103 protein-coding genes and 1 tRNA gene (2 of these 104 running past the window's edge) are annotated in these 112,418 nt (G+C 72.2%); 60 read left to right on the top strand and 44 right to left on the bottom strand.

Annotated elements, in window-relative coordinates:
* Positions 1-189 carry the 5' portion of a MaoC family dehydratase gene (locus ACFYX3_RS21740; RefSeq protein WP_116161833.1) on the bottom strand. 273 nt of this gene lie to the left of the window's left edge, so the window shows 189 of its 462 coding nt (coding positions 1-189); the start codon lies at positions 187-189; its stop codon lies beyond the left edge, outside the window.
* 106 nt (positions 190-295) lie between these two features.
* Here ACFYX3_RS21740 and soxR point away from each other — a divergent pair, with 106 nt between their 5' ends.
* Positions 296-766 carry a redox-sensitive transcriptional activator SoxR gene (gene soxR / locus ACFYX3_RS21735; protein ID WP_376594442.1) on the top strand — a complete coding sequence of 157 codons (471 nt, stop codon included), beginning with the start codon at positions 296-298 and terminating at the stop codon, positions 764-766.
* A gap of 58 nt (positions 767-824) precedes the next feature.
* On the opposite strand, the gene ACFYX3_RS21730 is transcribed toward soxR, so the two are convergent.
* The 4 genes from ACFYX3_RS21730 to ACFYX3_RS21715 all read right to left on the bottom strand — a co-directional run bounded on the left by ACFYX3_RS21730 (position 825) and on the right by ACFYX3_RS21715 (position 5,460).
* Entirely contained in the window at positions 825-1,403 is a 579-nt protein-coding gene (locus ACFYX3_RS21730; RefSeq protein WP_116161835.1) for a hypothetical protein, read from the bottom strand.
* Between the two features lie 90 nt (positions 1,404-1,493).
* Positions 1,494-2,669, bottom strand: coding sequence for a serine-threonine protein kinase (locus ACFYX3_RS21725; RefSeq protein ID WP_389015976.1), 1,176 nt, complete (start codon positions 2,667-2,669; stop codon positions 1,494-1,496).
* A gap of 126 nt (positions 2,670-2,795) precedes the next feature.
* Positions 2,796-4,139 carry an erythromycin esterase family protein gene (locus ACFYX3_RS21720; RefSeq protein ID WP_389015698.1) on the bottom strand — a complete coding sequence of 448 codons (1,344 nt, stop codon included), beginning with the start codon at positions 4,137-4,139 and terminating at the stop codon, positions 2,796-2,798.
* 76 nt (positions 4,140-4,215) lie between these two features.
* Positions 4,216-5,460 carry an exo-beta-N-acetylmuramidase NamZ domain-containing protein gene (locus ACFYX3_RS21715; protein ID WP_389015695.1) on the bottom strand — a complete coding sequence of 415 codons (1,245 nt, stop codon included), beginning with the start codon at positions 5,458-5,460 and terminating at the stop codon, positions 4,216-4,218.
* A gap of 163 nt (positions 5,461-5,623) precedes the next feature.
* Here ACFYX3_RS21715 and ACFYX3_RS21710 point away from each other — a divergent pair, with 163 nt between their 5' ends.
* Both ACFYX3_RS21710 and ACFYX3_RS21705 read left to right on the top strand, forming a co-directional pair.
* On the top strand, positions 5,624-6,430 hold the full coding sequence (locus ACFYX3_RS21710) for an SDR family oxidoreductase (protein WP_376594439.1): 807 nt from the start codon (positions 5,624-5,626) through the stop codon (positions 6,428-6,430).
* 77 nt (positions 6,431-6,507) lie between these two features.
* Positions 6,508-7,101 carry a TetR/AcrR family transcriptional regulator gene (locus tag ACFYX3_RS21705; RefSeq protein WP_359511155.1) on the top strand — a complete coding sequence of 198 codons (594 nt, stop codon included), beginning with the start codon at positions 6,508-6,510 and terminating at the stop codon, positions 7,099-7,101.
* A gap of 11 nt (positions 7,102-7,112) precedes the next feature.
* On the opposite strand, the gene ACFYX3_RS21700 is transcribed toward ACFYX3_RS21705, so the two are convergent.
* From ACFYX3_RS21700 to ACFYX3_RS21685, 4 genes are all read right to left on the bottom strand, one after another.
* Positions 7,113-8,327, bottom strand: a complete 1,215-nt coding sequence (locus tag ACFYX3_RS21700) for an acyl-CoA dehydrogenase family protein (protein ID WP_389015690.1) — start codon at positions 8,325-8,327, stop codon at positions 7,113-7,115.
* Positions 8,328-8,333: 6 nt separating this feature from the next.
* On the bottom strand, positions 8,334-9,356 hold the full coding sequence (locus ACFYX3_RS21695) for a phosphotransferase family protein (protein ID WP_389015687.1): 1,023 nt from the start codon (positions 9,354-9,356) through the stop codon (positions 8,334-8,336).
* A 131-nt stretch (positions 9,357-9,487) separates the two neighbouring features.
* Entirely contained in the window at positions 9,488-10,399 is a 912-nt protein-coding gene (locus tag ACFYX3_RS21690) for an MBL fold metallo-hydrolase (RefSeq protein ID WP_389015684.1), read from the bottom strand.
* 126 nt (positions 10,400-10,525) lie between these two features.
* Entirely contained in the window at positions 10,526-10,888 is a 363-nt protein-coding gene (locus tag ACFYX3_RS21685) for a winged helix-turn-helix transcriptional regulator (protein ID WP_389015681.1), read from the bottom strand.
* A 70-nt stretch (positions 10,889-10,958) separates the two neighbouring features.
* On the opposite strand from ACFYX3_RS21685, the gene ACFYX3_RS21680 reads away from it, so the two are divergent.
* Both ACFYX3_RS21680 and ACFYX3_RS21675 read left to right on the top strand, forming a co-directional pair.
* Entirely contained in the window at positions 10,959-11,594 is a 636-nt protein-coding gene (locus ACFYX3_RS21680) for an NADPH-dependent F420 reductase (RefSeq protein WP_389015678.1), read from the top strand.
* 57 nt (positions 11,595-11,651) lie between these two features.
* The gene (locus tag ACFYX3_RS21675; RefSeq protein ID WP_389015675.1) at positions 11,652-12,584 is read left to right on the top strand and encodes an NADP-dependent oxidoreductase; all 933 of its coding nucleotides are present in this window, start codon (positions 11,652-11,654) and stop codon (positions 12,582-12,584) included.
* A gap of 4 nt (positions 12,585-12,588) precedes the next feature.
* Here the strand turns inward: ACFYX3_RS21675 and ACFYX3_RS21670 are convergent, their stop codons facing one another.
* The 5 genes from ACFYX3_RS21670 to ACFYX3_RS21650 all read right to left on the bottom strand — a co-directional run bounded on the left by ACFYX3_RS21670 (position 12,589) and on the right by ACFYX3_RS21650 (position 15,409).
* Entirely contained in the window at positions 12,589-12,906 is a 318-nt protein-coding gene (locus ACFYX3_RS21670) for a DUF202 domain-containing protein (RefSeq protein WP_382660356.1), read from the bottom strand.
* A complete protein-coding gene (locus tag ACFYX3_RS21665) occupies positions 12,903-13,298 on the bottom strand; it encodes a YidH family protein (RefSeq protein WP_376594430.1) in 396 nt (131 codons plus the stop codon). The genes ACFYX3_RS21670 and ACFYX3_RS21665 overlap by 4 nt, the downstream gene beginning before the upstream one ends.
* Positions 13,299-13,446: 148 nt before the next feature.
* Positions 13,447-13,980 carry an NUDIX domain-containing protein gene (locus ACFYX3_RS21660; RefSeq protein WP_389015671.1) on the bottom strand — a complete coding sequence of 178 codons (534 nt, stop codon included), beginning with the start codon at positions 13,978-13,980 and terminating at the stop codon, positions 13,447-13,449.
* Between the two features lie 12 nt (positions 13,981-13,992).
* Positions 13,993-14,757, bottom strand: a complete 765-nt coding sequence (locus ACFYX3_RS21655) for a glucose 1-dehydrogenase (RefSeq protein WP_389015668.1) — start codon at positions 14,755-14,757, stop codon at positions 13,993-13,995.
* 22 nt (positions 14,758-14,779) lie between these two features.
* Positions 14,780-15,409, bottom strand: a complete 630-nt coding sequence (locus ACFYX3_RS21650) for a TetR/AcrR family transcriptional regulator (protein ID WP_376594427.1) — start codon at positions 15,407-15,409, stop codon at positions 14,780-14,782.
* A gap of 82 nt (positions 15,410-15,491) precedes the next feature.
* Between ACFYX3_RS21650 and ACFYX3_RS21645 the strand changes: the two genes are divergently transcribed.
* Positions 15,492-17,147 (top strand): FAD-binding dehydrogenase, encoded by a 1,656-nt coding sequence (locus ACFYX3_RS21645; protein ID WP_389015664.1) that lies wholly within the window; start codon positions 15,492-15,494, stop codon positions 17,145-17,147.
* A gap of 76 nt (positions 17,148-17,223) precedes the next feature.
* Complete coding sequence (locus ACFYX3_RS21640; protein ID WP_389015661.1) at positions 17,224-18,108, top strand: TIGR03619 family F420-dependent LLM class oxidoreductase; 885 nt, start codon at positions 17,224-17,226, stop codon at positions 18,106-18,108.
* Between the two features lie 68 nt (positions 18,109-18,176).
* Here the strand turns inward: ACFYX3_RS21640 and ACFYX3_RS21635 are convergent, their stop codons facing one another.
* Positions 18,177-19,574 (bottom strand): gluconate:H+ symporter, encoded by a 1,398-nt coding sequence (locus ACFYX3_RS21635; protein WP_389015658.1) that lies wholly within the window; start codon positions 19,572-19,574, stop codon positions 18,177-18,179.
* Positions 19,575-19,627: 53 nt separating this feature from the next.
* On the bottom strand, positions 19,628-20,152 hold the full coding sequence (locus ACFYX3_RS21630) for a gluconokinase (protein ID WP_389015655.1): 525 nt from the start codon (positions 20,150-20,152) through the stop codon (positions 19,628-19,630).
* Positions 20,153-20,308: 156 nt separating this feature from the next.
* On the opposite strand from ACFYX3_RS21630, the gene ACFYX3_RS21625 reads away from it, so the two are divergent.
* The 4 genes from ACFYX3_RS21625 to ACFYX3_RS21610 all read left to right on the top strand — a co-directional run bounded on the left by ACFYX3_RS21625 (position 20,309) and on the right by ACFYX3_RS21610 (position 24,486).
* A complete protein-coding gene (locus ACFYX3_RS21625; RefSeq protein WP_389015652.1) occupies positions 20,309-21,010 on the top strand; it encodes a FadR/GntR family transcriptional regulator in 702 nt (233 codons plus the stop codon).
* A 179-nt stretch (positions 21,011-21,189) separates the two neighbouring features.
* Positions 21,190-22,647, top strand: a complete 1,458-nt coding sequence (locus tag ACFYX3_RS21620) for an amino acid permease (RefSeq protein WP_382660342.1) — start codon at positions 21,190-21,192, stop codon at positions 22,645-22,647.
* A gap of 124 nt (positions 22,648-22,771) precedes the next feature.
* Positions 22,772-23,857, top strand: coding sequence for an S-(hydroxymethyl)mycothiol dehydrogenase (locus ACFYX3_RS21615; RefSeq protein WP_116161857.1), 1,086 nt, complete (start codon positions 22,772-22,774; stop codon positions 23,855-23,857).
* A complete protein-coding gene (locus tag ACFYX3_RS21610; protein WP_116161858.1) occupies positions 23,857-24,486 on the top strand; it encodes an MBL fold metallo-hydrolase in 630 nt (209 codons plus the stop codon). The genes ACFYX3_RS21615 and ACFYX3_RS21610 overlap by 1 nt, the downstream gene beginning before the upstream one ends.
* Here ACFYX3_RS21610 and ACFYX3_RS21605 read toward each other — a convergent pair.
* Both ACFYX3_RS21605 and ACFYX3_RS21600 read right to left on the bottom strand, forming a co-directional pair.
* Positions 24,470-25,447, bottom strand: coding sequence for an RluA family pseudouridine synthase (locus tag ACFYX3_RS21605; protein ID WP_389015647.1), 978 nt, complete (start codon positions 25,445-25,447; stop codon positions 24,470-24,472). The genes ACFYX3_RS21610 and ACFYX3_RS21605 overlap by 17 nt on opposite strands.
* Positions 25,448-25,464: 17 nt before the next feature.
* Positions 25,465-25,552, bottom strand: a tRNA-Leu gene (locus ACFYX3_RS21600).
* A gap of 210 nt (positions 25,553-25,762) precedes the next feature.
* Between ACFYX3_RS21600 and ACFYX3_RS21595 the strand changes: the two genes are divergently transcribed.
* The 3 genes from ACFYX3_RS21595 to ACFYX3_RS21585 all read left to right on the top strand — a co-directional run bounded on the left by ACFYX3_RS21595 (position 25,763) and on the right by ACFYX3_RS21585 (position 28,442).
* Complete coding sequence (locus tag ACFYX3_RS21595) at positions 25,763-27,088, top strand: M20/M25/M40 family metallo-hydrolase (protein ID WP_382660338.1); 1,326 nt, start codon at positions 25,763-25,765, stop codon at positions 27,086-27,088.
* A 140-nt stretch (positions 27,089-27,228) separates the two neighbouring features.
* Complete coding sequence (chpH, locus tag ACFYX3_RS21590; protein WP_116161861.1) at positions 27,229-27,462, top strand: chaplin ChpH; 234 nt, start codon at positions 27,229-27,231, stop codon at positions 27,460-27,462.
* A 140-nt stretch (positions 27,463-27,602) separates the two neighbouring features.
* Positions 27,603-28,442, top strand: a complete 840-nt coding sequence (locus tag ACFYX3_RS21585) for a chaplin (protein ID WP_389015644.1) — start codon at positions 27,603-27,605, stop codon at positions 28,440-28,442.
* Positions 28,443-28,514: 72 nt separating this feature from the next.
* Here ACFYX3_RS21585 and ACFYX3_RS21580 read toward each other — a convergent pair whose 3' ends face one another.
* Positions 28,515-28,703: a DUF5703 family protein gene (locus ACFYX3_RS21580; RefSeq protein WP_017241661.1), complete on the bottom strand. Its 189-nt coding sequence runs from the start codon at positions 28,701-28,703 to the stop codon at positions 28,515-28,517.
* 47 nt (positions 28,704-28,750) lie between these two features.
* On the opposite strand from ACFYX3_RS21580, the gene ACFYX3_RS21575 reads away from it, so the two are divergent.
* A complete protein-coding gene (locus ACFYX3_RS21575; RefSeq protein WP_389015640.1) occupies positions 28,751-29,410 on the top strand; it encodes a hypothetical protein in 660 nt (219 codons plus the stop codon).
* Between the two features lie 160 nt (positions 29,411-29,570).
* Here the strand turns inward: ACFYX3_RS21575 and ACFYX3_RS21570 are convergent, their stop codons facing one another.
* Positions 29,571-31,865, bottom strand: a complete 2,295-nt coding sequence (locus ACFYX3_RS21570; protein ID WP_389015637.1) for a helix-hairpin-helix domain-containing protein — start codon at positions 31,863-31,865, stop codon at positions 29,571-29,573.
* Positions 31,862-32,839 carry an aldo/keto reductase gene (locus tag ACFYX3_RS21565; protein ID WP_389015634.1) on the bottom strand — a complete coding sequence of 326 codons (978 nt, stop codon included), beginning with the start codon at positions 32,837-32,839 and terminating at the stop codon, positions 31,862-31,864. Before ACFYX3_RS21565 ends, ACFYX3_RS21570 begins: the two co-directional genes overlap by 4 nt.
* Before the next feature lie 129 nt (positions 32,840-32,968).
* On the opposite strand from ACFYX3_RS21565, the gene ACFYX3_RS21560 reads away from it, so the two are divergent.
* Positions 32,969-34,018: an LLM class F420-dependent oxidoreductase gene (locus tag ACFYX3_RS21560; protein WP_116161865.1), complete on the top strand. Its 1,050-nt coding sequence runs from the start codon at positions 32,969-32,971 to the stop codon at positions 34,016-34,018.
* 211 nt (positions 34,019-34,229) lie between these two features.
* Positions 34,230-35,015, top strand: coding sequence for a ferritin-like domain-containing protein (locus ACFYX3_RS21555; RefSeq protein ID WP_389015630.1), 786 nt, complete (start codon positions 34,230-34,232; stop codon positions 35,013-35,015).
* 1 nt (position 35,016) lies between these two features.
* On the opposite strand, the gene ACFYX3_RS21550 is transcribed toward ACFYX3_RS21555, so the two are convergent.
* Entirely contained in the window at positions 35,017-36,009 is a 993-nt protein-coding gene (locus ACFYX3_RS21550) for a magnesium and cobalt transport protein CorA (RefSeq protein ID WP_382660324.1), read from the bottom strand.
* A 214-nt stretch (positions 36,010-36,223) separates the two neighbouring features.
* Here ACFYX3_RS21550 and ACFYX3_RS21545 point away from each other — a divergent pair, with 214 nt between their 5' ends.
* The 5 genes from ACFYX3_RS21545 (at position 36,224) to ACFYX3_RS21525 (ending at position 43,033) form a co-directional block, all read left to right on the top strand.
* Positions 36,224-36,913 (top strand): histidine phosphatase family protein, encoded by a 690-nt coding sequence (locus ACFYX3_RS21545; protein WP_389015627.1) that lies wholly within the window; start codon positions 36,224-36,226, stop codon positions 36,911-36,913.
* A gap of 67 nt (positions 36,914-36,980) precedes the next feature.
* Positions 36,981-37,571, top strand: a complete 591-nt coding sequence (locus ACFYX3_RS21540) for a DUF3090 domain-containing protein (RefSeq protein WP_116161869.1) — start codon at positions 36,981-36,983, stop codon at positions 37,569-37,571.
* Positions 37,535-38,371 carry an SCO1664 family protein gene (locus ACFYX3_RS21535; RefSeq protein ID WP_376592168.1) on the top strand — a complete coding sequence of 279 codons (837 nt, stop codon included), beginning with the start codon at positions 37,535-37,537 and terminating at the stop codon, positions 38,369-38,371. Before ACFYX3_RS21540 ends, ACFYX3_RS21535 begins: the two co-directional genes overlap by 37 nt.
* Positions 38,372-38,630: 259 nt before the next feature.
* Positions 38,631-39,860: a cysteine--1-D-myo-inosityl 2-amino-2-deoxy-alpha-D-glucopyranoside ligase gene (mshC, locus tag ACFYX3_RS21530; protein WP_376592145.1), complete on the top strand. Its 1,230-nt coding sequence runs from the start codon at positions 38,631-38,633 to the stop codon at positions 39,858-39,860.
* A gap of 116 nt (positions 39,861-39,976) precedes the next feature.
* A complete protein-coding gene (locus tag ACFYX3_RS21525) occupies positions 39,977-43,033 on the top strand; it encodes an NPCBM/NEW2 domain-containing protein (protein ID WP_389015623.1) in 3,057 nt (1,018 codons plus the stop codon).
* 48 nt (positions 43,034-43,081) lie between these two features.
* Here ACFYX3_RS21525 and ACFYX3_RS21520 read toward each other — a convergent pair whose 3' ends face one another.
* The 6 genes from ACFYX3_RS21520 to ACFYX3_RS21495 all read right to left on the bottom strand — a co-directional run bounded on the left by ACFYX3_RS21520 (position 43,082) and on the right by ACFYX3_RS21495 (position 50,483).
* Positions 43,082-44,110, bottom strand: coding sequence for a PAC2 family protein (locus ACFYX3_RS21520; protein WP_389015620.1), 1,029 nt, complete (start codon positions 44,108-44,110; stop codon positions 43,082-43,084).
* Between the two features lie 142 nt (positions 44,111-44,252).
* Positions 44,253-45,314, bottom strand: coding sequence for an LLM class flavin-dependent oxidoreductase (locus ACFYX3_RS21515; protein ID WP_389015617.1), 1,062 nt, complete (start codon positions 45,312-45,314; stop codon positions 44,253-44,255).
* Between the two features lie 99 nt (positions 45,315-45,413).
* Complete coding sequence (locus ACFYX3_RS21510; protein WP_389015615.1) at positions 45,414-47,018, bottom strand: FAD-dependent oxidoreductase; 1,605 nt, start codon at positions 47,016-47,018, stop codon at positions 45,414-45,416.
* Positions 47,019-47,024: 6 nt separating this feature from the next.
* A complete protein-coding gene (gene glpK, locus ACFYX3_RS21505) occupies positions 47,025-48,551 on the bottom strand; it encodes a glycerol kinase GlpK (RefSeq protein ID WP_376592135.1) in 1,527 nt (508 codons plus the stop codon).
* A 35-nt stretch (positions 48,552-48,586) separates the two neighbouring features.
* Positions 48,587-49,345, bottom strand: a complete 759-nt coding sequence (locus ACFYX3_RS21500; RefSeq protein WP_389015612.1) for an MIP/aquaporin family protein — start codon at positions 49,343-49,345, stop codon at positions 48,587-48,589.
* Positions 49,346-49,718: 373 nt separating this feature from the next.
* Complete coding sequence (locus ACFYX3_RS21495; RefSeq protein ID WP_389015609.1) at positions 49,719-50,483, bottom strand: IclR family transcriptional regulator; 765 nt, start codon at positions 50,481-50,483, stop codon at positions 49,719-49,721.
* A gap of 244 nt (positions 50,484-50,727) precedes the next feature.
* Here ACFYX3_RS21495 and metH point away from each other — a divergent pair, with 244 nt between their 5' ends.
* The 4 genes from metH (at position 50,728) to ACFYX3_RS21475 (ending at position 58,784) form a co-directional block, all read left to right on the top strand.
* Positions 50,728-54,240 carry a methionine synthase gene (metH, locus tag ACFYX3_RS21490; protein WP_389015606.1) on the top strand — a complete coding sequence of 1,171 codons (3,513 nt, stop codon included), beginning with the start codon at positions 50,728-50,730 and terminating at the stop codon, positions 54,238-54,240.
* Between the two features lie 138 nt (positions 54,241-54,378).
* Positions 54,379-55,077 carry an HAD family hydrolase gene (locus tag ACFYX3_RS21485; RefSeq protein ID WP_389015603.1) on the top strand — a complete coding sequence of 233 codons (699 nt, stop codon included), beginning with the start codon at positions 54,379-54,381 and terminating at the stop codon, positions 55,075-55,077.
* A gap of 466 nt (positions 55,078-55,543) precedes the next feature.
* The gene (locus ACFYX3_RS21480; RefSeq protein ID WP_389015600.1) at positions 55,544-57,133 is read left to right on the top strand and encodes an ABC transporter substrate-binding protein; all 1,590 of its coding nucleotides are present in this window, start codon (positions 55,544-55,546) and stop codon (positions 57,131-57,133) included.
* A gap of 67 nt (positions 57,134-57,200) precedes the next feature.
* On the top strand, positions 57,201-58,784 hold the full coding sequence (locus tag ACFYX3_RS21475; RefSeq protein WP_389015597.1) for an ABC transporter substrate-binding protein: 1,584 nt from the start codon (positions 57,201-57,203) through the stop codon (positions 58,782-58,784).
* Between the two features lie 74 nt (positions 58,785-58,858).
* Here ACFYX3_RS21475 and ACFYX3_RS21470 read toward each other — a convergent pair whose 3' ends face one another.
* Positions 58,859-59,536, bottom strand: a complete 678-nt coding sequence (locus tag ACFYX3_RS21470) for a response regulator transcription factor (protein ID WP_030691890.1) — start codon at positions 59,534-59,536, stop codon at positions 58,859-58,861.
* A gap of 48 nt (positions 59,537-59,584) precedes the next feature.
* Positions 59,585-60,487 (bottom strand): RecB family exonuclease, encoded by a 903-nt coding sequence (locus ACFYX3_RS21465; protein WP_389015593.1) that lies wholly within the window; start codon positions 60,485-60,487, stop codon positions 59,585-59,587.
* Positions 60,488-60,668: 181 nt separating this feature from the next.
* Here ACFYX3_RS21465 and ACFYX3_RS21460 point away from each other — a divergent pair, with 181 nt between their 5' ends.
* The 3 genes from ACFYX3_RS21460 (at position 60,669) to ACFYX3_RS21450 (ending at position 63,511) form a co-directional block, all read left to right on the top strand.
* Positions 60,669-61,802, top strand: a complete 1,134-nt coding sequence (locus tag ACFYX3_RS21460; protein WP_221518781.1) for a site-2 protease family protein — start codon at positions 60,669-60,671, stop codon at positions 61,800-61,802.
* 18 nt (positions 61,803-61,820) lie between these two features.
* Positions 61,821-62,708 (top strand): tRNA (adenine-N1)-methyltransferase, encoded by an 888-nt coding sequence (locus ACFYX3_RS21455; protein ID WP_015032448.1) that lies wholly within the window; start codon positions 61,821-61,823, stop codon positions 62,706-62,708.
* A gap of 224 nt (positions 62,709-62,932) precedes the next feature.
* Entirely contained in the window at positions 62,933-63,511 is a 579-nt protein-coding gene (locus tag ACFYX3_RS21450; protein WP_359511102.1) for a hypothetical protein, read from the top strand.
* 17 nt (positions 63,512-63,528) lie between these two features.
* Here the strand turns inward: ACFYX3_RS21450 and ACFYX3_RS21445 are convergent, their stop codons facing one another.
* A complete protein-coding gene (locus tag ACFYX3_RS21445; protein WP_359511101.1) occupies positions 63,529-63,840 on the bottom strand; it encodes a ferredoxin in 312 nt (103 codons plus the stop codon).
* Positions 63,841-64,080: 240 nt separating this feature from the next.
* On the opposite strand from ACFYX3_RS21445, the gene arc reads away from it, so the two are divergent.
* The 5 genes from arc (at position 64,081) to prcA (ending at position 69,721) form a co-directional block, all read left to right on the top strand.
* The gene (gene arc, locus ACFYX3_RS21440; RefSeq protein WP_389015588.1) at positions 64,081-65,847 is read left to right on the top strand and encodes a proteasome ATPase; all 1,767 of its coding nucleotides are present in this window, start codon (positions 64,081-64,083) and stop codon (positions 65,845-65,847) included.
* A gap of 182 nt (positions 65,848-66,029) precedes the next feature.
* Positions 66,030-67,541: a depupylase/deamidase Dop gene (gene dop / locus ACFYX3_RS21435; protein WP_389015585.1), complete on the top strand. Its 1,512-nt coding sequence runs from the start codon at positions 66,030-66,032 to the stop codon at positions 67,539-67,541.
* 160 nt (positions 67,542-67,701) lie between these two features.
* A complete protein-coding gene (locus tag ACFYX3_RS21430; protein WP_015032443.1) occupies positions 67,702-67,914 on the top strand; it encodes a ubiquitin-like protein Pup in 213 nt (70 codons plus the stop codon).
* A 160-nt stretch (positions 67,915-68,074) separates the two neighbouring features.
* Positions 68,075-68,914: a proteasome subunit beta gene (gene prcB, locus ACFYX3_RS21425; protein ID WP_389015580.1), complete on the top strand. Its 840-nt coding sequence runs from the start codon at positions 68,075-68,077 to the stop codon at positions 68,912-68,914.
* Positions 68,915-68,968: 54 nt separating this feature from the next.
* A complete protein-coding gene (gene prcA / locus ACFYX3_RS21420) occupies positions 68,969-69,721 on the top strand; it encodes a proteasome subunit alpha (protein ID WP_389015577.1) in 753 nt (250 codons plus the stop codon).
* 167 nt (positions 69,722-69,888) lie between these two features.
* On the opposite strand, the gene ACFYX3_RS21415 is transcribed toward prcA, so the two are convergent.
* A complete protein-coding gene (locus tag ACFYX3_RS21415) occupies positions 69,889-70,908 on the bottom strand; it encodes a LacI family DNA-binding transcriptional regulator (protein WP_389015967.1) in 1,020 nt (339 codons plus the stop codon).
* 134 nt (positions 70,909-71,042) lie between these two features.
* Here ACFYX3_RS21415 and ACFYX3_RS21410 point away from each other — a divergent pair, with 134 nt between their 5' ends.
* The 13 genes from ACFYX3_RS21410 (at position 71,043) to ACFYX3_RS21350 (ending at position 84,752) form a co-directional block, all read left to right on the top strand.
* Positions 71,043-72,323, top strand: a complete 1,281-nt coding sequence (locus ACFYX3_RS21410) for an MFS transporter (RefSeq protein ID WP_389015574.1) — start codon at positions 71,043-71,045, stop codon at positions 72,321-72,323.
* Between the two features lie 69 nt (positions 72,324-72,392).
* Entirely contained in the window at positions 72,393-73,754 is a 1,362-nt protein-coding gene (gene pafA, locus ACFYX3_RS21405; protein ID WP_116161892.1) for a Pup--protein ligase, read from the top strand.
* A gap of 117 nt (positions 73,755-73,871) precedes the next feature.
* Positions 73,872-74,807 carry an FKBP-type peptidyl-prolyl cis-trans isomerase gene (locus tag ACFYX3_RS21400; RefSeq protein ID WP_352024547.1) on the top strand — a complete coding sequence of 312 codons (936 nt, stop codon included), beginning with the start codon at positions 73,872-73,874 and terminating at the stop codon, positions 74,805-74,807.
* A 58-nt stretch (positions 74,808-74,865) separates the two neighbouring features.
* Positions 74,866-75,243 (top strand): FKBP-type peptidyl-prolyl cis-trans isomerase, encoded by a 378-nt coding sequence (locus tag ACFYX3_RS21395; protein ID WP_382660298.1) that lies wholly within the window; start codon positions 74,866-74,868, stop codon positions 75,241-75,243.
* A gap of 128 nt (positions 75,244-75,371) precedes the next feature.
* Entirely contained in the window at positions 75,372-76,328 is a 957-nt protein-coding gene (locus tag ACFYX3_RS21390; RefSeq protein WP_389015569.1) for a helix-turn-helix transcriptional regulator, read from the top strand.
* A gap of 16 nt (positions 76,329-76,344) precedes the next feature.
* On the top strand, positions 76,345-77,298 hold the full coding sequence (locus ACFYX3_RS21385) for a helix-turn-helix transcriptional regulator (protein WP_376592107.1): 954 nt from the start codon (positions 76,345-76,347) through the stop codon (positions 77,296-77,298).
* Between the two features lie 77 nt (positions 77,299-77,375).
* Positions 77,376-77,639 (top strand): hypothetical protein, encoded by a 264-nt coding sequence (locus ACFYX3_RS21380; RefSeq protein WP_116161897.1) that lies wholly within the window; start codon positions 77,376-77,378, stop codon positions 77,637-77,639.
* A gap of 35 nt (positions 77,640-77,674) precedes the next feature.
* Positions 77,675-77,872 carry a hypothetical protein gene (locus ACFYX3_RS21375; RefSeq protein WP_376592105.1) on the top strand — a complete coding sequence of 66 codons (198 nt, stop codon included), beginning with the start codon at positions 77,675-77,677 and terminating at the stop codon, positions 77,870-77,872.
* 185 nt (positions 77,873-78,057) lie between these two features.
* Positions 78,058-78,345, top strand: a complete 288-nt coding sequence (gene tatA / locus ACFYX3_RS21370; protein WP_389015565.1) for a Sec-independent protein translocase subunit TatA — start codon at positions 78,058-78,060, stop codon at positions 78,343-78,345.
* A gap of 105 nt (positions 78,346-78,450) precedes the next feature.
* Entirely contained in the window at positions 78,451-79,350 is a 900-nt protein-coding gene (gene tatC, locus ACFYX3_RS21365) for a twin-arginine translocase subunit TatC (protein WP_389015964.1), read from the top strand.
* Positions 79,351-79,512: 162 nt separating this feature from the next.
* The gene (locus tag ACFYX3_RS21360) at positions 79,513-82,341 is read left to right on the top strand and encodes a DEAD/DEAH box helicase (protein ID WP_389015562.1); all 2,829 of its coding nucleotides are present in this window, start codon (positions 79,513-79,515) and stop codon (positions 82,339-82,341) included.
* Positions 82,342-82,506: 165 nt separating this feature from the next.
* Positions 82,507-83,922, top strand: coding sequence for a cytochrome P450 (locus tag ACFYX3_RS21355; protein ID WP_376592101.1), 1,416 nt, complete (start codon positions 82,507-82,509; stop codon positions 83,920-83,922).
* A gap of 26 nt (positions 83,923-83,948) precedes the next feature.
* A complete protein-coding gene (locus ACFYX3_RS21350) occupies positions 83,949-84,752 on the top strand; it encodes a class I SAM-dependent methyltransferase (RefSeq protein WP_389015557.1) in 804 nt (267 codons plus the stop codon).
* A gap of 37 nt (positions 84,753-84,789) precedes the next feature.
* Here the strand turns inward: ACFYX3_RS21350 and ACFYX3_RS21345 are convergent, their stop codons facing one another.
* From ACFYX3_RS21345 to ACFYX3_RS21335, 3 genes are all read right to left on the bottom strand, one after another.
* Positions 84,790-85,722: an ADP-ribosylglycohydrolase family protein gene (locus tag ACFYX3_RS21345; protein WP_389015554.1), complete on the bottom strand. Its 933-nt coding sequence runs from the start codon at positions 85,720-85,722 to the stop codon at positions 84,790-84,792.
* Positions 85,723-85,785: 63 nt separating this feature from the next.
* Positions 85,786-86,235 (bottom strand): ABA4-like family protein, encoded by a 450-nt coding sequence (locus ACFYX3_RS21340; protein ID WP_389015551.1) that lies wholly within the window; start codon positions 86,233-86,235, stop codon positions 85,786-85,788.
* The gene (locus ACFYX3_RS21335) at positions 86,232-87,140 is read right to left on the bottom strand and encodes a hypothetical protein (protein WP_389015961.1); all 909 of its coding nucleotides are present in this window, start codon (positions 87,138-87,140) and stop codon (positions 86,232-86,234) included. The genes ACFYX3_RS21340 and ACFYX3_RS21335 overlap by 4 nt, the downstream gene beginning before the upstream one ends.
* Positions 87,141-87,346: 206 nt before the next feature.
* On the opposite strand from ACFYX3_RS21335, the gene ACFYX3_RS21330 reads away from it, so the two are divergent.
* Entirely contained in the window at positions 87,347-87,997 is a 651-nt protein-coding gene (locus ACFYX3_RS21330) for a MerR family transcriptional regulator (RefSeq protein ID WP_389015548.1), read from the top strand.
* Between the two features lie 41 nt (positions 87,998-88,038).
* Here the strand turns inward: ACFYX3_RS21330 and ACFYX3_RS21325 are convergent, their stop codons facing one another.
* Complete coding sequence (locus ACFYX3_RS21325; RefSeq protein WP_389015545.1) at positions 88,039-88,875, bottom strand: siderophore-interacting protein; 837 nt, start codon at positions 88,873-88,875, stop codon at positions 88,039-88,041.
* Between the two features lie 91 nt (positions 88,876-88,966).
* Positions 88,967-89,899, bottom strand: a complete 933-nt coding sequence (locus ACFYX3_RS21320; protein WP_389015542.1) for a 5'-3' exonuclease H3TH domain-containing protein — start codon at positions 89,897-89,899, stop codon at positions 88,967-88,969.
* Between the two features lie 259 nt (positions 89,900-90,158).
* Between ACFYX3_RS21320 and ACFYX3_RS21315 the strand changes: the two genes are divergently transcribed.
* The 4 genes from ACFYX3_RS21315 (at position 90,159) to ACFYX3_RS21300 (ending at position 94,519) form a co-directional block, all read left to right on the top strand.
* Positions 90,159-91,199 (top strand): glycine betaine/L-proline ABC transporter ATP-binding protein, encoded by a 1,041-nt coding sequence (locus ACFYX3_RS21315; RefSeq protein ID WP_389015539.1) that lies wholly within the window; start codon positions 90,159-90,161, stop codon positions 91,197-91,199.
* A complete protein-coding gene (locus ACFYX3_RS21310; protein ID WP_389015536.1) occupies positions 91,192-93,006 on the top strand; it encodes an ABC transporter permease/substrate binding protein in 1,815 nt (604 codons plus the stop codon). The genes ACFYX3_RS21315 and ACFYX3_RS21310 overlap by 8 nt, the downstream gene beginning before the upstream one ends.
* Before the next feature lie 143 nt (positions 93,007-93,149).
* Positions 93,150-93,701 carry a helix-turn-helix domain-containing protein gene (locus tag ACFYX3_RS21305; RefSeq protein ID WP_116161910.1) on the top strand — a complete coding sequence of 184 codons (552 nt, stop codon included), beginning with the start codon at positions 93,150-93,152 and terminating at the stop codon, positions 93,699-93,701.
* Entirely contained in the window at positions 93,698-94,519 is an 822-nt protein-coding gene (locus tag ACFYX3_RS21300) for a helical backbone metal receptor (protein ID WP_389015532.1), read from the top strand. The genes ACFYX3_RS21305 and ACFYX3_RS21300 overlap by 4 nt, the downstream gene beginning before the upstream one ends.
* Here the strand turns inward: ACFYX3_RS21300 and ACFYX3_RS21295 are convergent.
* Positions 94,446-95,606 (bottom strand): TDT family transporter, encoded by a 1,161-nt coding sequence (locus ACFYX3_RS21295; RefSeq protein ID WP_389015529.1) that lies wholly within the window; start codon positions 95,604-95,606, stop codon positions 94,446-94,448. The two genes, ACFYX3_RS21300 and ACFYX3_RS21295, sit on opposite strands and share 74 nt — an antisense overlap.
* 70 nt (positions 95,607-95,676) lie before the next feature.
* Here ACFYX3_RS21295 and ACFYX3_RS21290 point away from each other — a divergent pair, with 70 nt between their 5' ends.
* A complete protein-coding gene (locus tag ACFYX3_RS21290; protein WP_389015526.1) occupies positions 95,677-96,618 on the top strand; it encodes a LysR family transcriptional regulator in 942 nt (313 codons plus the stop codon).
* Between the two features lie 54 nt (positions 96,619-96,672).
* On the opposite strand, the gene ACFYX3_RS21285 is transcribed toward ACFYX3_RS21290, so the two are convergent.
* The gene (locus ACFYX3_RS21285) at positions 96,673-98,304 is read right to left on the bottom strand and encodes an amidohydrolase (RefSeq protein WP_389015523.1); all 1,632 of its coding nucleotides are present in this window, start codon (positions 98,302-98,304) and stop codon (positions 96,673-96,675) included.
* Positions 98,305-98,395: 91 nt separating this feature from the next.
* Positions 98,396-99,154: a TetR/AcrR family transcriptional regulator gene (locus tag ACFYX3_RS21280; RefSeq protein WP_389015520.1), complete on the bottom strand. Its 759-nt coding sequence runs from the start codon at positions 99,152-99,154 to the stop codon at positions 98,396-98,398.
* A 67-nt stretch (positions 99,155-99,221) separates the two neighbouring features.
* Between ACFYX3_RS21280 and ACFYX3_RS21275 the strand changes: the two genes are divergently transcribed.
* Entirely contained in the window at positions 99,222-100,661 is a 1,440-nt protein-coding gene (locus ACFYX3_RS21275) for a purine-cytosine permease family protein (RefSeq protein ID WP_389015517.1), read from the top strand.
* Between the two features lie 54 nt (positions 100,662-100,715).
* On the opposite strand, the gene ACFYX3_RS21270 is transcribed toward ACFYX3_RS21275, so the two are convergent.
* The 3 genes from ACFYX3_RS21270 to ACFYX3_RS21260 all read right to left on the bottom strand — a co-directional run bounded on the left by ACFYX3_RS21270 (position 100,716) and on the right by ACFYX3_RS21260 (position 103,715).
* Positions 100,716-101,399, bottom strand: coding sequence for a gamma-glutamyl-gamma-aminobutyrate hydrolase family protein (locus ACFYX3_RS21270; protein WP_389015514.1), 684 nt, complete (start codon positions 101,397-101,399; stop codon positions 100,716-100,718).
* Between the two features lie 35 nt (positions 101,400-101,434).
* Entirely contained in the window at positions 101,435-102,868 is a 1,434-nt protein-coding gene (eat, locus tag ACFYX3_RS21265; protein WP_116161918.1) for an ethanolamine permease, read from the bottom strand.
* Between the two features lie 118 nt (positions 102,869-102,986).
* Positions 102,987-103,715, bottom strand: coding sequence for an FCD domain-containing protein (locus tag ACFYX3_RS21260; RefSeq protein ID WP_116161919.1), 729 nt, complete (start codon positions 103,713-103,715; stop codon positions 102,987-102,989).
* 89 nt (positions 103,716-103,804) lie between these two features.
* On the opposite strand from ACFYX3_RS21260, the gene ACFYX3_RS21255 reads away from it, so the two are divergent.
* The 4 genes from ACFYX3_RS21255 to ACFYX3_RS21240 all read left to right on the top strand — a co-directional run bounded on the left by ACFYX3_RS21255 (position 103,805) and on the right by ACFYX3_RS21240 (position 108,710).
* A complete protein-coding gene (locus ACFYX3_RS21255) occupies positions 103,805-105,169 on the top strand; it encodes a glutamine synthetase family protein (RefSeq protein ID WP_389015509.1) in 1,365 nt (454 codons plus the stop codon).
* Positions 105,170-105,197: 28 nt separating this feature from the next.
* On the top strand, positions 105,198-106,571 hold the full coding sequence (locus ACFYX3_RS21250) for an aldehyde dehydrogenase family protein (protein ID WP_389015506.1): 1,374 nt from the start codon (positions 105,198-105,200) through the stop codon (positions 106,569-106,571).
* Positions 106,568-107,350 carry a 3-oxoacyl-ACP reductase gene (locus ACFYX3_RS21245; protein WP_093876989.1) on the top strand — a complete coding sequence of 261 codons (783 nt, stop codon included), beginning with the start codon at positions 106,568-106,570 and terminating at the stop codon, positions 107,348-107,350. Before ACFYX3_RS21250 ends, ACFYX3_RS21245 begins: the two co-directional genes overlap by 4 nt.
* Positions 107,351-107,453: 103 nt before the next feature.
* Positions 107,454-108,710, top strand: coding sequence for a haloacid dehalogenase-like hydrolase (locus ACFYX3_RS21240; RefSeq protein WP_389015503.1), 1,257 nt, complete (start codon positions 107,454-107,456; stop codon positions 108,708-108,710).
* On the opposite strand, the gene ACFYX3_RS21235 is transcribed toward ACFYX3_RS21240, so the two are convergent.
* Positions 108,707-109,909, bottom strand: a complete 1,203-nt coding sequence (locus ACFYX3_RS21235; protein WP_389015500.1) for an amino acid deaminase/aldolase — start codon at positions 109,907-109,909, stop codon at positions 108,707-108,709. The two genes, ACFYX3_RS21240 and ACFYX3_RS21235, sit on opposite strands and share 4 nt — an antisense overlap.
* A 108-nt stretch (positions 109,910-110,017) precedes the next feature.
* On the opposite strand from ACFYX3_RS21235, the gene ACFYX3_RS21230 reads away from it, so the two are divergent.
* Positions 110,018-111,418: a hypothetical protein gene (locus ACFYX3_RS21230; RefSeq protein WP_389015497.1), complete on the top strand. Its 1,401-nt coding sequence runs from the start codon at positions 110,018-110,020 to the stop codon at positions 111,416-111,418.
* On the top strand, positions 111,418-112,418 hold the 5' portion of the coding sequence (gene mycP / locus ACFYX3_RS21225; RefSeq protein ID WP_389015958.1) for a type VII secretion-associated serine protease mycosin. It continues 181 nt past the right edge of the window; the window shows 1,001 of its 1,182 coding nt (coding positions 1-1,001); it begins with the start codon at positions 111,418-111,420; the stop codon falls past the right edge of the window. The genes ACFYX3_RS21230 and mycP overlap by 1 nt, the downstream gene beginning before the upstream one ends.

Below are 112,418 nucleotides of genomic sequence, written 5' to 3'. Positions count from 1 at the left end.
GATCGTCGAGCCGAACGGGCCCGTCGCGGCGCGCTCCGGGTCCACGTGGATCCACTGGTGGTCCCCGGTCGCCTCGGCGAAGAGATCGATCCGCTTCTGGTCGATCTCCAGCCAGTCGCTGTGTCCCAGCTGCTCGCCCACCCCCGCGCGCAGCTCCTCGGCGGAGGTGAAGATCCTCGGCTCGGCCATGTGTCCCGGTCCCTTCTGGTGACGGCTGTCTAAGCGCTTGCTCAGCATGTGGGGTGCGGGGGCAGCTGTCAACGGCCGCCACCGGCGCACCAGTAGGGTTCTGCGGGTGCCGCAGATTCCAGAGAAGATCCACGAACTCACCGTCGGCCAGCTCTCCGCCCGCAGCGGGGCCGCCGTCTCCGCCCTGCACTTCTACGAGACGAAAGGGCTCATCACCAGCCGCCGCACCAGCGGGAACCAGCGCCGCTACGGCCGCGACACGCTCCGCCGCGTCGCCTTCGTCCGGGCCGCGCAGCGGGTCGGCATCCCCCTCGCCACCATCCGGGAGGCACTGGCCCAGCTCCCCGAGGAACGCACGCCCACGAACGAGGACTGGGCGCGGCTGTCCGGGGCGTGGCGCACCGAACTCGACGAGCGCATCAAGCAGCTCGGCCGGCTGCGCGACCATCTGACGGACTGCATCGGCTGCGGGTGCCTCTCCCTGGAGACCTGCGTCCTGTCCAACCCCGACGACCGCCTCGGCGAGCAGATGGCGGGCTCCCGCCTCCTCCCGATCCGCCGCCCGCCGACGGAGTAGCCGGCACTCGCGCGAGCCCCGGCCGCAACGGGCGGCGGGGCGCCGTCCGCGACCCGGGTCACGCCGCCGGGGCCAGGGGGCGGCGGGCTCGGGTCAGTGCTCCCGTCGTCAGGACCGCCCGGGGGACCCCCACCCCGCAGTCGCCGCACGCCGGGCCGAGCCCCGCCCATTCGATCCGCGGCCCCCCGCACACCGGGCACTCCTCGCCCGGCCCCCGCTCAAGCGCGGTGATCAGCCGCCGCAGCACCTCCGGCAGCGGGTCCGAGGGGTGGACCGCCGGGTCCCCGCAGCGGACCACGCCGTTGCCGCCCCAGACGCGCCGGTGCCAGTCGTCGAGCGCGCCCAGCCCGCGCAGCCCCTCGTGCTTCTCGCGCCGCCGCCGCGCGGCGAACCGCTCCTCGTACGCGAGCCACACCGCCCGCGCCTCCTCCAGCTCGTCGAGCGCGGCCACGAGCCGCTGCGGGTCGAGCTCCCGGTCCTCGGGACCGAATCTGTGTCTGCGGCACAGATGGTCCCAGGTCGCGCGGTGCCCGTAGGGCGCGAACCTCTCCAGGCACTTGCGCAGTGAGTACCTGCGCAGCGCCGTGTCGCACCCCGGATCGCGCACCTGTCTCGCGAGACTCCGGAAACCGGCCATCCCTCGCCACCTCCGCCGCTGGTCCTTCCGCGCTATCAGAGGGACGAACGGGAGCCCCGCCGTGTTCCATCGAAATTCCGATGGCAGCCATCACCGGCCGGTCCGGGACGCCGAGACCACCACCTCCGCCAGCTCGGGACGGCAGATGTCGCTGTGCGAGCGGACCACCTCGGCCGCGTCCACGCTCACGCATCCGACGCCCGGCACCCCCGAGCGCAGGGCCTCGGCGATGCTCAGGCCCGCCGTCCCCGGGACCGCCTGCACGCCGTCGTGTCCGATCGCGCCCCAGCGCGGGTCGTCCGTGCCGAGCAGCGACTCGGAGTCGTTCGCGAGCCGGGACGCCAGCGGGTACATCACCCCGAGCGCCGTGTCGTGCCGCGAGTAGCACGCCACGACCGGCCCCCGGACCCGGTTCTGGAGGTCCCGCAGCGAACCGGAGCGGCCCGGGTCGTGCGGCAGCCGCGCCGCGAACGCGTAGTGCGAGAAGGCGCCCTGGAGGAGCGTCACGGACGCGACCGGCCGGGCCCCCGCGGGCAGCCCCCGCAGCGCGTACGCGACGAGCCGGGCGCCCATGCTGTGCCCCACGAGGTGGACCCGGAGCCCGGGGGCGCTCCGGGCGACCTCCCCGAGCAGCGGCCCGAGCCCGTGCTCGCCGACCTGCCCGGCCCGCTTCTTCATCACGTAGTACGTGGCCTGCCGCAGCGCCTCCTTGGCGCCCTTCCAGTACTTCTTCAGACCTTCGCCGAAGAAGTCCTCCTCAGGTGAGTCCTCGAGGGCCCCCGTGAACAGGGCGCACACCTGCACCGGATCCCCCACCAGGAACTCCGGCACCGGCTCCCGTACGGCCACGGACTCGGCGTCCACGTCCGTCAGCTCCCGCAGCAGCGCCCCGAACTCCGCGAACGCCGCCTCCTCCGCCGGCGCCGCGTCGAGGAGTTCCGTGAGCCGCCCGATGACCGGCTCCTTCTCCGGGAGGACCGTCACGAGCGCCCTGAAGTCGGGCACCGGCTCGTCCGTGAACATCATCGAGGGCCAGATCACCCCCGCGTACCCCATCTCGGTCCCCGGCGCGAGCAGCCCGGGGAAGGGGGCGAAGAAGTCGGAGCAGAGGCGGGTGGCGCCGGACGGGGAGTTGTTCCATCCGTGCGCGAACAGCACCAGGTCGCCCACCCCCTGGCGCGCCAGCGCGGCCAGCGCGGAGGCCTGGCCCGGCGGCCCGTCGCCGTCCTTGTCGAAGGTGATCTCCCGGTACGGCTCCACACTCATCCCGGTCACGGCCAGACCGTCCCTCCACGTCGAGGGGGCCGCAGCGCCGAGTGCGCCCCGTGCGCGGGCGGCGGCTCCTTGGCCAGCATGCCCGCGCACGGCCCCGTCCAGACGTGCGACGGCGGGTCAGCGCAGCCGCGCCGCCGAGATCCTGGGGAAGTGGATCAGGAGGTCGTACGCGGTGGAGAGCCGCATCGGCACCACATCGCCCGGCCAGGGGAACACCGTCCCGATGTGCCGGACCGGCCGGGCCACGCCCAGCCAGTCGCGCGCCGCCGGAGTCGTACGCCGCATGTCCAGGTAGAAGGGGCCGGACGCGACCCGGTCCAGGGTGTCGGCGCTGCTGTCGGGGCCGAGCGGGGTGACGGCGAAGGTCCGGATCGGCTCGCCGGGGGCTCCGGTGTCGTGCGCGTTGAAGGAGCCCCGGCCGAAGGAGGCGCCGACGCTCAGGTAGTCCCGGCCCAGGAGGTCCCGCAGGAAGGCGCCCTGGAGCCGCGGGTACTGGTCGGGCTCCGGCGTCTCGTAGCCGACGTGCCCGTTGTGCGCGGAGAGCACCATCCGGTCGCCGGTCCGCCGCTGCCACCACACGGTGTTCTCGGCCATGGTCCGGTCGCGGTAGAGCATCGCCGCGGCGACCCCCTCGGGAGTCGTCAGGTCGTGGGCGTACTCGGTGCCGACCTGGGCGATCGCGCGCGCGTGCTGCACCGCCCACGCCTGCGCCTCCCGCGCCCGGGGGCCCCCGCCGGGGCTCCGCCGTTCCAGGAGGGCGAGGGCGCGGTTCACCTCGCCGGCCATCCGCTGCCGCTCGGCGCGCGGCTTCTCCATGTAGCCCTTCATCCAGGCCTCCACCTCGCCGGTGGGCCGGGAGTCGCGGTACAGCTCCCGGAAGCGGGGCAGGAGGTCCGGGTGGACGCGGGCGACGTACGAGGTGACGGTGTCGAAGAGGTTCGGTCCCGCGTACCCGAGGTCGTTCCCCATGAAGTGCACCGGGCGATCGGGGTGAAGCCGGTTGTACTCCCGCATCCACCGGAAGAGGTCGAGGTACTCCTCGGTGTTCCAGAGGCGGTACGACTCCTGGAACTCGTCCCGCATGATCGTCTCGATGTCGCCGCGGCCGGTGCGGACCCAGTCGTCGACGAGGAGCCCGGTGGACCAGGGGGCTTCCAGGGCGAAGGTGGTGAAGCCCCGGGACTCCACCAGGTGTTCGAAGATCCGGTGCTTGGCGGTGAAGAACTCGGCCGAGCTGTGGGTGGCCTCGCCGAGGCCGACGACCTTGGCCGAGCCGATCATCCGGTCGAGCGGACGCAGATCGGTCAGGGGCCGGGCGGAGCGGGCGAGTTCCCGTGCGGGGCCGGGGCCGGCCGGGCCCTCGGCGGCACGGGCCGCGGGCGCGAGGGTGCCCAGGCAGGCGGCGAGGAGGAGCCCGACGAGGGGCAGCCGGGACGGACGGCGTCGTAACGAGAGGTTCATGGGCCCAGCCTGGTCGGCGGGACGTCCCGGGGGACATCCCGCCGGCACCCGTACGGGCCGGGGGCCAACCCCACCCTCACCGGTACAGCAGGTACTCCTCCCGCACCGCCCGGAACACCGCCAGGTCCGTCTCCCACGCCCCGACGACCTCGTCCACGCCCGCGCCCGCGTCGATCAGGGTCCGTACCCGGGTCGAGCCGGTCAGCTTGTCGATCCAGTTGTCCGCCCGCCAGGCGAAGCCGGACCAGGAGCTCCTGGCGGTGACCAGGAGTCCGATGCCCGTCCGCACCGGGTCGAAGGACTCCCGGTCGTCGACGTGCAGCTGCACCCCGCCGACGGTCTTCCCCTGGAACTTGGAGAAGGTCGGGGCGAAGTACGCCTCGCGGAAGCGGACCCCGGGCAGTTCGAGGGCGTTCGCGGCCTCGGCCCACCTTCGGTCGATCCCCTCGGCGCCGAGGAGTTCGAACGGCCGGGTGGTGCCCCGCCCCTCGGACAGGTTCGTGCCCTCGAAGAGGCACGTGCCCGCGTAGACGAGCGCGGTCTCCGGTGTCGGCATGTTCGGGCTGGGCGGCACCCACGGCAGCCCGGTGGCGTCGAAGAACTCCGTCCGCCGCCACCCCGTCATCCGTACGGTCTCCAGGGCGACGGGCTCGGCCAGGAACGCGCCGTTGAACAGCCCGGCCAGCTCGGCCACCGTCATGCCGTGCGCCTGCGCGATCGGCTCCCGGCCGACGAAGGTGGCGAACGCCCGGTCCAGGACGGGGCCGAGCGCCGCCCGTCCGGTCACCGGGTTCGGCCGGTCGAGGACCACGAACCGCTTCCCGGCGAGGGCGGCGGCCGCCATGCAGTCGTACAGCGTCCAGATGTACGTGTAGAAGCGCGCGCCGACGTCCTGGATGTCGAAGACGACCGTGTCCACACCGGAGGCGGTGAAGACGTCCGCCAGGGGCTGCCCGCTCTTCAGGTACGTGTCGTAGACGGGCAGTCCGGTCGCCGGATCGTCGTACCGCCCCTCGGAGCCGCCCGCCTGGGCGGTGCCCCGGAAGCCGTGCTCGGGGCCGAAGACGGCGACCAGGTCCACCCGGTCGTCCGCGTGCATCACGTCCACGAGGTGGCGGGCGTCCGGGGTGATGCCGGTGGGGTTGGTGACGACGCCGACGCGGTCGCCCGCGAGGAGCGCGTACCCGTCGGCCGCGAGCCGCTCGAAGCCGGTCCGCACCCGGCCGTGACCGGGCGCGGCGGAGGCAGGGGCCGTGGACGTGGCCGCGACCGCGCCGAGGGCGCCTCCGGCGGCCAGCAGACTCCGTCGCGACAGGCTCATGCGGGACCTCCTCGGTGTGACGGGAGTGACATGGGCACGCACGCTAGCGCTCCTGACCGCCCCGGGGAACGAGGCGTGCGGAACGGGTCTTCCGCCCTTCCATACCGACCGGTTAGTCTGTCCCGGTCCCGACAGCGGGTCGTCACAGCCGAGAGGTGGGTCCATGACCGCGGACAGGAACGAACCCCGGAGCGCCGGCGCCGACGGGCTCCAGGGCGCCGGCGTCGTCGTCACCGGAGCGGGCGGCGGCATCGGCGCGGCCCTCGCCCGCCGCTTCGCCGCCGAGGGCGCCCGCGTCGTCGTCAACGACCTCGACCCCGAGCGGACCAAGGCCGTCGCCGAGGAGATCGGCGCCCTCGCCGTCCCGGGCGACGCCTCCGCCGTCGTCGACGAGGCCCGCGAGGCCCTCGGCGGCAGCGTCGACATCTGGTGCGCCAACGCCGGACTCTCCTCGCCCGGCGACGCCTTCGCCGACGAGGACGTCTGGGCCGCCGCCTGGGACGTCAACGTCATGGCCCACGTCCGCGCGGCCCGCGCCCTCCTCCCGGAGTGGCTGGAACGCGGCAGCGGCCGCTTCGTCTCCACCGTCTCCGCCGCCGGACTGCTCACCATGATCGGCGCGGCGCCGTACAGCGTCTCCAAGCACGGCGCGTACGCCTTCGCCGAATGGCTCTCCCTCACCTACCGCCACCGCGGCCTCAAGGTCCACGCCATCTGCCCCCAGGGCGTCCGTACGGACATGCTCACCGCCGCCGGATCCGCCGGCGAACTCGTCCTCGCCCCCACCGCCATCGAGCCCGAGGACGTCGCCGACGCCCTCCTCGACGCCATCGCCGCCGACCGCTTCCTCGTCCTGCCCCACCCCGAGGTCGCCGGCTACTACCGCAACCGCGCCACCGACCCCGAGCGCTGGCTCGGCACCATGAACCACGTCCAGCGGACCTGGGAGACGGCCACCGGTCGGCCGTAGCGCCGGCGGATGGGAAGATCTAGCGGCGGGATCGCGTTCCCGTGACCGAAAACGATCATCGAGGAAGGCGGCGGAGCATGGCCAGGACGACGGAAGGGAGCGGCGCCCCCGTCCCCCAGAGGCTCCTCGCCGCCGCCACCCGGCTCTTCGCCGAGCGGGGCTACGACCGCACCTCCGTCCAGGAGATCGTCGAGGCCGCCGGGGTCACCAAGGGCGCGCTCTACCACTACTTCGGCTCCAAGGAGGACCTCCTCCAGGAGGTCTACTCCCGGGTGCTGCGGCTCCAGCAGGAGCGGCTCGACGCGTTCGCGGACGCCGACGCGCCCGTCGAGGACCGGCTGCGCGACGCCGCGGCCGACGTCGTCGTCACCACCATCGAGAACCTCGACGACGCCTCCATCTTCTTCCGCTCCATGCACCACCTGAGCCCCGAGAAGCACAAGCAGGTGCGGTCCGAGCGGCGCCGCTACCACGAGCGCTTCCGCGCCCTGATCGAGGAGGGCCAGCGGGCGGGCGTCTTCTCCTCCGCCACGCCCGCCGACCTCGTCGTGGACTACCACTTCGGCTCCGTGCACCACCTGTCCACCTGGTACCGCCCGGACGGCCCGCTGACCCCGCAGCAGGTCGCCGACCACCTCGCCGACCTCCTGCTGCGGGCCCTGCGCCCGTAGGGCCCGTCCGGCTACAGGTACTGCTTCAGTTCCCGGCGCGCCAGCGACCGCTGGTGCACCTCGTCCGGGCCGTCCGCCAGCTTCAGCGTCCGCGCCGCCGCCCACAGCTCGGCCAGCGGGAAGTCCTGCGAGACGCCGCCCGCCCCGTGCGCCTGCACGGCCCTGTCGATGATGTCGACGACCGCGCGCGGGGTCGCGATCTTGATGGCCTGGATCTCGGTGTGCGCGCCCCGGTTGCCGACGGTGTCCATGAGCCAGGCCGTCTTCAGGACGAGGAGCCGCAGCTGCTCGATGGTCACCCGGGCGTCGGCGATCCAGTTCTGCACCACGCCCTGCTGGGCGAGCGTCTTGCCGAAGGCGGTACGGGAGACGGCGCGCCGGCACATCAGCTCGACCGCCCGCTCCGCCATGCCGATGAGCCGCATGCAGTGGTGGATGCGGCCGGGGCCGAGCCGGGCCTGCGCGATGGCGAAGCCGCCGCCCTCCTCGCCGACGATGTTCGCGGCCGGGACCCGGACCCCGTCGAAGACCACCTCGGCGTGGCCGCCGTGGGAGTGGTCCTCGTACCCGTACACCTGCATCGCCCGCCGGACCTCGACGCCCGGGGTGTCGCGCGGCACGAGGATCATCGACTGCTGGCGGCGCGGGTCGGGCCCGTCGGGGTCGGTCTTGCCCATGACGATGAAGATCCGGCAGTCGGGGTTCATCGCCCCGGAGATGTACCACTTGCGGCCGTCGACGACGTACGAGTCCCCGTCCCGCCGGATCCGGGTCTCGATGTTCGTCGCGTCGGAGGAGGCGACCTCGGGCTCGGTCATCGCGAAGGCCGAGCGGATCTCGCCGGCGAGCAGCGGCTCCAGCCACTGCTTCTTCTGCGCCTCGTCGCCGAACTGGGCGAGCAGCTCCATGTTCCCGGTGTCCGGGGCGGCGCAGTTGAGGGCGGTGGGGGCGAGGTGCGGGCTGCGGCCGGTGATCTCGGCGAGCGGCGCGTACTGGAGGTTGGTCAGCCCGGCGCCGTACTCCGCGTCCGGAAGGAAGAGGTTCCACAGCCCCTGCCGTTTGGCCTCGGCCTTCAGGTCCTCCACGACCGCCGGCGCGTCCCAGGGCGAGGCGAGCCGGGCTCGCTGCTCCTCGGCGACGGCCTCGGCCGGGTAGACGTGCTCGTCCATGAAGGCGAGGAGCTTCGCGCGCAGTTCCTCGGTGCGCGCGTCGTAGGAGAAGTCCATGGCGGTTCAGCCCTCCTGAAGGGTGGTCAGGCCGTGCTCGATGAAGACGGGGACGAGCTCGCCGATCCGGTCGAAGCCGGCCCCGACGGTCTGCCCGAGGGTCCACCGGTAGTGGATGCCCTCCAGGATCACCGCGAGCTTGAACCACGCGAAGGCCGTGTACCAGGCGAGTCCCGAGGTGTCGCGGCCGGAGCGGGCCGCGTAGCGCTCGACCAGCTCGGCGGTGCTCGGATGCCCGGGGGCGGTGGCGGTCGTGGAGACGGGGGAGTCCGGCAGGTCGAGCGGCGTGCTGTACATGACGAGGAGGCCGAGGTCGGTGAGCGGGTCACCGAGGGTCGACATCTCCCAGTCGAGGACGGCCCGGATCCGGCCGTCCTCGCCGGCGAGGACGTTGTCGAGCCGGTAGTCGCCGTGGATCACGGTGGGCGGGGGAGAGGCGGGCAGCGCACGCCCGAGGGCCGCGTGCAGCTCCTCGATTCCCGGCAGCTCGCGGCCGCGCGAGGCGTCGAGCTGCTTCCCCCAGCGGCGCAGCTGCCGGTCGAGGAAGCCTTCGGGGCGCCCGAAGTCGCCGAGCCCCACCGCCTCCGGGTCGACGGCGTGCAGGTCGACGAGGGTGTCGACCAGGCCGAGGACGGTGGCGCGGGTGCGCTCGGGGCCCAGCGGGGCGAGCTCACGGGCCGAGCGGTACGGCGTCCCGTCGACGAAGTCCATCACGTAGAACGGCGCGCCGAGCACCGACTCGTCCTCGCAGAGCAGGACCGTCCCGGGGACGGGCACGTCCGTCGCGTGCAGGGCGCTGATGACGCGGTGCTCGCGCCGCATGTCGTGCGCGGTGGCGAGGACGTGGCCGAGCGGGGGCCGGCGGACCACCCAGCGGCCGGTGCCGTCGCTCACGACGTACGTCAGGTTCGACCGGCCGCCCTCGATCAGCCGGGCGTCGAGGGGTCCGGAGAGCAGCCCGGGCCGCTCACGGTCGAGGTACCGGCGCAGCTGCTCGGGGTCGAGCCCTGGGGGCGGGGCGGAACTCACGTGGGGGTACCTCCGGATCGTCTTCGGCGACGCCCATTGTGACCGACCAGTCGGTATGCAGTCCAGGGCCCGCACCCACGCGGGCGGTGCCCCCGCCCGCGTGGGGCGCGGAAGCACCGCCCGTGACAGGGCTACGCGTGGCAGGCCACCGGGACCCCGCCGTTCATCGTCGCCATGTCCGAGAACACCGTCACGGGATCCAGCGGCGACCCCTCCGGCAGGCCCTCCAGTTCCGCGTACGCCCGGTGCAGGTTCGCCACGAGCCGCTCGCTCTCCCGCCACGCGGCGAACTCGCCGAGCTCCGCGCGCTGCGCCGTCTCCAGCGGGCTCGCCCCCTTCGCGTACCCCTCGACGGCGAGTTCCCGCACCCACAGCAGGTACCGCTCCGTGGTGTCGTACACCGAGGGGTCGGTCACCCGCCCGTGCCCGGGCACGACCGTCGGCGCGTCGAGGGAACGCAGCAGGTCGAGCGCGCGCAGCGACCCGGCGAGGGAGCCCATCGGCAGGAACGGCGTCCCGCCGTGGAAGACGAGGTCGCCGGTGAACACGACACCCTGCTCGGGGAGATGGACGATCGAGTCGCCGGTCGTGTGCGCGGCCCCCGGGTGGAGCAGCCGCACCTCGATCGCGCCGACGTACAGCGTGAGCCGCTCGCTGTACGTCACGGACGGCGGCAGGATGTCGACCCGCCCGAAGTCGGTCTGCGGCCACAGCAGATGGAGCTGGTGCCCGGCCGCGAGCTGCTCGGACCGGCAGTTCTCGTGACCCACGATCCGCGCCTCGGGGCGGAACACCCCGTTGCCGTAGGTGTGGTCGCCGTGGTGATGGGTGGAGACGATGGTGCGCGGCAGCGGCAGCCCCTCGGCGAGCACCGCGTCGCGCAGCAGCAGCGCGCGCCGCTCGGTGGCGGCGGTGTCGACGAGCAGCGTCTCGTCGACGTCGCCGATGAACCCGGCGTTGTTCAGGCACCAGCCGCCGTCGGGCTGGACGAAGGCGTACACGTGCGGCGCGAGCGTGACGACATAGGGATCGGTGGCAGACAAGGGATTCCCCCGGATGAGAGCCCGACTGGACAGGGGAAGAGTGCCAGTCGGCGCCGGGCCCAGGGAAGTCGGAACGGACCCCTCCGGGAACGGCGGACACGGCCGGGACGCGCAGCCCGGAGCCGACTACCCCTCGTCCCACCCCTGCGCCGCCGCGAACGCCTCCCCGTACTCCGCCGACCACCGCCCCAGCGCCTCGATCGGCCCGAGCAGCGAACGCCCGAGTGCGGTCAGCCCGTACTCGACCCGGGGCGGGGTCTCCTCGTACGCCCGGCGTTCCACCAGTGCGTACCCCTCGAGACGCCGCAGGGTCTCCGTCAGGACCTTCGCGCTGATCCCGCCGATCGCCGTCCGCAGCTCGCCGGGCCGGCGCGGCCCGTCCGCGAGCGCGTAGAGGACGACGCCGTTCCAGGTGTTGGCCAGCAGATCGAAGCCGAGCCGCGCCCGGCAGTCCGCGAGGAACCGGTCGGGAGCCCTGTCGGGAACCAATTGGTAAGTCGCCCCCCGCCTACGGTCGTTGGAGTCGGCACGCACAACGGTACGTGAGGGAGGACGCCCCATGCGGGTGGGAATACTGGGTACGGGCGCGATGGCGCGGGCGCTCGGCGGAGGGTGGGTCCGGGCGGGCCACGAGGTGCTCGTCGGCGGCCGGGACGAGGAACGGACCGCCGCGCTCGCGGCGAGCACGGGGGCCCGCCCGGGCACCCTCGCCGAGGCCGCCCGCTTCGGCGACGCGACCCTGCCGGCCCTGCCGTACGACGCCGTCCTGCCGGCCCTCGGCTCGGTGGGGCCCGTCGACTCGTTCGGCGGGCGGATCCTGATCGACTGCACCAACGCGGTCGGCCCCGGCCCCGTCCTCACCACCGGCGAGGGCCCCGGCGCCGCCCGCACCCTCGCGGCCGCGACGGGCGCCCGGGTCGTGAAGGCCTTCAACCACGTGACGCCGGCGGTGTGGAGCCGTACCCCGCCCGTCCTCGCCGACGGCCCGCTCGTCGTCCCCCTCTGCGGGGACGACGAGGAGGCCCTCGCCCTCGTCTCGACGCTCGCCGCCGACCTGGGCTGCGCCCCCTTCGTCGCCGGCCCGCTGGCCCACGCGGACCTCCTGGAGGCGACCACCGCCTTCCTCATCGGCCTCTGGACCTCGGGCCGCGACCCGCGCGCCATGCTCCCGCCGCCGGCGGCGCTCGGCGGCTGACGCGCCCGGCCCGCGCCCCGGCTTGCGGGCCGGCCCGGACACCCGGAGGGTCGGGGTATGAAGGCGATCAGCTACAGCCGGTACGGCGGTCCCGAGGTCCTGGAGTACGGAGAGCTGCCCGACCCCAAGGTCGGCCCCGACGAGGTCCTGGTCAGGGTGCGGGCGGCCGCCGTCAACCCCGTCGACTGGAAGGCGCAGGCCGGCTATCTCGACGGCATGCTCGACGTCGTGTTCCCCGTCGTGCCCGGCTGGGACGTCTCCGGCGTCGTCGTCCGGACCGGCGTCTCCGTCCCGGAGTACGACGCCGGGGACGAGGTCATGGGGTACGTCCGCGAGGACTTCCTCGCGCACGGCACCTTCGCCGAGTACGTCTCCGCGCCCGTCCGCACCCTCGCCCGCAAGCCCCGCAGCCTCGGATTCGAGGAGGCCGCGGCCCTCCCGCTCGCCGGCCTCACCGCGTACCAGGTGCTCCAGGCGCAGGCCCTCGCGGTGCGCCCCGGGGACACCGTCCTCGTGCACGCGGCGGCCGGCGGGGTCGGCTCGATGGCCGTGCAGATCGCCCGGCACCTCGGCTGCCGGGTCCTCGGCGCGGCCAGGGACGTGGGTCTGGAGCGGGTCGCGGAGCTCGGCGCCGAACCCGTCCGCTACGACGAGGAGACGTTCGCCGAGCAGGTCCGCGCCCTCGCCCCGCAGGGCGTGGACGCCGTCCTCGACACCATCGGGGGCCCGTTCCTCGAGCTCTCCGCCCGGCTCCTCGCCCCGGGGGGCCGCCTGGCGTCCATCGCCGACGGGGAGGTCCTCGCCCTCGGCGGCCGCTACTTCTGGGTCCGCCCCGACGCCGCCGACCTCGCGGCCCTCGCCGACCTGGCCGACGCGGGCGTCCTCACCGTACGGGTGGCCAGGACGTTCCCGCTGGAGCGGGCGGCCGACGCCCAGCGCGCCAACGCGGCGGGCGGCCTGAACGGCAAGGTCGTGGTGACCGTGCCCTGAGGAGTCACCAGATCACCGCCGCGCCGAAGACCGCGAGCGCGATCGTGCACACCGCCGCGAGCAGCGCGCCGCGGTGGGAGAGCGGGAGCGGCCGGGCCGCGCCCAGGGAGCGGATCCGGCGGTGGGCCACCGCCAGGAACGCGATCCACACCAGGGAGGAGAGCGCGAACCCGGTCACCTCCTTCGCCGTGACCTCGTCGCTGATCGTCGCCTTCATGGCGAGCACCGCGACGACCGTGCACGACAGGGTCGTACGCCGCCACGCGAGCCGGGTCCGCTCCGGCTGGAGCCCCGGATCCCGGGCCCCGTCGGCCGGGCTCACTTCCCGGCCCAGCCGAAGACGACGAGCACCACCATGGCGAGCGCCACGACGGCCACCGCGAGGCTGAGCACCGCCGGGAAGCGGGACACCGGCAGGTCCTCGTTGCGCCGCATCGCCCGCTCGCAGCGCACCCAGTGGTTCACCGCCCGCAGGGAGCACAGCACACCGGCGACGAGCAGCGCGAGCGCGAGCCCGACGCGGACGCCCCAGCGCAGGTCCGGCAGGAACTGGTCGACGGCGAAGCCGCCGCCGATCAGGGCGAGCGCGGTCCGGAGCCAGGCGAGGAAGGTCCGCTCGTTGGCGAGGGAGAAGCGGTAGTCGGGGGTGTCGCCCTCGTCCCGGATCCGCTGCGGCGCGAACCACAGCCGCAGACTCTGCACGAAATCGCTCACCCGTGCACCCTAACGGCCGGAAGATCGCCCCGCCCGGCACCGAAAGGCCGGTCCGGGGCGCGCCCGCCCGGCACCGGGAGACCGTCCCGCGGTGCGCCCGCCCGGGACCAAAGGCCGGCCCGCCGTGCGCCGGCCCCGCACCGGAAGGTCAGCCCGCCGTGTGTCCCTCCGCCCGCAGCAGCTCGTACGCCGCGAGCCCGTCCGGTACCCACTCCCAGGCGTCCGCCGTCCCCGGCAGCCGCCGTTCCAGTTCCTCGTCCGTGAGGAAGCCGTGCCAGGCGACCTCCTCCACCTGGGGGCTGACCGGCAGTTCGCAGCGGACCTCGTAGACCGCCGACCACCACTTCCCGGCCACGCCCCCGGAGTCGTACAGGAAGCGCGTCACCGGCTCGGGGCGGGGCAGCCCGGAGACCCCGAGCTCCTCCTCGGCCTCCCGCAGGGCGGCCTCGTCGTAGGACTCGCCCGCGCCGACGACGCCGCCGACGAACATGTCGTACATCGAGGGGAAGACCAGCTTCGTCGGCGTCCTGCGGTGGACGAAGACGCGGCCCTCGGCGTCCCGCACCCGGATGAAGACGCAGCGGTGGATCAGGCCCCGCGCGTACACCTCACCGCGCGAGGCCCGCCCGACCACCCGGTCGTTCTCGTCGACGACGTCGAGGATCTCTTCAGAGGCGCTCATGCACCCATGAAATCACTGGCCCATGACGTACTTGACCGTCGGACCGGTCGTCCAGCCGCCGTCCACGGCGAGCTCCGCGCCCGTCACGTACGAGGCGGCGTCCGAGAGCAGGAAGACGACCGCGCCCGCGATCTCGTCGGCCTCGCCGACCCGGCCCATCGGCGTGTTCGGGTACCTGCCCTCGCCGCGCTCGATGCCGACGGAGGCCGTCATCGGGGTGTAGGTCATGCCGGGGTGGACGGAGTTGACGCGGATCTTCGCCGTGCCGAGCTCCACCGCGCCGATCTTCGTCAGGCCGCGCACGCCCCACTTGGAGGCGCCGTACCCGGCGGTCAGGGCCAGGCCCATCAGGCCGGCGGCCGAGGAGATGTTGACGATCGAGCCGCCGCCGGCCTCCTTCATCGCCGGGATCGCGACCTTCATGCCGATGAAGACGCCGGTCAGGTTGATGTCGAGGACCTTGCGGAAGTGCTCGACGGACTCGGTCTCCAGGAACGCGCCGGTGGAGATGCCGGCGTTGTTCACGAGACCGTGCAGCCCGCCGAACTCCGCCACCGCGAAGGCGACGGCCGCCGCCCACTCCTCCTCGGAGGTCACGTCGTGGTGCAGGAACCGGGCCCGCTCGCCGAGCGCCTCGGCGGTGGCCTTGCCGTCCTCGTCGAGGACGTCGGTGATCACGACGTTCGCGCCGGAGGCCACGGCCAGCCGGGCGGCCTCGGCGCCCAGGCCGCGGGCGCCGCCGGTGATGAGCACGGTCTTGCCGGTGAGGTCGTTCATGGTGAGGTCCCTTTCAGCGGGTTCAGACGCTCCGGGGCTGTGCGGCCCGGAGAAGCGCGGTGGTGGTCTCGACGAGGTCGGCGAGGAAGAGCGGCTCGCCGGTGAGGGGCTCGGTGCCGTCGAGGTACTGCCGGGCCCGGTCCGCCATCGCCGCGCCCACCACGGTCAGCGCCAGGTCGAGGCGCTCCAGGAGCAGCGGCTCGGGGAGTCCGCCGGCGGCCAGGCGGTCGGCGATCCGCTCGATCAGGCTCCAGTAGGAGGTGCCGGCGAGCGTGGGATGCGGGGTGCGGGTGCGGACGCCGCTCTCGTGGCTGAGCTGCGCGGAGATCCGCAGGCAGCGGCGGCCCCGGTCGGTGCCCAGCTCGGTGGCCTCGGCGGTGACGAGCGCGGCGACCAGCTGCCGGAGGTCGTCGCCCGCGCCGTCCAGAAGAGGAGCGAGCACCTGTTCCGTACGGGTCTGGCGGCCGGCCATGACCGCGTCGAGCAGTCCGGCGCGCGAGCCGAAGTGGTACTGCACGGCGGAGGGGTTGGCCTGTCCGGCCAGCGCCACGATGTCCCGCAGCTGTGCGCCGTCGACACCCTGTGCGGCGAAGAGCTCCTCCGCAGCGCGGATCAGTTTCTCCCGGGTCTCGGGCCCTGACGTCCTTGCCATGCCTTCATATTAATGCTCGACATTAGAAAACGGAAAGGCCGGACGGTTGACTCGATACATCCGTGTATCCAAGATGCGGTCCATGTCCTACGACGCTGATGTGATCGTGATCGGGGCGGGCCTCGCCGGCCTCGTCGCCACCGCCGAGCTGGTCGACGCCGGCCGCTCCGTGATCCTCCTCGACCAGGAGCCGGAGCAGTCCCTCGGCGGTCAGGCCCACTGGTCCTTCGGCGGCCTGTTCCTCGTCGACTCGCCCGAACAGCGCAGGATGCGCGTCAAGGACAGCCACGCCCTGGCCCTCCAGGACTGGTACGGCACCGCCGGTTTCGACCGCGACGAGGACCACTGGCCGAGGAAGTGGGCCGAGGCGTACGTCGACTTCGCCGCCGGCGAGAAGCGCGCCTGGCTCCACGCGCGCGGGGTGCGCTTCTTCCCCGTCGTCGGCTGGGCCGAGCGCGGCGGCTACGACGCGAACGGCCACGGCAACTCCGTACCCCGCTTCCACATCACCTGGGGCACCGGACCCGGCCTCGTCGCCCCCTTCGAGCGCAGGGTCCGCGAAGGCGCCGCCCGTGGCCTCGTCGACCTCCGCTTCCGCCACCGCGTCACCGGCCTCGGCCGCACGGCCGGAACCGTCGACACCGTCTCCGGCGAGATCCTGGAACCCTCCACCGCCGCCCGCGGCACCGCCAGCGGCCGCGAGGTCGCCGGCACCTTCGAGCTCCGCGCCCAGGCCGTGATCGTCACCTCCGGCGGCATCGGCGGCAACCACGACCTGGTCCGCGCGCAGTGGCCCGCCCGCCTCGGCACCCCGCCCGCCAAGCTGCTCTCCGGCGTACCCGCCCATGTCGACGGGCTGATGCTCGGCATCGCCGAGAAGGCCGGCGCCCACCACATCAACCGCGACCGGATGTGGCACTACACCGAGGGCATCGAGAACTGGAACCCCATCTGGGCCCGGCACGGCATCCGCATCCTGCCCGGACCGTCCTCCCTCTGGCTCGACGCCACCGGCAAGCGGCTGCCCGTCCCGCTCTTCCCCGGCTTCGACACCCTCGGCACCCTCGAACACATCATGCGGACCGGCCACGACCACACCTGGTTCGTCCTCGACAAGCGCATCATCGGCAAGGAGTTCGCGCTCTCCGGCTCCGAACAGAACCCCGACCTCACCGGCAGGTCCGTCCGCGACGTCCTCGGCCGCGCCCGCGCCGACGTACCGGCACCCGTCCGGGCGTTCATGGACCACGGCGTCGACTTCGTCGTCGAGAACGACCTCTCCGCCCTCGTCCGCGGCATGAACGCCCTCACCGACGAGCCGCTCATCGACGAGGCCGCCCTGCGCCGCGAGATCACCGCCCGCGACCGCGAGATCGCCAACCCGTTCACCAAGGACCTCCAGGTCACGGCGATCCGGGGAGCCCGCAAGTACCTGGGCGACAAGCTGATCCGTACGGCGGCGCCGCACCGCCTCCTCGACCCGAAGGCGGGCCCGCTGATCGCCGTGCGCCTCAACATCCTCACCCGCAAGTCCCTCGGCGGCCTGGAGACCGACCTCGACTCCCGCGTCCTCACGGAGGGCGGCGAGCCCCTGGACGGCGTGTACGCGGCGGGCGAGGCGGCGGGCTTCGGCGGCGGCGGGGTCCACGGCTACCGCTCCCTCGAAGGCACCTTCCTCGGCGGCTGCATCTTCTCGGGCCGCGCGGCGGGCCGGGCGGCGGCGAAGGCGGTCGGCTGAGCGGCGCCCATCCTGTGGCGCGGGTCACACGCGAGGTCCTTCGTGTCGCGGGCGTCCCCGCTGCCCAGGATGAGCCATGGACATAGGCATCGCACTGCCGCAGTACGGCACCCACGCCCGCGCCGACCGCGTCGCCGCCTTCGCGCGGGACGCCGAGGAGGCCGGGTTCGACTCGCTCTGGGTCGGCGACCGCGCCCTCACCCCGGTCGACCCCGGCGACCTCTACCCGGGACACACGCCCGAGAACCCGTACCCCCACCAGTACAAGACCTTCCTCGACCCGCTCACCGTCCTCACCGTCGCCGCCACGGCGACCGGCCGCGCCCGGCTCGGCACGAGCACCCTCAACGGCCCCTGGTACCCGCCGGTCCTCCTCGCGCGCTCGCTCACCTCGCTCGACCAGGTGAGCGGCGGCCGCCTCGACGCCGGGCTCGGGATCGGCTGGCTCCGCGACGAGTACACCGCCGTCGGCGCCGACTTCCGCCGCCGCGGCGCCCTCCTCGACGAACTCCTCGACGTCCTCCACGGCATCTGGACCGAGGAGGAGTTCGGCCACGAGGGACCGCACTGGACCATCCCCGCCTCGTACGTCGGCCTGCGCCCCGTCCAGCCGGGCGGACCGCCCGTCTACCTGGGCGGCTTCAGCCCCGCCGCGCTGCGCCGGGTCGGCCGCCGGGCAGCCGGCTGGGTCGGCACCGTCCTGCCGCCCGCCGTCGCCGGGCACCTGTGGGACGAGGCCCGGCGCGCCGCCGACGACGCCGGCCGGGACCCCGGTTCGCTGCGCCGCGAGATCCGCCACAACCCGGGCCCGGGCGCCACGGCGGACGCCATCGCCGCCGTCCTCGCGGGGGTACGGGACACGGGCGCCGAAGGCTGCTTCGTCGACCTCCAGCAGTGCGTGGACGAGCCGGGCGAGGCCCTGGAGCTCGGCGTGAAGGTCCTGTCGCTGCTGCGCGGCTGAACACGCGTACGCACGGGAGCCCCGGACGTCCAGAAGGACGTCCGGGGCTCCCGCGTGCGCCCGGTCGCTTACAACACCAGCGACAGCAGCAGGACGAGCACGATGCCGACGACCGAGATGATCGTCTCCATCACCGACCAGGTCTTGACCGTCTGGCCGACGTTCATGCCGAAGTACTCCTTCACCAGCCAGAACCCGGCGTCGTTGACGTGGCTGAAGAAGAGCGAACCGGCACCGATCGCGAGGACGAGCAGCGAGACCTCACCAGTCGACATGCCCTCGGCGAGCGGGGCCACCAGGCCGGCCGCCGAGATCGTCGCCACCGTGGCCGAGCCGGTCGCGAGCCGGATCGCGACCGCGATCAGCCAGGCGAGCAGCAGGGCCGGGATCGACCAGCTCTTCGAGAAGTCGAGGATCATCTGGCCGACGCCGATGTCGATCAGGGTCTGCTTGAAGCCGCCGCCCGCGCCGACGATCAGCAGGATGCCCGCGATCGGGGCGAGCGACCTGTCGACGGTGGAGGACAGCTGCTCCTTGGTGAAGCCGGCCGCGCGGCCCATCGTGAACATGGCGACTATGACGGCCGCGAGCAGGGCGATCAGCGGCGAGCCGATGACGTCGGTGACCTTCTGCACGCCGTTCTCGGGGTCGTCGACCACGATGTCGACGAGCGCCTTGACCAGCATCAGGACGACGGGCAGCAGGATGGTCGCGACGGTGACGCCGAAGCCGGGGCGCTTCTCCAGGTCCGCGGAGGGGCGCGCCGGGACCATCTTCTCCGGGGCCTGGATGTCCACCCAGCGGGCGGCGTACCTGGAGAAGACCGGACCGGCGATGATCACGGTCGGGATGGCGACGACCAGGCCGAGCGCGAGGGTCACGCCCAGGTTGGCGCCGACGGCGTCGATCGCGACGAGCGGGCCGGGGTGCGGCGGGATCAGGCCGTGCATCACGGACAGGCCGGCCAGGGCCGGGATGCCGATCCGCATCAGCGAGTAGTTGCCGCGCTTGGCGACCATGAGGACCACCGGGATCAGCAGCACGATGCCGACCTCGAAGAAGAGCGGCAGGCCGATCACGGAGGCGATGAGGACCATCGCCCAGGGCATGGCCTTCTTGCCGGTCTTCGCCAGGATCGTGTCCACGATCTGGTCGGCGCCGCCGGAGTCGGCGAGCAGCTTGCCGAGGATCGCGCCGAGCGCGATGAGCACGCCCACGCCGGCGACGGTGTTGCCGAGACCGGTGCTGAACGACTTGATGGTGTCCGCGAGCGGGGCACCCGCGAACGCGCCGAGCGCCAGGGACCCGATGGTCAGCGCGAGGAACGCGTGCAGCTTGAACTTGGTGATGAGCAGGACGATGACGGCGATGCCGGCGAGCACGGCGATCCCGAGCTGGGCGTTGCCTGCCGAGGTGATCGGTTCGGCGGCGTCCGCTGCCAGGATCTCGACGCTGAGGCTGGTCACGGTGGTGTCCTTCGTACGGGCAGGAATCGGGGGACGGAGGTGCGGGGGGAAGGTCAGCCGGCCAGGCCGCGCAGGGCGGCGACGGCGCGGGCGGTGATCTCCTCCGGGGTGCCGGAGACGTCGACGGCGACGCCGGCCTCGTCCTCCTGCAGCGGCTGCAGGGTGGCGAACTGGGAGTCGAGGAGTGCCGTGGGCATGAAGTGGCCCTTGCGTGCGGCCATCCGCTCCTCGATGAGCTCCCGGTCACCGGTCAGATGCAGGAAGACGACCCCGGGCGCGGCGGCACGCAGCCGGTCCCGGTAGATCCGCTTGAGCGCGGAGCTGCTCACGACCCCGCCGAGCCCGGCCCGGTCGTGCGCCCACTCCCCGATGGCGTCCAGCCAGGGTCCCCGGTCCGCGTCGTCCAGCGGGACGCCGGCCGACATCTTGGCGACGTTGGCCGCCGGGTGGAAGTCGTCGCCCTCGGCGTACGGCAGTCCGAGCGCCTCCGCGACCAGCGGACCGATGGTGGTCTTGCCGGTCCCGGCGACGCCCATCACGACGACGACCGGGGGAGCGGTGAGGGGGGTGGTGCTCATGGGGGTGCCTCGCTGTCTTCTTCGACATCGATTCGGTGAATCCGTCGCGCTCATGAAACCCATTGGGTACGACGTATTCAAGAGACTGTGACGTAAAAGTAGTACTTTTAATTCCCGGGTGTGGGCACCGGGTCCCGCCCGCATAGGCTGATCACCATGACGACACCGGCCCAGGGGCTCCACTCACACGTCCTGGCCACCCTGGGCCTCGCGATCACCGCCGGGGAGTACCCGCCGGGCACCGTGCTGCGCACCGACGAGCTCGCCCAGCGCTTCGACGTCTCCCGGACCGTCGTCCGCGAGGTCGTCCGGGTCCTGGAGTCCATGCACCTCGTCGAGTCCCGCCGCCGCGTCGGCGTGACCGTGCTCCCCACGGCCAGCTGGAACGTGTACGACCCCCAGGTCATCCGCTGGCGGCTGGCCGGTGCCGACCGCCCCCGCCAGCTCCGCTCGCTCACCGTGCTGCGCTCGGCCGTCGAGCCCGTCGCCGCGGGGCTCGCCGCGCTGAACGCCACCCCCGAGCAGTGCCGCGAGCTCACCGAGCAGGCCCTCGGCATGGTCGCCACCTCGCGCGGCCGGCGCCTGGAGGAGTACCTCGTCCACGACATCGCCTTCCACCGGGTCGTCCTCGTCGCCTCCGGGAACGAGATGTTCGCCCGCCTCGGCGACGTCGTCGCCGAGGTCCTCACCGGCCGCACCCGCCACCACGTGATGTTCGAGGACCCGGACCCGGCCGCCGTCACCCTCCACGTCCAGGTCGCCGAGGCCGTGCGGGAGCGGGACGCGGCCCGCGCCGAGGAGCTCACCCGCCAGATCGCGGTCGGCGCCCTCCAGGAGCTGGACGTCCTCGCCCCGTAGTTCACCCGGGCGTTACCCGTCCGTAAGCTCTGAACTAGCTCAAATAAGGGCGTTCAGTGGCATGCGTCACAGTCAGTCGGGCGTCGTTGCCGTGAGGATGTGCGCTGGCCGTGCCGGGGACACCCCCCGCAGGTACGGCCGGGTACCGCACCGTCCCCCTCACGAAGGCGAACAACTCCATGACTGACCGCGTCACCGCGGCCGAGCCGCTGTCCGCCGCACCGGCGAACCCGGCCGCCGCCCCCCACGTCGACGCAGGCGACGCCGGCTACCGCAAGGACCTCAAGTCCCGGCACATCAACATGATCGCCATCGGCGGCGCCATCGGCACCGGCCTCTTCCTGGGCGCCGGCGGCCGGATGTCCCAGGCGGGCCCGTCCCTCTTCATCGCGTACGCCGTCTGCGGCGTCTTCGCCTTCTTCGTGGTGCGCGCCCTCGGCGAGCTGGTGCTCTACCGCCCCTCCTCCGGCGCCTTCGTCTCCTACGCCCGTGAGTTCATGGGCGAGAAGGGCGCCTACACGGCCGGCTGGCTGTACTTCCTCAACTGGTCGACCACCGCCGTCGCCGACATCACCGCGGCCGCCACCTACGCCCACTTCTGGGCCATGTTCAGCGACATCCCGCAGTGGGTCCTCGCCCTGATCGCCCTCGCGGTCGTCCTCACCGCCAACCTCATCTCCGTGAAGTACTTCGGCGAGATGGAGTTCTGGTTCGCGATCATCAAGGTCGCCGCCCTCGTCGCCTTCATGCTCGTCGGCATCTTCCTCGTCGTCACCTCGCACGACGTCGGCGGCCACACCCCGGGCCTCGCCAACATCACCGACAACGGCGGCATCTTCCCCAACGGCATGATGCCGATGCTGCTGCTCATCCAGGGCGTCGTCTTCGCCTACGCCTCCGTCGAGCTCTGCGGCGTCGCCGCCGGTGAGACCGAGAACCCCGAGAAGATCATGCCGAAGGCGATCAACTCGATCATGTGGCGCGTGGGCCTCTTCTACGTCGGCTCCGTGGTCCTGCTCGCGCTGATCCTCCCGTACACCGCGTACTCCGGCGACCAGAGCCCCTTCGTCACCGTCTTCGACAAGCTGGGCATCCCCGGCGCCGCCGGCGTGATGAACCTCGTCGTCCTCACCGCCGCCCTCTCCAGCCTCAACTCGGGCCTCTACTCCACCGGCCGCATCCTGCGGTCCATGTCGCTCTCCGGCTCCGCGCCCAAGTTCACCGGCGTCATGAACAAGGGCGGCGTCCCCTACGGCGGCATCCTGCTCACCGCGGGCTTCGGCGTCGCCGGTGTCTTCCTCAACTACGTCATGCCCGGCGAGGCCTTCGAGCTGGTCCTCAACTTCGCCTCCATCGGCATCATCGGCACCTGGGCCATGATCATGATCTGCTCGCTGCTCTTCGTGCGCAGCGCCAGGCAGGGCAAGCTCACCCGCCCCGGCTACCAGCTGCCCTGGGCCCCGTACACCCAGATCGTGACCCTGGTCTTCCTCGCGGCCGTCCTCGTCCTGATGTGGATGGACGGCGGCATCAGCCGCACCACCGTGAACTGCCTGCCGCTCATCGCGGCCGCGCTCACCGGCGGCTGGTTCCTGGTCCGCCGCCGCGTCCGCGCCACCTCCGCGGCACAGAACTGAGACTCCCCCCACGGGAGACGGCGGGACCCCCACAGGCACGGCCTGCGGGGGTCTCGCCTTTTGTCAGGAGATAGTGGTACGCAAGAGCCTTACAAGATCCGCTTGAAGGGAAGGGAAGTTCGCGATGCCGCAGCACGTCCAGGGGGTCATCGCCCCCGGCAGGAACGAACCGGTACGCGTCGAGACCATCGTGATCCCCGACCCCGGCCCCGGCGAGGCCGTCGTCAAGATCCAGGCCTGCGGAGTCTGCCACACCGATCTCCACTACAAACAGGGCGCGATCAACGACGAGTTCCCCTTCCTGCTCGGCCACGAGGCCGCAGGAATCGTCGAGTCCGTCGGCGAGGGCGTCACCGACGTCACCCCCGGCGACTTCGTGATCCTCAACTGGCGCGCCGTCTGCGGCACCTGCCGCGCCTGTACCCGGGGCCGCCCCTGGTACTGCTTCGCCACCCACAACGCGAAGCAGAAGATGACCCTGCTCGACGGCACGGAGCTCTCCCCGGCCCTCGGCATCGGCGCCTTCGCCGAGAAGACCCTCGTCGCCGCCGGCCAGTGCACCAAGGTCGACCCGTCCGTCGCCCCCGAGGTCGCGGGCCTCCTCGGCTGCGGCGTGATGGCCGGCATCGGCGCCGCGATCAACACCGGGAACGTCGGCCGCGGCGACACCGTCGCCGTCATCGGCTGCGGCGGCGTCGGCGACGCGGCCGTCGTCGGCTCCCGCCTCGCCGGAGCCGCGAAGATCATCGCCGTCGACATCGACGACCGGAAGCTGGACAAGGCCCGCGAGATGGGCGCCACCCACACGGTCAACTCCCGCACCGCCGACGCCGTCGAGGCGATCCGCGAGCTCACCGGCGGCTTCGGCGCCGACGTCGTCATCGAGGCCGTCGGCCGCCCGGAGACGTACGAGCAGGCCTTCTACGCCCGCGACCTCGCCGGCACCGTCGTCCTCGTCGGCGTCCCCAGCCCCGAGATGAAGCTCGAACTCCCGCTCCTCGACGTCTTCGGCCGCGGCGGCTCGCTCAAGTCCTCCTGGTACGGCGACTGCCTGCCGTCCCGCGACTTCCCGATGCTCATCGACCTGCACCAGCAGGGCCGCATCGACCTCGCCGCCTTCGTCACCGAGACCATCGGCCTCGGCGACGTCGAGAAGGCCTTCGCCCGCATGCACGAGGGCGACGTCCTGCGCTCGGTGGTGGTCCTCTGATGGCCGCCCGGATCGACCACCTCGTCACCTCGGGCACCTTCAGCCTCGACGGCGGCACCTGGGACGTCGACAACAACGTCTGGATCGTCGGCGACGACACCGAGGCCATCGTCATCGACGCCGCCCACGACGCCGACGCGATCCTCGCCGCGCTCGACGGCCGCGCCCTGCGCGCCATCGTCTGCACCCACGCCCACGACGACCACATCGACGCCGCCCCGGCCCTCGCGGCCGCCACCGGCGCCCGGATCCTGCTCCACCCGGCCGACCAGCCGCTGTGGAAGCTCACCCACCCCGACCACAGCCCGGACGGCGAGCTCGCCGACGGCCAGGTCCTCACCATCGCCGGCACGGACCTCACGGTCCTCCACACCCCGGGACACGCCCCGGGAGCGGTCTGTCTGTACGCCCCCGAGCTCGGCACGGTCTTCTCCGGCGACACCCTCTTCCAGGGCGGCCCCGGCGCGACCGGCCGGTCCTACTCGGACTTCCCGACGATCGTCGGCTCGATCCGCGAGAAGCTCCTCACCCTGCCGCCGGAGACGGTCGTCCGCACCGGCCACGGCGACACCACCACGATCGGCGCCGAGGCCCCGCACCTGGAGGAATGGATCAAGCGCGGTCACTGAGAGCCAGCCGGCTCTCGAACCGCACCTCGTCACCCGTGAACGGGTCGGTGAACTCCAGCGTCCGCGCGAGCAGTCGCAGCGGACGTGTGAAGTCCTCCGGCCCGTCCTCGCGGACCACCGGATAGACCGGATCGTCGAGGATCGGCAGCCCCAGGCCGTTCATGTGCACCCGCAGCTGATGGGTCCGCCCGGTCACGGGCACGAGCCGGTACCGCCCGAGCCCTCCCGCGTGCCCGAGGAGCTCGATCCGGCTCTCGGCGTTCGGCTCGCCCGGCACCTCCCGGGCGGCCATCACCCCGCGTTCCTTCTCGATCCTGCTCCGCACGGTCACCGGCAGCGCGACTGCCGGGTCGTACGGCGCCACCGCCTCGTACTCCTTGCGCACCACCCGGTCCCGGAACAGCGTCTGGTACGCCCCCCGGTCCTCCGGCCGCACGACGAACAGCACGAGCCCCGCCGTCAGCCGGTCGAGCCGGTGTGCGGGCTGGAGGCGCGCAAGCCCCAGGTCACGCCGGAGCCGGGCGAGCGCGGTCTCCGTGACGTGCCGCCCGCGGGGCATCGTCGCGAGGAAGTGCGGCTTGTCCACCACCACGATCCGCTCGTCCCGGTGCACGATCCCGATCTCGAAGGGCACCGGCGTCTCGGCGGGAAAGTCCCGGTGGAACCAGAGGTACCGCCCCGCGGCGTACGGCTCGTCCGCATCGGCGGCCCGGCCGTCGGCCCCCACGAACCGCCCCTCGCGCAGCATCGCCCGCACGCGCTCGGCCCCCACGGCCCCCGCGTACCGCTCGACGAGATGGTCCCCGACGGTCTCCCAGGCCCCTTCGGGATCCTCGGGCAGCCGCACCCGCACCGGATCGATCCCCGCCCGTTGGGGGAGCGGCGCCTCCGGCGTCTTCCTTCTGCGTCCCACGCGTCCTACCGCCGTAACCGCCGTGACATAACGAGAAAGACCCCACATGATGTGGGGTCTTTCGCTGGTGTCCGAGGGGGGACTTGAACCCCCACGCCCGATAAAGGGCACTAGCACCTCAAGCTAGCGCGTCTGCCATTCCGCCACCCGGACAGGTGATCTCGTCTTCCGGGCTTCTGTGCCCTTCCGACGAGGAAAACCATAGCAAACATTCGGAGTGGTCGATCACCACCCCCGTTCGGCCCCTGTCATGTGACAGCCGCATGTCGGGGGACCGGCGGCCTTGGGCGCCGAGGGGGCCACGCGGGAGGATGGGGGTGACCACCAAGCAATCACGTGGGGCACGTAGTGGGAGGAAGCAGCGTGAGCGAGTCGAACACGGCCCGGAGCGTCAGCGGCGAGGACGAGGTAGTCGACCTCTGTCGCGACCTCATCCGCATCGACACCAGCAACTACGGCGACCACTCCGGCCCGGGAGAGCGGGCGGCGGCCGAGTACGTCGCCGAGAAGCTCGCGGAGGTCGGTCTCGAGCCGAAGATCATCGAGTCGCACAAGGGGCGGGCCTCCACCGTCGCCCGGATCGAGGGCGAGGACCCGTCGCGCCCGGCCCTGCTCATCCACGGCCACACCGACGTCGTGCCGGCCAACGCCGAGGACTGGACCCACCACCCCTTCTCCGGGGAGGTCGCCGACGGCTGCGTCTGGGGCCGCGGCGCCGTCGACATGAAGGACATGGACGCGATGACCCTCGCGGTCGTCCGCGACCGGCTGCGCAGCGGCCGCAAGCCCCCGCGCGACATCGTCCTCGCCTTCCTCGCCGACGAGGAGGCCGGCGGCACCTACGGCGCCCGGCACCTGGTCGACAAGCACCGCGACCTCTTCGACGGGGTCACGGAGGCGATCGGCGAGGTCGGCGGCTTCTCCTTCACCGTCAACGAGAACCTGCGGCTCTACCTGGTCGAGACGGCCCAGAAGGGCATGCACTGGATGCGGCTGACCGTCGAGGGCACGGCCGGCCACGGCTCCATGACCAACGACGACAACGCCATCACGGAGCTCTGCGAGGCCGTGGGCCGCCTCGGCCGCCACCAGTGGCCGGTGAGGGTCACCAAGACCGTGCGGAGCTTCCTCGACGAGCTCTCGGACGCGCTCGGCACCCCGCTCGACCCCGAGGACATGGACGGCACCCTCGCCAAGCTCGGCGGCATCGCCAAGATGGTCGGCGCCACCCTCCGCAACTCGGCCGCCCCGACGATGCTCGGCGCCGGCTACAAGGTGAACGTCATCCCCGGCCAGGCCACGGCCCACGTCGACGGCCGCTTCCTGCCCGGCTACGAGCAGGAGTTCCTGGCCGACCTCGACCGGATCCTCGGGCCCCGCGTGAAGCGCGAGGACGTGCACGGCGACAAGGCCCTGGAGACCAGCTTCGACGGCGCCCTGGTCGACGCCATGCAGCTGGCGCTGCGCGCCGAGGACCCGATCGCCCGCGCCGTGCCGTACATGCTGTCCGGCGGCACCGACGCCAAGTCCTTCGACGACCTCGGCATCCGCTGCTTCGGCTTCGCGCCGCTCCAGCTGCCGCCGGAGCTCGACTTCGCCGGCATGTTCCACGGCGTGGACGAACGGGTCCCGGTGGACGGCCTGAAGTTCGGCGTCCGAGTCCTGGACCGGTTCATCGACGCCTGCTGAGGAACCCCTCGGATTCGTCCGCCCGTTTGCATGTGACCGGAAAGAGTGAATGCACTCAGGGGCTCGTAGCCCCCACCATTCCCCCTCGTTACAGGTGATGCGGTCCGCGGCTGGGGCCGCATTGCCAACTAGGAGGAATAATGATCAAGAAGGTCGTCGCTGCTGCGGCTGCCACCGGCGGTCTCGTTCTCGCGGGCGCGGGCATGGCCGCTGCCGACGCGGGTGCCCAGGGTGCCGCCATCGGTTCCCCCGGCGTGCTCTCGGGCAACGTCGTCCAGGTGCCGGTTCACGTCCCCGTGAACGTGTGCGGCAACACGGTCTCCGTGATCGGCCTGCTGAACCCCGCCTTCGGCAACACCTGCGTCAACGCCTGACGTTGTGCCTCGCCCCGTGAGGGTGTGAGCCGGTCCGGCCCCGGAGTGCGTGCCATGCACTCCGGGGCCGGTGGCCATTTCCGCCCCGGGCCGTCCGCCCGGTGGCACTCTTTCGAAGCCGAGCAGGCAGGGAACAAGCTATGCGACAGGTCACGCGCAAGGGCCTCATCACCGTCGCGGCCGCCGGAGGCGTTTTCGCCGCCGTCGGCGGCGGATATGCGCACGCCGATTCCGGCGCGTACGGTACGGCCATGAATTCCCCGGGCGTCGCGTCCGGGAATTCCGTCCAGGTCCCGGTGCACGCACCGGTGAACGCCTGCGGAAACACCGTCAACGTCATCGGGCTGCTCAATCCGGCCTTCGGCAACAGGTGCGCCAACTCCTCCGGGTCGAGCGGCGGCTCCTCCGCCGGCGGCCACACGGGCAACTCTCCCGGCGTGGGCTCAGGCAACACCGTCGAGGTGCCGATCGACGCCCCGGTGAACGTGTGCGGCAACAACGTCACGGGCGTCGGCCTGGGCAACGCGGTCATGGGCAACGACTGCGCGAACGGCGGGGACACGGGGTACGGGGAGGAGACCCCGGGGACCCCTGGTACGCCTGGCACTCCGGGTACGCCTGGGACCCCCGGTACGCCTGGCACTCCTGGTACGCCTGGCACTCCGGGTACTCCTGGTACGCCTGGTACGCCTGGCACTCCTGGTACGCCTGGGACTCCCGGCACCCCGGGTACTCCCGGTACGCCCGGCACCCCCGGCCACCCCGGTACGCCTGGGACTCCCGGTACCCCCGGTACTCCGGGCACTCCGGAGGACGAAGGCGGGCACAACACTCCCGGTACCCAGGTCGTCACTCCGCCGCGGGCCGTCGAAGAGCTCGCCGAGACCGGCTCCGGTCCGCTCGGCGTGATCGTCCCCGCCGGCGCCGGGATGCTGCTCGCCGGCTCGCTGATCTACCGCCGCGCCCGCAGCGCCGCCTGAACCACCGCGCTCACGCACCACGCACAGGGGCCCCGCACACCGCGGGGCCCCTTCTCGATGCTCCGGTCCTCGCTACCAGGTCGCCCGGATCTGGCGGATGATCCGCCGCTTCAGCCGCACTCTGCGGCTGCCGTCCCGGTGCAGGCTCAGGCGGTCCAACTCCCAGTGTCCGTACTCGGCATGGTCGGTCAGGAGCCGCGTCGCCTCCTTGCGGGAGACGCCGCGCGGCACGTACACGTCGACAAATTCGTATTCCGGCATCGCATCTATTGTGCGGGCACGGGCCCGGTACGGATAGCGTCTGTCCCATGTCTGATGCTGCGCAGCCGACCGCTGCCGAGGTACGTGCCGCCGCCGAGGCGGTCAAGACCGCACTGGACCGTCACCTCGCGGCGGTCGAACGCCGCACGGGAGACGACGACACGGCCGTGTTCGAGGCCTTCAACGCCCTCGCCTCGGCGGCCGAGGCGTACGACGAACTCCTCTACGACCGCTATGACGAAGTCACCCCCTTCGAGATCCCGGGAGCCGACGGCAGCCTGCCGCCGTACGCCGGACCTGACGAACCTCACGCCCTCAGCCTCCTGATCCGCCGCGACTACGCGGTGGCCGAGCCGCAACGGCTGCTCGCCCAGGCCCGCCGGGTCGCCGAGCTCGACGACGACGCGGACACCCGTGCGGTCGCCAAGGCAGGGGTCTCGCCGCTCGCCGCGCTCGGCGTGCTCTTCGGAGAGTACGAACCGGATGAGATCGCCTCCCGGCACAAGGAGTTCGGCCTGGAGGAGGGGGACTCCACGCTCTGGGTCACCGCCGCCGAGGAGCTCCCGGAACCGGGGGAGTGGCTGGCCGCCCCCTTCGACCACGCCGACCCGGAGCGGATCGTCTGCCGCTTCGACGTCAGCTCCGTCTTCGACGAGGAGGACGAGGAGGCGCCCGTGGACGCGGGAGCCCGCGGCGCGGACGTCTGACGGGCGGCCTGGGGACGCGTGACAGGGCGCCTGGCCGGACGTGCTGCCGGAAGCCTGACGGGACGGGGTTCCGGGCGCTTGCCCGGACGGGTTTCCGGACGCGAGAGGGCCGGGGCACCGCGCGCGGTGCCCCGGCCCTCCGTCGTCGTTCCCGCCCGCCCTACTCCTCGTCGGCGGCCAGCAGGCCCTCCAGGAGTGGCCGCAGGCGCGTCGTGCGCTCCGGGGCCACGCCCTCGGCCACCGCGCGGGGCAGCGCCTGGTCCACACCGTGCACGACCGACAGATGGCGCTCCGCCCGGCCGAAGGCCGTGTACACCCACGGCCGGCTCAGGCCGCCCGCGGCGTCCCCGGGCAGCACCACGACCACCGCGGGCCAGCGCGTCCCGGCCGCCTGGTGCGCGGTGAGCGCCCAGCCGTGCCGCAGCACCGACTCCACCCGCTCCTTCGGTACGAGGACCTCCTCCTCCCCGCACCGCAGCCGCAGGCCCTCGGCGTCGGCCCCCAGGACCGTCCCCGTCACCGTGCGCCCCGGCGCGGGCGCGTACGCCACCCGGTCGCCGGGGTCGTAGCCCCCGAAGCGGCCCGGTCCGGGGTTGAGCCGCTGCTTCAGGGCGGCGTTCAGCGCGCGCGTACCGGCGGAGCCGCCGTGGCCGACCGTGACGACCTGCGTCTGCTCGGACGGCACCCCGATCGCCCGGGGCACCGAGTCCGCCACCAGCTGGACCGTACGGTGCACCGCCTCGCCCGCGTCCCGCACCGGGACGATCACGATCTCCTTGCCGGGGGCCTCGACCTGGTTCAGCTCGCCGACGCCGATGCCCGACACCAGCTCGCCGAGCGGCCCGGGGTCGGGGACGCGGGAGGCGATCCGGGGGCACACCCGGGCCGCGAGCACGTCCGCGAAGACCCGGCCCGCGCCCGGCGCGCCGAGCACCTCCGGGTCGCCGCTGAGCACCAGCCGGCAGCCGTCCGGCAGCGACTCCACGAGCATCGCGCCGGTCTCCACGTCCAGCTGCGGAGCGTCGAGGACCACGAGCAGGTCGAGGGCGAAGGCGCCGTCCTCGTCCCGGCCGGGACCGGCCGCGCCGGACAGCAGCGCGGCGACCGTCACGGCCTCGGCCCCGGCGGAGCGTCGCCCGCCGTCCGCGTGGACGGCCACCAGGGTGCGGAGGCCGCGCTCCCGGGCCGCGGCGGCGAGCGCCGGCGGCTCGGCGCGGGAGGCCTCGCCGCCGGTGTGGAGGACGAGCCCGTGCGCCCCGGTGGCACGTTCGAGCGCGCTGCCCTCCCAGGCGTCGGCCTTCGCGGTCCTCACGAGGCGGGCGAGACCGTCCGCGAGGCTCTCCTCGGCGAGCGCGTACCGGTCGAGCCCGATCAGCACGGGCGCGGCGGGCGCCTGCTCCTGCTCCTCGGAGGTCTCCTCCTCGGGCTCCTCGGCCGTCTCCTCCTCCTGGAAGGCGAGGACCGCGCCCTCGGAGACCGCCGTCTCGACGGCCTGCTCCGGATCGGGCACGGCGTGTCCGGCGAGCCCGGCGCGCACGGCCTGGATCTCCAGGGCCGTGTGCCCCTGGAGGGCGGCCCGTTCGAGGAGCCACACCGTCAGGGCGACAGCGCGGCGCGGGTCGCCGGGGCCGCACGCGGGGCCGAGCAGGGCGCGCGCGAAACCGTCGGCCTGCTCCGGGCGGACCCCGGACATCGCGAGCAGCTGCCACGGGTCCTCGCGCAGCGCCGCGGCCGCGCCCTCGCCGAGCGCGGCGGCGACCTGGCCGGCCAGCGCCTCGGGGGCGCCGCCCTGGGCGAGGACCTCGCGGACGGCGGCCGTGGTGCCGGGCGCCGGGGCCGCCGGCTGCTCCGGTGCGGGGGGCCGCACGGTCATCGGCGGGGCCGTCTCGGCGGCGGGGCGGCGGGGAGCGGGCTCGGGTGCCTCGTAGAAGGTGCTGCCCGAGGCGGTGCCGCCCTCGACGGCCCGGACGGCGGCGAGGAGATCGGCCGCGGTGCCGCTCAGCTTGGCGCCGCCGGCCACCGGCCCGCTCTTCTCGGCCTTCCGGGCCTCGATCCTGGCCCGCAGTTCCCGCTGAGCGGCAAGCTCGGCCTGAGCGTCACTCAACTCGGCCGCGGCACCCTCGACGCCCCCGGCCTCCGTACCGGCCTCGGCGGCGGAACCGGCCTCGTCGCCGGCAGCGGTCTGCTCGGCGGAGCCGGACTCGTCGCCGCTGCCGGACTCTTCGCCGGAGCCCGGTTCATCGTCGGCGCGGACTTCCTCGGCGGAGCCGGACCCTTCGCCGGAACCGGCCCCCTCGGCCGCCCCCGACTGCTCACGGGCGTCCGGGTCCCCGCCCGTACCCGGCTCCTCGGCCGCACCCGGCCGGTCGTCGGAGGCCGGGGCCTCGGGGGCCTCCTCCAGGTCCTCGGCAGGGGCCACGGCCTCGGGCGCGGTCTCCCCGGAAGGCTCGGTCACAAGGTGCTCCAGTCGTGATCCGGATAGCGGTGCACGGGCGCCGACACATCGTCCAGCGCCCGACAGATCTCGTCAGGAAGACTAAGCGCCTCCACTGACAACGCGGCCGTGAGCTGGCGCGCCGTGCGCGCGCCGACGATCGGGGCCGTCACTCCGGGGCGGTCGCGCACCCACGCGAGCGCGACGTGCAGCGGGGTCGTCGCCAGCCCGTCCGCCGCCGTCGTCACCGCGTCCACGATCCGGCTCGCAGCCTCGTCCAGGTACGGCTCCACGAAGGGCGCCATCGTCTCCGAGGCACCCCGGGAGTCCGTCGGCGTGCCGCTGCGGTACTTCCCCGTCAGGACCCCGCGCCCCAGCGGGGACGAGGGCAGCAGGCCTATGCCGAGGTCCATCGCGGCCGGCAGCACCTCGCGCTCGATGCCCCGCTGGAGCAGCGAGTACTCGAGCTGGGCGCCCGCGAGCCGGGTCCGGTCGCCGCCGAGCTGCCAGGTGCCCGCCTTGGCGAGCTGCCAGCCGCAGAAGTTCGCCACGCCCGCGTACCGCGCCCGCCCGCTGCGTACGGCGATGTCGAGGGCTTGGAGCGACTCCTCCAGGGGCGTGTACGGGTCGAAGGCGTGCAGCTGCCACAGGTCCACGTGGTCGGTGCCCAGGCGGGCGAGGGAGGCGTCGAGCGCGGCGAGCAGGTGCCCGCGCGAGCCGTCCGTGCGCCGGTCCGGGTCCGGGACGCTGCCGGCCTTGGTGCACAGGACGAGGTCCTGCCGGGGCACCAGGCGTTCCATCAGGCGCCCGAGCAGATACTCGGCCTCGCCCCCGCCGTACACGTCGGCGGTGTCCACGAGCGTGCCGCCCGCGTCCCAGAACGCCTTCAACTGCTCGGCGGCGTCGTGCTCGTCGGTGTCCCGGCCCCACGTGAGGGTGCCGAGTCCGATGCGCGACACGCGCAGGCCGGTACGTCCGAGATGCCTCTGCTCCATGGGCGCGAGAGTACTGGCCAGGGCACCACGCGGAGAGAGCCTGTGGACAACCGCGTCCTGACGGATGGCTCGTACCCGCGCTAGAGTCCCGCCCACAGATACGTTACCGATGGGTAAGGGGTACGTGGAATGCGGCTCGGCATCAACCTCGGCTACTGGGGCGCCGGCATGGACGGCGACAACCTCGCCGTCGCCCAGGAGGCGGACCGCCTCGGCTACGACGTCTGCTGGGCCGCCGAGGCCTACGGCTCCGACGCCCCCACCGTCCTCGCCTGGGTGGCGGCGAAGACGGAGCGGATCGACGTCGGCTCCGCGATCATGCAGATCCCGGCCCGCCAGCCCGCCATGACGGCGATGACGGCGGCCACCCTCGACTCGCTCACCGGCGGCCGCTTCCGCCTCGGCCTCGGCGTCTCCGGACCGCAGGTCTCCGAGGGCTGGTACGGCGTGAAGTTCGACAAGCCGCTCGCCCGGACCCGCGAGTACGTCGAGATCGTCCGCAAGGCCATGACCCGCGAGCGGCTCAGCTACGACGGCGAGCACTGGACCCTGCCGCTCCCCGGCGGCCCCGGCAAGCCCATCAAGCTCACCGTCCACCCGCAGCGCGAGCACATCCCGCTGTACATCGCCGCGATCGGGCCGAAGAACCTGGAGCAGACCGGCGAGATCGCCGACGGCGCCCTGCTGATCTTCCCCTCCGCCGAGCACCTGGAGGAGACCGCGCTCCGGCACCTGCGCGCGGGCCGCGAGAAGGCCGGCCTGACGATGGACGGCTTCGACGTCTGCCCGACCCTGCCGCTCGCCCTCGGCGACGACGTGACCGCGCTCGCCGACGTGTTCCGCCCGTACACCGCGCTGTACGTCGGCGGCATGGGCAGCCGGAAGCAGAACTTCTACAACCAGCTCGCGCAGCGCATGGGGTACGAGAAGGAGGCCGCCGAGATCCAGGACAAGTACCTGGCGGGCGACAAGACCGGGGCCGCGGCCGCCGTGCCCCACTCCCTGATCGACCAGACGACGCTGCTCGGCTCCGTCGAGCGGATCGCCGAGCGGATGACGGCCTACGCGGAGGCCGGGGTCACCACCCTCACCCTCGCCCCGGCCGGCTTCACCCTGGACGAGCGCCTCGCGGCCCTGCGGGCGGGCGTCGAGGCGATGGAGCACGCGGGCCTGGCCTAGGAAAGCTCTGCGGCCGTGGTGGGGGCTCGGGGGTCTTCCCCGCCACGGCCGTCATGCAGCACAACGCGCCGCCGGCCCCCCGGTTACGCCCTGGGGCCTCACTCTTCCGGCCGAGCCTCCACGCCCTCCTGTTGCCCACCGCCCGGGACCCGACTTGACTCGTTCTCCCCGGACGTACCGGAGTACGGGCGTCCGCACGGAGGTGGCGGCGATGCTCACGGCCAAGGGCCTGTTCCAGGAAATCATCGACGACGACGAGTCCTTCCGGCTCTTCTGCTCCATCGCCGCGAGCGGCGAGTCCCAGGGCGGCTGGGAGAACGCCCGGATCGCGGCCCTCGTCGCGCCCGGCATGCGCACCCTCGCGCCCAAGATCACCCGGCACGGAGCCGACGAGGACAAGCACGGCCGGATCTTCAACGCGCTGATGAAGAAGCGCGGCCTCGAACCCGTCCCCGTGCCGCCCGACACCGACTACACGATGCTGCTCGAACAGCGCGGCATCGGCCTCGCGCACGAGAAGCTCCGCGCCGACCGGCCGCTGACCGAGGAGGACGTGGTCGTCTACCTCGCCCACAGCCGGGTCACCGAGGAGCGGGCCGCCGACCAGATGCAGCTGCTCGTGAAGTACTTCGGCGACCACCCGGAGCTCGGCAAGGCCATCCGGATGATCTGCAACGACGAGGACAACCACCTCGCCTACTGCCACGAGGAACTGCTCCGGCTCGCCCGCCAGGGCCACGGCCGGCTCATCCAGCGGACCCTGCGCGAGTCGGCCCTCGCCGAGATCCAGGTCTACCGCGACGTCAGCCTCGCCGTGATGCGCCACATGGGCCGCATCCTGAAGTGGCCGAAGCCCAAGGCGGCCGTCCTCGCCGCCGGGATCCACGCCGTGTACGCGTACGAGCGGGCCGCCGGCTGGCACAGGATGGTCGACCTGCGGATGCCCGAGCGGCTGGACGCCCTCGGTGGGCCCGCGACGCCGGCTCCCGCGTTCTGACTCACAGCCAGCCGCGCCGCTTGAACACCCGGTACAGCGTGACGACGATGCCCGTCATCAGGACGATCACCGCCGGGTACGAGCCCACCCAGCGCAGCTCCGGCATGTGCTCGAAGTTCATCCCGTAGATCCCCGCGACCATCGTGGGGACCGCGGCCATGGCCGCCCAGGCCGAGATCTTCCGCATGTCGTCGTTCTGCCGGACGCCCATCTGCGCGAGATGCGCCGACAGCATGTCGGACAGGAGCCGGTCGAGGCCCTCCACCTGCTCGTTGGAGCGCAGCAGATGGTCGTTGACGTCACGGAAGAACGGCTGCGAGCGCTCGCTGACGAACGGGAGGGACCCGGACGTCAGTCGGGCCATCGGCCCGGCCAGCGGGCCGCTCGCCCGCCGGAACTCCAGGACCTGCCGCTTCGCCGTGTAGATCCGCTCGGCGGTGTTGGACGGATTGCCGCCGGTGGGCGCGAAGACGTCCGCCTCCAGCTCCTCCAGGTCGACCTGGAGCTCGGCCGCCACGTCGAGGTAGTGGTCCACGATCGCGTCGCTCACCGCGTACAGGACCGACGTCGGCCCGTGCTTCAGGACCTCCGGGTCGGCCTCCAGGCGGCGGCGGACCTCCGCGAGCGGCGCGCCCTCGCCGTGCCGGACGGTCACGACGAACGAGTCGCCCATGAACACCATGAGCTCGCCCGTGGACACCCGGTCGCTCTCCGGCTCGTACACGACCGGCTTGAGCACCACGAAGAGCGAGTCGTCGTAGACCTCCAGCTTGGGCCGCTGATGGGCCTTCAAGGCGTCCTCGACGGCCAGCGGGTGCAGCGCGAACTCCGACGCGACATGGTCGAACTCCGCCTCCGAGGGCTCGTGCAGCCCCACCCACAGGAACGCGTCCCCCGTCGCCCGCGCCTCCGCCAGGGCGTCGGAGAGGTCGGCGGGCCCGTCCGTACGGCGCCCGTCCCGGTAGATGGCAGAGTCCACGATCACGCGGCGCATTCTGCCCCGACACACCCCCACCACGCACGCGCCTGCGGAACCGGGCCCCGATGGACACGGCCACGCGCGCGCGTGGGGCACCCGGTCCGAGGGACACCGGCGCGCATCCGCGTGGGGCACCCGGGTCCGGTGGGCACGGCGCAAGGGCGTGCGGCCGACCCGGGCGTCCCACGCGCCCGCCCCCTCCGTACCCGCACCGCCTAGGCTGGCCCGCATGGCCACGTTGATCCTCGTCCGGCACGGACGTTCCACCGCCAACACCTCCGGGGTCCTCGCCGGGCGCATGCCCGGGATCGCGCTCGACGAGCGCGGGGCCGCGCAGGCCGCCGCGCTGCCCGGGCGCCTCGCGGACGTGCCGCTCGCCGCGGCCGTCACCAGCCCGCTCCAGCGCTGCCGCGAGACCCTGCGCCCGCTCCTCGACGCCCGCCCCGGCCTCCCGCTGCACGTCGAGGACCGGATCAGCGAGTGCGACTACGGCGACTGGTCGGGCCGCAAGCTGGCGGAGCTCAACGACGAGCCGCTGATGGAGATCGTCCAGGCGCACGCCTCCGCAGCCGCCTTCCCCGGCGGCGAGTCCATGCGCGCCATGCAGAACCGCGCCGTCGAGGCCGTCCGCGACTGGAACGCCCGTATCGAGGCCGAGCACGGCGAGGACGCCACGTACGTCATGTGCTCCCACGGGGACATCGTGAAGGCGATCGTCGCCGACGCCCTCGGGCTCCATCTCGACCTCTTCCAGCGCATCCACGTCGACCCCTGCTCGGTCACCGCGATCCGCTACACGCGCCTGCGTCCCTTCCTCCTCCGCCTCGGCGACACCGGGGACTTCGCCGGCTTCGCGCCCCGGGAGCATCCCGGCGGCAACGGGGCCGCGGAGGTGGGTGGCGGTGCGGGCGCACCGTGATCCCCTCGCGCAGTAGGGTGGACGCGCCGCTGTAGTACGACTGTCGAGACTCAAGGGAGCCGGGAACGTGTCCCGTCAGGTGTTCCTCTACGACCCACCGGAGCGTTTCGTGGCCGGCACGGTCGGGCTGCCTGGCCGCCGTACCTTCTTCCTCCAGGCGTCCGCCGGCGGCCGGGTCACCAGCGTCGCCCTGGAGAAGACTCAGGTCGCGGCCCTCGCCGAGCGCATGGACGAACTCCTCGACGAGGTCGTCCGCCGCACCGGGGGCAACGCGCCCGTACCCGCCGTCGCGCCCGCGGAGATCGCGGACACCGCCCCCCTCGACGTGCCCGTCGAGGAGGAGTTCAGGGTCGGCACCATGGCCCTCGCCTGGGACGGCGAGGAGCAGCGCATGATCGTCGAGGCGCAGGCGCTCGTCGAGCTCGACGCGGATTCCGAGGAGGACCTCGCGGAGGCGGAGGAGCGGCTGCTCCAGGACGAGGAGAACGGCCCGCCGATGCTCCGGGTCCGCCTCAGCGGCGCCCAGGCCCGGGCCTTCGCCAAGCGGGCCCTGGACGTCGTCAACGCCGGCCGGCCGCCGTGCCCGCTGTGCAGCCTGCCGCTCGACCCCGAGGGGCACGTCTGCCCGCGCCAGAACGGATACCGCCGCGGAGCATGAGCAGCCCCGAGAGCCCGCGCGACACGGAGCTGCTCGCGCGCGGTGAGCTGACCGTGCGCGGCCAGGTCCGCGAGGCGTCCAACGCCGTGCTGTACTGCTCCGTCGCCCACGAGGGCCGGGAAGCCGCCTGCGTCTACAAGCCGGTCGCGGGGGAGCAGCCCCTGTGGGACTTCCCCGACGGCACCCTGGCGCAGCGCGAGGTCGCCGCGTACGAGATCTCCGAGGCCACCGGCTGGGGCCTGGTCCCGCCGACCGTGCTCCGCGACGGTCCGTACGGGGAGGGCATGGTCCAGCTGTGGATCGAGGCCGACCCCGGGGCACGGCTCCTGGCGCTCACCGAGGACGAGGAGGCGGGCGAGGGCTGGAAGGCCGTGGGGCCCGCGCAGATCGACGAGGAGCGCACCGCGCTCCTCGTCCACGCGGACACCCCGGAGCTGCGCCGGCTCGCCGTCCTGGACGCCGTCATCAACAACGGCGACCGCAAGGGCGGGCATCTGCTGCCGGCCCCGGGCGGGCGGCTGTACGGCATCGACCACGGGGTGACGTTCCACGTCGACGACAAGCTGCGCACCCTGCTGTGGGGCTGGGCGGGCGAGGAACTGCCCGCGGAGGCGGCCGGCGTGCTCGACGAGCTCGGCCGCTCCCTGGCCCCGGGAGAGCCGCTCGCCACCCGACTGGCGGAACTCCTGACGGAAGCCGAGGTCGAGGCCGTACGCACCCGCGTGAAGGTCCTCCGCACCACCGGCCGCCACCCGGAACCCTCGGGCCGGTGGCCCGCGATCCCCTGGCCGCCGGTCTGAGGCCTCGGTCACACCGCGGACCGTCCCGGCCCACCCCCGGTTCCGCCCGGGACGGTGCCGGTCGCGCCTGTGGCGATCCGGGCCCACCCGCGACGGGCCCCGGTCGCGCCCGTGGCCGAAGGTTTTCGGCCACACCTCCCGAGGGGGGGTGAACCCCTGGGGGGTACGCACGCGCGCCTCCGACCCGCAAGAGCGCCTAATCGGTCAAGATCCCGGATCCGGTTCGTATCCGGAACACCTGTCCGGTTACGCTCGGGTCATGCATGCCTGGCCCGCTTCTGAGGTCCCCGCCCTTCCCGGCAAGGGCCGCGACCTCCGGATCCACGACACCGCGACCGGTGGACGAGTGACCCTCGCCCCCGGCCCCGTCGCCCGTATCTACGTCTGCGGCATCACGCCGTACGACGCGACCCACATGGGTCACGCGGCGACCTACAACGCGTTCGACCTCGTTCAGCGCGTGTGGCTCGACACCAAGCGGCAGGTGCACTACGTCCAGAACGTGACGGACGTGGACGACCCGCTCCTGGAGCGCGCGATCCGCGACGGCATCGACTGGGTCGGCCTCGCCGAGCGCGAGACCGCCCTGTTCCGCGAGGACATGACCGCCCTGCGGATGCTGCCCCCGCAGCACTACATCGGTGCGGTCGAGGCCATACCCGGCATCATCCCGCTCGTCGAGCGCCTCCGGGACTCCGGCGCCGCCTACGAGCTGGACGGCGACATCTACTTCTCTGTCGAGGCCGACCCGCACTTCGGCCAGGTGTCGAACTACGACACCGAGCTGATGCGCCACCTCTCCGCCGAGCGCGGCGGCGACCCGGACCGCCCGGGCAAGAAGAACCCGCTCGACCCGATGCTCTGGATGGCGGCCCGTGAGGGCGAGCCGAGCTGGGACGGCGGCAGCCTGGGCGCCGGCCGCCCCGGCTGGCACATCGAGTGCGTCGCCATCGCCCTGGACCACCTCGGCATGGGCTTCGACGTGCAGGGCGGCGGCTCCGACCTGATCTTCCCGCACCACGAGATGGGCGCCTCCCACGCCCAGACCCTCACGGGCGAGTTCCCCATGGCCAAGGCGTACGTCCACGCCGGCATGGTCGCCCTGCACGGCGAGAAGATGTCGAAGTCCAAGGGCAACCTGGTCTTCGTCTCCCAGCTCCGCCGCGACGGCGTCGACCCGGCCGCGATCCGGCTCGCGCTGCTCTCGCACCGTTACCGCGACGACTGGGAGTGGACCGACCAGGTCCTGGAGACGGCCGTGGAGCGGCTCGGCCGCTGGCGCGCCGCCGTCTCGCGCCCCGACGGCCCGTCCGCCGACGCGCTCGTCGAGGAGCTCCGCGAGGCGCTCTCCGACGACCTGGACACGCCCACCGCGCTGGCCGCGGTCGACCGCTGGGCGGCGCTCCAGACGGCGGAGGGCGGCACGGACGAGTCCGCCCCCGGTCTCGTCTCGCGCGCCGTCGACGCACTGCTCGGTGTGGCCCTGTAGCGAGCAGGACCGCACAACTCCCTTTCAGGCAACCGCCCTCGGACTTCTCGTCGAAGTCCGAGGGCGGTTCCGTTTTGTCCTGGCGGGGATGCTCGTTCCTGCGCTAAACAACCTCCATGCAATCATCATCGCGCATGAAAGTTGCACTTGCCGGAGCCGTCCTCGGGCTCTTCGCGGCCTTCGCCGGACCCGGCTCCACCGCGTCGGCCACCCCCACCGACACCACGGTCGGCGACGTCACCGGCTTCGCCGCCGACGGGGCCGTCTACCGGCTGACCGCCGGCCGCACGGAGGCCCGCGTCTCCTTCGTCACCGCCGACACCTTCCGCATCGAACTCGCCCCCGACGGGAAGTTCACCGACCCCACCGGCAGCGACATCACGCTGCCCCAGGGCCCGCCCCCGGCCACCCACTGGCGCGACCTCGGCGACCGGTACGAGCTCGCCACCGCCGAGGTGACCCTGCGCGCCACCAAGTCGCCCCTGCGCTTCTCCGCCGTACGCGCCGACGGCACCCCGCTCTGGACCGAGACCCAGGGCCTCACCTGGAACCAGGACCGCACCGTCCAGACCCTCGCCCGCGGCGCCGACGAGCAGTTCTACGGCGCCGGCATGCAGAACGGCCGCGGCAACACCTCCCACCGCGGCAAGACCGTCGAGGTCGGCGTCGACTACAACTGGAACGACGGCGGCCACCCCAACTCCGTCCCCTTCTACCTCTCCTCCGCCGGCTACGGCGTCTACCGCAACACCTACGCCCCCAACACGTACGTGTTCGACGAGCCCGTCACCACCACCGCCCGCGAACAGCGCTTCGACGCCTACTACTTCGCCGGTGACGGGAAGGACGCCGTCAAGGACGTCATCGGCCAGTACACCCGGCTCACCGGCAAGCCCTTCATGCCGCCCGTGTACGGCCTGGAGATCGGCGACTCCGACTGCTACCTGCACAACGCCAACCGGGGCGAGCGCCACACCCTCGACGCCCTGAAGGTCGCCGACGGCTACGTCGCGAACGACATGCCCAACGGCTGGATGCTCGTCAACGACGGCTACGGCTGCGGCTACGAGAACCTCGCCGAGACCACCGCGGGCCTCGGCGAGCGGGACATGAAGCTCGGCCTGTGGACCGAGGACGGCATCGACAAGCTCGCCGACCAGGTCAAGGCCGGCCAGCGGGTCGCCAAGCTCGACGTCGCCTGGGTCGGCTCCGGCTACAAGTTCGCCCTCGACGGCTGCAAGGACGCCCACGCCGGCATCGAGGCCAACAGCGACGCCCGCGGCTTCACCTGGGCCCCGGAGAGCTGGTCCGGCGCCCAGCGCTGCGGCGTGCAGTGGTCCGGCGACCAGTCCGGCAGCTGGGAGTACATCCGCTGGCAGATCCCCACCTACGCGGGCGCGTCCATGTCCGGACTCGCCTACACCACCGGTGACGTCGACGGCATCTTCGGCGGCAGCGCCAAGACGTACACCCGCGACCTCCAGTGGAAGACGTTCCTGCCCGTCACCATGACCATGGACGGCTGGGCCGCCAACGACAAGCAGCCCTTCCGGTACGGGGAGCCGTACACCACGATCAACCGCGCCTCGCTCAAGCTCCACGAGGCCCTGCTCCCGTACATCTACAGCCACGCGTACCGGGCCACGAAGACCGGCGTCGGCCTCGCCCGGCCGCTCGCCCTGGAGTACCCGGACGACCCGAAGGCCGCGACCGAGGCCGCGAAGTACGAGTTCCTCAGCGGCGAGGACTTCCTCGTCGCACCCGTCTACCGGGACGCGGTGGAGCGCGACGGCATCTATCTGCCGAAGGGCACCTGGATCGACTACTGGAACGGGCGCGTCTACGAAGGCCCCGTCACCCTCGACCACTACAGCGCCCCGCTCGACACCCTGCCCCTCTTCGTACGGGCCGGGGCGGCCGTCCCCATGTGGCCCGGCTCCGTCCGCTCCTACCAGGACCGCGCCCCCGGCGACCCGATCGCCTGGGACGTCTACCCGAAGGGCAGCTCCTCCTTCGAGCTGTACGAGGACGACGGCGTCACCCGCGAGCACCGCACCGGGAGGTACGCCACCCAGCGCGCCGACGTCGGCGCCCCGGAGGCCGGCCGCGGCGACGTCACCGTCCGCGTCGGCGCCGGCACCGGCTCGTACACCGGCAAGCCCGCCGCCCGGCCGTACGCCTTCACCGTCCACACCGGCGACGCCCCCGACGCGGTGAAGCTCGACGGGCGCCCGCTGCCCGCCCTCACCTCCCGCGCCGCCTTCGACGCCGCCGCACAGGGCTGGTGGTACGACCGCGACGAGCGCGGGGGAGTGGTCCGGGTCAAGACCGCCGCCCTGTCCACCGACCGCGCCTTCGAGCTGCGGCTGACCGAGACCAGCGCCGTCGGCGGGGCCGTCCCCGGCGCCTCCGCCGTCCTCGCCACCCCCACCGGGCAGGAGCTCGGCGCCGGCACGCCCGGCACCGTCGCCGTGGACGTCACCGCGGGCACCCGGGACGCCACCGACGTACGGGTCTCCCTGGACGTCCCGGCGGGCTGGCAGGTCACCCCGGCCGCCCCGATCGCCCGCGTCCCGGCCGGCACCACCCGCCGGGTCGAGGTCGCCGTCACCCCGGCGGCGGACGCGAAGCCCGGCGAGGCCACCCTCACCGCGACCGCCCGCCACCGCGCCGCGGGCACCGACCGCACGGCCGTCCAGCGGTTCGCGGTCGGCGTGATGCCCCCGGCGCCGTCGTCCGACGCCTGGGCGAGCGACCTCGCCTGGCTGCGCGCGACCAACGGCTGGGGACCGGCCGAACGCGACCGCTCCAACGGAGAGTCCGCCGCCGGCGACGGCCACACCCTCACCCTGGCCGGGCAGACCTACGCGAAGGGCATCGGCGCCCACGCCGACTCCGACATCGAGGTCTACCTGGGCGGCCGCTGCACCACCTTCACCGCCGACGTCGGCATCGACGACGAGATCAACGGCTACGGGGACGTGGCCTTCTCCGTCGAGGCCGACGGCCGGGTCCTGTGGACCTCGCCCCGGCTCACCGGGGCCTCCGCGACCCTGCCCGTGAACGTCGACGTGACCGGCGCCAAGCACGTCCGGCTGAAGATCACGGACACCAACGGGTCGAAGAGCGGCGACCACGGCGACTGGGCGGCGGCCAGGTTCGGCTGCGCCTGACGCACGAACGGGAGGGGCGCCCTCGGGCACCCCTCCCGTTCCGTCCGCCTACTCTCCGGTCTCGCCGTCGGGCCCTTCGCCGGATCCCTCGGAAGGCCCTTCGTCGGCGTCCGTCCCGGCATCCGCCCCCGGCATCGACTCCGGGCCCGGCTGCTCCGGCTTCGGCGGGCGCGTCCGGCCGCTCCCGGGGTCCCTCAGGAACTCGCCGCCCTCGGTCGCGACCCCCGGGCCCGTGCCCGGCTCGCGCCGCCGCAGATAGCGCTCGAACTCGCGGGCGATCGCCTCGCCCGAGGCCTCCGGCAGCTCCGCCGTGTCCCGCGCCTCCTCAAGGGTCTGCACGTACTCGGCGACCTCGCTGTCCTCGGCGGCCAGCTGGTCCACGCCCAGCTGCCAGGCCCGCGCGTCCTCCGGCAGCTCGCCCAGCGGGATGCGCAGCCCGATCAGGTCCTCCAGGCGGTTGAGCAGCGCCAGGGTCGCCTTCGGGTTCGGCGGCTGCGACACGTAGTGCGGCACCGCCGCCCACAGGCTCACGGCCGGCACGCCCGCGTGCGTGCACGCCTCCTGGAGGATGCCCACGATGCCCGTCGGGCCCTCGTACCGGGTCTCCTCCAGGTCCATCGTCCGTGCCAGGTCGGGGTCGGAGGTCACTCCGCTGACCGGGACCGGACGGGTGTGCGGGGTGTCCCCGAGCAGCGCGCCCAGGATCACCACCATCTCCACGCCCAGCTCGTGCGCGAAGCCCAGCAGCTCGTTGCAGAAGGAGCGCCAGCGCATCGACGGCTCGATCCCGCGCACGAGCACCAGGTCGCGGGGCTTCTCGCCGCCGACCCGGACCACGGAGAGCCGGGTCGTCGGCCAGGTGATCTTCCGGACGCCGTTGTCCAGGAAGACGGTGGGCCGGTTGACCTGGAAGTCGTAGTAGTCCTCGGCGTCGAGCGCCGCGAAGACCTCGCCCTTCCATTCCCGGTCCAGGTGGGCGACCGCGGTGGAGGCGGCGTCGCCGGCGTCGTTCCAGCCCTCGAACGCGGCCACCATGACCGGGTCGATCAGCTCGGGTACCCCCTCGAGCTCGATCACCCAGCGCCTCCTTATTCGAAGTTCCTGTCGTACGGCCCCACCTTACGGCTTTCCGGCGGGCCGCCCGCAGCCCCGGGACGTCCCCGAAAACCCGTGCGGCCTTGATCGACTACCCAGGAACTCGCCTCCGCACACGGCGGAGTCACTCCTCCCACAGGGTGCTCGGTGCCTCCCTCCGCACCACCGGAGCGATCTCCTCGGCGAAGCGCTGGAGGGTCTCCTGCTGCTCGGCCGTCGACTGGCCGAAGGTGTCGACCGTGACGGACTGCAGGTCGTGCCCGTAGTGCGCGTGCCAGCCGAGGATCTTGTCGATGATCTGCTGCGGCGAGCCGATCAGCTGGGGGCCGTCCGCGACGGCGTCCTCGATCGTGCGGAACGGGGTGTTGTACCCGGCCTTGCCCTCCAGGTGCGGCTTGAAGCTCTGTCGCACCTTCGCCTCGTACAGCTCCTTGTACCGGGCGACCGCCTGCTCGGGAGTGTCGGCGATGAGCAGCCCCCCGGAACCGGCCGCCACGCGCGCGCGGGCCGGATCGTGCCCGTACTCCTCGAACTTCTCGCGGTAATGGGCGATGAGTCGCGTGTACGCCTCGCGCGGCTGGATCGCGTTGGCGGTGAAGAGCGGATCGCCGTGCCTGGCCGCGAGCTCGGGGGAGTGGAGGCTGGTGGCCGAGCCGTGCCAGATCCGGGGCGGACCGGCGTACGGCCGGGGGACCGTGGTCACGTTCTTCAGCGGCGGCCGGAACTCTCCCTCCCAGTCGACGCCCTCCTCCGTCCAGAGCCGGCGAAGGAGCTCGTACTTCTCCTTCTGGAGGTCCCACTGACGCTCCTCGTCCAGGCCGAAGAGGTCGAAGTGACCGGCCTCCGCGCCCTTGCCGACGACGAGTTCGAGCCGGCCCCGGGAGAGCTGGTCGAGCGTCGCGTAGTCCTCGGCGACCCGGACGGGGTCGAGGATCGCGACGACGGTGACACCCGTGAGCAGCCGGATCCGGCTGGTGCGGGCGGCCAGCGCGGCCAGCAGCACGGTCGGGGAGGAGGAGAGGAACGCGCCCGCGTGCCGCTCGCCGACCGCGTACGCGTCGAAGCCGAGGCGTTCGGCGGTCTCGCCGAGGGTGACGACCTGATCCAACCGGTCGGCGGCGGACAGCAGTTCGCCGGTGAGCGGGTGCGGGGAGTGGTGGACGATCGAGAGCACCTGAAACTTCATGCCTCCACTCTGCGCGCCGAGTGTTGCGGCCGTGTGGACGGCGCATGGCACGCGTCGGGGCGGCCCCTCGATGAGGAACCGCCCCTGCGCACGCGGGAGTTACTTCCGCAGCATCGACTCGACGCCGGCGCGGATCTCGTCCGTCGCGAGACCGCGGATGGTCAGGGTCGTACGGCGGCGCAGCACGTCGTCCGCCGTCTCGGCCCACTCGTGGTCGCGGGCGTAGGCGACCTGCGCCCAGATCTCCGGGGCGTCCGGGTGGATCCGGCGGGCGAGCTCCGGGTTCTCGTTCGCCATCCGGGCGATCTCGAAGGAGAGCGAGCCGTAGTGCGTGGCCAGGTGCTTGGCGGTGTCGGCGGCCATCCGGGGGCCGGGCGCCGGGCCGTCGACGAGCAGCCGGTGGGCGACGGCGTTCGGGTTGGCTATGCCGGGCAGCGGCAGCCGCTTCGGCAGCGCCGACACCGGCTCGTAGTCCTCGCCGAGCGGGCGGCCGGGGAGCTGCTCCAGCTTCTTCATGACCGTGCGGCCGATGTGGCGGAAGGTCGTCCACTTGCCGCCGGCCACGGACAGCATGCCGCCGCGGCCCTCGGTGACGACCGTCTCGCGCTTGGCCTTGGACGTGTCGCCGGGACCGCCCGGGAGCACCCGCAGACCGGCGAAGGAGTACGTGATCAGGTCGCGGGAGAGCTGCTGGTCGCGGATGGAGAAGGCGGCCTCGTCCAGGATCTGGGCGGTGTCCTTCTCGGTGACCTCGACCTGGCCGGGGTCGCCCTCGTACTCCTCGTCGGTGGTGCCGAGGAGCAGCATGTCCTCCCAGGGGAGGGCGAAGGTGATGCGGTACTTGTCGATCGGGGTGGCCAGCGCGGCCTTCCACGGGGAGGTCCGCTTGAGGACCAGGTGCGCGCCCTTGGAGAGGCGGATGGAGGGGGCCGCGTTCGGGTCCTCCATCTTGCGCAGGTGGTCGACCCACGGGCCGGTCGCGTTCAGCACGAGACGGGCGTCGACGCCGAACTCGTCACCGGTGGTGCGGTCCTTCAGCTCCGCGCCCGTGACCCGGCCGCGGGTGAAGCGGAGCCCGGTGACCTCGGCGTGGTTGAGGACGGTGGCGCCGGCGTCGACGGCGGCGCGGACGGTCATGAGCGCCATCCGGGCGTCGTTCATCTGGTCGTCGCCGTAGACGGCGACGGCCTTCAGGTTGTCGGTGCGCAGCTCCGGCACGTCCTGGGCGGCCTTGGCGGGGGAGAGCAGGTGCCCGACGCCGTCGCCGAAGGCCGAGAGGGCGCTGTAGGCGAAGACGCCGGCGCCGAGCTTGGCCGCGCCGTGCGGGCCGCCCTTGTAGACGGGCAGGTAGAAGGTGAGCGGGTTGGCGAGGTGCGGTGCCACCTGGCGGGAGACCGCACGCCGCTCGAAGTGGTTCTCCGCCACCAGCTTCACCGCGCCGGTCTGCAGGTAGCGCAGGCCGCCGTGGAGCAGCTTGGAGGAGGCGGAGGAGGTGGCGCCGGCGAAGTCGCCGGCGTCCACCAGGGCCACCCGCAGGCCCGACTGCGCGGCGTGCCAGGCGGTGGAGATGCCCAGGATGCCGCCTCCGATCACCAGGAGGTCGTACGTCGCCTTGGAAAGCTGGTCCCGGGTCTCGGCGCGGCTCGGCAGGGAACCGGCAGCCGGGTGCGTCCCGAGGGCAGGGACGCTCTGCAGGGTGGTCATCTCGTATTACTCCTCGTCCTCGATCCAGCCCATGGTCCGCTCGACGGCCTTGAGCCAGCTCTTGTACTCGCGGTCACGCTTGTCGGCGTCCATGCGAGGGGTCCATTCCGCCGCCCGGCGCCAGTTGGCGCGCAGCGCGTCGGTGTCCGGCCAGAAGCCGACGGCCAGACCGGCGGCGTAGGCGGCGCCGAGGCAGGTGGTCTCGGCGACCATCGGACGCACGACGGGCGCGTCCAGGAAGTCCGAGAGGGTCTGCATCAGCAGGTTGTTGGAGGTCATGCCGCCGTCGACCTTGAGCGCGGTCAGCTCGACGCCGGAGTCCTTCGTCATGGCGTCGGTGATCTCGCGGGTCTGCCAGGCGGTGGCCTCGAGCACGGCGCGGGCGATGTGCGCCTTGGTGACGTACCGGGTGAGGCCGGCGATGACGCCGCGCGCGTCGGAGCGCCAGTACGGGGCGAACAGGCCGGAGAAGGCCGGCACGAAGTAGGCGCCGCCGTTGTCCTCGACCGAGGACGCGAGGGTCTCGATCTCGGCGGCGGACTTGATCAGGCCCATCTGGTCGCGCATCCACTGCACCAGCGAACCGGTGACGGCGATCGAGCCCTCCAGGGCGTAGACCGGCTTCGCGTCGCCGATCTGGTAGCCGACCGTGGTCAGCAGGCCGCTGTAGGAGTTGATGATCTTGTCGCCGGTGTTCATCAGCATGAAGGTGCCGGTGCCGTACGTGGACTTGGCCTCGCCCTCGGCGAAACACGTCTGGCCGAACAGGGCGGCCTGCTGGTCGCCGAGCGCGGAGGCGACCGGGACGCCGTCGAGGATGCCGCCCTTGACCGTGCCGTACACCTCGGCGGAGGAGCGGATCTCCGGCAGCACGGTGGCCGGGATCTCCATGGACTGCAGGATCTTCTCGTCCCAGGCCATGGTGTGGAGGTTCATCAGCATGGTGCGGGAGGCGTTGGTGACGTCGGTGACGTGGTGGCCGCCGTCGACGCCGCCCGTGAGGTTCCAGATGACCCAGGAGTCCATGGTGCCGAAGAGGATGTCGCCGCGCTCGGCGCGCTCGCGCAGACCCTCGACGTTGTCGAGCAGCCAGCGGACCTTCGGGCCGGAGAAGTAGCTCGCGAGGGGCAGGCCGGTCTCGCGGCGGAAGCGGTCCTGGCCGACGTTGCGGCCGAGCTCCTTGCAGAGGGCGTCGGTGCGGGTGTCCTGCCAGACGAGGGCGTTGTGGACGGGCTCACCGGTGTTCTTGTCCCAGAGCAGCGTGGTCTCGCGCTGGTTGGTGATGCCGATGGCCTTGACGTCCGCGGCGGTGATGTTGCCCTTCTCCAGGGCGCCGGCGACGACCTCCTGGACGTTGGCCCAGATCTCGGCGGCGTCGTGCTCGACCCAGCCCGGCTTCGGGAAGATCTGCTCGTGCTCCTTCTGGTCGACCGAGACGATCCGGCCGTCCTTGTCGAAGACGATGCAGCGCGAGGAGGTGGTGCCCTGGTCGATGGCCGCGATGAAGGGGCCGGAGGTGTGTGCGTCGGTCACGGTGTGCTCCAAGGGAAGTCTGGAAGAAGGACGGCTCAGGCGAACGCGATGTTGTAGATACCCGCGGCGAGGGCGCCACCGATCAGCGGACCGGCGACCGGGATCCAGGAGTAGCTCCAGTCGGAGCCGCCCTTGTTCGGCAGCGGGAGCAGGGCGTGCACGATGCGCGGGCCGAGGTCACGGGCCGGGTTGATGGCGTAACCGGTCGGGCCGCCGAGCGAGAGGCCGATGGAGACCACGACGAACGCGGTGATCAGGGCGCCGAGGACGCCGAGGCCCTTGCCGCTGTCGTTCAGGCCCTGGGTGAGCACGGCCAGGACCAGCACGACGGTGCCGATGATCTCGGTGGCCAGGTTCTGCCAGGTGTTACGGATCTCCGGACCCGTGGAGAAGACGCCGAGCACCGGGCCGGGTCCCTCGATCGGCGTCTCGCCGACGGTCTCCGGGTCCGAGAGGTGCGCCTGGAACTGGCCGTAGTAGGCCACCCAGACCAGCGCCGCGCCGATCATCGCGCCGAGCATCTGGCCGGCGATGTAGACCGGGACGTTGCTCCAGTCCCCGTCCTTGATCGCGATGGCGATCGTGACGGCGGGGTTCAGATGGGCGCCCGAGAGGGAAGCGGTCATGTAGACCGCCGTCATGACGGCGAAGCCCCACCCGAAGGCGATCGCGAGCCAGCCCGCGTTGCGGGCCTTGGAGCTCTTGAGCGTGACGGCGGCGCACACACCGCCGCCGAGCAGAATGAGTACGGCGGTACCGATGGTCTCGCCGAGGAAGATGTCGGAGCTGGACACCCGCGACTCCTTTGTCCTTCGTCCAGGGGAAGGCGAACCCCGGGTCCCTCCGGTGGTCCGCGCCCTCGTGTGAGGGCGTTGCCGGCCCTTGGCACTGTCACACCCTAGCGTGTATGCCGGTAAGTGTTCGACAATGCCGACCGATGAACGGAAGTTTTGCCCCCGGGTTAACAGCGCGTCAAGGGTCTGGGAAGTGAAAAACCCGCCGATAACGCGATCGTTACCGGCGGGTTCGGTTCTGTTGTACGGGCTGCCGCACGCGGTCGTACGGAGGGTGGTCGGGCCGCGTCGCACGGGCGGGTCGGGGCCGCGCCCGTACGGAAGGCGAGGGCGCGCCCGTACGGAAAAGGCGGGGGTGCGCCCCTGCGGGCTCTCAGAAGCGGCCGGCCCCCAGGTCCCGGGAGACCGCGCGGGCGCAGTCCCGCACCGCCGCCACCAGCTCCGGGCGCAGCTCCCCGCCCGGACAGACCCGCTCCACGGCCCCGGTGACCGCCACCGCGCCCACCGGCATCCGCCGCCGGTCGTGGATCGGCGCCGCCACCGACGCCACGCCCTCCCAGGTCTCCTCCACGTCCGCCGCCCAGCCCCGGGCCCGCGTCATGTCGAGCAGCGACTCGAAGTCGCCCAGCTCCGTGGTCGTCCGGGGCGTGAACGCCTCCCGCTCGACCTCCACCACCTCGCTGTGCGCCACCGGGTCGTACGCCGAGAGGACCTTGCCGAGCGCCGTGGAGTGCAGCGGCTGCATGGCCCCCACCTCCAGGACCTGGCGGCTGTCGTCCGGCCGGAAGACGTGGTGCACGATCAGCACGCCCCGCTGGTGCAGCACCCCCAGGTGCACGCTCTCGCCACTGGACCGGGCCAGGTCGTCCGTCCAGACCAGGGCGCGCGCCCGCAGCTCGTGCACGTCCAGATAGCTGTTGCCGAGCCGCAGCAGCTCCGCGCCCAGCTGGTAGCGGCCCGAGGCCGCGTCCTGCTCCACGAAGCCCTCCGCCTGGAGGGTGCGAAGGATGCCGTGGGCCGTTCCCTTGGCGAGCCCGAGCGAGGACGCGATGTCGGACAGGCCGAGCCGGCGCTCGCCACCCGCGAGCAGTCGCAGCATGGCCGCCGCTCGTTCAAGCGACTGGATGTTCTTCGCCATCGCCCGGCCCCTCACCCTTCTCACACTGTTCGACAATGCTGAACACTATCGGTCGATGCCGACCTCGCGTCACACCACACAGTGTCGGCCAAGGAGGGGCAGGACCGGGAGTCCCCGCACACAGGATGCCGTCCGCCCCGTGGGACGCCGTGTCCACCCCGGCCCCCGCGCGGTTACGCTGACCCCGTGCACCCTCCCCCGAGGGTGCAAAGCCGACAGCCGTCGCATCCCAGGGAGCTCATCCATGGCCTCGTTGCCGACCCCTTCCGCTGACAGCCGGACCCGCGCCGCCGCCCTCCGCGAGGCACTCGCCAGCCGAGTCGTCGTCGCCGACGGAGCCATGGGCACCATGCTCCAGGCCCAGGACCCCACTCTCGAGGACTTCCAGAACCTCGAAGGATGCAACGAGATCCTGAACGTCACCCGGCCCGACATCGTCCGTTCGGTGCACGAGGCGTACTTCGAGGTCGGCGTCGACTGCGTCGAGACGAACACGTTCGGCTCCAACCACTCGGCCGCCGGCGAGTACGAGATCGCGGACCGGATCCACGAGCTCTCCGAGGCGGGCGCCCGGATCGCCCGCGAGGTCGCCGACGAGTTCGGCGCGAAGGACGGCCGCCAGCGCTGGGTGCTCGGCTCGATCGGCCCCGGCACCAAGCTGCCCTCCCTCGGCCACATCTCGTACGACGTGCTGCGCGACGGCTACCAGCAGAACGCCGAAGGCCTGCTGGCCGGCGGCGCCGACGCCCTGATCGTCGAGACGACCCAGGACCTGCTGCAGACCAAGTCCAGCCTCATCGGCGCGCGCCGCGCGATGGACGCCCTGGGCGTGGACGTGCCCCTGATCTGCTCGCTCGCCTTCGAGACCACCGGCGTCATGCTGCTCGGCTCCGAGATCGGCGCGGCCCTGACCGCCCTGGAGCCCCTCGGCATCGACCTGATCGGCCTGAACTGCTCGACCGGCCCCGCCGAGATGAGCGAGCACCTGCGCTACCTCGCCCGCCACTCCCGTACGCCCCTCATGTGCATGCCGAACGCCGGCCTGCCCGTGCTCACCAAGGACGGCGCGTACTTCCCGCTCACGGCCACCGAGATGGCCGACGCGCAGGAGAACTTCGTCCGCGACTACGGCCTGTCCCTGGTCGGCGGCTGCTGCGGCTCCACGCCCGAGCACCTGCGCCAGGTCGTCGAGCGCGTCCAGGGCATCACCCCGCCCGAGCGCTCCCCCCGCCCCGAGCCGGGCGCCGCCTCCCTCTACCAGACGGTGCCGTTCCGCCAGGACACCTCGTACCTGGCGATCGGCGAGCGGACCAACGCCAACGGCTCGAAGAAGTTCCGCGAGGCCATGCTCGAAGGCCGCTGGGACGACTGCGTCGAGATGGCCCGCGACCAGATCCGCGAGGGTGCGCACATGCTCGACCTCTGCGTCGACTACGTGGGCCGCGACGGCGTCGCCGACATGCAGGAGCTCGCCGGCCGCTTCGCCACCGCCTCCACCCTGCCGATCGTCCTCGACTCCACCGAGGTGGACGTCCTGCGCGCCGGCCTGGAGAAGCTCGGCGGCCGGGCCGTCATCAACTCGGTCAACTACGAGGACGGCGACGGCCCCGAGTCCCGCTTCGCGAAGGTCACCCGTCTGGCCCAGGAGCACGGCGCCGCCCTCATCGCCCTCACCATCGACGAGGAGGGCCAGGCCCGTACCCCCGAGCACAAGGTCGCCGTCGCCGAGCGCCTCATCGAGGACCTCACCGGCAACTGGGGCATCCACGAGTCCGACATCCTGATCGACACCCTGACCTTCACCATCTGCACCGGCCAGGAGGAGTCGCGCAAGGACGGCATCGCCACCATCGAGGCGATCCGCGAGTTGAAGCGCCGCCACCCGGACGTCCAGACGACCCTGGGCCTGTCGAACATCTCCTTCGGCCTCAACCCGGCCGCCCGCATCCTGCTCAACTCGGTCTTCCTCGACGAGTGCGTGAAGGCGGGCCTGGACTCGGCGATCGTCCACGCCTCGAAGATCCTGCCCATCGCCCGCTTCGACGAGGAGCAGGTCACCACCGCCCTCGACCTGATCTACGACCGGCGCGCCGAGGGCTACGACCCGCTGCAGAAGCTGATGGCCCTCTTCGAGGGCGCCACCACCAAGTCGCTCAAGGCGGGCAAGACCGAGGAGCTCCTCGCCCTGCCCCTGGACGAGCGTCTCAAGCGGCGGATCGTCGACGGCGAGAAGAACGGCCTGGAGGCGGACCTCGACGAGGCCCTCGTCGAGCGGCCCGCCCTGGACATCGTCAACGACACCCTCCTCGACGGCATGAAGACCGTCGGCGAGCTGTTCGGCTCCGGCCAGATGCAGCTGCCGTTCGTGCTCCAGTCCGCCGAGGTCATGAAGACGGCCGTCGCCTACCTCGAACCGCACATGGAGAAGTCCGACGCCGAGGGCAAGGGCACGATCGTGCTCGCGACCGTCCGCGGCGACGTCCACGACATCGGCAAGAACCTCGTCGACATCATCCTCTCCAACAACGGCTACAACGTCGTCAACATCGGCATCAAGCAGCCGGTCTCCGCGATCCTGGAAGCCGCCGAGGAGCACAACGCCGACGTCATCGGCATGTCCGGCCTCCTCGTGAAGTCCACCGTGATCATGAAGGAGAACCTGGAGGAGCTGAACCAGCGCGAGCTGGCCGCCAAGTACCCGGTGATCCTCGGCGGAGCCGCCCTCACCCGCGCGTACGTCGAGCAGGACCTCCACGAGATCTACCAGGGCGAGGTCCGCTACGCCCGGGACGCCTTCGAGGGCCTGCGCCTCATGGACGCGCTCATCGGCGTCAAGCGCGGCGTCCCCGGAGCCGTGCTCCCCGAGCTGAAGCAGCGCCGCGTCGCCAAGAGCGCCACCGCGGCGCTCCAGGTCGAGGAGCCCGAGCCCGGCGGCCGCTCCGACGTGGCCACCGACAACCCGGTGCCCACCCCGCCGTTCTGGGGCACCCGCGTCGTCAAGGGCATCCCGCTCAAGGAGTACGCCTCCTGGCTCGACGAGGGCGCGCTCTTCAAGGGCCAGTGGGGCCTCAAGCAGAACCGGGCCGGCGACGGACCGGCGTACGAGGAACTGGTCGAGACCGAGGGCCGGCCCCGGCTGCGCGGCTGGCTGGAGCGCCTCCACACCGAGAACCTCCTGGAGGCTGCCGTCGTCCACGGTTACTTCCCCTGCGTCTCCAAGGGCGACGACCTGATCATCCTGGACGAGGCGGGCAACGAGCGGACCCGGTTCACCTTCCCGCGCCAGCGCCGCGGCCGCCGCCTGTGCCTCGCGGACTTCTTCCGCCCGGAGGAGTCCGGCGAGACCGACGTCGTCGGCCTCCAGGTCGTCACCGTCGGCTCGAAGATCGGCGAGGCCACGGCCAAGCTCTTCGATTCCGACTCGTACCGCGACTACCTGGAGCTGCACGGCCTCTCCGTCCAGCTCGCCGAGGCCCTCGCCGAGTACTGGCACGCCCGCGTCCGCGCGGAGCTCGGCTTCGGCGGGGAGGACCCCGAGAACGTCGAGGACATGTTCGACCTCAAGTACCGCGGTGCCCGCTTCTCGCTGGGCTACGGAGCCTGCCCCGACCTGGAGGACCGGGCGAAGATCGCCGAGCTGCTCCGGCCGGAGCGGATCGGCGTCCACCTCTCCGAGGAGTTCCAGCTCCACCCCGAGCAGTCCACCGACGCCATCGTCATCCACCACCCCGAGGCGAAGTACTTCAACGCACGGTGACCACGCGGTGACGGCGCAGGGTAAATACGCGCTTTCCCGTTGATCGCGACGTACACTTGTCGGTCCAGTGCAGGCCGGTCATCCTCCCCGTACCGGGGAGGGGGCCGGCCTTCTCGTCCCTCCATGGAGGTGTGCCGGATGACCAGTACGGTCCCCGCGTCCCTGTTCCGTACGAACGGCAGCTCCGCCCTGCAGGCGGTCTTCCTCGACATGGACGGGACCCTCGTCGACACGGAGGGGTTCTGGTGGGACGCCGAGGTCGAGGTCTTCGCGGACCTCGGACACCGGCTGGACGAGGCTTGGCGTGACGTCGTCGTCGGCGGCCCGATGACCCGCAGCGCGGGCTACCTCATCGAGTCCACCGGCGCCGACATCACCCTCGAAGAGCTCACCGTCCTGCTCAACGAGAAGTTCGAGCAGCGCATCGACCGGGGCGTGCCCCTCATGCCGGGCGCCGAGCGGCTGCTCGCCGAGCTGGCCCGGCACTCCATCCCCACCGCCCTGGTCTCCGCCTCGCACCGGCGGATCATCGACCGGGTCCTCGCCTCGCTCGGCCGTGACCGCTTCACCCTCACGGTCGCCGGCGACGAGGTCGAGTGCACCAAGCCGCACCCCGAGCCGTACCTGACGGCCGCCCGGGGCGTCGGCGCCGACCCCGTGCTCTGCGCCGTCATCGAGGACACCGCGACCGGTGTGGCGGCCGCCGAGGCGGCCGGCTGCCGGGTCGTCGCGGTGCCCTCCGTCGCCCCGATCGCGCCCTCCCCGGGCCGGGTCGTCGTGCGCTCCCTGGAAGAGGTCGACGTACCGTTCCTGCGTACCTTGATCACAGGAATTTGAGCTTTATCTGAGGAAAGCGATCCGGCTGAAGTCCGGCTGAAGTCCGGCCGAAGAGAGCGGGCCATTCGCCGAAAAGCACCTGAGTGACCTTGGTCACCCAGAGTGCCGGACGGCGGGTGGCCCGTTCTCGTCTCCTGTCTCAAAAGCGGACGTTTCGACGCCCCCTGTGTCCTGATTGGGTAACCGTCGTCCGCAACGTCCGGCGCATGGTTATCGAGTCCGGCGCATTCATGATCACTCTTCGATTACGCCCCCGTACGGCCCCGGTCAAGGGATACCGGCTCCGCCCACTAATCTTTCGCGAGTACTTCGCCGCATAACCGCGTGCACCGGCGCACACCCAAGTCGCCGTGAACACAGGACCGATCGCAACACCCGGCCCGATCGCTCCCGCCCCGACCGGGCGGCAGGCGGCGGAGTTCCACTGACCGCTGTACCCCAGTGCCGGATGAGGAGATCGTCCCTGATGAACCGCAAGACCCTGGTGCTGCCGGCCGTGGCCGGACTGCTCGTCCCCCTGCTCGCCGGCTGCGGCGGCAGCGAGGAGAGCCGAGCGATCGTCGTCGGCACCACGGACCAGTTCATCGCCACCGGGGACGCACCCGCCCCGCTCGACCCGGCCTACGCCTACGACACCGGCGCCTGGAACATCCTCCGCCAGACCGTGCAGACCCTGCTGCACGTGCCCCGCGGCGGCGGCGAGCCCGTCCCCGAGGCCGCCAAGACCTGCGGCTTCTCCGACAAGGCCAGCGAGAGCTACCGCTGCACGCTCCGCGAAGGCCTCACCTTCGCCGACGGCACCCCCATCACGGCCGAGGACGTCAAGTACTCCATCGAACGCGTCCTGAAGATCAAGTCGGACAACGGCACCGCCGCCCTCCTCGCGAACATCGACACCGTCGAGACCCAGGGCACCGACGGCGTCGTCTTCCACCTCAAGACCCCCGACGCGACCTTCCCGTACAAGCTCTCCACCCCCGTCGCCGGCATCCTCAGCAAGGACAAGTACGCCGCCGACAAGCTCCGCGACGGCTTCGACGTCGACGGCTCGGGCCCGTACACCATGAAGGTCGAGCGCGAGGGCGACAAGGCCACCCGCTTCGTCTTCACCAAGAACCCCGCCTACAAGGGCGACATCACCCTGCGCAACGACAAGGTCGAACTGCGCCCCTACGCCGACGCCGGCACCATGGGCGCCGCCCTGGAGCGCGACGACATCGACATGATGGCCCGCTCCCTGTCGCAGAAGCAGATCAAGGACCTCACCGAGACGCCCAAGGACAACATCCGCGTCACCGAGGTCCCCGGCCTGGAGATCCGCTACCTCGGCTTCAACACCGACGCCCCCTCCGTCGAGCAGAAGGCCGTGCGCCAGGCCATGGCCTCCGTCGTCGACCGGGGCGCCCTCGTCAACCTCGTCTACGGCCCCACCGCGGAGCCGCTGTACTCGCTGATCCCCTCCAGCATCACCGGCCACGCCACCCCCTTCTTCGACGAGTACGGCGAGCCCGACCCGGCCCGCGCCGCCAAGCTCCTCAAGGAAGCGGGCGTCAAGACCCCGGTCAAGGTGACCCTCAACTACACCACCGACCACTACGGCTCCGAGACCGCCCAGGAGTTCGAGGCGCTCAAGAAGCAGCTCGTCGCCAGCGAGCTCTTCGACGTCAAGATCCAGGGCTCCGAGTGGTCCACCTTCCGCACGGCCCAGAAGCGCGGCGACTACGCCGTCTACGGCCTCGGCTGGTTCCCGGACTACCCGGACCCCGACAACTACATCGCGCCGTTCCTCGACAGCGACAACTTCCTCAACACCCCCTACGTGAACAAGACCGTTCGCGAGAAGCTCATCCCGCGCTCGCGCCGCCAGGCCGACCGCAACGCCGCAAGCCCCGTCTACGCGCAGATCCAGAAGATCGTCGCCAAGGACGTCCCCGTCCTGCCCCTGTGGCAGGGCAAGCAGTACGTCGCCGCCCGCGACGACCTCAACGGAGTCGAGTACGCCCTCAACACCTCCTCCGACCTGCTGCTGTGGGAACTGGGCCGCGGCACCGCCTGACCCCTTCGTTGTCCCGGCCGCGCGCCCCTGCGCGGCCGGCCTGACAAGAGATCAAGAGGCAAGTTCTGTGAAGGCACGAAACAAGTGGCTGACGGCCCCGCTCGCCGCGGGTCTGTCCGCCGCCCTCCTCAGCGGCTGCGGCACCGAGCAGGGAAGCGGCTCCGGAGGCTCCGGAGGCGGGATACGCGTCGGCATGTCCGACGAGATCCTCGCCACCGACCCGGCGGCCGGCTACGACCCCGGCTCCTGGCTGCTGTTCAACAACGTCTTCCAGTCCCTCCTCGCCTTCCCCAAGGGCGGCTCCGAGCCCGAGCCCGAGGCCGCCGACAAGTGCGAGTTCTCCGCGGGCAGCAAGGTCTACACCTGCACCCTGCGCGACGGCCTCACCTTCTCCAACGGCAACAAGCTCACCTCGGAGGACGTCAAGTACTCCTTCGAGCGGGCCCTCAAGATCGCCGACCCCTCGGGCCCGGCGCCGCTGCTCTCCACCATCCAGAGCATCGAGACCCCCGACGAGAAGACCGTCGTCTTCCGCCTCAAGGTCCCGGACGCCACCTTCCCCAGCAAGATCGCCTCCGGCGCCGGCTCCATCGTCGACCACCACGACTACCCCGCCGACGCGCTGCGCACCGACGGCAAGGCCACCGGCTCCGGCCCGTACAAGCTCGACTCCTTCAGCGAGTCCGAGGCCACCTTCTCCGCCAACCCCGGCTACAAGGGCAACGCCAAGCCGAAGAACGGCGCCGTCACCCTCAAGCTGTACCGCGGCGACCGCGCCGCCCTCGCCAAGGCCTTCACCGACGGCGACATCGACGTCGCCTACCGAGGCCTCTCCGCCGACGACATCTCCGCCCTCGAGAACTCCGCCACCACGGCCGACAAGGGCATCGAGGTCGTCACCGGCAGCAGCGCCGAGGTCCAGCACCTGGTCTTCAACATGAAGGACCCGGTCGTCGGCAAGCTCGGCGTCCGCAAGGCCATCGCCCACCTCGTCGACCGCGAGGCCCTCGTCGAGAACGTCTACAAGTCGACGGCCACCCCGCTCTACTCGATCGTCCCGGCCGGCATCGCCGGACACAACACCGCCTTCTACGACGCCTACGGCACCCCCGACGCGGCCAAGGCGAAGAAGGCCCTCCGCTCCGCCGGCATCACCGACAAGGTGAAGCTCACCCTCTGGTCCACGCCCAGCCGCTACGGCCCGGCCACCGACCAGGAGCTCAAGGCCATCGCCGAACAGCTCAACGCGAGCGGCCTCTTCGACGCCGACGTGAAGTCCGTCGCCTTCGACCAGTACGAGAAGGACATCGCCGCCGGCAAGTACGGCGTCTACGTCAAGGGCTGGGTCCCCGACTACCCCGACGCCGACAACTTCACGAGCCCCTTCTTCGGTGAGGGCAACGTCCTCGGCAACCACTACGAGAACCGCACCATCACCGGCACCCTCCTCCCCGAGACCGCCGCCGTCGCCGACCGCGCCGGCACCGCCGACGAGTACGGACGCCTCCAGGACCTCGTCGCCGAGGAGCTCCCCGTCCTCCCGCTGTGGCAGGGCAAGCAGTACGCCGTCGCCCGCGAGGACGTCACCGGTCTCGAATGGACCCTCGACGCCTCGACCGTCTTCCGCTTCTGGGAGATCCGCAAGGGCTGACACCCCCGTCCCCACGCACGAGGGCCCGGTACGCACCCCGCGCACCGGGCCCTCGCCGCACCTACGGCCGATCGCTACTGGCCGCCGGCCCCCGGCCGCACCAGACCGCTCTCGTACGCGTACACCGCGGCCTGCACCCGGTCCCGCAGGCCCAGCTTCGTCAGCACATGGCCCACGTGCGTCTTCACCGTCGTCTCGCTGACGAACAGGTCCGCCGCGATCTCCGCGTTCGACAGGCCGCGGGCCACCAGCTTCAGCACCTCCACCTCGCGGTCGGTCAAGGTGTTCAGCGTGTCCGGCACCTGCTCCTCGCCCGTCGGCAGATGCGCCGAGTACTTGTCGAGCAGCCGGCGCGTGATCGACGGGGCCAGCATCGCCTCGCCCGCCGCCACCACACGGATCGCCTGCACCAGCTCGTTCGCCGGAGCGTCCTTCAGCAGGAAGCCGCTCGCCCCCGCCCGCAGCGCCTCCACCACGTACTCGTCCAGATCGAAGGTCGTCAGGACCAGCACCTTCGCCGGACCGTCCCGCCCCGGGCCGGTGATCTGCCGGGTCGCCTCCACCCCGTCCATCCGCGGCATCCGGATGTCCATCAGCACCACGTCCGGCTGCAGCGCGCGCACCTGCTCCTGCGCCTGCAGACCGTCGCCGGCCTCGCCCACCACCGCGATGTCCTGCTCCGCCTCCAGAATCATCCGGAAGCCGGTCCGCAGCAGCGGCTGATCGTCGACCAACAGGACGCGGATCGTCACAAGGGCTCCTTCACGGGGCTGGGCTCAGCCCTTTCACGCGGGCTGGGCTCAGGAAGACGGCTGGGCCGGGTCCATTCTGCCCTGCCCGGATTCACCCGACTCCGGCGGGCGCGCGGAAACGATCTTCAGGGGATAGGCCGGGGGAGTCCCCCCGAACTCGGGACAGACCGCCTGATGGTCGCACCAACCGCACAGCTTCGTCGGCCGCGGCCGCCAGTCGCCCGACTCCGTGGCCAGCCGGATCGCGTCCCACAGTGCCAGCAGCTTCCGCTCCACCCGCAGCAGATCCGCCTCCACCGGGTCGTACGTCAGCACCTCCCCGCTGCCCAGGTACACCAGCTGCAGCCGCCGCGGGATCACCCGCTTCAGCCGCCACACCACCAGCGCGTAGAAGGTCATCTGGAACAGCGCGCCGTCCCGGTACTCAGGCCGCGGCGCCTTCCCCGTCTTGTAGTCGACGATCCGCACCTCGCCCGAGGGCGCCACGTCGACCCGGTCGATCACCCCGCGCAGCCGCAGCCCCGACTCCAGCTCCGTCTCCACGAACAGCTCACGCTCGGCCGGCTCCAGCCGCGTCGGATCCTCCAGCGTGAACCACCGCTCGACCAGCTGCTCCGCCTCGCCCAGCCAGCCCGCCAGACGCTCCCCGTCCGGATCCTCCGCGAACAGCTCGCCCAGCTCCGGCTTCGACTCCAGGAGCCGCTCCCACTGCCCCGGCACCATCGACCTCGCCCGCGGCGCCGTCCGCTCCGCCGCCGGATCGTCGAAGAGCCGCTCGAGCACCGCGTGCACCAGCGTGCCCCGCGTCGCCGCCGCGCTCGGCTTCTCCGGCAGCCGGTCGATCACCCGGAACCGGTACAGCAGCGGACACTGCATGAAATCGCTCGCCCGCGAGGGCGACAACGACATGGGCGCCCGGGGCTCCGCCGGCACCTGCTCGCTCGTACTCATGACGAAGACCCTACGACCCGCCACCGACAGCGAGCGGAATACCATCGACCTGGGACCCCGTCGCACTGCATGATCGAACCGTGACACATCCGACGCGGGTCACCCCACGCGACGAAAGGAACCCGTGAACCAGGACGAGCCCAAGCCGCAGCGGACCGAGGAGCCCGGCGGCGGGATCCTCATGGGACGGCCCTTCGGCGTGCCCGTCTACGTCGCCCCCAGCTGGTTCGTCGTCGCCGCCCTCATCACCTGGGTCTTCGGCGACCAGATCGAGCGCGTCCTGCCCGAGCTCGGCGCCGCCCGGTACCTGGTCTCCCTCTTCTTCGCCGTCGCCTTCTACGCCTCCGTGCTCGTCCACGAGCTCGCCCACACCATCGCCGCGCTCCGCTTCAAACTCCCGGTGCGCCGCATCCAGCTCCAGTTCTTCGGCGGCGTCTCCGAGATCGAGAAGGAGACCGAGACCCCCGGCCGCGAATTCGTCCTCGCCTTCGTCGGCCCCCTCCTCTCCCTCGTCCTCGCCGGCGTGTTCTACCTCTCCCTGTACGCCGTCGAGCCCGGCACCGTCCCCGGGGTCCTCCTCGGCGGCCTGATGATCTCCAACCTGATCGTCGCGATCTTCAACCTGCTCCCCGGCCTCCCCCTCGACGGCGGCCGCATGCTCCGCGCCGTCGTCTGGAAGATCACCGGCAAGCCCATGAGCGGCACCGTCGCCGCCGCCTGGGTCGGCCGCGCCCTCGCCGTCCTCGTCCTCGTCGGCCTGCCCCTGCTCACCCGCACCGGCCTCCTCGGCAACTCCACCGAGGACATCGGCGGCTTCGAGACCGTCACCGACGCCCTCCTCGCCGCGATCCTCGCCGCCATCATCTGGACCGGCGCAGGCAACAGCCTCCGCATGGCCCGCCTCCGCGAGCACCTCCCCGAGCTCCGCGCCCGCGCCCTCACCCGCCGCGCCATCCCCGTCGAACCCGCCACACCGCTCTCCGAGGCCCTCCGCCGCGCCAACGAGGCCGGCGCCCGCGCCCTCGTCGTCGTCGACGGCGCCGGCGAGCCCACCGGCATCGTCCGCGAGGCCGCCATCGCCGCCGTACCCCAGCACCGCCGCCCCTGGGTCGCCGTCAGCACCCTCGCCCAGGACCTCACCGACGGCATGCGGGTCCCCGCCGAGCTCACCGGCCAGCCCCTCCTCGACCACCTTCGCGCCAGCCCCGCCACCGAGTACCTCGTCGTCGAGGACACCGGCGAGATCTACGGGGTCCTCGCCACCACCGACGTCGAACGGGCCTTCGTCCAGGCCATGGCACGACCGTCCACGTAACCCCGGTACTCTGGTCACATGTCCGAACCGACCGGTGCCGCCCGCCGACGCGGGCCCTTCAAGGTCGGGGACCAGGTTCAGCTGACCGACCCCAAGGGCCGTCACTACACGTTCACGCTCGAAGAGGGAAAGAACTTCCACACCCACAAGGGTTCTTTCCCGCACGACGAACTGATCGGCGCCCCCGAGGGCAGCGTTGTCCGTACCACCGGAAACGTCGCCTACCTCGCGCTGCGCCCCCTGCTCCCCGACTACGTCCTGTCCATGCCCCGCGGCGCAGCCGTGGTCTACCCCAAGGACGCGGGGCAGATCCTGGCCTTCGCCGACATCTTCCCCGGCGCCCGCGTCGTGGAAGCGGGAGTGGGCTCGGGATCGCTGAGCAGCTTCCTCCTGCGCGCCATCGGAGACAGCGGCATGCTGCACTCCTACGAGCGCCGCGAGGACTTCGCCGAGATCGCGAAGGGCAACGTCGAGCGCTACTTCGGCGGCCCCCACCCCGCGTGGCAGCTGACCGTCGGCGACCTCCAGGACAACCTGTCCGACACCGACGTCGACCGCGTCATCCTGGACATGCTCGCCCCCTGGGAGTGCCTGGAGGCCGTCTCCAAGGCCCTCGTCCCCGGCGGCATCCTCTGCTGCTACGTGGCGACCACCACCCAGCTCGCCCGCACCGTGGAGTCCATCCGCGAGTTCGGCTGCTACGCCGAGCCGCAGCCCTGGGAGTCCATGATCCGCAACTGGCACGTCGAGGGCCTCGCCGTCCGCCCCGATCACCGCATGATCGGCCACACCGGCTTCCTCGTCACCGCCCGTCGCCTCGCGGACGGGGTGGAGCCCCCGATGCGCCGCCGCCGCCCCGCGAAGGGCGCCTACGGCGAGGACTACGAGGGCCCCAACAAGGGCTGACGTTCCGACATCCAGACCGCGCCGCCGTCGAGTTCCCCGCCCACGCGGAAGAACTCGACGGCGGCGTCCTCATGTTCACGGCGGCGCCCGCACTCTGCCGGCCCCGTCGGTTCGTCGCCCTCGAAGACCGGCCGACCCAGCCCCACCCCAGCTGTTCCGTCCCCCTGTGACGTGTGGCACGATGCCGGAAACCCCGCCGCACCACCCCACAGGAGACGTCTCGCGTGCAGCACTCCGCCGCCCCGGACCTCGCGGACCTCGCCCACACCCACGCCCGGCCGGCCCACTGGCTGGCCACCGCCACCGCGACCGCCGCGGTCGTCGCCCTCGCCGGATTCCTCCAGCCCGGCCCCGCCTCGGCGGGCGCCGCACCGGCCGCCGCCCCGCGCCCGGCACCCGCCCCCGACGCCGCCGGAGCCGACTACCCCCTGGAATGCGGGGGAGCCCGCCACACGGTCGCGAAGCGGGTCTCCGGAGACCTCGACGGCGACGGGAACCCCGAGACCGTTGCGGTCGTGCACTGCGAAGCCGGCTCCGGCACCCCGCCGAGCGCCGTCTACGTCCTCACCCGCGGCAAGGGCGGCGGCACCCCCGCGCGCGTGGTCGCCACCCTCGTCGCACCCGAGCAGCACCGGAACGTCACGGAGCTCTCCGTACGCGACGGAGCCGTGCGCGCCACCCTGCTCGGCTACTCGTCCCCCGACGTGCCCAGCTGCTGCCCCGACGAGAAGGAGCAGGTCAGCTGGCGCTGGCAGGGCGGCGCCTTCGTCCGCGGCGACCAGACGGACGCGCTCGGCGCCTGAGACGGGCGCCCGATCCGCTACTCGGCGTCGGGGCCGTACACCTCGACCCGGTCCGAGACCCGGCGCACATGGATGCAGTCGCCCGGGCACTCCTTCGCGGAGTCCACCACGTCCTGGAGCAGCGGCAGCGGCACCGGCGTGGTGGCACCCGCGTCCTGGAGGAGCTCGTCGTCGGCGCTCTTCACATAAGCGAGCCCGTCGATGTCGAGCTCGAAGACCTCGGGAGCGTACTGCGCGCAGATCCCGTCCCCGGTGCACAGGTCCTGGTCGATCCAGACCTCCAGCGCCTCCTCGGCGCCCGTAGCCGGGGCCTCGTGCTGCACGGTCATATCTCCTGCCGTTTCTGCTTCGCGCGATAAGTCGGGCCACCCCTGACGGGTGTTGACCAAAGACGACGATACAACCGCCCGCTTTCAAGCGGTGAAGGGTGGGTATTCCCCTGGCGAGAGGGGAAGCGCAAGGGTGAAGATCGGACACACCCCGGAGTCTTTTTGATCTAGGGGTTTCAATCACCACCCACGCAGGTAGGGTCAGGAAGCGTCCAGCTCCCCTTGGAGGAGGTGAGGACCGTGGCAGCCCACGACGACGACATCAACCGCGGCATCCGGCCGGGGCGGGGGTCTGAAGACCCCGCCGGTCAGGTTGCCTATCTCGAGCAGGAAATCGCCGTCCTGCGCCGCAAGCTCGCCGACTCTCCGCGCCACACGAGGATTCTCGAAGAGCGGATCGTCGAGCTGCAGACCAACCTGGCCGGCGTGTCCGCGCAGAACGAACGTCTGGCGAACACGCTCCGTGAGGCCCGCGACCAGATCGTGGCCCTCAAGGAGGAGGTCGACCGGCTCGCGCAGCCGCCGGCCGGCTTCGGTGTCTTCCTGCAGGCCAACGAGGACGGCACGTGCGACATCTTCACCGGGGGCCGCAAGCTCCGGGTGAACGTCAGCCCGAGCATCGAGCTCGAAGAGCTCAAGCGCGGCCAGGAAGTCATGCTCAACGAAGCGCTCAACGTGGTCGAGGCCATGGAGTTCGAGCGCGCCGGGGACATCGTCACCCTCAAGGAGATCCTCGAGGACGGCGAGCGCGCCCTGGTGGTGGGGCACACCGACGAGGAGCGGGTGGTGAGGCTCGCCGAGCCTCTGCTGGACGTCACCATCCGCGCCGGCGACGCCCTGCTGCTCGACTCCAGGTCCGGCTACGTCTACGAGGTGGTTCCCAAGAGCGAGGTCGAAGAGCTCGTTCTGGAAGAGGTCCCGGACGTCGACTACGACAAGATCGGCGGTCTGGGCAACCAGATCGAGCTGATCCGCGACGCGGTCGAGCTCCCGTACCTCTACCCGGACCTCTTCAAGGAGCACGAACTGCGGCCGCCCAAGGGCATCCTGCTCTACGGCCCGCCCGGCTGCGGCAAGACGCTGATCGCGAAGGCCGTGGCCAACTCGCTGGCCAAGAAGGTCGCCGAGGTGACCGGCCAGCCCGCGGGGAAGTCCTACTTCCTCAACATCAAGGGCCCCGAGCTCCTCAACAAGTACGTCGGAGAGACCGAGCGGCACATCCGCCTCGTCTTCCAGCGTGCCCGGGAGAAGGCGAGCGAGGGCACCCCCGTCATCGTCTTCTTCGACGAGATGGAATCCCTCTTCCGCACCCGCGGCTCCGGTGTCAGCTCGGACGTGGAGAACACCATCGTCCCGCAGCTGCTCGCCGAGATCGACGGCGTGGAAGGCCTGGAGAACGTCATCGTCATCGGCGCCTCCAACCGCGAGGACATGATCGACCCCGCGATCCTGCGGCCCGGCCGGCTCGACGTCAAGATCAAGATCGAGCGTCCGGACGCGGAGGCCGCGAAGGACATCTTCGCGAAGTACCTCACGGAGACCCTGCCGCTCCACTCGGACGACATCTCCGAGCACAGCGGCTCGAAGGCCGCCGCCGCCCACGGAATGATCCAGTCGGTCGTCGAGCAGATGTACGCGGAATCCGAGGAGAACCGCTTCCTCGAAGTCACGTACGCCAACGGCGACAAGGAAGTCCTGTACTTCAAGGACTTCAACTCCGGCGCGATGATCCAGAACATCGTCGACCGGGCCAAGAAGATGGCCATCAAGGCCTTCCTCGACCACAACCAGAAGGGCATCCGGGTCTCCCACCTCCTCCAGGCGTGCGTGGACGAGTTCAAGGAGAACGAGGACCTGCCCAACACCACCAACCCCGACGACTGGGCCCGGATCTCCGGAAAGAAGGGCGAGCGGATCGTCTTCATCCGCACGCTCGTCACCGGAAAGCAGGGCGCGGACACCGGACGCTCCATCGACACGGTGGCCAATACCGGTCAGTACCTGTAAAACGCCCACCGGCTGCGGATGTCCGGAAACCGGGCATCCGCAGCCGACGCATTCCATCCAGCATTTCCCCCGGCATCACAGGGAAATACCGCAATCGATCTCCCCACCAGCGCGGAGCCGTTCTAGGCTCATCGGTACCGCCGAGTCGCGCACAGTGAGCGCCGCCGGGCAAGGAGGGCCGCATGACCGTACGGCGAGTAATGGGCATCGAGACGGAGTACGGGATCTCCGTCCCCGGACACCCGAACGCCAATGCCATGCTCACCTCGTCCCAGATCGTCAACGCCTACGCGGCGGCGATGCACCGGGCGCGCCGCGCCCGCTGGGACTTCGAGGAGGAGAACCCGCTGCGGGACGCCCGCGGCTTCGACCTCGCCCGCGAGGCCGCCGACTCCAGCCAGCTCACCGACGAGGACATCGGCCTGGCGAACGTGATCCTCACCAACGGGGCCCGGCTCTACGTGGACCACGCCCACCCCGAGTACAGCGCGCCCGAGGTCACCAACCCGCGCGACGCCGTCCTCTGGGACAAGGCCGGCGAGCGGATCATGGCCGAGGCGGCCGAGCGCGCCGCCCAGCTCCCCGGGGCCCAGCCCATCCACCTCTACAAGAACAACACCGACAACAAGGGCGCCTCCTACGGCACGCACGAGAACTACCTGATGAAGCGGGAGACCCCCTTCTCGGACATCGTGCGCCACCTCACCCCCTTCTTCGTCTCCCGCCAGGTCGTCACCGGCGCGGGACGGGTCGGCATCGGCCAGGACGGCCGGGAGAACGGCTTCCAGCTCAGCCAGCGCGCCGACTACTTCGAGGTCGAGGTGGGCCTGGAGACCACCCTCAAGCGGCCCATCATCAACACCCGGGACGAGCCGCACGCCGACGCCGAGAAGTACCGCCGCCTGCACGTGATCATCGGCGACGCGAACCTCTCGGAGATCTCCACCTACCTGAAGCTCGGCACCACCGCCCTCGTCCTCTCGATGATCGAGGACGGCTTCATCACCGTCGACCTCGCCGTCGACCAGCCGGTCCGCACCCTGCACCACGTCTCGCACGACCCGACGCTCCAGTACCTCATCACGCTGCGCAGCGGCCGGACGCTCACCGCGGTCCAGCTCCAGATGGAGTACTTCGAGCTGGCCAGGAAGTACGTGGAGGAGCGGTACGGCTCGGACGCGGACGAGCAGACCATGGACGTCCTCACGCGCTGGGAGGACACCCTGGGCCGGCTCGAGACCGACCCGATGAGCCTTTCCGGCGAGCTGGACTGGGTCGCCAAGCGGGAGCTCATGGAGGGCTACCGGCGCCGCGACGGCCTGGACTGGGACGCGGCCCGGCTGCACCTGGTGGACCTCCAGTACGCGGACGTACGCCCCGAGAAGGGCCTCTACAACCGCCTGGTGGCCCGCGGGCGGATGAAGCGGCTCCTGGACGAGACCGAGGTCGTGCGGGCCGAGACGGCGCCTCCGGAGGACACCAGGGCCTATTTCCGGGGCCGCTGCCTGGAGCAGTACGCCGACGACGTCGCCGCGGCCTCCTGGGACTCGGTGATCTTCGACCTGCCCGGCCGGGACTCCCTCCAGCGCGTCCCGACCCTGGAGCCGCTGCGCGGCACCAAGGCCCATGTGAAATCGCTCCTGGACCGCTGCCGCACGGCGGAGGAACTGGTGCGGGTCCTCTCGGGCGGCTGAAACAGCCGCCCGGCACGGGCCTGAAATACCCGGGCACTGGGAATCATGGAATCAGTGCCCGGGCGTTGTGGAAACTGCGGGGCCGAAGTCAGACCCGACCTATAGGGTCTGATCTTGTACGGACTCAACCGAGCGGGCCGATTCGAGCGGGGTGAGGGATATGGCGACCAAGGACACCGGCGGCGGACAGCAGAAGGCGACGCGATCCACGGAGGAGGTCGAGGAGACCACCACCGAGGCGAGCTCCGACCTCAAGGAACGCCAGGAGAAGCTGAGCGACGACGTGGACTCCGTCCTGGACGAGATCGACGACGTGCTCGAGGAGAACGCCGAGGACTTCGTGCGCTCCTTCGTTCAGAAGGGCGGCGAGTAGCCGCCCCACGCGCCTGTCGTCCTCCGTCCCCGGAGCCCTGGTGAAAGCCGTGGGTCCGGGGACGGATGACAAGCGGTGGCACGGGTAAGGTCCGTGCACAGCATCCAAGATCAGCCGGTGCTTCCCACGACCGGCCGACTGTCCCACCGGAAGGAATCGCGTGGAAGCCAACCCTCGAAGCACCGGGCGTCTGCCGGCGGCCTTCCTGACGCCGGGCTCGTCCTCGTTCATGGACTTCCTGGCCGATCACTCGCCGGAGCTGCTCCCGGGGAACCGGAAGCTGCCCGAGGGGATCGTCGAGGCCCCGCACGGCACCACCATCGTGGCCGCCACGTTCCCCGGCGGGGTCGTGCTCGCCGGTGACCGGCGAGCGACCATGGGGAACATGATCGCGCAGCGGGACATGCAGAAGGTGTTCCCGGCCGACGAGTACTCCGCGGTCGGTATCGCCGGCAGCGCCGGTCTCGCCGTCGAGATGGTCAAGCTCTTCCAGCTGGAGCTGGAGCACTTCGAGAAGGTGGAGGGCGCGACGCTCTCCCTGGAAGGAAAGGCGAACCGTCTCTCCACCATGATCCGGGGCAACCTGGGCATGGCCATGCAGGGCCTCGCCGTCGTGCCGCTCTTCGCGGGCTGGGACGAGAGCAGGGAGCAGGGCCGGATCTTCTCGTACGACGTGACCGGCGGCCGTTCCGAGGAGCACGGTTTCGCCGCCACCGGCTCCGGCTCGATCTTCGCGCGCGGTTCGATGAAGAAGCTCTACCGCTCCGACCTGAGCGAGGAGCAGGCCACCACGCTGGTGGTGCAGGCGCTGTACGACGCGGCGGACGACGACTCGGCGACCGGTGGTCCCGACATGGCCCGCCGGATCTTCCCGATCGTCACCGTCATCACCGACGAGGGCTTCCGCAGGCTCACGGAGGAGGAATCGTCCGAGCTGGCCCGTTCGGTCACCGAGCGGCGTCTGGAGCAGCCGGAAGGACCGCGTGCCGCTCTGCTCTGACCCGTCTCGTCGCCCGTAGAAGCCCTTCAGACCGGAAGAAAGGGACGGTAGCCGGTGTCCACGCCGTTCTATGTCTCACCCCAGCAGGCCATGGCCGACCGGGCCGAGTACGCCCGCAAGGGCATCGCCCGCGGCCGCAGCCTGGTCGTCCTCCAGTACACCGACGGCATCGTCTTCGTCGGTGAGAACCCGTCCCGTGCCCTGCACAAGTTCAGCGAGATCTACGACCGGATCGGCTTCGCTGCCGCCGGCAAGTACAACGAGTACGAGAACCTCCGCATCGGCGGTGTGCGCTACGCCGACCTGCGGGGCTACACCTACGACCGGGACGACGTCACCGCGCGCGGTCTGGCCAACGTCTACGCCCAGACCCTGGGCACGATCTTCTCCAGCGCGGGGGAGAAGCCGTACGAGGTGGAGCTCGTCGTCGCCGAGGTCGGCTCGGATCCGGAGGGCGACCAGATCTACCGGCTGCCGCACGACGGCTCGATCGTGGACGAGCACGGCTCGGTCGCGGTCGGCGGGAACGCGGAGCAGATCGGCTCCTTCCTGGACCAGCGGCACCGGGACGGCATGTCCCTCGCCGAGGCCCTGAAGCTGGCCGTGCAGGCGCTGTCGCGGGACACCAACGGCACCGAGCGGGAGATCCCCGCGGAGCGCCTGGAGGTGGCGGTCCTGGACCGTACGCGTCCGCAGCAGCGCAAGTTCAAGCGGATCGTCGGCCGTCAGCTGTCGCGCCTCCTGGAGGCGGACAACGCGGCGGCGGCGAAGACGGACGAGCCCTCGGACGAGGCTCCCGAGGAGTAGTCGTCGGTACCCGAAGGGGTCCCGGTCCGCACGCGAGCGGACCGGGACCCCTTCGGCGTACCAGGGCTCGCGAGGTGCGTGCCGCGCGGGGCCTTCGCCGCGTGCCGCGTGGCGCCTTCGGTGCGGGCCGGTCGCGCAGCCCGTGGGTGCCGTTCCGCGTGCGCCCGTCAGACGGCCGGTGCGGGGCCCGTGGAGCCGCGGGGGACGAGGTCCACGGGCAGTGTGACCGGCGGGGCCGGTTCGCCCGCGAGGACGGCGAGGAGCGCCTCCATGCCCCGTCTGCCGAACTCCTCGGCGGGCAGCCGGACCGTGGTGAGCTCGGGTTCGACCGCCGTGGCCAGGGCCATGTCGTCGAAGCCCGTGACCGAGAGGTCCTCCGGGACGCGCAGCCCGAGGCGGTGCGCGGCCTTGCCGACGCCGACGGCGAGGATGTCGTCGTCGCAGATCACCGCGGTGGGGCGCGGGCCGGGGGCGGCGAGGGCCAGGTGGGCGGCCTCCCGCGCGTCGGCGACGTTCAGCGGCGCGCGCACGGTGCGGAGCTCCGTCCCCCGCAGGGCGTCGGCGAGGGCGGCGGCCCGTACGTCGAAGGTCCAGGACGGGACGGCGGACGCCAGGTGCAGGAAGCGGCGGTGGCCCAGGTCGAGCAGGTGCCGGGTGACCCGTCGCATGCCGTCGGCGACGTCGAGGTTCACGTGGGCGGCGGCGCCGGGGTCGGCCGGGTCGCTGTCGAGCATGACGAGGGGCAGGTCGGTGCCCCGGAAGGCCTTGAGGGCGTCGGCGGCCATGGAGGAGGCGATCACGCCGTCCAGGGCGGCCTGGGCCGAGGCGAAGGGGTCGCGGGCGGGCCCGACGCCGTCGGGCGAGGGGTAGAGCACGACGCCGAAGCCGTGGCGTGCCGCGACGGCGGCGGCGCCGGTGTAGACGTGCGCGAAGAACTCGTTGGTGAGCGCGGGGACGACGAGCAGCGCCGTACGGGTGCGGCCGAGGCGCAGGTTGCGGGCGGCGAGGTTGGGCCGGTAGCCGAGCTCGTCGGCGGCGTGGCGGACCGACTCGGCGGTGCGATCGGAGACCCGGCCGCGCCACTTCCCGCCGAGGACGAGGGAGACGGTGGCCTGGGAGACGCCCGCGGCCCGGGCCACGTCCCTGCTGGTCGGGCGGGCGCCGCCGAGGGGTTCGTGGGACTGCACGGGGAGCCTCCGCATGGGACGGTGGTCGGGGGTCGTGGGTGCGGGCTGGACCCGGTTCACGCCGACATGGTACGTATGACCCCGGACGTTATACGTAAAACCTCGGCACTGTCCCGAGGCGAGGGGAGAACGACATGGCCACCGAGGCCCCCGCGCACGGCGGCTATCTCGACATACTCCGGGCGCCCCACGCGGCCCGGCTCCTCGCCGGGACCCTCGTCGGGCGCCTGCCCAACGGCACCGGGCCCATCGCCATGACCCTGTTCGTCCGCGACCAGGGCGGCAGTTACACCCTGGCCGGCGGGCTGATCGCGGCCTACGGCGTCGCCAACGCCGTCGGGCAGCCGCTCCTCGGCCGCGCCGTCGACCTCAAGGGCCAGCCCCGCGTCCAGCTGCCCGCGGCCGTGCTCTCCGCCCTCGGCATGGCCCTGTTCGCCCTCGCCGGCATCGGGAACCTGGCCCTCGCCTACGCCGCCGTCGTGGTCGCCGGGCTCTTCACCCCGCCCCTGGAGGGCGGTCTGCGCGCCCTGTGGCCGAGCGTCCTGGGCCGTGAGGACCGGGTCCACCGGGCGTACGCGCTCGACGCCGTCGCGCAGGAGGTCATGTTCACGGTCGGCCCGCTCCTGGTGACGCTCCTGGTCGCCCTGTGGTCGCCCGCCGCCGCCCTCCTCGTCATCAACGCCCTGGGGATCCTCGGCGCCCTCGCCGTCGTCCTCTCCGAGCCCTCCCGCACCTGGCGCTCCGCCGCCCGTGAGGCCCACTGGCTGGGGGCCCTGCGCTCGCCCGGGCTGCTCGCCCTCCTCGGCTCGTTCTTCTTCGTCGGCCTCGCCCTCGGCTCCATCACGGTCGCCGCCGTGGCCTACGCCGACGACCGGGGCACCCCGTCCGTGTACGGCTGGCTGATGGCCGCCCTGGGCCTCGGCGCCCTGGTCGGCGGCGTCGTCTACGGCGGCCGGCGGTGGACCGGCGCGCCCGAGCGGCGGCTGCGGGCCCTCGTGGCCCTCCTCGCGCTCTGCTACCTGCCGCTGATGCTGACCCCCGGCCCCGTCGCCATGACCGGCCTCGCGGCGCTCGCCGGGGTCTTCCTGGCCCCCGTCCTCGCCTGCGCCTTCATCGTGGTCGACCGGCACGCCCCGCGCGGCACGGTCACCGAGGCCTTCTCGTGGCTCGTCACCACGTTCGGCGTCGGCGCGGCCCTCGGCTCCGCCGTCGCGGGACCCGCGGTCGAACTGGCCGGAACGGTGGCCGGGTTCGCCGTGGCCGGCGCGGGCGGCCTCGTCGCGCTGCTCGTCCTGCTGGCCACCGGCCGTGTCCTGGCCGCTACCGACACGCCCGGCGGTCCCGGAGACGCCGCGCGACACGCCGACGGAGAGGCGGTCCCCAGCGCCGTACACGCCGAAAAGAACACGCACTGATCGGAAAATGATCGAAACGGGAACGTCCAACCCGGTTTCAGCGCACGCCGTCAGGCGTAATGTTCAGACATGGACCGCCGCATTTTCGGGCTGGAGAACGAGTACGGCGTCACGTGCACGTTCAGGGGACAGCGCCGACTGTCTCCTGACGAAGTGGCGCGCTACCTCTTCCGCCGTGTCGTGTCATGGGGCCGCAGCAGCAATGTCTTCCTGCGGAACGGCGCCCGCCTGTACCTGGACGTGGGTTCGCATCCGGAATACGCCACACCGGAATGCGACAACGTGACCGAACTGGTCACCCACGACAAGGCCGGCGAGCGCATTCTCGAAGGCCTGCTCGTCGACGCCGAACGCCGCCTGCACGAGGAGGGAATCGCGGGCGACGTCTACCTCTTCAAGAACAACACCGACTCGGCCGGAAACTCCTACGGCTGCCACGAGAACTATCTCGTCGCCCGTCACGGCGAGTTCTCCCGGCTCGCGGACATCCTCATTCCGTTCCTCGTGACGCGGCAGCTCATCTGCGGCGCGGGAAAGGTCCTCCAGACCCCGCGTGGCGCGGTCTACTGCGTCTCCCAGCGTGCCGAGCACATCTGGGAGGGCGTCAGCTCCGCCACCACCCGCTCGCGGCCCATCATCAACACCAGGGACGAGCCGCACGCCGACGCCGAGCGCTACCGCCGACTGCACGTCATCGTCGGCGACTCCAACATGTCCGAGACGACCATGCTGCTCAAGGTCGGCGCCACCGACCTCGTGCTCCGCATGATCGAGGCGGGCACGGTGATGCGCGACCTGACCCTGGAGAACCCGATCCGGGCCATCCGCGAGGTCAGCCACGACATCACCGGCCAGCGCAAGGTCCGCCTCGCCAGCGGCCGCGAGGCCTCCGCCCTGGAGGTCCAGCGCGAGTACTACGAGAAGGCCGTGGACTTCGTCGACCGCAGGGGCATCCGCTCCGGCACGGTCGCCCAGGTCCTGGAGCTGTGGGGCCGTACGCTCGACGCGATCGAGAGCGAGCAGCTCGACCGGATCGAGACCGAGATCGACTGGGTCATGAAGCACCGGCTCATCGAGCGCTACCGGGCCAAGCACAACATGACCATGTCGAACCCGAGGGTCGCGCAGATAGACCTCGCCTACCACGACATCCACCGCCGCCGTGGGCTGTACTACCTGCTGCAGAAGAACGGGCAGGCGGCGCGGATCTGCAACGACCTGAAGATCTTCGAGGGCAAGTCGGTGCCCCCGCAGACCACTCGGGCCCGGCTGCGCGGCGACTTCATCCGCCGCGCGCAGGAGCAGCGGCGGGACTTCACCGTCGACTGGGTCCACCTCAAGCTCAACGACCAGGCGCAGCGCACGGTGTTGTGCAAGGACCCGTTCCGCTCCGTCGACGACCGGGTGGAAAAGCTGATCGCCGGAATGTAGGCAGGTCATATCGGTCCCCCGAGCCCCGCACGTTCGACGTGCGGGGCTCTCGACGTGACAGGAGGAACGCCTAGAGTGTCGGCACAACTACTGTGCCGTCTGAGATCTGAGGAACACGTGCGCCGACTTGCCGGCCTTCTCGTCGTCCCGCTGCTGCTGCTCTCCACAGCGGCCTGCGGCAGCGACGGGGGCTCCGATTCCGCCTCGATGAAGAACGGACTGCCCGCCATCACGGCAGGGGAGAAGTTCGGGGAGAAGCCGACCCTCGCCAAGGGCGAGGGCGACCCGCCCAAGGAACTGAAGGTCAACGTCATCAGCGAGGGCACGGGCGCGGTGACGAAGAAGGGCGACGCCCTCCAGGTGAACTACCTGGGGCAGGCCTGGGACTCCACCACCCCCTTCGACAACAGCTTCGACCGCGGCCAGCCCTTCGACCTCACGCTGGGCGCCGGTCAGGTCATCAAGGGCTGGGACCAGGCCCTGGAGGGCCAGAAGGTCGGCAGCCGCATCGAGGTCGGCATCCCGCCGGAGCTCGGTTACGGCGCGCAGGGCCAGGGCGACATCAAGCCCAACGCCACCCTCGTCTTCGTCGTGGACATCCTGAAGGCCGTGACGATCCCGAAGTCCGCCACGGGCACCCCGGTCGCCCAGGACGACAAGGACCTGCCGAAGGTCGGGACGAACACCGACGGCAAGGCCCCCTCGCTGACGGTCCCGAAGACCGACCCGCCGACCAAGCTCGTCTCGAACTACGTGCTCGAGGCGAACGGCGAGGCCGTCAAGGCCACCGACACGGTCGTCGTGAACTACGTCGCCGCCCTGTGGAAGGACGGCAAGGTCTTCGACTCGACCTACACCACGGGCAAGCCCGCGAACTTCCCGCTCCCGCAGCTGACGCTGAAGGGCCTCAAGAACGGTCTCGTCGGCAAGAAGATCGGCAGCCGCGTCCTGATCGTCGCCCCGCCGTCGGAGGCCTTCGGCAACGAGGAGAAGCAGGGCATCCCGAAGAACTCCACGCTGGTCTTCGCCGTCGACATCCTGGCGAAGATGTAAGACTGTCCCGTTCGCGCGACTCGTCGTCGCGCAGTTCATCGGTTTGAGGAGCAGTTCAGTGAGCATCGAGAAGCCCGAGATCGACTTCCCGGGTGGCGAGCCGCCGAAGGACCTGGAGATCAAGGACCTCTGGGAGGGCGACGGCGAGGTCGCCAAGGCCGGCCAGTTCGTGCAGGTCCACTACGTGGGCGTGGCCTTCTCCACCGGCGAGGAGTTCGACGCCTCCTGGAACCGCGGCAGCGCGCTCGGGTTCAAGCTCGGCGTCGGCCAGGTCATCGAGGGCTGGGACAAGGGCGTGCAGGGCATGAAGGTCGGCGGCCGCCGCCAGCTGATCATCCCCGCGCACATGGCGTACGGCGACCGTGGCGCCGGCAGCGCGATCGCCCCGGGCGAGACGCTGATCTTCGTCTGCGACCTCGTGGCCGTGCAGGGCTGACCTGATCGAGGTCCCTCCGAGGGCCCCCGCCGTTCGCGGCGGGGGCCCTCGGCTTTGGTCCCGACACCCCGGTGGCGGTACGGTCGGACGTCCGAGAAGTGGAACCGGCGGAAGGGTGCGGGGCGTCGATGGCGATTGCCAAGTCCGAGCGGCTGATGAATCTCGCGCTGTGCCTGCTCGGGACGCGCCGCCCGCTGAGCAAGCGGGAGCTCCGCGGCTCCATCGAGGCCTACATGGAGGCGAGCGGGGACGACGCCTTCAACCGCATGTTCGAGCGTGACAAGGACGACCTCCGCGAGCTCGGCCTGGTCATCGAGACCGTCGAGAACCTGGAGGGCGAGACCGGATACCTCGCCCGCCGCGACTCCAACCGGCTGCCGCCGATCACCCTCGACGCCGAGGAGGCCGCCGCGCTCGGCCTCGCCGCCAAGGTCTGGCAGCAGGCCCGCCTCGCCGGAGCCGCCAGCGGCGCGCTCCAGAAGCTCCGCGCCGCCGGCATGCCCGAGGCCGAGGACTCGTACGACACCCAGCCCAGCGCCCTCGAACCGCGCATCCCGGTCCACGAGGCCGCCTTCGAGCCTCTCATGCTGGCCTGCCGCGACCGCCGGCCCGTCGTCTTCGACTACCGCAAGGCCAACGCCGCGCGCCCCGAGACCCGCCACGTCGAGCCCTGGACCCTGGAGTGCTGGCGCGGCCACTGGTACCTGGCCGGCTGGGACCGCGACCGCGGTGCCGAGCGCGTCTTCCGGCTCTCCCGCATCACCGGAAAGGTCCGCTCGCGGGCCGGCGCCTTCACCGCGCCCGTCCCCGACGTCGTGACCGTCCGCGAGACCGTCGAGAGCTGGGCCGGCGAGACCGCCACCCGCTCCGCCCGGATCCGGCTCCGCGCCGGCTGCGGCTACCCGCTGCGGGCCCGCGCCCAGGCCGTGACCGAGGGCCGCGACGGCTGGGACGAGCTGGAGATCCCGTACGGGCACGGGCTCGACGCCTGGCTCGTCGAGTTCGGCCCCGACGTCGTCGTACTGGAACCGGCCGATCTGCGGGCCGATGTGGTGGAGCGGCTGCGCGCCGTGGCCAAGGGCTGAGGGGGAGACGTACCGCATGGCTGCCAACGCGATCGACCAGACGAGGCGGATGCTCTCCCTCGTCACCTATCTCCGCGAGCGCCCCGGCGCCCACGTCGCCGACGTGGCGCGCGCCTTCGGGATCACCGAGGACGAGCTGATCTCCGACCTGGACGTGCTGCCCATGTGCGGCACCAGCTTCCGGGGCGGCGACCTCCTCGACATCGACACCGACGGCGACCGGATCTGGTGGCACAACCCCGACGACGTCGCCGAGCCGCTGCGGCTCGCCGCCGACGAGGCCACCGCGCTGCTCGTCGCCGCCCGGGCCGTCGCCACCCTGCCGGGACTCCGCGAGAGCGACCGGGACGCCCTCCTGCGCGCCACCGCCAAGCTGGAGGCGGCGGCCGGCGAGGCCGCCGGGGCCAGCGCCCGGCTCTCCGTGACCTTCGAGTCCGAGGGCGGGGTCTTCGCCGAGGTCGACCGGGCCATCTCGGAGCGCAAGCGGCTCTGGGTGCGCTACTACTCGCCCGCGCGCGACGAGCTCACCGAGCGCGAGGTCGACCCGATCCGGCTCTTCGCCGTCGGCCACACCTACATGGAGGCGTGGTGCCGGCTCTCCGAGGCGCGCCGCACCTTCCGGCTCGACCGGGTCGTGGAGATCCGGATCCTCGACGAGCACGCGGCGCCGCCGGAGCTGGAGCTGCGGGACCTCTCCGAGGGCTTGGTGCAGCCGTCCGCCGACGACCCGGAGGTCGTGGTCGAGGTGGGGCCCGGTGGGCGCTGGGTCGCCGAGTACTACCCGCACGACCGGGCCGAGGAGCTGCAGGACGGCGGACTGCGGATCACGCTGCGGACGCCGGACCCGGCCTCGCTGCGCCGCCTCGCACTGCGCCTGGGCAGCGACGGGCGGATCGTCGCGCCGGCGGAGCTGGCCGACAGCGCGCGGACGGCCGCCGCGGCGGCGCTCGCGGCGTACGAAGGCGTGTGACGTCGGCGCGTACGCACGCGTGTGACGTTCCCCGCCCGGCGGACGCTGTTACTGACGTGATGCCAGAGTCGAGAGAGATGAGGGAGATGTCCGTGATGCACGGTTTCGCGGCGACCATGGCCCCGGTCCTCTTCAAGGCCGCCTGCCCCGACTGCCGCTCGCGCTTCGAACTCTCCGCGAGCGCCCTGCGCCTCGCCATCGGCGCGAGCCGCCGCACCACCTTCTACTCCTTCACCTGTCCCGAGTGCGGCAGCTCCGTCCGCAAGCCCGCGGGCGAGCGCATCGTCGAACTCCTCACCGGCGGCGGCGTCCGCACCCTCCGCCTGCACACCACCGTCTGAACGACCCCCACCTGCCCGAGGTCTAGGCTCAGCACATGTTCTGGCCCATGCTCGCCGTCGCACTCGGTTTCCTCGGCATCGCCGTCCTCGGCGTCCTCGCCGTCAAGGTGTTCCTGGAGGTCCAGCGCCTCGGCCGTCAAGTGGCCCACACCACACAACGGATCCAGTCGGCCGCCGAAGAGCTAGAGACCGCCGCCGTCGGCCTCGCCCGAACCGGCGAGACGCTCCGCTGAGTCCGTGCCGTACGCTGCACGAAGCGGCTTCGGTCGGCTGCGGTGCGACGCAATCCGGAGTACGCAGGGGCATTGCCCCGCGTTTACTCCTGCGGGTTACGATCGCTGGCAGCGCGGTGGCCGGACGCATGTCCGACCCGCCGGGCACGTACTCCCTGTCGCCTCGGTGAAGAAGGTAAACAGCTATGGGTAGGCTCGGCCCCACCGAGATCATTCTCATCCTCGTCGTCGTCATCCTGCTGTTCGGCGCCAAGAAGCTCCCGGACATGGCGCGCTCGCTGGGCAAGTCGGCCCGCATCCTCAAGAGCGAGGCCAAGGCGATGAAGGCGGACGACCAGCAGAGCGCCCCCGCCGACCCGCCGCACGCCGGTACCGGCGCGCAGGAGCCCGCCCCGCGCACCATCCAGGCCGCTCCCGGCGACGTGACCAGCGCGCGTCCCGTGACCGAGCCCTCGGACACCACCAAGCGCTGACCCGGTCCGCCGCGGCCGCCGCACCGTGCGGCGGCCGGCCGCACGAGATGAGGACGTGGGTTGCCCAAGTCTGCCCGCAAGCAGGTCAAGGATCCCGAGGGCCGGATGCCCCTCGTGGAGCACCTGCGTGAACTCCGCAACCGACTGGCGAAGGGTCTCCTCGCCATCACAGCGGTGACGATCGTGGCCCTCGTGTACAGCGAGGAGCTCATGCAGTTCCTGACGAGGTCGGTGCCCACCTGCGCACCGGGCGTCAACAGCAACGGCGGCAACTGCGCGATCGTCTCCTTCAACACGCTGATGGCCCCCTTCAGCACGACGATCCAGCTGTCCCTGACGGCGGGTCTCGTCGTCGCCAGCCCCGTCTGGCTCTACCAGCTGTGGGCCTTCGTCGCGCCGGGCCTGCACAAGAACGAGAAGAAGTACACGTACGCGTTCGTCGGCGCGGCCGTGCCGCTGTTCGCCGCCGGCGCCTACCTGGCGTACCTCATCCTCCCCGTCAGCGTGAAGGTCCTCATCAGCCTCACGCCCGAGGGCTCGGCGAACATCCTGTCGCTCGGCGACGTCCTCGACTTCACCCTGCGCATGGTGCTCGTCTTCGGCCTCGCCTTCGAGCTCCCGCTCGTCCTGGTGATGCTCAACCTCACCGGCGTCCTCTCCGGCCGCAGGATGGCGCGCTGGTGGCGCGGCGTGATCATGGGCGTCTTCGTCTTCGGCGCCGTGATCACCCCGACCACCGACCCCGTCGGCATGCTCGCCCTCGCCGGACCCATCTCCATCCTGTACTTCGGGGCCGTCGGGTTCTCCCTCCTCAACGACCGGCGGCGCAAGCGCGCCAACCCGGACGCCGAGCTGGACGACGACGAGGCCTCCTCGCTCGACCTGACCCCCGAGGCCGTCGGGGCCGTCGAGCCCGTGAGCGCGGCCGGTGCCCTGCCCGAGCAGGCCACCGGCGAGCACGGTGCGAGCGCGCAGCGGCTCAACGGCTACGACGACATCACGTGATCGCGTAGACGGCATCATCCGATCGCCGAGGGGCCCCGGACCCGGTCCGGGGCCCCTCGGCGCATCCCGGGGCCCCTCGGCACGTCCCGGAACCGAGCCCTCCGTATCCCCTCGATAAAGATCGCGTCACTGTCACAGGTGGCGGGTAGGCTCGACAGCAAGATGACAGAGGACCTCACACCAGCCGAGGCGTACGCGGCCGCCCGCGCCCGCAACGCCGAGCAGCGCACCGCACTGGCACCCTTCCGCGAGCTGTACGACTTCGGCCTGGACCCCTTCCAGATCGAGGCGTGCCAGGCGCTCGAAGCGGGAAAGGGCGTGCTCGTCGCCGCGCCCACGGGCTCCGGCAAGACCATCGTCGGCGAGTTCGCCGTCCACCTCGCCCTCGCCCAGGGCCGCAAGTGCTTCTACACGACCCCCATCAAGGCGCTGTCGAACCAGAAGTACGCCGACCTCGTCAAGCGGTACGGCGCCGACAAGGTCGGTCTGCTCACCGGTGACAACAGCGTCAACGGCGACGCCCCGATCGTCGTCATGACCACCGAAGTCCTCCGCAACATGCTGTACGCGGGCTCCCAGGCCCTCTCCGGCCTCGGATACGTCGTGATGGACGAGGTCCACTACCTCTCGGACCGCTTCCGCGGCGCCGTCTGGGAGGAAGTGATCATCCACCTCCCCGAGTCCGTCACCCTCGTGTCGCTCTCCGCGACCGTGTCCAACGCCGAGGAGTTCGGCGACTGGCTGGACACCGTCCGAGGCGACACCGAGGTCATCGTCTCGGAGAGCCGCCCCGTACCCCTCTGGCAGCACGTCCTCGCCGGACGCCGGATGTACGACCTCTTCGAGGAGGAGACCGACCACGGCGGCCGCGGAGCGTCCCGGCGCGAGGTCAACCCCGACCTCCTCCGTCTCGCCCGCACCGAGAACACGCGCACGTACAACCCGCGCGACCGGCGGCGCGGCAAGATGGTCCGCGAGGCCGACCGCGAGCGCGAGCGCCGCCAGCGCTCCCGGATCTGGACCCCCGGCCGGCCCGAGGTCATCGAGCGCCTCGACGCCGAGGGCCTCCTGCCCGCCATCACCTTCATCTTCAGCCGCGCCGGCTGCGAGGCCGCCGTCCAGCAGTGCCTCTACGCCGGACTCCGGCTCAACGACGACGACGCACGCCTGCGCGTCCGCGAGATCGTCGAGGCCCGCACGGCCGCGATCCCCACCGAGGACCTCCACGTCCTCGGCTACTACGAGTGGCTCGAAGCCCTGGAGCGGGGCATCGCCGCCCACCACGCCGGCATGCTCCCGACCTTCAAGGAGGTCGTCGAGGAGCTCTTCGTCCGCGGCCTCGTCAAGGCCGTCTTCGCCACCGAGACCCTCGCCCTCGGCATCAACATGCCCGCGCGCACGGTCATCCTCGAGAAGCTCGTCAAGTGGAACGGCGAGCAGCACGCGGACATCACCCCCGGCGAGTACACCCAGCTCACCGGCCGTGCCGGCCGCCGCGGCATCGACGTCGAGGGCCACGCCGTCGTCCTCTGGCAGCGCGGACTCGACCCCGCCCACCTCGCCGGACTCGCCGGCACGCGCACGTACCCCCTGCGCTCCAGCTTCAAGCCCTCGTACAACATGGCGGTCAACCTCGTCGACCAGTTCGGCCGGCACCGCTCGCGCGAGCTCCTGGAGACGTCCTTCGCCCAGTTCCAGGCCGACCGCTCCGTCGTGGGCATCTCGCGCCAGGTCCAGCGGAACGAGGAGGGACTCCAGGGCTACCGCGAGGGCATGACCTGCCACCTCGGGGACTTCGAGGAGTACGCGCGGCTCCGCCGCGACCTCAAGGACCGCGAGACCGAGCTGGCCCGGCAGGGCGCCGCCCAGCGCCGCGCCCAGGCCGCCAGCTCCCTGGAGAAGCTCAAGCCCGGCGACGTCATCCACGTCCCCACCGGCAAGTTCGCGGGCCTCGCCCTGGTCCTAGACCCCGGCATCCCGGCCGGCCGCACCAACGGCCACCGCGGCTTCGAGCACCACGACGGACCGCGCCCCCTCGTCCTCACCGCCGAGCGGCAGGTCAAGAGGCTCGCCTCCATCGACTTCCCGGTCCCGGTCGAGGCGCTGGAGCGCATGAGGATCCCCAAGTCCTTCAACCCGCGCTCCCCGCAGTCCCGCCGTGACCTCGCCTCCGCCCTGCGGAGCAAGGCCGGGCACATCAACCCCGAGCGCCACCGGCGGCAGCGCGCCGCCGCCGCCGACGACCGCGAGATCGCCCGGCTGCGCACCGAGATCCGCGCGCACCCCTGCCACGGCTGCGACGAGCGCGAGGACCACGCCCGCTGGGCCGAGCGCTACCACCGCCTCCAGCGCGACACCCAGCAGCTGGAGCGGCGCATCGAGGGCCGCACCAACACCATCGCCCGCACCTTCGACCGGATCGTCGCGCTCCTCACCGAGCTCGACTACCTGCGCGGTGACGAGGTCACCGACAACGGCAAGCGGCTCGCCCGGCTCTACGGCGAGCTCGACCTGCTGGCGAGCGAATGCCTCCGGGATCGCGTCTGGGAGGGGCTCACCCCGGCCGAACTCGCGGCCTGCGTCTCGGCGTTGGTGTTCGAGGCGCGGCAGGCCGACGACGCCGTCGCGCCCAAGCTGCCCACGGGCAACGCCAAGGCGGCGCTCGGCGAGATGGTCCGGATCTGGGGCCGGCTCGACGCCCTCGAAGAGGAGTTCAAGATCAACCAGGCGGAGGGCGTCGGTCAGCGCGAGCCCGACCTCGGCTTCGCCTGGGCCGCCTACCAGTGGGCCTCCGACAAGAGCCTCGACGAGGTGCTCCGCGAGGCGGAGATGCCCGCGGGCGACTTCGTCCGCTGGTGCAAGCAGGTGATCGACGTCCTCGGACAGATCGCCGCGGCGGCGCCCAAGGAGAACAGCACGGTCTCCAAGAACGCCCGCAAGGCCGTGGACGCGCTGCTGCGCGGAGTCGTCGCCTACAGCTCCGTGGGCTGACGGACCGGCGGTCTTCGAAGGGCCCGTGGCGCGCGCGCCACGGGCCCTTGGCATGCCGCCGACAGAGGTTGTCCACAGGTGCTCGTCCACAGGGGTGGCATGTGCGGGGCCGTTCCGCTTGCATGGACTCGCAAGCAGGGAAGGTCAGTTGGGGAGGGGACGTACATGGCCACGCAAGCAGGTCATTCGCATGCCGGGACACGGGGCGAGGGGCGGTCGACGGGAGAGGAGGCCTCGACGGAAGCTCCGGTTGTCGTCGAGGGGCCGCGGGGGGTGCCCTTCCTCGGGAACCTGCCCGCCTTCGGGAAGAACCCCCTCGCGTTCTTCGAGGAGCTGCGGGGGCGGGGTGACTTCGTCCGCTGGCGCTTCGGCGCCAAGCCCTCGCTCTTCATCGCGGACCCCGAAGCCGTCGGCGAGCTCCTCACCGAGGTCGAGCGCACCTTCGACCAGCCCGACCTGGGCATCGCCTTCCGTACGCTCCTGGGCAACGGCGTCATCGTCTCCAAGGGCGCGGACTGGCGGCGCAAGCGGTCCCTCGTGCAGCCCTCCGTCCGCCCGAAGCAGGTCCGTTCCTACGCGGCGACGATGGCCGAGTGCGCAGTCGCTCTCGCCGACCGGTGGAGCGACGGGCAGCGGGTCGACGTCAAGAAGGAGATGGCCGCCCTCACCCAACTCGTCGCCGTCCGCACCATCTTCGGCGTCGACACGGCGGCGGACGCCGAGGCCATCGGGCAGGCCATGGACATCGCGCAGAAGGAGATCGGGGCCGAGTTCAGCGGCATCGGAGCGGTCCTGCCCGACTGGGTACCCACCCCCGGCCGCGCCCGGATCAAGCGCGCCACCGCCGTCATCGACGCGGAGGTCGCCCGCGTCGTGTCCCAGCACCGGGACGGCGAGACCGAACGCCCCGACCTGCTCAGCCGCCTGCTCGCCGCCAGGGACGAGACCGGCGCGGCGCTCTCCGACCAGGAGATACGGGACGAGACCGTCACCCTCTACATCGGCGGCCACGAGACGACGAGCTCCACCCTCGTCTGGGCCTGGTACCTGCTCTCCCGCAACCCCCGGGTCCGCGAGGCGCTCACGGACGAGCTCGACCGGGTCCTCGCCGACCACGAACCCGGCTACGACGACTACGCCTCCCTGACGTACACCCAGGCGGTCATCAAGGAGACCCTCCGGCTGTACCCCACGATCTGGCTGCTCACCGGCCTGGCGAAGGAGGGCGCCACCCTGCGCGGCATGCCCGTGCCCGCCGGCACCCGCGTCTGGTCCAGCCAGTGGGCGACCCACCGCGACCCCCGGTGGTACGGCGATGCCGAGGCCTTCCGCCCCGAGCGGTGGATCGACCAGGACGGCGAACCGGCCCAGGAGATACCCGAGTACGCCTGGTTCCCCTTCGGCGGCGGCCCCCGGGTCTGCCTCGGCACCCGCTTCGCCCTCGTCGAGGCGGTCCTCGTCCTCGCGGTCCTGGCCCGCCGCTACCACCTGGACCTCACGGCGGACGAGATCCTCCCGGTCCCCAGCCTCACCCTCCAGCCGGACCGCGACGTCCTCGCCACGGTCCACGCGCGGAAGTGAGACGTGGCTGGCGTTATCGTCGCGGAATGGCTCGAGATCACGAGAAGTTCGACACCGCGATGGCCACCTGGCAGGAATGGCAGGACGCCCCCTGGGGCCGCCTCCGCTACACGCTCGCCGAGGCGAACCTGATGCGTCACCTCGACGGGGGGCCCGGGGGCGGGCCGCTGCGGATCCTCGACCTCGCGGGCGGCGACGGCGGTGACGCGATGAGGCTCGCCGCGCGGGGGCACCACGTCACCGTCGCCGACCTCGCGCCGGCCATGCTGGCCGCGGCCGAGGCGCGGGCCGCGGAGAGGGGGCTGACGGAGCGGGTGACCTGTGTCCGGGCCGATGTGCACGCACTGCCGGCGGAGATCACCGGGGGCGGCTTCGACGTGGTGCTGTGCCACAACCTGCTGCAGTACGTGGACGACGTGCCCGACACCCTGGCGACGGCGCTGGCCCCGCTGAAGGAAGGGGGGCTGTTCTCCGTGATGGCGATCAACCGGCACTCGGCGCCCCTGAACATCGCCGTCCGGGAGCTGGACCCTGCCGCCGCCCTGGCGGCCCTGGACGGCGACCGGCTCCGGAACGAGATGTTCGACTCCGACCTGGCCCTCCACACGGCGGAGGAGATCATCCCGGTCCTGGAGAACCTCGACTGCCAGGACGTTCGCCACTACGGCATCCGGAGCTTCTGCGACTACCTCACCGACGACGCCCGCAAGTACGACCCGGCGTACTACGCGGACCTGGAACGCCTGGAACTCGCCACGACCGCGCGTGCTCCCTATATGCACACGGCGCGGCTCTTCCAGCTCACGGCACGGAAGGGGGCGGCCGTCTGACGGGTGCCCACCTGGCGGGTCGTCGGCCCGATAGTCGTCAGCGTCCAGCCGTGGCGAGGGCTCCGGCCAGGTGTCGGAGGTCCTCGGCGGTGAGGACGCGGTCGGTGGAGCCGGGGAGGGGGACGTGGAGGAGGGGCGTCCAGCGGGTGGGGATGGCGCCGGGACCGTACACCGCGCCCGCGAGGGTGCCCGTCACGGCCGCCACCGTGTCGGTGTCGCCGCCCAGGTCGACGGCGGCGGCGAGAGCCTCCTCGAAGGAGTCGGTGGTCCTCAGTGCCCAGACCGCAGAGCCGAGGCAGGGCCAGACCGCCCCGTTGAACTCGGTGGCGTCGGACGGCTGCCAGTCGGGGGCGAGGGCGGTCGCCCAGCGCTCGCGGTGTGCGGGGGCCACTTCGGCCAGCGTGGCGGGCACGGCGGCGAGCGGGTCCTCGCCGAGGAGGGCGACCCGGACCAGTTCGTGGAGGATCGCCGTGCCCTCCCAGGCGGCGCCGTCGCCATGCGTCAGGGCGGCGATGCGCCGGGCGGCCTCCATCGTGCCGGCCCGCCCCCGCGTCGCGAAGTAGACGGCTGAGGTCGAGGCCCGCATGAGCGAACCGTTCCCGGCGGCGCGCCCGTTGACCTCGAAGTGGCGCGCGGCCGCGACGTCCCAGGGGGCGCCGCCCAGCAGGACCTGCTCGGTCTGCAGACCGATGTCCTTGGGGTCGGCCGCCGCCCAGCGGCGGAAGCGGGCGAAGACGTCCGGCAGGTCGAGGCCGCCCCGTTCGAGGAGGGACTCCCCGACGAGGACCGCCATCTGCGTGTCGTCCGTCGCCTCGCCCGGATCCCAGCCCCCGCCCCCGCACAACTCCCCGACACCGTCGGGGAATCGCTCCCGGAAGACACCGGGCAGCCCGAACTCGAAGGGAGCTCCCAGCGCGTCGCCGACGGCGGAACCCAGTACGGCGCCCACGGCGCGGTCGATGTCCGGCATCCGGTCAGGGTAGACCGAGCGGCCGCCTCGTCCCGCGGTGGCCGGTGGTCCGCCCCCAGGGCGTCACGCCCGTACGAGCGACGGTTGTCGCTGCCTCCTGGACGTCCGGATCGCGCGGACGGCCAGGAACAGGGGCAGCCCGACCGGCGAGAGGAGGATGGTCAGGAGGAGCACCGGGGCCATCAGGAGCGGGGAGATCGAGAGCCGGCGGGACTCGCGGTACATCCACTGGCCGAGGAGGAGGTCCCAGGCGATGACCTGGGCCCAGAGGGCGCCCGCGCCGTTCGCGAGGGCGGTGAGGTCGCGGAAGGCGTCGATGTCCGGGCTGCTGACCGCCGCCCACAGTTCGGGCAGGACCGGGGCGGCGAACACCGCCCACAGGGCCAGGATCGGCAGGACGGTCAGCGGTGAGGCCGCGAGCCGTTCCGTGACCCGCCGGCGCGGCGCGAAGATCATCAGCAGCCAGACCGGCGCCGCGAGGAAGAACGTCAGCTCGAAGAGGAAGCCGGTCATGCCGTCACCTTCTCGGTGAGGGAGGGGGAGGCGGTGGTCTTGGGGGTGCGGAGGGACAGCGCCGCTGCCGCCCCGCCCACGAGCACGATCGCGGCCGCGCCCGCCAGCGTCGCGCCGTCCGGTGCGAGCAGCGCCTGACCGCGCAGGGCCTGCCGGGTCAGCAGGACGAAGGTCGCCGCGTACGCCGCCGAGGCCGTGAGCGTGAGGCGCAGTCGTACCCGCTCGTCGGCCAGACGGACCAGGCCGGGGAAGCGGGTGGCGAGGGCGGTCAGGGCGATCAGCAGCAGCGGGAGCAGCTGGAGCGCGTGCATGCCGAAGAAGTGCGGGATCCGCAGGTCGCCGCCATTGCTCGCCCAGCCGGTGACCGGCATCGACGGGCCGCCGTCCGGGACGCCGACGCTGTGGGCGCCGACGATCGTCGGGTTGTCGGTGGCCAACTGCTCCGGCGTCGGGCGGACCATCAGGAAGCCGACGGCCGCGCCCGCCAGGGCGATCAGGGAGGACAGCCGGACCGCCCAGGCCGTCGCCCGGTCGAGGATCCGGGCGCGGAGCAGGAGCACCGCGATGACCAGGGCGCACAGCCAGAGCACGGCGACGGTGCCGCCCATGATCTGGAAGACGGCGGTGTCGAAGGGGGTGGCCTGGTTGAAGTGGCTCCGGGTGCCGCGGACCACCTGGAGGGTGATCAGCACCATCTCGACGACGCTGGCGACGGTGAGCACCGTCCCGGCCCACCAGCCGGCCCGCCGGCCGCGGGGGAGCAGCGAGAGCATCCAGGCCAGCGAGAGCCCGTAGGCGACGAACGAGACCGAGAACTTGAACGGCTTGGTCCAGATGGGGACGCCGACCAGGATCCGGTCGTCGACGACGATGCCGACGGCGGAGACGACGGCGAGGACGGCCATCGAGACGGAGAACCAGACCAGGGGGCGGTGAAGCCGCGCCGGTGGCGTGACCGAGGTGTGCGGGCGTGACGAAGGCGGTGGCGAAGACATACGGATCCCCCCGTGATGTATGGATAGTGGTACTCGCCGCTATCTGATAGCGCCACTATCTATGATGGAGTTGTCGGTCGGCAAGGCCGGAGGGGAATCTGGAAGGTGAACGCACTGTGCGCATCGGAGAGTTGAGCCGCAGGACCGGGGTGTCGGTGCCGACGATCAAGTTCTACGTACGGGAAGGGCTGCTGCCCGCCGGTGAGCTGACGAGCCCGAACCAGGCTTCGTACGGAGAGACGCATGTGCGGCGGCTCCGCCTGATCCGGGCGCTCCTCGACGTGGGCGGCCTGTCGGTGGCGGCGATCCGGGGCGTGGTGGTCGCGGTCGACGATCCCGAGGAGTCGGTGCACAACGTGCTGGGCGCGGCGACCAAGCCCTTGGTGCCGCGCTACGACCGCGAGCCTGGGGACGGCGTCGAGGAGGCGCGGAAGACGGTCGCCGGGCTGATCGCGGCGCGCGGCTGGCACGCCGACCCGGCCGGACCGGCGGCGGAGGCCCTCGCGGTGGCCCTCGTGGCGCTCGCCGATCTCGGGCACGGCCGGTTCGTCGAGGTCCTGGACGCGTACGCGGACGCGGCGGAGAAGGTCGCGCGGGCCGACCTGGAGTACGTGGCGCAGCACGTGGCGCGGGAGGAGTTCGTCGAGAGCGCGGTCGTCGGCACGGTCCTCGGCGACGCGATGTTCTCCTCGCTGCGCCGCCTGGCCCACATGGACGCCTCGAACCAGGTCTTCGGCCCGAAGGGAGAGGGCGGGGGAGCGGAGTGACGAAGGGGCCCGGGGCTTTCGCCGCCCCGGGCCCCTTCGTCTCAGTTCTCCTGCTCGCGCTCCACCTGGTCGTTCCACTCGCGCTTCATCGCGCGCCAGCCCTCGTCCGTCTTGCCCAGGCGCCAGTAGCCCGAGATCGACATGCGCTCTCGCGGTACGCCGCGGTCGAGCCGCAGGTGCCGGCGCAGCTCCTTGACGAAGCCCGCCTCGCCGTGGACGAAGGCGTGCACGTCACCCGCCGGGAAGTCCAGGGCCGTGACCGCCTCGACCAGCGCCTCGCCCGCCGGGCGGTCGCCCCGGTGCAGCCAGGTGACCTCTATGCCCGTCGCCGTGGCGAGCTTCTGCTCCTCGGCCGCGTCCGCGATCTCGATCAGGGCGTGCGCCCGCGCGCCCTCGGGCAGCTGCTCCAAGGCCGCCGCGATCGCCGGCAGCGCGCTCTCGTCACCCGCGAGCAGATGCCAGTCCGCCGCCGCGTCCGGCGCGTATCCGCCGCCGGGACCGAGGAAGCGCACGGTCTCGCCCGCCTGGGCGCGCGCCGCCCACGGCCCCGCCAGGCCCTCGTCGCCGTGGACCACGAAGTCGATGGTCAGCTCGCGGTGGACCGGGTCCCAGGCCCGCACCGTGTACGTCCGCGTCGTCGGCCACTGCTCCCGGGGGAACTCCGCCCGGATCCGCTCCATGTCGAACGGCTCCGGGTAGGAGACGCCCTCCGGGGCGAAGAGCAGCTTCACGTAGTGGTCGGTGTACGTGTCCGCCGCGAAACCGTCGAGTCCGGGGCCGCCCAGCACGACCCGCACCATGTGTGGGGTGATCCGCTCGGTGTGCACCACACGCGCTTCGGTGGCCTTCGGTGCCTTGCGGGCCGGCTGCTCTGCCACGACGGGCTCTCCTGACTCTGCGTACTTAGGTATGCCTAAGCTAGCATCCCGTGGCAAGTGGGGCCCAGAGCCGCCGGTGAGATCCGCGTGCTCAGCGCTCCAGAACCGGCAGGAGGCGGCCCACGGCGCCGCCCAGACCCCAGCGCTTCACCAGCGCCTCCAGGGCCGCCGGATCGCGGGGAGCGGTCGGCAGCGCCGGGTCGAACTCCGGGAGCGGTGCGTCGGCGGCGACCCGCACCACCGTCGGCGCCACGTCCAGGTACGCGGCCGCCTCCACGATCCCGCGCCGCTTCGCCGGCGTCAGCTTCGACGTCCGGTCCTCCGCCGCCGCCCGGACGCCCGCCAGGTCCCCGTACTCCGTGATCAGCTGCGCGGACGTCTTCTCGCCGATGCCCTTCACCCCGGGCAGCCCGTCGCTGGCGTCCCCGCGCAGTGCCGCGAAGTCGGCGTACTGGTCGGGCCGCACCCCGTACTTCGTCCGGATCAGCTCCGCGTCCACCAGGTCGCAGTCGCCGACGCCCTTGCGCGGGTAGAGCACGCGGACGCCCCGGGCGTCGTCCACCAGCTGGAACAGGTCGCGGTCGCCGGTGACGATGTCCACCGGTCCGCCGGCGCGCGCCGTCAGCGTCCCGATCACGTCGTCCGCCTCGAACCCGGCCGACCCGACCCGCGCGATGCCGAGCGCCGCCAGGACCTCCTCGATCACCGGCACCTGCGGGGACAGGGTGTCGGGGATCTCCTCCTCGTCGGGGCCCGTCTCCGTCTCCACGGCCACCCGGTGCGCCTTGTACGAGGGGATCAGGTCGACCCGCCACTGCGGCCGCCAGTCCTCGTCCCAGCAGGCCACCAGATCGTCGGGGCGGTGGTCCTGGACGAGCCGGGTGATGAAGTCGAGCAGCCCGCGCACGGCGTTCACCGGGGTGCCGTCCGGCGCCCGGACGGAGTCCGGCACGCCGAAGTACGCGCGGAAGTAGAGGCTGGCGGTGTCGAGGAGCATCAGGCGTCGCGTCACACCCCCGATCATGCCGCACCCCACCGACAGCGCCCTCCGAGCGACAGGCCGTCGCGCACCCCCCGCCTCGGACCCGCCCGGGTGACCCCCGTCACCTTTGCGTTTGCAGCCTGTGAAGCCGGGCAGGCGCGAGCCCGGAGCGGAACCCGGTACGGAATTCAACGAAAAGGAATCCCGTACGCGACGGGCCCGCGGGCCGACCCCGCCCGCTCCACGGCCCAGCCGCGCGGGGGTGGTGGGGCCGTTCTTCGTTCCTACCCGTGAGGTGTATGTGTCCAGGCTCCAGGCCGACCATCTGTACAAGGTGTTCGGCAGACGACCCGACGAAGCCGTCCGCAGGCTCGCCGACGGCGCCGACCGCGAGGAGCTGCGCGCCGAAGGGACGACCGCCGCCGTCGTCGACGCCTGCTTCAGCGTCGAGCCCGGCCAGATCTTCGTCGTGATGGGTCTGTCCGGCTCCGGGAAGTCCACCCTCCTCCGCATGCTCAACGGCCTGCTCGAACCCACCGCGGGGCGCGTCCTCTACGACGGCGACGATCTCACCGCGCTCTCCCCCCGCGAGCTGCGCGAGGTCCGCTCCACCAAGATCAGCATGGTCTTCCAGCACTTCGCGCTCTTCCCGCACCGAAACGTCCTGGAGAACGCCGCCTACGGCCTGGAGGTCCAGGGCGTGCCCCGCGCCGAGCGCGAGACCCGCGCCGCCGAGGCCCTCGAACTCTGCGGTCTCGCCGGCTGGGAGAAGTCCTGGCCCGACGAGCTCTCCGGTGGCATGCAGCAGCGCGTCGGCCTCGCCCGCGCCCTCGCCACCGACGCCGACCTGCTCCTGATGGACGAGTCCTTCAGCGCGCTCGACCCGCTGATCCGCCGCGACATGCAGGACCAGCTCCTCGTGCTCCAGCAGCGCCTGAAGAAGACCATCGTCTTCATCACCCACGACCTCAACGAGGCCATGCGCCTCGGCGACCGGATCGCCGTCATGCGCGACGGCAGGATCGTCCAGCTCGGCACCGCCGAGGACATCCTCGTCCGCCCCGCCGACGACTACGTCGCCTCCTTCATCCAGGACGTCGACCGCTCCCGGGTGCTCACCGCCGCCGCCGTCATGACCGCGCCCACCGGGCCCGTCGCCCCGGACGCCCCGGCCGTCGGCCCCGACACCCTCCTCGCCGACCTCTGCGCCCTCGCCGCCGAGGGCCCGCACCCGGTGGTCGTCCGGGACTCCGGCGGCTCCGCCCTCGGAGTCGTACAGAAGGAAAAGCTTCTCGCCGTGCTGGGCGGACTGGCGTCCCAGGAGGTGACCGCCCATGCCTAGGCTCCCCCTCGGCCAGTGGGTCGACAGCTCCGTCGACTGGCTCCAGGCCCAGTTCTCCTGGCTCTTCGACGCCATCAGCACCGGCGTCACCGGCCTCTACGACGGCATCGACGCCGTCCTGTCCGCACCCCAGCCGCTGCTCTTCGCCGGCATCCTCGCCGTCGTCGCCTGGTGGCTGCGCGGACTCGCCGCCGGTGTCCTGGCCTTCGCGGGCTTCGTGCTCGTCGACTCGGTCCAGCTGTGGGACGAGGCCATGGCGACGCTCTCCCTCGTCCTCGTCTCCACCCTCGTCACCCTGGCGATCGCCGTCCCGCTCGGCATCTGGGCGGCCCGCTCGAAGACCGTCAGCGCCGTCCTGCGGCCCGTCCTCGACTTCATGCAGACCATGCCGGCGATGGTCTACCTCATCCCCGGCATCATCTTCTTCGGCGTCGGCGTGGTCCCCGGCATCATCGCCACCATCGTCTTCGCGCTGCCCCCGGGCGTGCGCATGACCGAGCTGGGCATCCGTCAGGTCGACGGCGAACTCGTCGAGGCCGCCGAGGCGTTCGGCACCACCCCGCGCGACACGCTGCTGCGCGTGCAGCTGCCGCTCGCCCTGCCGACCATCATGGCCGGCGTCAACCAGGTCATCATGCTCGGCCTCTCCATGGTCGTCATCGCCGGCATGGTCGGCGGCGGCGGGCTCGGCGGCGCCGTCTACCGCGCCATCGGCAACGTCGACATCGGCCTCGGCTTCGAGGCCGGCGTCTCCATCGTCGTCCTCGCCATGTACCTGGACCGGATGACCGGCGCGCTCGGCCGTCAGGTCTCCCCGCTGGGGCGCCGCGCCGCCGCCAAGGCCCGCGCCGCGCTCGGCGCGAAGCGGGTCGGCGCGAAGCTGTGGGCCCACCGCCCGCAGCCCGTCACCGCCCTCGTCGGCGTCGTCGTCCTCGCCCTCGCCGCCGGCGGCATGGGCTTCCTCGGCGGCTCCGGCGGCGCGACCTCCACCACCGCCTCCGGTGCGAACGGCGGCCACGGCAAGAAGGTCGGCATCGGCTACATCCCCTGGGACGAGGGCATCGCCTCCACGTACCTCTGGAAGGAGCTCCTGGAGCGCCGCGGCTACGAGGTCGAGACCAAGCAGCTGGAGGCCGGCGCCCTCTACACCGGTCTCGCGGGCGGGCAGCTCGACTTCCAGACCGACGCCTGGCTCCCCGTCACCCACGCCCAGTACTGGAAGAAGTACCAGAACAAGCTGGAGGACCTCGGCTCCTGGTACGGCCCCACCTCGCTGGAGCTCTCCGTCCCCTCGTACGTGAAGGGCGTCGACTCCCTCGCCGACCTCAAGGGGAAGGCGGGGCAGTTCAAGGGCCGCATCGTCGGCATCGAGCCCAGCGCCGGAATGATGGGCATCCTCAAGGACAAGGTCCTCAAGGAGTACGGCCTGGAGGGCGAGTACAAGGTCGTCGACGGCTCCACGCCCGGCATGCTGGCCGAGCTGAAGCGGGCGTACGACCGCAAGGAACCCGTCGTCGTCACGCTCTGGTCCCCGCACTGGGCCTACTCCGCCCACGACCTGAAGAAGCTCAAGGACCCCAAGGGCTCCTGGGGCAAGGGCGACGGCGTCCACACCCTCGCCCGCAAGGGATTCGCCGCGGAGAACCCCGAGGTCGGCACCTGGCTGAAGAACTTCTCGCTGACCGAGAAGCAGCTCACGGACCTCGAGGCCGTCATCCAGGAGACCGGCAAGGGCAAGGAGCAGCAGGCCGTCCGCACCTGGCTCGACCGGAACCCGGGCCTCGCGGAGAAGCTCACCCCGCAGTGACCCGCCTCTTCCTCACTGGCTGAAAAAGGGTGGTCGCCGAACGTGTTCGGCGACCACCCCTTTTCGTCACGACGCGAAACCCCGACCCAAAGCTGCGTAAGGTTCAGGTAACCGACCGGTACGAGCAGAGGGAGGGAGCCGACATGGACGAGAAGGAAGCACCCCGCGTGGGCGCGGCCGTCAAGAGGCGCCGCAGAGCGCTCCAGCTGACCCTGGCCGTCGTCGCCTCCCGCAGCGGCCTCTCCGTGCCCTTCCTCAGCCAGGTCGAGAACGAGCGCGCCCGCCCCAGCCGCCGCTCCCTCGAACTCGTCGCCGAGGCCCTGGAGACCACCGCCGGCGAACTCCTCGCCGCCGCCGAGGCCTCCCGCACGGTCGACGTCGTACGGGCCGGGGAGCGCACCCCGGGCATGCCCCCGGGCGTCCGCGCGCTGGTCCGCGGCCGCCACCAGCTGCACGCCCTGGAGTTCACCGGCGAGCAGGACGCGGGGCGCGAGTTCCAGCACCGGAACGACGAACTCCTCTACGTGGCCGACGGCGCCGCCGAGGTCGAGGCCGAGGGGCGCGCCCACCGGCTCGGCCGCGGCGACACGTTGTATCTCTCCGGCGGGGTACGGCACCGCTGGCGCGCCACCGAGCCCGGCACCCGCCTCCTCGTCGTCGCCATCGGGGACCACGTCGAGGCCGAGGTGGAATGACGGCCGTCCGGGGGACCGTGCGGAGGGTCGTCTCCCTCGTGCCGTCCCTCACCGAGACGGTCGCCGTGACCGCGCCCGGCCTCCTCGTCGGTGCGACGGACTGGTGCAGCCACCCCGCGGGGCTCGACGTCGCCCGCGTCGGCGGCACGAAGAACCCCGACGTCGCGGCGATCGCCACGCTCCGGCCGGACCTCGTCCTCGCCAACGAGGAGGAGAACCGCGCCCCCGACCTCGACGCGCTGCGGGCGGCCGGAATCGACGTCCTGGTCACGGAGATCCGCACCCTCGACCAGGCCTTTCGGGAGCTGGAACGGGTCCTGGCGGCGTGCGGGGCGCCTGCGAGGCCCCGGTGGCTGGTGGAGGCTGAGGAGGCCTGGGCGGCGGTGGAACCGGTGGAGCCGGTCGCCTCCGGCGGGCTGGCGGAGCCGGCCGGCGCCGCGGGACCGCTGGAGCCGGTCGCCGCCGCCGAGCCGCCGGTGTCCGTCACCGCCGTCGTGCCGATCTGGCGGCGGCCCTGGATGGTGCTCGGGTGTGACACCTTCGCCGGTGATCTGCTCGCCCGCCTCGGCGTGCGGAATCTGTACGACGGCCACCCCGAGCGCTATCCCCGGATCCCGCTCGACGAGCTTCGCACTGCGCGCCCCGACCTCGTCGTCCTGCCCGACGAGCCCTACCGCTTCACGCGCGACGACGGCCCCGAGGCCTTCCCCGGGACCGCCGCCGCCCTCGTCGACGGACGCATGCTCACGTGGTACGGGCCGTCACTGGCCGAGGCGCCGCGGGTGCTGTCCTGGGCGCTGCGAGCAGCGCACCGCTGAACAGCCCGCGCACGGTGTGGAAACCGGCCACCAGCCAGGCCGCCACGAGGAGCACGTACAGGCCGATCGCCAGCCATCGGAAGGCGTCCAGACCGGTGTGCCGGGCCAGTCCCTCGGCGCCGGTCACACACGTGCCGACCGGGAAGGTGAACGCCCAGAAGGTCATCGCGAAGCCCATGCCCCGCCGCCGCGCCCGCAGCACCATCGCCCCGGCGAGCGCCAGCCACAGCAGCGCGAAGCCCGTCACGGGCACCCCGTAGAGGACGGCGAAGGAGGCGAAGCCATGGGCGTACGGGGCGGGCAGCACGCCCGCGGCCGCGTCGGCGAACTTGTTCGCGGCGGTCGTCGACTGGCCCAGCGGGCCGAGGACCAGGAAGAGGGTCGGGGTCAGCGCGAGCGGCAGCGGGCCGCCGGTGACGAGCCGTCCGAAGACCAGCGGCAGCATGACCAGGGTGGCGAGCAGGCTGACGCCGAACAGCGCGTAGCAGCCGATCAGCAGGGTCTGCTGGGCCTGCCCGGCGGGCAGATGGGGCACGAGCAGCGGGCCGAGCGCGGCGGAGACCATGGGGGCGACGACCGGCAGCAGCCACACCGGCGAGGCGCCCTCGATCTTGTGGTGCACCACCATGAGGTACGGGATGCCCACCGCGGCCGCCAGGCCGATCACCGTTCCGGCGGTGAACAGGACGGTGTCGAGGGCGACGGCCGCCGGGAGCCCGATCCAGTCGCGGCCCACGATCATCGCCCCGCCGCCGACCGCGAGCAGCGCCATCGACAGACAGCCGTAGAACGGCGCCGTCGCCGGGTCCATCAGGTGGGCGCGGGCCTGGTCCCGGTGGCGGGCCCAGTGCGTGGCGCGGGCGGCGAGCAGGGTGAGCAGCATCGCGAGCGACAGGGCCCAGACGGCGGCGCAGGCCGTACGGAGACCGGGGACGTCGAGGGGGAGGGCGGCGCCGGCGTTGGCGACGACGGCCGTGCCCATCACGGAGGCGTACCAGTTGGGTCCGAGGTGGCGGACGGAGCGGGTCGCCCGGGCGCCGGGGGTGGTGGCGCGAAGAGCGGGGACGGAAGGTGCGAGGCTTGCCATGTGTCGATCGTTTCGCGCCGGAACGGCCCCCACCAGGGACGTTGTGACTATGAGGCCATAAGCTGACCTTATGAGCAGCGAGCCGGGCGCGACGCCCACCCCCCTCCTCCACCGGGGCCTCTCCCACCGGGTGCCCGACCTAGGCGCGCTCGAACTGCTCCTCGCCGTCGCCCGGCACGGCAGCCTCGGCGCGGCCGCCCGCGAGGTCGGGATCACCCAGCCCGCGGCCAGCAGCCGCATCCGCTCGATGGAGCGGCAGCTCGGTGTGGCCCTCCTCGACCGTTCGCCGCGCGGCTCCCGGCTCACCAACGCGGGCGCGCTCGTCACCGACTGGGCGCGGCGGATCGTGGAGGCCGCGGAGGCCTTCGACGCGGGCGCGCAGGCGCTGCGCGGGCGGCGGGACTCGCGGCTGCGGGTGGCCGCGTCGATGACGATCGCCGAGTACCTGCTGCCGGGCTGGCTGATCGCGCTGCACGCGGAGCGCCCCGACACCGCGGTGTCGCTGCAGGCCGGGAACTCCGCCGCCGTCGCCGAACGACTCTTCGCCGGCGAGGCGGACGTCGGCTTCGTCGAGGGGCTCGCCGTGCCGGACGGCCTCGACGGGGTCGTCGTCGCCCACGACCGGCTCGCGCTCGTCGCCGCGCCCTCGCACCCGTGGGCCCGGCGCCGCAGCCCGCTCGACCCGGCGGAGCTCGCCGCGACCCCGCTGGTCCTGCGGGAACGCGGCTCGGGAACCCGCCAGGTCCTCGACGCGGCGCTCTCCGCGCACGGGGGGCTCGCGCAGCCGCTGCTCGAACTCGCCTCCACGACCGCGGTGAAGGCGGCGGCGGTGAGCGGCGCAGGGCCCGCCGTCCTGAGCGAGCTCGCGATCACGGAGGAACTGGCGTCGCGCCGCCTGGTCGCCATCCCGGTGAAGGGGGTCCTCCTCCGCCGGGACCTCCGCGCGGTCTGGCCGGCGGGCCACCGTCCGTCGGGCCCGGCGCGGGACCTGCTGTCGCTGACGCGGGGCTAGGGCCCGTCTTTCGGATCAGGATCGGACAGGCCCTGGGCGCGGGGCGGTGTCCCGTCAGAGATCGGCCGCGCGGAACGTCACCCGGCCCGACACCGTCGTCAGGCGGATCGGGACGCTCGGGAGGTCCGTCGACGGGGTCGTCAGGGGGTCCGCCGCGAGGGCCGTCAGGTCGGCGCGGTGGCCCACGGCCAGACGGCCCGCCTCGTGTTCCTCGCCCGCCGCGTACGCCGCCGCCGTCGTGATCCCCCGCAGTGCCTCCAGCGGCGTCAGCGCCTGCTCCGGGCCGTGCGGCGCCTGGCCGAGGTCACGGCTCGGGCGCCGGTGCCGGGCCCCGGCCATCACGCCCAGCGGCGGGAACGGCGCGATCGGCCAGTCCGAGCCGAGGACGACCGTGGCCCCCGACTCCGACAGGTCCCGGCAGCGCCACGCGCGCGCGGCGCGCTCCTCGCCGAGGCGCCGCGACCAGTTGTCGGTGTGGTCGGCGCGGGTGAAGTCGCAGCAGTGCGTCGGCTGCATCGACGCCAGGACGCCCAGCTCCGCGAAGCGGCGCAGCGTGTCGTCCGGAACCGTCTCGATGTGCTCGACCCGGTGCCGTACCGCACCACCGTCCCCGCCCGCCCGCGCCTTCTCGACGGAGTCGAGCACGTACCGCACGGCCGCGTCGCCGATCGCGTGCGTCGCCGTCGGCACCCCGGCCCGGTGCAGCTCCCCGATGATCCGGGTGTACGCCTCGGGGTCCGGCCAGAACGCGTGCGTGGACTCGCCGTGGCAGTCCGGCCGCTCCAGCCACGCCGTGCCGTTGTCGATCGTCCCGTCCATGAACAGCTTCACGCCCGCGACCCGCCACAGCTCCCCGCCCAAGCCCTGCTGCTCGATCAGCGCGCGTACGCCGTCGGCGTCGGTGCCCGGCTGGCACCAGGGCGCGACCCGGAGCCGCAGCGGCAGCTCGCCGGCCGCGTCGAGCTCCCCGTACAGGGCGAGGCTGTCCCCGTTGGCGTCCATGGCGTGACCGCCGGTGAGACCCGCCGCCGCCATGCCCCGCAGCGCCGCCGCGAGCCGCTCCCGGCTCTCTTCGCGCGTGGGCCGGGGGGCCACCCGCTCGACCAGCTCGCAGGCCGCGTCCTCCTGGAGCAGTCCGGTCGGGCGTCCGTCGGCGTCGCAGACGACCTCGGCGGAGGCCTGGTCGAAGGTGCGGGGGCCGTCGACCCCGGCGAGTTCGAGGGCCCGGCGGCTGGCCAGGGCCGAGTGGGCGTCGAAGAGCAGCAGGAAGGCCGGGATCCCGTCGAGCACCGTGTCGAAGGGGGCGGTGCCGACGGGCCGGTCGCCGAAGACGTTCGGGTCCAGGCCCCAGCCGAACAGCCACTGGCCGCGGTCGAGGTTCCGCACCTCGCGGGCCAGCGCCTCCCGCACGTCGTCGAGATCGACGCAGTACGACAGGTCGAGGCCGTGGGTGAGTTCGGCGCCGGTCACCGGGTGCAGGTGGCCGTCGACGAAGCCCGGGGTGACGACGGCCCCCTTGAGGTCGACGACGGTGCTCGCCGGACCGGCCAGCGCCCGGATCTCGCGGTCGTCGCCCAGGGCGGAGATCCGGCCGTCGTCGGAGACGGCGAGCGCCGTCTCCGGCAGGAACGCCCCCGTGCCGGGGTCGAGCAGACGGGCGGAGTGCAGGACGAGTCGGGTGCGCACGGGTGGCTCCAGGAAGAGTGCGAGGGCGTAGGGGTGGCGGGGTCGGTGGGCGCGGCTCGATGCCGGTGGGTGGGTGACGGCAGTGGGTCGCCTAGGCCGGTCGGGCCCGGCCGGCCGGACCGGTCGGCTCCGCCGGTTCGCTCGGCTCGGCCGGATCGGTCGGCTCCGCCGGTGCGGTGGGCTCGGCCTGCTGCACCTGTTCCGTCGGCTCGCCCGGCATGCGTACGTCCGTCAAAGCCCCGTACCGCAGACCGAGTTCCCGTTCCGCCGTCGTCACCGCCATCCGGGTCACCGCCTCCGGTCGGTCGCTCCGGTCGGTGTTGGCGTGGGCGCCGAGGCCGTCGAGGACGACCAGGATCTGGATGGCCGCCGCGCGCGGGTCGTCCGTGCGGAACTCGCCCCGTTCGACGCCCTCGCGGATGAGGTCCGAGAGGCGGTCGTCGGAGGCGAGCTCCTGCTCGGCGACCCGGTCGCGGAGCACGGGCCGGTAGCGGCTGAGGTGCCGGGCGTTGATCCACAGGCGGCTGATGTCGTCGTACGCCTCTCCGCCCGAGAGGGCGAAGTAGCGCGCGAGGTACTGCGTCGGGGACCCGTCCGGGCGGTCGGCGGGCAGCAGGGCGTCGAGCTCTCCGGTGGCGGCGACGCTGAACGCCTCGGCGACCAGATCCTCCGCCGACGGGAAGTAGTGGCTGATCAGACCGGGTCGTACGGCGAGCTCCTCGGCGATGCGCCGGAGCGTGACGCACTCCAGGCCCTCGGTGAGGGCGACGCGGGCCGCGGTCTCGACGATCTCCGCCCTGCGGGCCTCGGGCGTTTTCCGAATTCTCTTGCGCTGGACGCTTGACGGCATACCGGCGATGCTATTGAGTGTGCGACCAATAAGCAACCAGGTGGGCTACACGCATCCGGAGGGCCGCATGGCTTCCACGATTCCCGACCCCGGCGCCGCCCGCGCCGAGGTCACCCCGGCCGCCGACCGGCCCGGCCGCATCGAAGCCCACGGCATCGATCACATCCCGGACAGCGAGCGCCACGGACACCCGCGCGAGCTGTTCTCCGTGTGGGCCGCGGGAAGTGTCAACTACCTCAGCCTCGTCATCGGCGGCGCGCTCGTCCTGATGGGCCTGAGCCTCTGGCAGGCCGTCGCCGTGATCGTCGTCGGCAACCTCTTCTGGGTGATCACCGGCCTCCTGGCCACCTCCGGACCGGCGGCGGGCGCGCCCAGCGAGGTGATCACCCGGGCCATGTACGGCGTCATCGGCAACCGCGTGAACAACGCGATCGGCGGCTGGCTCGTCTCCGTCTGCTACTTCGCGCTCAACCTCGCCGCCGCGGCCACGGCCGCCTTCGCGCTCGTCGAGAAGGTCGGCATCACCGCGACCACGCCCGTCAAGGTGGCGGTCATCGTGGTGATCGCCGCGCTCACGCTGGCCATCAGCGTCTACGGGCACGGCCTGATCATCAAGCTGTACCTGCCGATCACGCTCGCCCTGTCCGGGGCGTTCACCGTCGTCGCCCTCGCCGTCTTCAAGCACGCCGACTTCTCCTACGCGCCCGCAGAGCCGCTCGCGGGCGTCGACCTCTGGGCCCTGATCATCGCGGGCACCACGATGATCGCCTCGGGCCCGCTCTCGTACACCACGAGCGCCGACTTCTCCCGTTACCTGCCCCGAACCGCCTCGAAGAAGGCGGTCCTCGGCTGGACCGCCTTCGGTGCCTTCGCGCCCAGCGTCGTCGTCTCCTCGCTCGGCGCCTTCGCGGCCACGGCCGTCGACATGACCGACCCTCAGAACGCGCTGCAGACGATCCTTCCGGGCTGGTTCGTGCCCGTCTTCCTGCTCGCCCTGGTCCTCGGCACGATCGCCATCAACGCCCTGACCGCGTACAGCGCCGGACTCGCCCTCCAGGCCGTCGGCCTGCGCATCCGACGCACCGTCAGCGTCCTCTTCGACGGCACCGTCGCGGTCGCGGCCACCCTCTACGGCCTGCTGGTCTCCAACTTCCTGGACACCGTCAGCAGCGCCCTTCAGGTGATCGTCGTCCTGATCGGCCCCCTCACGGCCGTGTACGCCACCGACATCCTGCTGCGCCGGAACCGCTACGACGGCCGCGCGCTCTCGGACGAGACCCCCGGCAGCCCGTTCTGGTTCACCGGCGGCGTCAACCGGGCGGGCGCCCTCGCCCTGATCACCGGCGTGGCCTCGGCCGCCCTCTGCGTCAACACCGTCTACACCGGCCCGGTCGCCACGGCGCTCGGCGGGGTCGACCTGTCCCTGCCGGTCGGCATGATCGTCGCCGCGGGCCTGTACGTCCTCCTCGGTCGCCGCGCGGTGGCGGCGACGGCGGCGGACCACTGAGCCGCGGGGCGGCCGGAGCCCACCCCGGCCGCCCCGCACCCCCTGCCCGCGGTGCTACCGGCCCCCCGCCGCCTCCACCAGCCCCCGCATCACGCGCAGGTCCTCGCCCATCTCCGGGTGCCACTGGACCCCGAGCGCCCAGGCCGGTGCGGCCAGTTCCACCGCCTCCACGGTGCCGTCCTCCGCGTGGGCGGAGGGCGTGAGCCCCGCGCCGAGCCGGTCCACGGCCTGGTGGTGGTAGGTCGGGACCTCGGTGAGCTCGGGCACCAGCGAGGCGTACCGGGTGCCCGGCACCGGCTTCACCGCGTGCCGGCCGATCACCCCGACCGCCTCCACGTGCCCGTCCAGGTGCTGGATCAGCGTCCCGCCGAGGGCCACGTTCAGGAGCTGCATGCCCCGGCAGATGCCGAGCAGCGGCGTGCCGGAGGCCAGGGCCGCGTCGATCAGGGCCAGCTCCCAGGTGTCCCGGGCACGGGCCGGCGGGCCGGTACGGGGGTCGGGATCGGCCCCGTACCGTACGGGCTCGACGTCCGCCCCGCCTGCGACGACGAGCCCGTCGAGCCGTGCCAGGACCGCCGCCGCGTCCTCGGGCCCGCCCGGCGGGAGCATCACCGGGAGCCCGCCGCCGTCCCGTACGAGACGCGGGTACTGCGCCGGAAGCAGCGCGGCGGGCATGTCCCACACGCCCCAGCGTGCCTGGTCCAGGTAGGTGGTCACGCCGATGAGCGGCTTGGTCACGGAAGGTCCTCCAGAGGTGCGGAGAGTCGGGTGGGTCAGTCGCGTTCGAGTTCGGCCTCGGCCGCGGCGAGCGCCGCGAACTCCTCCTCGGGCGCCCTGGCCACCAGATGGTGCCGACTGTAGAACGCGAAGTAGGCGAGGGCGATCACGTACACCCCCAGCGCCATGAACGCCGCCGTCCGGTCCACCAGGAAGGTCGCGACGAGCGCCGAGAGGGCCAGGACGAAGGCCACCGACGAGGTCACGATTCCGCCGGGCGTGCGGTACGGCCGGTGAAGCCCCGGCTCGCGGCGGCGGAGCACGATGTGGGAGAGCGCCATCAGGGCGTACGAGATGGTGGCGCCGAAGACCGCGATGTTCAGCATCCGCGCCCCGTTCCCGGTCCCCGCGGCGAGCGCGAAGCCGATCGCGCCCGGGATGAGGAGTCCCAGGTACGGCGACTTGCGGCGGCTGGTCAGGGAGAGGAACCGGGGCAGGTAGCCCGCCCGGGAGAGGGCGAACAGCTGGCGCGAACCGGCGTAGATGAGGGAGAAGAAGGAGGCGACCAGGCCCGCGAGGCCCGCGTAGTTCACGAAGCGGCTGAGCGCCGTCGGCTCCCCGTCGCCCTGGAGCGCCACGACCAGCGGATTGCCCGCCTCCTGCACGGCGGCCGCGCCCCGCGCCCCGGTGGCGGCGAAGAAGGTCATGACGGCGAGCAGCACGAGGATCCCCATGGAGAGCGCGAGCGCCCTCGGCATCGACCGCACCGGGTCCTTCGCCTCCTCGGCGGCCAGCGGCACGCCCTCGACGCCGAGGAAGAACCACATGCCGAAGGGGAACGCCGCCCAGATCCCGAGCAGCCCGAACGGCAGCCAGGAGTTCGCGCCGAAGGCCCCGCCGTCGACCGGGATGTCGTTCAGGCCGTCCACGTGGAAGTCGGTGAACGCGCCGAGCGCGAAGACGACCAGGGCCGTGACCGCGATCGCCGTCACGATCAGGCTGAAACGCAGCGCCTCGCCCACGCCCCACAGGTGGATCCCGATGAAGATCGCGAAGCAGGCCAGGTAGACCGGCCAGCCGGACTCCAGGCCGAAGAGGCCGAGGGACGTCACGTAGTCGCCGATGAAGATGGAGATCGCGGCGGGGGCCAGGATGTACTCGATGAGGATCGCGGTGCCGGTGAGGAAGCCGCCCCAGGTGCCGAGCGCCCGGCGGGCGAAGCCGTAGCCGCCGCCCGCGGTGGGCAGGATGGCGGACAGCTCGGCGAGCGCGAAGACCAGACAGGCGTACATCGCGCCCATCAGGACGGTGGCGACGGCGAGCCCGCCGAAGCCGCCCTTCGACAGGCCGATGTTCCAGCCGGAGTAGTCCCCGGACACGACGTAGGCCACGCCGAGGCCCGTGAGCAGCAGCCAGCCGGCGCTGCCGCGGCGCAGGGCCCGGCGTTCGAGGTAGTCGTCCTTCGACGGCGTGGTGTCTTCGAGCGTCATGGCAGCGTCAGCTCCCCGCAACGGGCCCAATGGATTGGAGCCATACCTTTGCGGTGGCCGACGGGGGAGCGCAACCCCCGTGCGTTACTTTCGGGTTACGCGGGAAGTCATGCCCGGGTCACGTCAGGAAGCCCCGCAGCAGCGCCGCCGTGCCCGCGCAGTGCTCCCGCATCACCTCGCGCGCCGCGTCCGCGTCCCCGTCGAGGACCGCCTCCACCAGGGCCGTGTGCTGGTGCTGGGAGTGCTCCAGATTGCGTACGAGCAGGGGGATGCAGTCCAGGAGGTCGTTCACCGTCGCGCGCACGGCGGCGTACTGGGCCGTCAGCGTCGGAGAGCCGGAGAGCTCCGCGAGCGTGAGGTGGAGCAGGGTGTCCTGGCGGCGGTAATCGGCCAGCGGGGCGTCATGGGTCGCCGCGACGGCCGTCCGCAGCCGCTCGGCGCCCGCCGCGTCGAGGCCGTGGGCCGCGCAGAGTCCGGCGGCCCCCACCTCCAGGACCTCACGGAAGCGCAGGGTGTCCTCCATGTCGACCGTGGCGATCCGGCGGCGCAGCTCGTCCTCGTCGGCCGTCTGGACCCGGGGCAGCACGAACGTCCCGCCGTACCTGCCCCGCCGGCTCTCCACGAGTCCCTGTTCCTGGAGGACCTTCAGGACCTCGCGCAGGGTCACCCGGCTGATCCCCATCCGGTCGGCGAGCTCCCGCTCGGCGGGCAGCCGCTCCCCGCCGGGCACCAGCCCGAGCCGTACCACCTGGAGGATCTGCTCCAGGGCCTCCTCGAAGCCGTTGCCCGCCCGCACCGGCCGCAGCACGGGCGTCAGCCGGTCCGCCGATTCACTCGTACTGGCCACGTTCTCGTTTCCCTTTCTCCAGCACTTCCCAAGCAATGGTCTTCCGCAATACCTTATGGCTCCCGGCAGGCCGAAGGAGGAGCAATCCCGTGGCAGACCGCACACCCCCGCTCACCGTCGAGGAGCTGCGCGCCCTCGTCGAGAGCGGCGAGATCGACACCGTCGTCCTGGCCTTCCCCGACATGCAGGGACGCCTCCAGGGCAAGCGGTTCGCCGCACCGTTCTTCCTGGACGAGGTCCTCGGCCACGGCACCGAGGGCTGCAACTACCTCCTCGCCGTCGACACCGAGATGAACACCGTCGACGGCTACGAGATGTCCTCCTGGGACCGCGGCTACGGCGACTTCGCGATGCACCCCGACCTCACCACCCTCCGCCGCCTCCCCTGGAACGACGCCACCGCCATGGTGACGGCCGACCTCGCCTGGGCCGACGGCACCCCGGTCGTCGCCGCACCCCGCCAGATCCTCCGCCGTCAGCTGGAGCGCCTCGCGGAGCTCGGCCTCACCGCGCACGTCGGCACCGAGCTCGAGTTCATCGTCTTCAAGGACAGTTACGAGCAGGCCTGGGACGCGAACTACCGCGGCCTCACCCCCGCCAACCAGTACAACATCGACTACTCCGTCCTCGGTACCGGACGCATCGAACCGCTCCTGCGCCGCATCCGCAACGAGATGACCGGCGCCGGACTCACCGTCGAGTCCGCCAAGGGCGAGTGCAACCCCGGCCAGCACGAGATCGCCTTCAAGTACGACGAGGCCCTCGTCACCTGCGACCAGCACGCCGTCTACAAGACGGGCGCCAAGGAGATCGCCGCCCAGGAGGGCTACTCGCTCACCTTCATGGCGAAGTACAACGAGCGCGAAGGCAACTCCTGCCACATCCACCTCTCGCTCCAGGACGCCGACGGCCGCAACGTCATGGCCGGGGACGACCCGCAGGGCATGTCCGAGACCATGCGGCACTTCCTCGCCGGACAGCTCGCCGCCCTCCGCGACTTCTCCCTCCTCTACGCCCCGAACATCAACTCCTACAAGCGGTTCCAGCCCGGCTCCTTCGCGCCCACCGCCGTCGCCTGGGGCCACGACAACCGCACCTGCGCCCTCCGCGTCGTCGGCCACGGCCGCTCCACCCGCTTCGAGAACCGCCTGCCCGGCGGCGACGTCAACCCCTACCTCGCCGTCGCCGGCCTGGTCGCCGCCGGCCTGTACGGCATCGAGCAGCGCCTCGAACTGCCCGCGCCCTGCACCGGGAACGCGTACACCGGCGAGTACGCGCACGTCCCGACCACCCTGCGCGAGGCAGCCGAACTCTGGGAGACCAGCGAGATCGCCAAGGCCGCGTTCGGCGCCGAGGTCGTCGCCCACTACCGCAACATGGCCCGCGTCGAACTCGACGCCTTCGACGCCGCGGTGACCGACTGGGAGCTGCGCCGCTCCTTCGAACGCCACTGAGCCCCTTCGAGTCACTGAAAGGAACGCGTTGCTCCAGGTACTGAACCCGGCGACCGAGGAACTCGTCGCCACCGTCCCCGCCGCCACCCCCGCCGACGTCGACGCCGCCGTCGCCCGCGCCACCGCCGCCCAGCGCGGCTGGGCCGCCGCCGCGCCCGCCGACCGGGCCCGGCTGCTCCGCCGCTTCGCCGCCGTCGTCGACGACCACATCGAGGAACTGGCCCGCCTGGAGGTCACCGAGGCCGGCCACACCATCGGCAACGCCCGCTGGGAGGCCGGCAACGTCCGCGACCTGCTGGACTTCGCCGCCGGGGGAGTGGAGCGCCTCAACGGCCGTCAGATCCCGGTGGCCGGCGGCCTCGACATCACGATCCTCGAACCGCTCGGCGTCGTCGGTGTCATCGCCCCCTGGAACTTCCCGATGCCGATCGCCGCCTGGGCCACCGCACCCGCCCTCGCCGCCGGCAACGCCGTCCTCCTCAAGCCGGCCGAGACCACCCCTCTCACCGCGCTCCGCCTCGCCGAACTCGCCCTGGAGGCGGGCCTGCCCGAAGGCCTCTTCCAGGTCCTCCCCGGCACCGGCCCCGTCGCCGGGAACGCCCTCGTCGAACACCCCGGCATCGCCAAGATCGTCTTCACCGGCTCCACCCGGGTCGGAAAGTCGATCATGGCGAAGTGCGCCGACCAGGTGAAGCGGGTCACCCTCGAACTCGGCGGCAAGAGCCCCAACATCGTGTTCGCCGACGCGGACCTGGAGGCGGCCGCCGCCGCGGCGCCGATGTCCTTCCTCGACAACAGCGGCCAGGACTGCTGCGCCCGCACCCGCATCCTCGTCCAGCGGAGCGCGTACGACCGCTTCCTGGAGCTCCTCACCCCCGCCATCGAGGAGATCGTCGTCGGCGACCCCTCCGACGAGCGCACCCAGATGGGCCCGCTCATCTCCCGCGCCCAGCTCGACCGCGTCCGCTCCTACGTGACGGATGCCGCCGAGCACGCCGCAGGAATCCGGGGCAAGGCGCCCGAGGGCCCCGGCTTCTGGTTCCCGCCGACCGTCCTCACCGGCGTCCCCGAGAACGCCCCCTGCGCCGTCGAGGAGATCTTCGGACCCGTCGCCGTCGTCCTCCCCTTCGAGGACGAGGCCGACGCGATCCGCCTCGCCAACGCCACCGAGTACGGCCTGTCCGGCTCCATCTGGACCCGTGACGTCGGCCGCGCCCTGCGCGCCTCCCGCGCCGTCCGGGCCGGCAACCTCTCCGTCAACTCACACTCCAGCGTCCGCTACTGGACCCCGTTCGGCGGCTACCAGCAGTCCGGCCTCGGCCGCGAACTCGGCCCCGACGCCCTGACCGCCTTCACCGAAACCAAGAACGTCTTCATCAGCACGGAGGGCCCCGCACTGTGAGCAACGAGATCATCTGCCGCCGCCTCGTCGGCCGTACCGCCGTCATCACCGGAGCCGGCAGCGGCATCGGCCTCGCCACCGCCCGCCGCCTCGCCTCCGAAGGCGCCAACGTCGTCTGCGGCGACATCGACGAGACCGCCGGCAAGGCGGCCGCGGAGGAGGTCGGCGGCACCTTCGTGCAGGTCGACGTCACGGACCCGGAGGAGGTGGAGAACCTCTTCAAGGTCGCCTTCGACACGTACGGCTCCGTCGACATCGCCTTCAACAACGCCGGCATCTCGCCCCCCGACGACGACTCCATCCTGGAGACCGGACTGGAGGCCTGGAAGCGGGTCCAGGACGTCAACCTCACGTCCGTCTACCTCTGCTGCAAGGCCGCCCTGCCCTACATGCGCCGCCAGGGCAAGGGCTCCATCATCAACACCGCCTCCTTCGTCGCCATCATGGGCGCCGCGACCAGCCAGATCTCGTACACCGCGTCCAAGGGCGGCGTCCTCGCCATGTCCCGCGAGCTGGGCGTCCAGTTCGCCCGCGAGGGCATCCGCGTCAACGCCCTCTGCCCCGGGCCGGTCAACACCCCCCTCCTCCAGGAGCTGTTCGCCAAGGACCCCGAGCGGGCCGCGCGCCGCCTCGTCCACATCCCCGTCGGCCGCTTCGCCGAGGCCGAGGAGATCGCCGCCGCCGTCGCCTTCCTCGCGAGCGACGACTCCTCCTTCGTCAATGCCAGCGACTTCCTCGTCGACGGCGGCATCTCCGGGGCGTACGTGACCCCGCTCTAGGCCTCACCGCCGCCACCCCGTATCCCCCCCCACCCGACAGCCGGGCGTCGCAAGGCGCCCGGCTGTCGTGCGTACCCCCAGGCCTCGCATCCAGGAGACGTTCATGAACGACAAGCTCCGCACCGGCGCCGCGGCGGCCGCCCTCGCCCTCGCCGCCACCGGCCTCCTCCCCGGCACCCAGGCGGAGGCCCGCTCCGCAGCCTGCCCCACCCTGAAGATCTCCGACGGCTGGTACGGCGACAACAAGGCCCGCATCGACGCCCTGCTGGCCGACCACTGCGGCGCCAAGGGAGGCAGGAAGCCGGTCGCGGTCTTCGACTGGGACAACACCGTCATCAAGAACGACGTCGGCGACGCCACCTTCTACTGGCTCCTCCGCAACGACCGCATCCGGCCCCCGAAGGACGGCGACTGGTCCACCACCAGCCGCCACCTCACCCCCGAGGCCGCGACCGCCCTCCGCGCGGCCTGCCCCACCGGCGTCCGCACCCTCCCCACGGCCACCGACACGGGCTGCGCCGACGAACTCCTCTCCGTGTACGGGAACGGCGCCACGACCGCCGGAAAGACAGCCTTCGCCGGCTACGACCACCGCCGCATGGAGCCCCAGTACGCCTGGCTCGCCCAGCTCCTGCACGGCTGGACCACCCGCCAGGCCGCCTCCTTCGCGGCCGCCGCACGCGCCGAGAGCCTCGCCGCCCCGCAGGGCGCGACGCAGCGGGTCGGCAGCGCGCAGGTCACCGGCTGGGTCCGCTACTACGACCAGCAGCGGGACCTCATCCGCGCCCTGAAGGACGGCGGCTTCGACGTCTGGATCGTCTCCGCCTCGCCCGAACCCGTCGTCGACGTCTGGGCGAAGGGCGCCGGCGTCGACGCCTCCCACGCGGTCGGCATCCGCAACACCACCGACCACGGCCGCCTCACCAGCCACCTCAAGGGCTGCGGCGGCGTCCGCGACGGCGAGGACGCGATGATCACCTACATCGACGGCAAGCGCTGCTGGATCAACCAGGAGATCCTCGGCGTACAGGGCCCCGCCGCCGAGCGCGTCCAGCCCGCCGCCCGCCGCCAGGTCCTCGCCGCCGGCGACTCCGACACCGACGTCTCCTTCCTGCGGGACGCCACCGGGCTGCGCCTGGTCCTCAACCGCAACAAGAACGAACTCATGTGCCGGGCGTACGAGAACGGCGACGGGCGCTGGCTCGTCAACCCCGTGTTCATCGAGCCGAAGAAGCGGAAGGCGACCCCGTACCCCTGCGCCACGACCGGCTACACGGCGAGCGACGGCACGGCGGCCCCGGTCCGCCGCGAGGACGGCACGGTGATCCCGGACCAGCTCGACACGGTCTTCGTGTCCTAGAGGAAGGTCATCCCCTCACCCCGATACGTGGGCACGGTCGCCGTCACGCGATCGCCCTCGACCAGGTGCAGGCTCTCGAACCGCTCGCACAGCTCCCCGGCCTTCGCGTGCCGGAACCAGACCTTGTCGCCGATCCGCAGGTCGTCGGCGGGGGAGCCGAGCAGCGGGGTCTGCACCTCGCCCGGGCCCTCCTGGGAGTCGTACCGGAGCCCCTCCGGCAGGTACGGGACGGGCAGCCGGTCCGGGCCCGCGACGCCCGAAGCCGGGTAGCCGCCGCCGAGCACCGTCACCACGCCGACGCCCGGGCGGCGGACCACCGGCTGCGCGAAGAGCGCGGCGGGGCGCCCGGTGAAGGAGGTGTAGTTGTCGAAGAGGCGCGGCACGAACAGCCCCGAACCCGCGGCGATCTCGGTCACCGCGTCCTCGGCGGCCGTGTGCTGCACGCTGCCGGTGCCGCCGCCGTTCACGAACTCCAGCTCCGGCGCCACCGCCCGGACGGCCCGCACGACGGCCGCGCGGCGCTCCGCGAGCTCCTTGCGGGCGGCGGACTGCATGAGCCGGATCGCCCGGGACCGCAGCGGGCGGCCTGCGACGGCATCCCCGACCCCGGCGACATGCCCCTCGTACGCCATGATCCCGACGAGCCGGAACCCGGGCCGCCGCACCACGGACCGGGCGAGCTCGGCGAGGTCGGCGGGTGTGCGGAGCGGGGAACGCCGGGCCCCGACCCGAACCCGCCCCCCGAACAGGTGCAGCGCCGTGTCCAGCTCCAGACAGACCCGCACCTCCTCCGTCCCGCCCGCGCGGGCGGCGTCGACCAGATCCAGCTGGGCCACGTCGTCCACCATGACGGTCACGGCGGCGGCGAGCTTCGGATCCCGCGTGAGCTCCCCGAACCCGGAGCGGTCCGCCGACGGATACGCGAGCAGCACGTCCTCGAACCCGGCACGGGCCAGCCACAACGACTCGTCGAGCGTGAACGACATGATCCCGGCGAACCCGCCCCGCGCCAGCACCCGCTCGAGCAGCGTCCGGCACCGCACGGACTTGCTCGCCACCCGGATCGGCTTGCCCCCGGCCCGGCGCACGAGGTCCGCCGCGTTGGCGTCGAAGGCCTCCAGATCGACGATCGCCACGGGCGCGTCGAGGTGAGCGGTGGCCCGGTCGTAACGGGCCCGGTCGGCGGCACGGGGAGTCATGGCCCGAGCTTGCCAGACCGGTTTACGGGTGGGTAGCCCCTGGGTTCCCGTGCGCGGGGGAACAGCCCGTAGAGTGACGGGCATTGTCGACACGAGCGGGGGACGGGGATGACCGGCGAGCCCACACCGTCCCGCATCACGGACGCCCTGCTCCCACCGGACCCCCCGGCGACGGAGACCACGACCCGCCTCCGCAGAGTCCCACCGGCGGCCACCGCACCCCGCCCCGCAGCCGTCCCGCCGACCACGCCGCCCCGACCGACGACGGCCCCCGCCGGCGCGACGGGCGCCCCCGCCCGCCCTGCGGCTGCGCCGCCCGCGCCTTCCGCGGCCCCTGCCGGGCCGACGGGCGCTTCCACGCGTCCGAGGCTCGGCCCGAACCGCCTTGCGGCCACCCCCGCCGGCCCGGCGGGTGCCCCCGCCCGCCCCGCCGTCGCCCCGGCGGCGCCGCAGTCCACGCCGGTCCCTGACCGGCCCGCGACCGGGCCCGCCGGGCCGACCGGGGCGGGTACCCGCCCCCACGTCGCCCCGTCCGGGCCGGCGGGGGGCGTCCCCCAGCCCGCGCCTGTCTCCGCCGGCCCCGCGCGGCCCGCCCCCGCCTGGCCCGCGACCGGTCCCGTCGCGGCCGGGCGCCCGGCCGGTGGGCGTTCGGGCGTCGGCGCGGCGACCGTCCCCGCACCCGCCTACCGCGGCCCCGGCGCGCTCCCGCCCGAGGTGCCCGTCGAGGTCACCGCGCGGCTGCGGGTCGTGCGGGAGCGGCGGATCGGGCGGGCCGTCGCCGTCTCCGCCTGTGCCGTGCTCGGGTTCGGGCTCATCGGCGGTGCGCTCGCCGGCGTGTGGCTGGCCGCGGCCGAGCCCGGGAAGCCCGTCGAACCCGTCGGGTACACCGAGGCGAAGGACCTCTGGCACGACGCTCCCGTCGACACCCTCTTCCCCCGCACCCTGACCGGCCCCGGCGCCGGCCCCGGCGGCGCCGACCGCACCTGGACCCGGATCGTCGTCGCCCCCGACGCCGCCTGTACCCCCGCCGTCCTCCCCAAGGGCCTCCTCGCCACCGTCGAGCCCCTCGGCTGCGAGCGCGTCCTGCGCGCCACGTACACCGACGCCACCGCCAGCAGCGTCATCACCGTCGGTCTCGTCTTCACCCGGGCCGACGCCTCCACCCAGCGCACCCTGGGCCAGGACCTCACCACCCGCCTCGGCACCGACGTCCCCCCGGCCCTCGCCGGCCCCGGCACCGTCGCCGCCCGCTTCGGCGCCCCCCAGCGCGCCGCCTGGTGGCTGAACGCCCCCGCCGACCTCCCCGTCGTCGTCACCGCCGTCTCCGGCTTCGCCGACGGCCGGACCGTCGACGGCGGCCCCGTCCCCGCCGACCGCGCCATGACCGCGAACCGTACCGACGCCACCGCCCAGTCCGGCCTCGGCCACGAGGCCAAGGGCATCACCGAACGCCTCGTACGACTGCTGCGCACGGCCGCCACCACGGCCGCCAAGGAGAACGCCCGGTGATCCGACCCACCCACCGCCGCCGGGCCCGCGGCGGCGCGGTCGCCCTGCTCGCCGCCGCGTTCTCCGTACTGCCCGCCACCACCGCCCCCGCGCACGCCGACACCATCCGGGCCCGCCAGTGGGGCCTCGAAGCCCTCCACACCACGGAGGCCTGGCGCACCACCAAGGGCCGCGGCATCACCGTCGCCGTCCTCGACACCGGCGTCGACGCCGACCACCCGGACCTCGCGGGTTCGGTCCTCGCCGGACGCGACCTCGTCGGCTTCGGCGCCTCGAAGGGCGACCGCGCCTGGGCCCGCCACGGCACCGCGATGGCCGGCATCATCGCCGGGCACGGCCACGGCCCCGGCGGCGGGGACGGCGTCCTCGGCGTCGCCCCCGACGTCCGGATCCTGCCCGTACGGGTCATCCTGGAGTCCACCGACAAGGCCCGCGACAAGGCCCGCAAGACCCGCGGCACGGCCCTCGCCGAGGGCATCCGCTGGGCCGCCGACCACGGCGCCGACGTCATCAACCTCTCCCTCGGCGACGACTCCAAGTCCGCCCACCCCGACGCCGGCGAGGACGCCGCGGTCCAGTACGCCCTCGCCAAGGGCGTCTCCGTCGTCGCCTCCGCCGGCAACGGCGGCGAGAAGGGCGACCACATCTCCTACCCCGCCGCCTACCCCGGCGTCATCGCCGCCGCCGCCGTCGACCGCTACGGCACCCACGCCGCCTTCTCCACCCGGCGCTGGTACGCCACCGTCAGCGCCCCCGGCGACGACATCGTCATCGCCGACCCCGACCGCCGCTACTACGAGGGCTGGGGCACCAGCGCCGCCGCCGCGTTCGTCTCCGGGGCCGTCGCCCTCGTCCGCTCCGCCCACCCCGACCTCACCCCGGCCCAGATCAAGCGGCTGCTCATCGACACCGCCCGCAACCGGCCGAAGGGCGGCCGCAGCGACGCCAAGGGGTACGGGACGGTCGACCCGGCCGCCGCGATCGCCGCCGGCAGCCGGAT

Origin of the sequence: Streptomyces sp. NPDC002463, assembly GCF_042889835.1 — a bacterium.
GTDB classification, from domain to species: Bacteria; Actinomycetota; Actinomycetes; order Streptomycetales; family Streptomycetaceae; genus Streptomyces; species Streptomyces nymphaeiformis.
This window is presented reverse-complemented; position numbering and strand designations above follow the sequence as displayed.

Coding starts and splice junctions, on each gene's coding strand:
- ACFYX3_RS21550 (WP_382660324.1), bottom strand. CDS start 36,009: ATGCGCCGCGTGATCGTGGACTCTGCCATCTACCGGGACGGGCGCCGT.
- ACFYX3_RS21725 (WP_389015976.1), bottom strand. CDS start 2,669: ATGAGTGTGGAGCCGTACCGGGAGATCACCTTCGACAAGGACGGCGAC.
- ACFYX3_RS21410 (WP_389015574.1), top strand. CDS start 71,043: ATGGCCACCGAGGCCCCCGCGCACGGCGGCTATCTCGACATACTCCGG.
- ACFYX3_RS21300 (WP_389015532.1), top strand. CDS start 93,698: ATGACGGCCGTCCGGGGGACCGTGCGGAGGGTCGTCTCCCTCGTGCCG.
- ACFYX3_RS21715 (WP_389015695.1), bottom strand. CDS start 5,460: ATGAGCCTGTCGCGACGGAGTCTGCTGGCCGCCGGAGGCGCCCTCGGC.
- ACFYX3_RS21340 (WP_389015551.1), bottom strand. CDS start 86,235: ATGACCGGCTTCCTCTTCGAGCTGACGTTCTTCCTCGCGGCGCCGGTC.
- ACFYX3_RS21730 (WP_116161835.1), bottom strand. CDS start 1,403: ATGGCCGGTTTCCGGAGTCTCGCGAGACAGGTGCGCGATCCGGGGTGC.
- metH (WP_389015606.1), top strand. CDS start 50,728: ATGGCCTCGTTGCCGACCCCTTCCGCTGACAGCCGGACCCGCGCCGCC.
- ACFYX3_RS21610 (WP_116161858.1), top strand. CDS start 23,857: ATGGCCGCCCGGATCGACCACCTCGTCACCTCGGGCACCTTCAGCCTC.
- ACFYX3_RS21565 (WP_389015634.1), bottom strand. CDS start 32,839: ATGGAGCAGAGGCATCTCGGACGTACCGGCCTGCGCGTGTCGCGCATC.
- pafA (WP_116161892.1), top strand. CDS start 72,393: ATGGACCGCCGCATTTTCGGGCTGGAGAACGAGTACGGCGTCACGTGC.
- ACFYX3_RS21275 (WP_389015517.1), top strand. CDS start 99,222: ATGGCTTCCACGATTCCCGACCCCGGCGCCGCCCGCGCCGAGGTCACC.
- ACFYX3_RS21235 (WP_389015500.1), bottom strand. CDS start 109,909: ATGACTCCCCGTGCCGCCGACCGGGCCCGTTACGACCGGGCCACCGCT.
- ACFYX3_RS21545 (WP_389015627.1), top strand. CDS start 36,224: ATGGCCACGTTGATCCTCGTCCGGCACGGACGTTCCACCGCCAACACC.
- ACFYX3_RS21290 (WP_389015526.1), top strand. CDS start 95,677: ATGAGCAGCGAGCCGGGCGCGACGCCCACCCCCCTCCTCCACCGGGGC.
- ACFYX3_RS21305 (WP_116161910.1), top strand. CDS start 93,150: ATGGACGAGAAGGAAGCACCCCGCGTGGGCGCGGCCGTCAAGAGGCGC.
- ACFYX3_RS21655 (WP_389015668.1), bottom strand. CDS start 14,757: ATGAACGACCTCACCGGCAAGACCGTGCTCATCACCGGCGGCGCCCGC.
- mshC (WP_376592145.1), top strand. CDS start 38,631: ATGCATGCCTGGCCCGCTTCTGAGGTCCCCGCCCTTCCCGGCAAGGGC.
- ACFYX3_RS21485 (WP_389015603.1), top strand. CDS start 54,379: ATGACCAGTACGGTCCCCGCGTCCCTGTTCCGTACGAACGGCAGCTCC.
- ACFYX3_RS21560 (WP_116161865.1), top strand. CDS start 32,969: ATGCGGCTCGGCATCAACCTCGGCTACTGGGGCGCCGGCATGGACGGC.
- ACFYX3_RS21675 (WP_389015675.1), top strand. CDS start 11,652: ATGAAGGCGATCAGCTACAGCCGGTACGGCGGTCCCGAGGTCCTGGAG.
- ACFYX3_RS21630 (WP_389015655.1), bottom strand. CDS start 20,152: ATGAGCACCACCCCCCTCACCGCTCCCCCGGTCGTCGTCGTGATGGGC.
- ACFYX3_RS21650 (WP_376594427.1), bottom strand. CDS start 15,409: ATGGCAAGGACGTCAGGGCCCGAGACCCGGGAGAAACTGATCCGCGCT.
- ACFYX3_RS21350 (WP_389015557.1), top strand. CDS start 83,949: ATGGCTCGAGATCACGAGAAGTTCGACACCGCGATGGCCACCTGGCAG.
- ACFYX3_RS21495 (WP_389015609.1), bottom strand. CDS start 50,483: ATGGCGAAGAACATCCAGTCGCTTGAACGAGCGGCGGCCATGCTGCGA.
- ACFYX3_RS21335 (WP_389015961.1), bottom strand. CDS start 87,140: ATGGCCGTCCTCGCCGTCGTCTCCGCCGTCGGCATCGTCGTCGACGAC.
- ACFYX3_RS21390 (WP_389015569.1), top strand. CDS start 75,372: ATGGCGATTGCCAAGTCCGAGCGGCTGATGAATCTCGCGCTGTGCCTG.
- ACFYX3_RS21355 (WP_376592101.1), top strand. CDS start 82,507: ATGGCCACGCAAGCAGGTCATTCGCATGCCGGGACACGGGGCGAGGGG.
- ACFYX3_RS21240 (WP_389015503.1), top strand. CDS start 107,454: ATGAACGACAAGCTCCGCACCGGCGCCGCGGCGGCCGCCCTCGCCCTC.
- ACFYX3_RS21710 (WP_376594439.1), top strand. CDS start 5,624: ATGACCGCGGACAGGAACGAACCCCGGAGCGCCGGCGCCGACGGGCTC.
- ACFYX3_RS21460 (WP_221518781.1), top strand. CDS start 60,669: ATGGGACGGCCCTTCGGCGTGCCCGTCTACGTCGCCCCCAGCTGGTTC.
- ACFYX3_RS21620 (WP_382660342.1), top strand. CDS start 21,190: ATGACTGACCGCGTCACCGCGGCCGAGCCGCTGTCCGCCGCACCGGCG.
- ACFYX3_RS21615 (WP_116161857.1), top strand. CDS start 22,772: ATGCCGCAGCACGTCCAGGGGGTCATCGCCCCCGGCAGGAACGAACCG.
- ACFYX3_RS21680 (WP_389015678.1), top strand. CDS start 10,959: ATGCGGGTGGGAATACTGGGTACGGGCGCGATGGCGCGGGCGCTCGGC.
- ACFYX3_RS21510 (WP_389015615.1), bottom strand. CDS start 47,018: ATGACCACCCTGCAGAGCGTCCCTGCCCTCGGGACGCACCCGGCTGCC.
- ACFYX3_RS21230 (WP_389015497.1), top strand. CDS start 110,018: ATGACCGGCGAGCCCACACCGTCCCGCATCACGGACGCCCTGCTCCCA.
- ACFYX3_RS21645 (WP_389015664.1), top strand. CDS start 15,492: ATGTCCTACGACGCTGATGTGATCGTGATCGGGGCGGGCCTCGCCGGC.
- ACFYX3_RS21515 (WP_389015617.1), bottom strand. CDS start 45,314: ATGAAGTTTCAGGTGCTCTCGATCGTCCACCACTCCCCGCACCCGCTC.
- ACFYX3_RS21360 (WP_389015562.1), top strand. CDS start 79,513: ATGACAGAGGACCTCACACCAGCCGAGGCGTACGCGGCCGCCCGCGCC.
- ACFYX3_RS21640 (WP_389015661.1), top strand. CDS start 17,224: ATGGACATAGGCATCGCACTGCCGCAGTACGGCACCCACGCCCGCGCC.
- ACFYX3_RS21320 (WP_389015542.1), bottom strand. CDS start 89,899: ATGATCGGGGGTGTGACGCGACGCCTGATGCTCCTCGACACCGCCAGC.
- ACFYX3_RS21375 (WP_376592105.1), top strand. CDS start 77,675: ATGTTCTGGCCCATGCTCGCCGTCGCACTCGGTTTCCTCGGCATCGCC.
- tatA (WP_389015565.1), top strand. CDS start 78,058: ATGGGTAGGCTCGGCCCCACCGAGATCATTCTCATCCTCGTCGTCGTC.
- ACFYX3_RS21660 (WP_389015671.1), bottom strand. CDS start 13,980: ATGAGCGCCTCTGAAGAGATCCTCGACGTCGTCGACGAGAACGACCGG.
- ACFYX3_RS21720 (WP_389015698.1), bottom strand. CDS start 4,139: ATGAACCTCTCGTTACGACGCCGTCCGTCCCGGCTGCCCCTCGTCGGG.
- ACFYX3_RS21700 (WP_389015690.1), bottom strand. CDS start 8,327: ATGGACTTCTCCTACGACGCGCGCACCGAGGAACTGCGCGCGAAGCTC.
- ACFYX3_RS21555 (WP_389015630.1), top strand. CDS start 34,230: ATGCTCACGGCCAAGGGCCTGTTCCAGGAAATCATCGACGACGACGAG.
- ACFYX3_RS21280 (WP_389015520.1), bottom strand. CDS start 99,154: ATGCCGTCAAGCGTCCAGCGCAAGAGAATTCGGAAAACGCCCGAGGCC.
- ACFYX3_RS21625 (WP_389015652.1), top strand. CDS start 20,309: ATGACGACACCGGCCCAGGGGCTCCACTCACACGTCCTGGCCACCCTG.
- ACFYX3_RS21705 (WP_359511155.1), top strand. CDS start 6,508: ATGGCCAGGACGACGGAAGGGAGCGGCGCCCCCGTCCCCCAGAGGCTC.
- ACFYX3_RS21480 (WP_389015600.1), top strand. CDS start 55,544: ATGAACCGCAAGACCCTGGTGCTGCCGGCCGTGGCCGGACTGCTCGTC.
- ACFYX3_RS21445 (WP_359511101.1), bottom strand. CDS start 63,840: ATGACCGTGCAGCACGAGGCCCCGGCTACGGGCGCCGAGGAGGCGCTG.
- dop (WP_389015585.1), top strand. CDS start 66,030: ATGACCGTACGGCGAGTAATGGGCATCGAGACGGAGTACGGGATCTCC.
- ACFYX3_RS21525 (WP_389015623.1), top strand. CDS start 39,977: ATGCAATCATCATCGCGCATGAAAGTTGCACTTGCCGGAGCCGTCCTC.
- ACFYX3_RS21385 (WP_376592107.1), top strand. CDS start 76,345: ATGGCTGCCAACGCGATCGACCAGACGAGGCGGATGCTCTCCCTCGTC.
- ACFYX3_RS21430 (WP_015032443.1), top strand. CDS start 67,702: ATGGCGACCAAGGACACCGGCGGCGGACAGCAGAAGGCGACGCGATCC.
- ACFYX3_RS21575 (WP_389015640.1), top strand. CDS start 28,751: ATGTCTGATGCTGCGCAGCCGACCGCTGCCGAGGTACGTGCCGCCGCC.
- ACFYX3_RS21380 (WP_116161897.1), top strand. CDS start 77,376: ATGAGGGAGATGTCCGTGATGCACGGTTTCGCGGCGACCATGGCCCCG.
- ACFYX3_RS21580 (WP_017241661.1), bottom strand. CDS start 28,703: ATGCCGGAATACGAATTTGTCGACGTGTACGTGCCGCGCGGCGTCTCC.
- tatC (WP_389015964.1), top strand. CDS start 78,451: ATGCCCCTCGTGGAGCACCTGCGTGAACTCCGCAACCGACTGGCGAAG.
- eat (WP_116161918.1), bottom strand. CDS start 102,868: ATGACGCTCGAAGACACCACGCCGTCGAAGGACGACTACCTCGAACGC.
- ACFYX3_RS21310 (WP_389015536.1), top strand. CDS start 91,192: ATGCCTAGGCTCCCCCTCGGCCAGTGGGTCGACAGCTCCGTCGACTGG.
- ACFYX3_RS21345 (WP_389015554.1), bottom strand. CDS start 85,722: ATGCCGGACATCGACCGCGCCGTGGGCGCCGTACTGGGTTCCGCCGTC.
- ACFYX3_RS21295 (WP_389015529.1), bottom strand. CDS start 95,606: ATGGCAAGCCTCGCACCTTCCGTCCCCGCTCTTCGCGCCACCACCCCC.
- ACFYX3_RS21455 (WP_015032448.1), top strand. CDS start 61,821: ATGTCCGAACCGACCGGTGCCGCCCGCCGACGCGGGCCCTTCAAGGTC.
- ACFYX3_RS21585 (WP_389015644.1), top strand. CDS start 27,603: ATGCGACAGGTCACGCGCAAGGGCCTCATCACCGTCGCGGCCGCCGGA.
- ACFYX3_RS21465 (WP_389015593.1), bottom strand. CDS start 60,487: ATGAGTACGAGCGAGCAGGTGCCGGCGGAGCCCCGGGCGCCCATGTCG.
- ACFYX3_RS21605 (WP_389015647.1), bottom strand. CDS start 25,447: ATGTGGGGTCTTTCTCGTTATGTCACGGCGGTTACGGCGGTAGGACGC.
- chpH (WP_116161861.1), top strand. CDS start 27,229: ATGATCAAGAAGGTCGTCGCTGCTGCGGCTGCCACCGGCGGTCTCGTT.